We start from the raw sequence: 115,343 nt of genomic DNA, 5'->3' as shown, positions 1-115,343 counted from the left end.
AAACCTCTCCCGCTATCGATGTGGCCTTTACAGCGACTGATAGCAAAGCTTTAGCCGCTCAGTTTGGTGTAAGCGATTACTCACATCCTGTCGCTATGGTGATTTGGACTACTACACCTTGGACACTGCCAGCTAACCGGGCGTTATCTATCAGCCCTGAGCTGGATTACAGCTTGGTTGAATTTGTGAAAGAGGGCGCGACTCTCGCGGTTATTCTGGCCGACGTGTTAGTTGAAGCGTGTATGACGCGTTACGGTGCCGAGAGCCACAGTGTGTTAGGTAAAGTTAAAGGCGCAGCGCTTGAGCTGGTTCGCTTTAAGCATCCATTCTTAGCCTTTGACGTGCCTGCGATTTTAGGCGACCACGTGACGACTGACGCGGGTACGGGAGTGGTTCACACGGCACCTGGCCATGGTCAAGACGACTTCGTGGTAGGTCAAAAATACGGTTTAGAAGTGGCAAACCCTGTTGGCGATAACGGTGTTTACAAACCAGACACTGAGTTTTTTGCCGGTCAACATGTATTTAAAGCAAACGACAATGTGGTTGCGCTGCTGAAAGAAAAAGGCGCACTATTACACCATGTTGCATACCGTCACAGCTATCCACACTGCTGGCGCCATAAAACGCCCATTATCTTCCGCGCTACACCGCAATGGTTTATCTCAATGGATAACCACAACCTGCGCAAGCAAGCATTAAGCGAAATTGAGCAGACTCAGTGGATCCCTGACTGGGGCCAAAGCCGCATCGAAAAGATGGTTGAGAATCGCCCTGATTGGTGTATCTCCCGTCAACGTACTTGGGGCGTGCCAATTACATTATTCGTACACCGCGAAACCGAAGAGCTGCACCCTGACAGCGTGTCGTTAATGGCACGTGTAGCCAACCGCATTGAGCAGGAAGGCATTCAAGCTTGGTGGGATCTCGATGCTGCCGAATTACTGGGCGAAGAAGCCGAACAATACCGCAAAGTGACCGATACCTTGGACGTATGGTACGACTCAGGTTCAACCTTTGCCTCTGTGGTTGGGGCGCGTCCAGAGTTTCATGGTCATGGCGTCGATTTATACCTCGAAGGTAGCGACCAACACCGTGGCTGGTTTATGTCATCATTGATGATTTCTACTGCGATGACTGGAAAAGCTCCTTACAAGCAAGTGCTGACCCACGGCTTTACCGTTGATGGTAAAGGTCGCAAGATGTCGAAATCTATCGGTAACGTCATTGCGCCGCAGCAAGTCACCAACAAGTTAGGTGCGGACATTCTGCGTCTTTGGGTTGCTGCGACCGACTACAGCGGTGAAATGACGGTATCGGATGAAATCTTAAACCGTAGCGCCGATGCTTATCGCCGTATTCGTAACACCGCTCGCTTCTTACTAGCGAACCTTAATGGCTTCGATCCAGCTAAGGACTTAGTGGCAGTAGAAGATATGGTGGCGTTAGATCGTTGGGCTGTGCGCCGCGCGGCTGCTCTGCAACAAGAAATCATTGAAGCTTACGAGCAATATAACTTCCATATTGTGACGCAAAAGCTGATGCAGTTCTGCTCGGTTGAGCTAGGTAGCTTCTACTTAGACATCATCAAAGACCGTCAGTACACCGCCAAGCAAGAGGGCCATGCCCGCCGTAGCTGCCAATCGGCACTGTTTCACATTGCTGAGGCCATGGTGCGTTGGATTGCCCCAATCCTAAGCTTTACTGCCGATGAAGTGTGGCAATTACTGCCAGGTCAACGTGATGCTTACGTGTTTACCCAAGAATGGTATCAAGGTCTGCAATCTATCACTTTAGATACAGATCTCAGCGATGCGTACTGGGAAAATCTGCTGACTGTGCGTAACGAAGTCAACAAGGTCATCGAGCAAGCACGCCGTGATAAACGTATTGGTGGCTCCTTAGAAGCCGAAGTCACACTGTTTGCTGATGCGGCATTAACTGAACAGTTAACGCACATTGGTGATGAGCTTCGTTTCGTCCTGTTGACCTCTGAAGCCAAAGTATTGCCATTGGCGGATGCGACAAGCGATGCCGTTGAAACCGAACTTGTGTCATTGAAGTTAGTGGTAAATGCGACAACAGCAGAGAAATGCGAACGTTGTTGGCACCATAGGGAAGAAGTGGGCACGATTGAGGCTCACCCAACGCTGTGCCATCGCTGCGTAACCAATATTGAAGGTGACGGCGAAGTTCGTCTGTTTGCGTAAAGGATCTGTATGCCATTAACTTGGAAAGACAGTGGCTTACGTTGGTATTGGGTAGTTGTATTGGTGTTTTTGGCCGATCAACTATCCAAGCAATGGGTCTTAGCCAATTTTGATTTGTTCGAATCGGTGAAGTTATTACCTTTTTTTAATTTCACCTATGTACGTAACTATGGCGCCGCATTTAGCTTTCTAAGTGAAGCGGGCGGTTGGCAACGTTGGTTATTTACCCTAGTGGCCGTTGGTTTCAGTACCTTGTTGACTGTGTGGCTGCGCAAGCAATCGGCATCCCTATGGAAGTTAAATTTGGCTTACACCTTAGTGATTGGTGGCGCCCTAGGTAACTTAATCGATCGATTGATGCATGGTTTTGTGGTGGATTTTATCGATTTTTATTGGGGTAAGAGCCATTATCCGGCCTTTAATATCGCTGATTCCGCGATTTTTATCGGCGCAGTGCTAATCATTTGGGATTCGTTTTTTAACAGCAAATCCGAACAAGATAAAACCGAAGAGGTGAAGTAGTGACTGTGACACGTTCGTTATTGTGCCATATGAATATTGTGCTTGAAGATGGTTCAACTGCCGATAGCACTAAAGCCTCGGGTAAGCCAGCACGTTTAAATATCGGCGATGGTACTTTAAGCCCAGCATTCGAAGCGCAGCTTGCTTCCTTAAATGAAGGCGACAAGCACAGATTTACGCTTGAAGCGGTTGATGCCTTTGGTGAGTCAAATCCCGATGCGATTCATCATATGGATAGAACCCGCTTCCCAGCCGATATGGAGCTAGAAGTGGGTGTTATCGTGAGTTTTGCTGGTCCTGGCGGCAGTGAGATCCCCGGCATTGTGCGTGAGGTTGCGGGCGATTCGATTACGGTCGATCTCAATCACCCTCTAGCGGGACGCAAAGTGACATTTGAACTCGACGTGGTGAAGGTACTGTAAGATGAAATTTGATCCTACCAGCCCAAGTTTAAATATTATGCTGGCTAATCCTCGCGGCTTTTGTGCTGGTGTGGATCGCGCCATTAGCATTGTTGAGCGTGCGCTCGAGTTATTTTCGCCGCCGATTTATGTTCGCCATGAAGTCGTGCATAACCGCTATGTGGTGCAAAATCTGAAGGATCGCGGTGCCGTATTTGTAGAAGAGTTAGACCAAGTACCGGATAACAATATTGTGATCTTCAGTGCGCATGGAGTTTCTCAGGCGGTACGTGCCGAGGCGAAGGCGCGTGGGTTGCGAGTATTCGATGCGACTTGTCCGTTAGTCACCAAAGTGCATTTGCAGGTCACCCGTGCGAGTCGCAAGGGGATTGAATGTATTTTGATTGGCCATGCGGGGCATCCTGAAGTTGAAGGCACCATGGGACAATACGATAACCCCAATGGTGGTGTTTATCTGATTGAGTCCCCGGCAGATGTCGAGACTTTACAAGTTCGCGATCCTAATAACCTCTGCTTCGTGACTCAAACAACGCTCTCGGTCGATGATACACTCGATATCATCAGCGCCTTATTGAAACGCTTCCCGTCCATCGAAGGCCCACGTAAGGATGATATTTGTTACGCGACGCAAAACCGTCAGGATGCGGTGCGTAACTTATCGGCCGATGTGGAACTGTTAATTGTGGTCGGTTCGAAAAACAGCTCTAACTCTAACCGCTTGCGTGAATTGGCATTGAAAACCGGAACTCAATCTTATCTGGTTGATACCGCAGATGATATAGATTCATCTTGGTTTGAAGATGTGACAAAAGTTGCAGTGACCGCTGGCGCATCGGCACCAGAAGTGCTGGTTCAGCAGGTGGTTCAAGCGATTGCAAAATTAGCACCGAGTGTCGTTACTGAAGTTGAAGGGCGCAAAGAAGATACCGTCTTTGCCGTACCTGCTGAACTACGTTAATTGATGTAGAAAATAGTCGTAAATTGAAAGAGGCCAATGGCCTCTTTTTTTATTGTCTAAGTATGACTAAATTCAAACAAAGCATAATGAGATTGCAGCTTATATGCTATTGTTACTGGCCACTTACATTTTACTCATCTATTATTAACTGCTAATAATATTTTTATCGTAAGATTAAGATTTATAAAGGGTAAAAGACTGAAAAGTTTGTCAAAAATATGACTAAATTCGAACGATTGACACAGCGGAAATATCGACTGGGCTTCTCATTAATTGAAGTTCTAGTTGCATTGGTGATTCTCGTGATTGGTTTAATTGGTATTTTTAATTTACATGTCGTTGCTAAACGTGGCAGTTTTGAGTCTTTCCAACAAACTCAAGCTTCATACTATGCAAATGACATTATTAATAGAATGAAACTGAATCGAACTCAATTAGCTAATTATAGTGGAGAATATACTGGAACACTGGCTAAGCCGAGTAAAGCATGTGATGTTGTTGTTGGGGCGGTCAGTTTGTGTACGCCTGCTGAAACTGAAGCTTGGGATCTTTATCAATGGGAACAGAGTTTCATGGGCGCTGCAGAAATCGTTGATGGCCAAAATGTCGGTGGATTAGATACTCCAACAGCTTGTATAGCCATTGATGGAACGACGGTGACTGTTGCCGTGGCATGGAGAGGCATTCGTGAGGGCGCAGGCACAACATACACTGGTAATGAATGTGGTGAAGATCTTGGCACTCGTCGACGTCTTTTTGTCGTATCAACAGTGATTATTTAGGCGAGCAGACAAAATGACGAATTTTCAAAAGGGAATGTCGTTAGTGGAGTTAATGGTTTCGATGCTTATCGGGCTATTTCTTACGCTAGGGCTTTTCGCCATGTTTAGTATGTCTTCTTCAAATGTGGTAACGACTAGTCAATTCAACCAACTACAAGAGAATGGCCGGATTGCCTTGGCGTTGATGGAAAGAGATATTACCCAACTTGGTTTTATGGGGGATATTACGGGAACGGACTTTATTCTTGGAACGAATATGGCGCTAAGAGACGGCATTACCAATGATTGTATTGGTGCTGGTGTTAACAACGGTACATTGCCTAACGCCGAGCCTGCACACTTTAGACGTCTTTGGGGATATGAAGCTGGCAAAAGTGCAGAGAGTTTGACTTGCTTAAATGGTGTTAATCCGAATACGGATGTTATTCAAATTAAAAGGCTTATTGGGCCGCCAGTTACTAACCCTAATGGTGAACGTTATTATATGGCAGTCAATTCAAGTGAAGCAGTGTTATTTAAAGGGGGAAACCCTCCTAATCCTGCACTTGAAAATGCCCGCTTCTGGGAGTATCAGCATCATATATACTTCATAAAAAATGACGGCTCTGTGCCAGTATTAAGACGTAAAACACTCACTAAAAATAATGGCATGAATAACGAAGAACAATTAGTTGAGGGGATAGAGAATATGCGTATTCTCTATGGTTTTGATAATGATGGCGATGATACTGCTGATAGTTTTATGCCCGCCGAAAACGTGACTACGTTAATGTGGGATAATGAATTATTTCAGCGTTTAGTTGCGGTTAGGGTTTTCTTATTAGTTAGAGCAATCGATGAAGATAAAAGCTATACAAATGATACGACTTACACTTTAGGCGATAAGGAAATAAAAGGATTAAATGACCATTATCGGCGAAAAGTTGTTTCAACAACGATGGTGCTTGCCAATCCGGTGTTAATTAGAAATTAGAGGGTAAAGGGATGAGAAAGCAAAAAGGAATAGTACTGTTTTTCGCACTCATAGTCCTACTATTAATGACCATCATAGGTGTCGCTTTAGCGGTAAATTCTACGCAATCTATGCGGATGTCAGGTGCGGGTTCTGAGCGAATAGAAGCTAAAGCCATCGCCGATGGCGGCTTAGAAGCGGCTATAGAAGCGAATAAAGGTACGAGTTTAGCAACGTTATCAAATGTCTCTACTGGCACTGAGTTTGGTGCTCAACAGACCTTAACACCTATTCCATTTGAGGTTGATGCTGGTGGAAATGTGATTATTGGGGCCAAAGATGTTGGATGCCAACGAAGTACAAAAGCGAATAGTGGAAACATCATCAGTTGCCGACGGGTTGAAATTAGCAGTACAGCTAATTTTGGCCGTGATAATTTAGGTCAGCTCACCGTTGTTGCGGGAGTCGAGCAAGAAGTTTTGACAGGGAGTTAAGATATGCTAACTAAAAAACTCACTTTGTGTACATTGCTTGCATTGGCTGTCACGTCAATATCAACCTTTGGCGATGACACTGAATTATATGTTAAAGAGTCGACAACTCGCACGGGTGCTAGACCTAAAGTCTTGGTTATTTTTGATAACTCGGGAAGTATGTCTACCGAAGAAATTACTCAGGTGATTGATTATGATCCCGATTATGACTATCCCCCTATTAGTGGTTCAGGGTACAGTGGCGATCGAATCTATTACACTGTGGGAGGCGGAGCATTACCAAAGCCGGATACCAGTTCAGATAGACGATATTTTGATGCTACGATAAACGGTTGTAATCAAAGTAAAGCTGCATTGGATCAATATGGCCGTTTTACAGGCTATATTCGCGAGTTCACTTCAAGTGGGACTACGGGGGTATGGAAAGAGTTTCCCGAGACAGATGGTCGTAATATTAAGGTTGTTGATTGCTGGGAGGATATTTCTACAGTAGATCCTCAAAACTCATCTTCTTACAATGACGGATTTCCTGCTAATGGGTTAACAATACAGAGTGGTTGGAAAAAGAAAGCATTTCCTTATTTTATGTCATCTTCCCCCAGTAGCACATGGGGTGATGCTTTAATTGCCGCAAAAAATACAGATTTTGGTGTTGGTCAGCCTGTCACTTTTTATACAGATAACTATTTAAGGTGGTATTGGTTGTCTAAAGAAGGACGGTTGCCAACCGTAAAAGTTTCAAGGTTAGAGATTGCGAAGAAGGCGATTTCTAACATTATTAATTCTACCCCAACCGTCGATTTTGGGTTGGCTGTATTTAATTACAATTATCCTAATGAGGGGAATAGGGATGGTGGCCGGATAGTTTCTGGTATTACACAAATGACGGATGCTGCTCGAGATAGCTTACTATTAACTATTGATAAGTTACCAGCAAAAACTAATACACCTTTGTGTGAAACTATGTACGAAGCCTATCGTTATTTTGCTGGTAAAAGTGTTGTTTTTGGACACGCGGATACCGATTATGGCTCTTATGTAGGCAATCGCCCTCCTTATGATACTTCTGTAGAAAAAAACGGTACTTACAGCAGCCCATTTAAAGTTTGTACTGATATCGCCTATGTGATTTATGTTACTGATGGCTCACCAACCGTTGATGGAAGTGCTAATAACGATGTTAAAAGTTTAACTGCTACAGCAAGTAAAAGTGGTGATTATTCCTCATTTTCTCAGGGTTTAAGTTCGCCTAGTTATTTACCTGCATTAGCAAGTTATATGTTCAATAATGATCTAATCAATAAACTTGATAGCTCTAACACGGAGCAAATGCAAAATGTGCGCACTTACACTATTGGTTTTAGTAAAGGCGCAGAGGATGCGGCCCCCTTATTAGCGGAAACAGCTAAACGTGGTGGTGGCTTATATTTTGCAGCTCAGAATAGTTTAGAATTACAAAATGCCCTTAATGATGCGTTATCAAATATTCTTAATATAGACTCGAGTTTTACTTCTCCAAGTATTGCGAGTAATAACTTTGATAGAACACAAACTTTTGATGCTGCTTACTATGCGATGTTTTTACCAGGTAAAGGTCCTCGCTGGAGTGGTAATTTAAAGAAACTTAAAGTAACAGCTGATGGCACCTTAGTTGATAGTCAAGGAAATGCGGCTATTGCTGATAACGGAAATATTAAAGATACCGCTTGTACGATTTGGTCCGATTGCGCCAGCCAAAAAGATGGTAATAAGGTAGAGGTAGGTGGTGCTGCTGCTCAAATTAAGAGTCAAGCGAGTCGAACCATTTTGAGTAACTTGGGAGGGGCTATTAGTTTGTCTCCTCTTACGTTATCTAATGCACAAAGTGCTGCTGGTGGCGATCAAGCTCTAGCTACCTTTATGAGAACCAGTATTGATGAAGTCGCAAATACTCTAGATTGGTTAAAAGGTATTGATGTTGACGATGACAATAAAAACGGTAGTACAACTGATAAACGCAGTGATGTTATGGGCGACCCTTTACATTCAAAACCACTGGCATTGAATTTTGGTAGTGAAACGGCAACGGATATCAGAATCATTCTTGGTACTAACCAAGGTGTATTACATATGTTTAAGGATGGTGGAGAATCAGTGTCCGAAACATGGGGATTTATTCCTTTTGAACTTCTCCCTAATTTATATGAACTTCGAACCAATGACCCATCTGGTGTACACACTGTATATGGAATGGATTCATCTCCCGTAGCTTATACCGAAACGGATTCTACCGGTAAAGTAAACAAGGCTTGGGTTTTTGTGGGCATGCGGCGTGGAGGATCATCTTATTATGCTCTGGATGTATCTAACCCAGACAGCCCTTCGCTTATGTGGACAATTAATCCTTCTTCCGATGGTTTTGCTGACCTAGGTCAGACCTGGTCGGAACCTATTGTGACTAAAATCGTTGGTTACGATAAACCGGTATTAATTTTTGGTGGAGGTTATGATGTGAGCTTTGATGCTACACCGACGACTTCGCCATTAGGTAGTGTTGTATATATTGTTGATGCACAAAAGGGAACGCTGATTCATTCTTTTGGTGGATCGGCGAGTGGGGCAACTGTGTTGCCAGGTATCCAAGGCAGTATTCCTAATTCAGTTGCAGTGCTTGATAGCAACAACGATGGTTATACAGACCGTATATATGCATCGGATGTTACTGGTAACATTTGGCGTATGGATTTACCGAGTGCAAGCATCGATACTTGGACTGCGTTCAAATTTGCCTCATTGGGTGGTACAAATAGTGATAATCGACGGTTCTTCGCTGAGCCTGTTGTTGCTCAAACAATGTTTACAAATTTATCGGAAGTATCCGTGACAACAGGGAGTGAAACTGTCACAACGAAAACATATCAAAATGTGCCTTATGATGCTGTTGCTGTGGGTAGTGGGATGAGGCCTAGTCCTTCAAGTACAAACGTTAATGATATGTTTTTTATGCTTCAAGATCGTAACGTCGTCACTAAGAGTTTTACTGGGAGTGATGTGCCTTCTACCATTACTATCAATAACTTGTATGATGTTACATCAAGTGCACCCACTTCAGAATCCGATAATATTAGCTTTAGTACTAAGCTAGGTTGGTTTTATGACTTTTCGGGGTTAGGTGAGAAGAGCTTAACCGCGGCGCTTATTGTTCAGGGGAAGGTGTACTTCACATCATATTCTCCACCAGCTGACTCTGTTGCGGATAACGTATGTCTTGTTTCTGGTGCTGGTAAACTCTATGCGTTTGATTTACATAAAGGAACTAGGTCATTTTCTCAGTTATACTATGAACTTGGAGAACGTGTACCCGATACTCCTCAAATCGTGATCCCTGCACCTGAGACTGGTAAAGATCCTTATATTTATATTATTGGTGTTGGTAAAGGCGATAAAAATGAAAATGGTGAATACAGTGGCACGATCAATGTCGCTTCTGGTTTAGGCGTGAATAAAATTTACTATCATATTAATGAGTAAATATTTTTATATGAATATCAAATACAAAGGTTTTACCTTAATCGAAGTGATGATAGTTGTTGTCATTATTGGGATTTTGGCTGCAATTGCATATCCTTCTTATACTCGCTATGTTGCTCAAAGCACGAGAGCTGAGGGATTGTCTGCGTTGATGAGATTAGCCAATTTGCAAGAGCAGTATTACTTAGATAATCGTAAGTATACGACTGACTTATCTGAGCTTATAGGTGCAGACCCTTATATAACTGAACATGGAAATTACTCTGTCACATCAAGTGGTACGTCATCATTTACACTAAAAGCGGTCGCGCAAGGAATACAGGCTAGTCGAGATTCATCATGTACGCCTTTGACCATTACTGATACAGGGGCTAAAGGTCCCAGTGCGGAGTGTTGGAAATGAAAAAATTATTGATCACAACTATTTTGGTGCTAACGTCTAGTCATCTTTGGGCTGCAGTTGCGAGTGGTCAAACAGAACAAGACTTTAAATGCTATATAACATCAAAAAAGGATGCTGAAATTGCATTTTATCGCTGGAAAACCAGTGAAATGAGTTTACGTATGGCGAGTCTTGTTGGGTCACTTCGTCAGTCGAATGATGGGCAAAAATTCTATATAAACACTGTTGAAGAATGTGTTGAGCTTAGTGCAAAATTTAGTAGTAGCAAGGCTCAAGAGCTGGACCGGTTAACCCCAAGATAAATATATCTTTAAAAAAGTTTGAAAGTGTCAAAGCTATTTATGACGGGGTAAACATGATAAAAAAGCCTAAAAATTTTTAGGCTTTTTTATCCGTAGTTATTTTCACTATCAAACTGTTATTAATGTTTAATTAGTTGTCTATCAATAATGAACCATACATAGGTTATGAACAACTTTTGTGCTCGTCATCTTCTTTTATAAGACCAGACGTGCTTATTTTAATGCTTTTTGAAGCATCACTTTTACCACTTGGGCAATAGATGATTGATGTTTCTGTTGATACCAAACCATCGGATGTAAAATTCACGGTTTTATCTGTTGGGCCTGTTAATGAAATAGTATCTTTTGAGTTAAATCCATCTATTATCTTTAGTACCTTCTTGGCGCCATTACGTTCGACATAAACACTAAACCCTTTACTCCAATCATTACCACAGGGATTGGATGCGTAGGGGCAAACTGTTACTGTCGTACCATAATTCACTGCTTGATTTCGGGCAAAGGCAAAGAGGTCATTAATCTTTTGTATCTCATTGGCTCCGCGGGTCGCTTCATATATCGCAGTAAATGATGGTACTCCAATGGATAGCAACAAAGCAGCAACCGCAATGGTGACCATTAACTCAACTAAGGTAAATCCCTTGGATATAGTAAACATGCAGTAATCCTCGCTTAAACTTAATTAAGTATATGCGAGAGTGACTTGTTGGTCAGTAACTATCTGTTTAAGATAAATTTATATAACCAATGGTTTTATTATTCTGTTTCTTTATAATTTTTAGGTGTTTTTAGTGTTTTTAGTGTTTTTAGTGTTTTTAGTGTTTTTAGTGTTTTTAGTGTTTTTAGTGTTTTTAGTGTTTTAGCGACAATCAATATTTTTGGCGGTTGATATACGAACTCGTCCAGCTTGATTTACGACCACTGCTTTGGAGTTTTTACTGTCAACAGTTCTTGGACAATATTTAAATGTGCCATTTGCCCCCGATGCAAGTCCATCTGGCTGAAACTTAACAGAACTACGGTTATATTTTATAAAATCTTGGCTATCAAACTCATCTAGAGTCATTATCACTTTGTCATTTAAATCGAGTGTTTCTGCAGTACCTGAGTCCGTAAAAACTGAAATGCCTTTTTGCCAGTCTTCATGACATTGACCGTCAATTAAGGGGCAAACCGTTACTCTATATCCGTAGTTGATAGCGGTATTACGTGCAAATACAAGTGTTTGCTGGATTGTCTTAATATTTGAATCCGCTCTAATACTGTCTTTAATATCAGTAAATGTCGGAACACCAATGCTAAGGAGTAGTGTGGAGATGGATAGTGTTGTGACAAGTTCAATCAAGCTAAAGCCAAGTTGTTGTGCTTTCATAACAGTTCCTTTGTTTTAGGGGCCGCATCCTGCGAACGTGTGGAGCATTTTACTAAAGTATAAGTATAGGAAGGCGGCAATGAGGTCGTTGTGTTTTTTATAGATTTTTACGTACTAAGAATCGTTTTATAGAAACTGTGTTTTATGAGGAAAGCACCGCCTATACTTCAATAATCACTTAACCCCGTGTAAGCTAATGGCATTCTATTGATTCTCTGTAAGCAAGTGCTAAGGAATGTTTGATGAAAAAAGTTGAAGCGATTATTAAGCCTTTTAAATTGGATGATGTACGCGAGTCACTTGCTGAGATAGGTATCACAGGAATGACTGTGCTTGAGGTAAAAGGTTTTGGCCGTCAAAAAGGGCATACCGAGCTTTATCGCGGTGCTGAGTATATGGTCGACTTTTTGCCAAAAGTTAAAATTGAACTCGTCATTCAGGATGATTTAGTCGACCAAGCCATTGATGTTATTGTTGAAACGGCACGCACAGGTAAGATCGGCGATGGCAAAATTTTTGTGACTGATGTGGAACGTGTTATCCGCATTCGAACTGGTGAAGAAAACGAAGAAGCAGTGTGATTTATCCGTTTCCAGAGGGGGCCATTAGGCCCCTTTTTGTTGCTTAAAATTTATGATTGATGGGACTAAGCCTTTCTGTTTCTGAAATATCTTTAATGCAAAATTCTCTGTTTAGTTAGACTAAAGTAGTTATCTCTTATCTGTTCCATGATATAACTTAGCCACTTAAATAGGCTTGTTGAGGTTGTTATTTTGGCTACTAAACTGATCGTGATAGTGGGTGGAGGTGCCGCGGGCTTAGCGCTAGCCTCAAAATTAGGCCGTAAGTTGGGTGGCAGTGATGTAGTCGATGTTTGCTTAATTGATAAAAGCCCAATCCATATTTGGAAGCCAAAATTACACGAAGTAGCTGTTGGGGTTATTGACCAGTCTATAGAGGGATTATTGTATCGAGATCATGGCCTTAAGAATGGTTACCGATACATTCGTGGCGAAATTGAGCAGTGTGAACCCGATGCCAAAACAATCCAACTTGCCGCAGTTTATAGCGACTCGGGTGAATTGCTGCTTGAGCCCAGACAGATTGAATATGATTACTTAGTGCTAGCCTTAGGTGGCGTCTCTAATAGCTTTAATACCCTTGGTGCTGAGCAACATTGCATTTTCCTTGATAGCTTAGATAACGCTAACTTATTCCATCAAAAATTATTAGATGCATTACTACAACTCAATGAAACACAAGAGAAAGTCAGTATAGGTATTGTTGGCGCTGGTGCTACAGGTGTTGAGTTAGCCGCAGAGCTTCACCATGTCATTGAATCGGTGAAAGAGTATGGCTATCTCAATATCTCTAAACACCATCTTGATGTGCATCTTATTGAAGCCTCACCAAAAATTCTCCCACAGTTACCCGAACGTGTGAGCGCAAGAGCTCAAGCGGTATTGGATAAAATTGGCATCCGTTTGCATATTGGGGTGCAGGTTAAGGAAGTCACCCGCGATGGCTTTATTACTCAAGATGGTGATGTAATCGAAGCAGGGCTTAAAGTGTGGGCGGCTGGTGTGAAAGGGCCCAAAGCATTTCAAAATTTTTCTAAGTTACCCATTACGCCGCGCAATCAAGTGGAAGTTGATGCTTGTATGCGAGTAAAAGGTCATCAAGATATTTATGCGCTTGGAGATTGCGCTCTATTAATTCTAGAGTCCGGCCAACCTGTGCCACCGCGCGCTCAAGCGGCAGCACAAATGGCGGATACCTTATATGAGAATATTGTGAATCGTTTACAAGGGAAGGCGGAAAAGCCTTTTGTGTATAAGGATTATGGTTCTCTGGTGTCTTTAAGCCGTTTTTCTGCAGTAGGCAATCTAATGGGGAATTTGCGTTCAGGGACTTTCTTCGTGGAAGGACATATCGCCAGGATCATGTATATCTCGTTATACCAAAGACATTTAGCGAGCCTATATGGCTGGTTCTCCGCAATTATTTATCGCATTGCGCAAAAGCTACTGAAATGGCAAAGGCCAAAGCTGAAATTGCATTAACTCATTAATTGAAAACAAAACAGAGAGCCTTGGCTCTCTGTTTTGTTTTATGCCTAGCCGGGCTGAAAACTAATTTTTGGGAGAGGCAGAAGAGTCTCGGATCACGGGCTCTGGCGTAAATGTTTTGGCGAATTTAGCATCTTGCTCACGGCGTTTCGCGATTAACAACTCTGTCGCCACTTGGGCGATTTCAGCGTTAGGTTGATGTACAGTTGTCAGTTTTGGCCAAGTTTGGCGTGAGAATGGGCTGTCTTCGAAGCCGACAATGGATAGATCGCCCGGGATATCTAGCCCTGCTAAACGAGCAGCAAAAAGTGCCCCTGCTGCAATTTCGTCGTTACAGGCAACAATCGCTGTTGGGCGGTTCGTTAATTTGATCAGTGTATTCGCCCCTTCTACGCCTGACTCAAAAGAATACTTTCCTTCAATTATGTAATCTTCATTCAGAAGCAGGCGATTTTTTGTTAATGCTTGTTTATAACCAAGTAACCGCTCTTTGGTGGACTCGTGGTGTAGATCGCCACTTAAAAAGGCAATTTCTTTATGGCCTAAGTCGATCAAATGCTGAGTAATTTCCACCGCTCCAAATTTGTCATTGACTAAAATCGTCAGCCCATCTTGTTCTTTACCACCTTCGCCGGCAATTATTCGCACATAGTTGGCGTCAATGTCGCTTAAGGCTTTAAGGACTTTAGGATCTTCAGAAAGAGGTGGTGTTAATACTAAACCTGCCAGTCGCGAATGTTTCACTAGTTGAGTCAGTTCATCGCAAATGCTGTCAGATTTGGCGTTACAAGGATGAATAACCAGCTCATAGCCTTTATCTTTACAGGCCGACAAAATCCCGTTTTGCATATCGATAATGTAATAAGCGTTGGGATTATCATAAATAAAACCAATGGCATAGGATTTTGTGCCAGCAAGGTTTCTGGCGGCGAGATTGGGCTGGTAGTTTAATGCCTTGATGGCCTCGTTCACTTTATCAACCGTGGCTTGTTTTACCGAGGGTTCATTATTGGTTACGCGGGAAACCGTCTTGATTGACACTCCGGCATATTTAGCGACGTCGTTGATAGTGACTTTCATTGATCTACAAACTCTTTATTCAAATGTGCGAAGGGCTAGCTAATAGATGAACCTAAATCCTTCAGGTGCAATTTACAAGCAGACAGCTTTGTCAGCTCACTTTTTATTATGCTTCTTATAGTGCGAGCATTTACCGCGTATAGCAATGCCGAATTGTTACAAACTGAGGCATTTTTCAACTGTTAACACTCGGTTATAAGTTGTAATTTTACGTCAGAATGCTTAAGTATCTATTTTTGCTTGAATATATTAGATTTCCCCTTCTCAACGCCTCACTTTATGACATTTTTTTTCGTCCAGAGTTATTTTGTTGTGGCAAGGCTGTTAATTATTGTGTAATGTTTGCACTAGACATGACAGCGTTGTCATTCCATCGGAATGGTTATGAATACTAAAACGATAATAAAGTTATGGAAGGGAAACGAGATGCGACCATCATCCTTTAAGAAAAGTGTACTAGCTACAAACATTGCTATCCTCCTCGGCAGCGCTGTTTCAATCGGAGCTGTTGCTGCAGAAGCTGAAGCCACTGCAGCTGCTGAAAATATTGAGAAAATTGAAGTTCGTGGTATGAGAGCTTCGATGAAAGCTTCTGTTAACGACAAACGTTTTTCTGATTCTGTCGTTGATGCTGTGACTGCAGAAGATATCGGTAAATTCCCTGATGGTGACGTAGGGGAGTCCTTAGGTCGTATTCCTGGCGTTGCTGTAAACCGTCAGTTTGGTCAAGGACAGCAAGTTTCTATCCGTGGCGCTTCAAGCCAATTAACAAGCACGTTACTGAACGGCCATTCAGTTGCTTCTACTGGTTGGTTTGACCAACAAGCTATCGACCGTAGCTTTAACTACAGCTTACTGCCGCCAGAAATGGTTGGTGGTATTCAAGTTTACAAATCATCTCAAGCAGATATCGCTGAAGGTGGTATCGGCGGTACTGTAATTGTTAAAACTCGTAAACCTTTAGATTTGGAAGCAAACTCAGTCTTCCTGAGTGCGAAAGGGGATTACGGAACCGTTTCAGAAGAAATTGATCCTCAAACTTCAGGTTTGTACAGCTGGAAAACGGAAGATGAGAAGTTTGGTTTCCTAGTGGCTGGTTCTTTGGATCAAACACAATATCAACGTAACGGTATTGAAACTCTGTTAGGTTGGGGGGAAATTGTTCCTACTACTTTCCAGCAAGACCGTGAGCGCACAGCTTTAAATGCTGCATTCCAATACAGACCAACTGATAACCTGGAATTCGGTCTGAATTTAATGAGCTTACAGCTCGATGCTAACAACGCTAACACGTCAATTTTCTTATTCCCAACCCAGCAAGGTGAGAATACTTGTCTTAAGAAAAATGCTGCAGGCGTATGTACATTAGTTGAACACACAGATAAAGGCGGATTTGCTTGGGCACAAACATGGGCTCGTAAAGCAAGTATGTCATCAGACACTGTGGATTTAGATTTCGCTTATCAAGCTGATAACTATAAGTTAGAAGGCCGTATCGGTAAAACTAAAGCTGAAGGTGGTACCGATCTTACTTCTAACTACGGTCAATCAATTGGTAAACCAGAAGATTTCGCAGGGACTTACGATGCAACTGGTGATGTGATTGACATCAACATTGCAAACAACTCATTTGATGCGGGTGACTTCAACGGTCAATTGGAAACTGCTGGTTGGGCACTGAAAAAACAACCTAACACAGACGAAGAATCATTTGCGACCTTCGATATCACTGTTCCAGTTGAATTTGGCGTTATTACCTCTATTAAATCAGGTATTAGCTATGCAGACCACGATGTAACTCAAACGACCGAAGCTGCACAATCATCTAATATCGTCGCAAAAGATGCCTCTGAATATTACTCTGGCACTATGTCATCTGGCGCTGGTTTTACCTTACCTAAGCCAATTTTTGACAATATGATCAGAGATGCTTATGGCGCTATCGATGGCTTTACTTTAGATAAGTCTGGTTACGGTACACTGCAAGAGAAAAACTTAGCCCTGTACACTATGGCTACTTTTGCTGGTGAAGGTGTGCGTGGTAACTTCGGTTTAAGATATATCTCTACCGATGTTGAGTCTGACTACTACGCGTTTAGCCAAACTGGTACTTATGCTGATGATTTAAGTACTGATAAGGCAAGCTATCACGATGTCTTACCAAGCATGAACATTGCGTTTGACTTGGCAAGTGACTTAATTTTAAGAGCATCAGCTGCGCAAGTTATCTCTCGTCCTAACTATGCGGATCTCTTCGCGACGTCTAAGTTACCTGGTTTCAACGATGGTACGCCAGGCAACGAGAAGAAAGTGACTGGTAGCGTGAATCTGCAGCCGTTCAAAGCCTCTCAGGCTGATCTGAGCTTAGAATGGTACTTCAGCGGTGAAGGATTATTTGCTGTTACTTACTTCATTAAAGATGTTAACTCTTTCATTTCGACAAGAGAAAAGCTGAACCAACAGATTGGTATTGATGATCCTAACTTAGTTGCTCAAGGTGGCAGTTCTTGTGGTGCTGGTATCTACGACTGCTGGACCGTCAGTGAAAACTACAATGCTAACGGTGGCTCTATCGATGGTATTGAGTTGCAGTTGCAAGACTCATTTGACAATGGTTTTGGTTACTCAGCTAACTACACCTTTGCAGATGCTTCATCTCCAGCTGAAAACTATGCGGACCGCGTAGGTGTGTTCTCTGACTCATCTAAGCATACCGTTAACTTGGTGGGTTACTATGAAATTGATGATTTCTCTGCTCGTGTAGCTTATAACTGGCGTTCTGAGTACATGATGCGTGAATTACCAGGCTTCTATGGTAACCGCGAGCACCAAGCTTACGGCACGCTAGATTTAAGTGCTAACTACGATGTAACTGATTACTTATCTGTGACATTTGAAGTGGTTAACTTACTTGAAGAAGATAGCATTCAGAAAGGTGTATCACCTGTTGATGCTGAAGGCGTTATCAGTGAGTTTAAAGATAACTACCCAGTGTGGAGCTTCGATGGTGAAGCTCGCTACAAACTTGGTGTAGCACTGCGCTTCTAATTCAATTCAGTGACGAAAAAGCCTAGCAATCGCTAGGCTTTTTATTATCAAAAACACCAACAAAAACTCAGCTTACGCAATTTTAGAGGCGCGTTATGACAATCAGAAAAATAGCCATTATAGGGGGCGGGACTTCAGGTTGGTTAGCGGCGAATCATTTAGGGCGAGTGTTGCAAGGGGGCTCTGAGCTATCCATCACGCTGATTGAATCTCCCGATATTCCTATCATCGGTGTTGGTGAAGGTACTGTGCCGTCTATTCGGAAATCACTACAGAGTTTTGGGATCAGTGAATCAGAGTTTATTCGCGCATGCGATGTGACATTTAAGCAGTCAATTAAATTTGTAAATTGGTTAGATAAAGCTCGACATGGTAAGGATAATTTCTACCACCATCTATTTGATATCATTAATTTACAAGGCGTAGATACTGTTTCTGCTTGGTTGGTCGAGAAGCAAGGCGATTTTGCTGATTATGTTTCTCCCCAGCATCTTGTTTGTGAGGCAGCAAAAGCGCCAAAGCTAATCACGACACCTGAATATGCCGGAGTGTTAGGCTATGCCTATCATCTAAATGCGGCAAAATTTGCCAAATTACTGGCTAAAAATGCGATTGAGAAATTCAACGTTGAGCACATTTTTTCCACTGTGCAGGATGTTCGTTTAGGCGATGATGGTGCAATTTCATCTTTGCAGACCGAGCAAGGGACTCTCTCTTTCGATTTTTATATTGATTGCAGTGGCTTCGAATCTATTTTGTTAGCCAAGGCATTAAAAGTGCCATTTATCAGTAAAGCGCATCAACTGTTTATTGATACTGCATTAGTCGCGCAAATCCCAACGCAGCCTACTGATATCATCCCTCCTTATACTCAAGCAACGGCCCATCAAGCGGGTTGGATTTGGGATATAGCATTGACTCAGCGCCGAGGCACGGGATTTGTCTATTCGTCTGCTCATATGGCGCAGTCAGAGGTAGAGCGAAAGTTTGACCATTATCTCGGTGGCAAACTTGCCGATGTCCCCCATCGTAAAATTCCAATGACAGTGGGCCATCGTCAACAGTTTTGGGTAAAAAACTGTGTAGCTTTAGGGTTAGCTCAAGGCTTTTTAGAACCGATTGAAGCGACATCCATATTGTTAACGGATTTCTCTGCACGTTTTCTGGCAGAACGTTTCCCTGCGAACATAGATGATGTTGATTATTTGGCAAAGCGGTTTAATGATACCGTGGGCTATGCATGGGAGCGGGTCGTTGAATTTGCCAAATTGCATTATTGTTTGTCAGATAGAACTGACTCGGCATTTTGGCTTGATAATCAGCGTCAAGAGACAATTCCCGAAGGATTAAAGCAACGACTCGAACTATGGAAGTCCTATAGTCCTATTGCTGAAGATTTTCCATCTAAGTTTGAAGTGTTTAACTTAGACAATTATTTATACGTGCTTTATGGGATGAAATATCAGACTAATTTGCGTGGCGGCTCATCGGCAACACAGGCCTCTTTGAACATGTATATGAACAAAATGTCGAAGGTAAAACAACAGATGCTAGATGGTTTGCCTGAGCATAGGGAATTGCTCGATAAAATCTGTATCTATGGTTTGCAATCTATTTAATCGTTTTAAATTTAATGGGTAAAAAGGAAAAATATAATGAAAACACAATTTGTACCTTTAAATGACTCGAGTCATAAGAATTTGGCTATTGGTGATAAGGTCGATTACAGCTACTTTGAAACTGTGCATATGCTACCACTGCAAGTGCAAGAGTTTATGTCGGCTGCGACAAGCTTTCCTATTGTATTTACAAAGAATAACCAAACTGGCGAGTTCGTCTCTATAGCGATTACCGCGCTAAAACCGAATACCAATAAGCTGCTAAAAAATGGGCAATGGCAATCACGATACTTACCTATTCAAGTGCAGTTGTATCCATTTGGGATGAGCCAGGTTGATGAAGAGAAGATTATCTTAGGTATTGACATTAACAACTCATCCGTGGCTGAAAATGAAACTCACCGATTATTTACTGAGGCTGGTGAGAAAACGGACTACTTGTCAAAGAAGCTCGAACTCGCGGGTTTACAAGCTAACTATCAAGATATGACGAAGTACTTTATCAAAGTATTGTTGGAGCACGAGTTATTACAACCAAGAACACTTACAGTGACGGCACTGGATGGTACGAAAACCAACATCGACGGGATCTATACGATTGATGAGCCTAAACTACAGCAGCTTGATGATGCGACTTTGCTGAATTTCGCGAAACGGGGTTTCTATTCAGCCATTTATGCGCATCTTTGCTCATTAAGTTTAATTGATTTAGTGATGGATAGATAAGATAGCGGGCTTTCCATTTTAGTTTGCGAGCATGACACTCCCAGTCAAGATAATCCAACTTGAGAAAAACAGCTTTAAGGTTTTGACTGGGAGAAATAGCGCCAGTTTTCGCGCTAATAAACCGCCGATAATTGCGCCTGGGCCTGCAAACAGTACTAGCTCGAATAGGGCATGACTGCTACTTGAAAACACATGTATCGGACTTGCCGACCAGACGGTAATCGCTGATACCACAACTCCGATGGCAACTGCCATCTTGGCACACACTCCCCGTAACATCAGATAGATTACTAGCAGTTCGCTCACGCCAACCGATAACCAGGCGGTGATGATCCCGCCCAAGTAGCCAATTATTGCTAGCCAGCAATAGTCTAGGGCGTTGAGGCGATGGCTTTGAAGGGGACGGCGCTGGCTGCTGATAATGATCGCTATCCCTAATACGATAGAGAAAAGGCTAAAGCTGGTATGCAGCGAAGAAGGAGAGCTTAACTGCCATAACTGACTGCTCCAAAGGCCAAGTACTGAGCAGGTCGCCGCTAATAAAATACTTGGAATAAAACCTGACCAGGTTTTGTCATGGTGATGGTGTCGTCGATAGTAGCCTGACCATGAAATCGCGCCCGCAGTCATACCAAAACATTGGATCATAAAAGACGTCGAGACACTTTGAGTTTCAGTAAAATCTAAACTAGAGAACACTGGGATGAAAATGACTCCGCCACCAGCACCCGTTGAATTGGCAAAGATAGCTCCTGTAACCCCTAAAAAAACAAACTTGCCATATTCTTTTATTAACGCAATTGGTTGTGCGAATTGGAACAACCAAACTATCCATGCGCTTGATAGAAGGAACAGTATCGTTAACGATCGATAATATTCGCCGCTAAAAGTATTTTTACGTTTAAAGGTCGGGATATATGAGAACATTTTTTGATGGTGACAGGGTGTGATATGTGAGTTGTTGCATGCATGTTATCAGGGGAAGATAGCGTTGTCACACTGGTGTGGAAATAAAAAGTTAAAACATAATCTATTGATATTTAATGATTAAAAGTATTTCGGCTAAAAAAATACCGATGAATGTCAAAAAAATGTAGAAAACCTGTTCTTTCTTGTGTAATTTAATCAATGACAACGCTGTCATCTGCTTGTGTGATTCGTTGTTTAGTAAGGTCTGCATGAAGAGGATGAGGTCTCCTTATTCATGTACTTGGCAGAAGTATTGCTGGTCGGGCGGCGATACGTTTGTCTTTAATATTTTGATAGTCTCTCCCCAGAAACTAGCGTTGGCTGGGTACTGTAAGCAGTGCCCAGCCATTTTTTTAGGTAGAGCGACCTTGCTTAGGATAAGCAGACAAGTTAGCGGCATTAAAAAATAAAACTCGCTGGATATTCCAGTCATAAAAAAGAGGCTGCGATTCATGGTTATTCATATTGCTACACTGCTTGGCAGCGTAGTAACGATTCTCGCTAAACGTTTGTTGATGCCCATCTTTAGACTCTGGGCGAGCGTTGCACTGTGTGCTTTGAGTTCTAGCGCGATAGCCACTGTAGAGTCCGCGTCGTTTACGTTTACTAATGCCGCTACCGCGGCTGGCACTTCTTCGGCAAGCAATGCTGCTCCCATCAAGATAGTGACCACCATCCAACAACAATGGCAGTTTAATCTCCTCAAAGAGGCGCTGCGCCGCTCTGGTCAGTCTTATCAGGTCGAGCAAATGTCGACGCAGATGAACCAGAAACGTAAGGTCGAAGAAGCGCTGGCCGGTACAGTCGATGTTTTTTGGAGCATGACTTCTAAGGAGCTTGAGGAAACCGTGCTCCCGGTTCGTATCCCCTTGTTTAAGGGATTGCTCGGTAACCGCCTGTTAATTATCCGCAAAACGGATGAGGCCAGATTTGCTAATGTAAAAACGCTGGTGGACTTTAAGCAACTAAAAGCGGGGCAAAACCGCTATTGGCCTGATGCTAGCATTCTCGAAGCCAATGGTTTGCATGTCGTAACTAGCTATCAATACACCAATCTCTATCCGATGTTAGAGGGTGGCCGATTCGACTACCTCGCCCTCGGCGCGCAGGAAATTGGCGATGAACTTGCAAGCCACTCCGATCCCGCGCTGAAAATTGATACTCACATCCTGCTGCAATACCGCTCGCCGGCATATTTTTTTGTGTCCCCCAAACGTCCTGAGTTAGCGGCGGCAATCTTAGCAGGGCTCGAAAATATGATAAGCGACGGCAGCTTTGATGAGATGTTTAATCGTGAGCTTAAAATTGACAAGCTCTACCGTGATGCCCAGTTTGAGCAGCGCGTCATTATTCGTCTCGATACGCCCGATTTAAGTCCCTTAACCCCCATTGAACGCCAAGAGTTGTGGTTAGATCTATTTAGTATGCAAGGTGCAAAATAATGAAAACATTAGCCTTAAAAGTACAAATTGGGTTAGCAGCAGCGATATTTATGATAGTCAGTGTGCTATTTGGGGTGTCCTATTGGTTGGCGAGCGATAGCTTAGCCAGCAACGAAATGGCGTTTGAAGACAATACCGTTGCTAATCTTCAAGTCACCATGGCGCAGCCGATTTTTACCTATGACTACGAGCAGATCCGTGCCGTATTGTCTGTCATGTTAAAGTCCGAGCAAATCTATCAAATTACCGTTGTGGATCATCGGGGTAAGTTGCTCGCCGAAGACAAACAAGCCGAGACCGTTGCCGCAAGCGACCTACAAACAAGAGAGTTACAGTTCAGCGACCAAGGTAACCCCACCGGGCGTTTAACCATTGCCTTCTCTACCTTGCCAGTTAAGGCGCAATTATCCGACTTACTGCTGGGGTACTTTTTACAGGCACTACTGATTCTAGCGGGCAGTCTGTTAGTGATTTTCATCATTCTTAAACGCTTGGTAATTAGTCCTCTGGATAAGGTCGTCGCTGCGTTAGAAGAAATCGCCAATGGTGATGGTGATTTAAGCCACAGATTACCCGTGGAGAGCGAAGATGAAATCGGCAAACTTGCTAATGCTTTCAACGGGTTCGTCGAGCAAATTCATGGCACTATTACCAGAGTGCATGAAACCTCAGGCCTGCTATTGGGCGATGCTAAGGCGCTGGGCACGCTGTCGCAAAGCAACAACCAAAGGGTGCAGGCTCAGCTTAAAGAAACCGAAGCCGCGGTCACGGCCGTGACTCAATTGAGTGCCAGTGCCAACGAAGTGGCCATCAATGCAAAACGTACTGCCGATGCGGCAACCCAAGCAGATAGAGCGGTCGACGATGGTCAGCGTCAGTTTGACTCTGGCTTAGCCATTACCCGTCAATTGGCGCGTGAATTAGCGCGTTCTGCCCAATCGGTATCGCAGCTACAACAGGAAACCCAACGCATCGATGAAGTTGTGGTGGTGATCAGCAGCATTGCCGAACAGACTAATTTACTTGCCCTAAATGCCGCCATTGAAGCCGCTAGAGCGGGTGAGCAAGGGCGTGGTTTTGCCGTTGTTGCCGATGAAGTGCGCTCTTTAGCGAGCCGCACCCAACAGGCTACGGGAGAAATCCAAAAAATGATCCAACAGGTGCAGAGCCGAGTTGCCGAAACAGTGAATGTGATGCAATCGAGCCAGACCCTCTCCAATCAAGGGGTCAACCGTTCGGAAGAAATTAAGCTAGTGCTGTCTAAAGTAACTGATTTAGTTTCCAATATCAGTAATATGAATATCGAAGTTTCCCATGCGGCGCAGGAGCAGACCTGCGTCACCGAAGCAATTTCTCGTACATTAAATGATCTTGCCAATGTCTCAGGTTCAGCCTCCCTCGATAGTGAGCACTTAGCACAATCGAGTGAGCGACTGTTTCACCAAGGGGAAAGACTGCGGACGTTAGTAACTTCCTTCAGATTGTAGCCATTTCTGAAGCCTAGAAAAGGAATATCATGAATAAAACGATTGCCGCCACCGCGATTTTATTGGCTCTGGGCTTAACGGCCTGTAGTGATGCGCCTAAAACCGAGGCAGTGCCTAGCTCAAGTTCTGTTGAGCAAGCTAAGTCCAGCCAATTAACCCAAGCGCAATTGCAGCAGTTTGGGGATACCTTGGGCGTGAGTTATCGCGTGCTCACCAACAGGCCTGATGATAACTGCGACAAAGCCGCCGCCGAAGGACGTTGTTTTGTTGCTGAAATCGATTTTGTCCCAGAGGTTGAGCTTAAGAGCCGTGATTGGGCGATTTATTTTAGCCAGATGCGCCCGGTTCAATCTGTTGAAAGCAAAGAGTTTAGTATTACGCATATCAAGGGCGATCTCTATCGCATCGAGCCCACCGAGGCATTTAGCGGTTTTAGCAAGGGCGAGAAAAAGACCTTAAAATTCCGCGGTGAGCTATGGCAGCTCTCTGAAACCGATGCCATGCCAAACTATTACATAGTTGCTGGCGAATTATCGCCAGTAGTGATCGCCAGTACGAAAGTAAAGCAAGATCCTGAAACGGGGATGGAAGTGCGCCCCTATGTTGAGGCGTACACCGATATGGTGAAGCAGTATCGCCGTACCGATGCGGATAAATTAGCGCCTGCCACACCTGCACAGTTATTTAGCAATAATCAACAGGTGAGTGAAGATGCCAGCTTAGCGGTCAATACCATTATTCCTACGCCGCAAAAAGTTACTATCCACAGCCAAGATAAAGCCGTGTCACTGACCTCTGGTATTAAACTGGATTTTGGCTCGGTCACCAATGCATCTGCCGCGCAACAGGCTTTGGCTCCTGAACAGTTGGTGGCGGCACTTTCTCGTTTAGCGCGCTTAGGTGTTAACGAGTCTGAACAAGGTTTGGCGGTAAAGCTGAACTGGCGCCAAGGCGCTGATGGCAGTTATCTGCTGGATATCAAAGCGGATGCGATTGAGATTGCTGCTGCCGATGCTGCAGGGTTTTCCTATGCGTTATCGTCACTTGCTAGTTTGATTGATGTGCAGGATCTGCGCGTAAATACCATGACGATTGAGGACAGCCCAAGATATCCCTTCCGTGGTATGCATATCGATGTGGCCCGTAACTTCCACAGCAAGGCGTTGATCTTTGATCTGCTGGATCAAATGGCGGCGTACAAGCTCAACAAATTGCATTTACATATGGCCGACGATGAAGGTTGGCGCTTAGAGATCGATGGCCTGCCTGAACTGACTGATATCGGCAGTAAGCGTTGCCACGATTTGGAGGAAAATACCTGTCTGTTACCCCAGCTTGGCAGCGGGCCTTTTGCGGATGTTCCCGTTAACGGTTTCTATAGCAAACAAGACTATATCGACATAGTCAAATATGCCGATGCGCGCCAGATTCAAGTGATCCCTTCGATGGATATGCCAGGCCATAGCCGCGCAGCGATTAAAGCCATGGAAGCGCGTTACCGTCGATTGCTGGCGGAAAACGCAGAGCTTCAAAACACGGGCAAAGTGCAGGTTGTCCCTGTGCAGGAAACGGCAAATCAAGCTAACACAGCGGTAAAAGCTTTAGATGCGGGCGCTCGTCATTTGCAAGCTGAAGGGAAAACCACTGCAGCTGAGCAATATTTGTTATCCGATGCAAACGACAAAACGGTTTATTCTTCGGTGCAGTATTACAACGATAACACCCTGAACGTCTGTATGGAGTCGACCTATCAATTTGTCAATAAAGTCATTGATGAAATTGCCAAGTTACACCAGGCAGCGGGTCAGCCATTAACTCGCTACCATATCGGTGCCGACGAAACGGCAGGGGCGTGGAAACAATCACCCGCCTGTTTGGAGTTTGTGGCTAATAACGATAAAGGCGTTAAGTCGATAGATGAACTAGGTGCTTATTTTATCGAACGAATTTCGACTATGTTAGCGGCAAAAGGCATTGAAGCGGCTGGTTGGAGCGATGGTATGAGCCATGTTCGCCCAAGCAATATGCCTGCAAAAGTCCAATCCAATATTTGGGATGTGATTGCCTATAAGGGCTATGAGCATGCCAATCAGCAAGTCAACAACGGTTGGGATGTGGTGCTCTCAAACCCTGAGGTGCTGTACTTCGACTTCCCTTACGAAGCGGATCCTAAAGAGCATGGCTATTACTGGGCAAGCCGTGCGACCAACGCACACAAAGTGTTTAGCTTTATGCCGGACAACTTAGTGGCAAACGCGGAGCAGTGGACCGACATTCAAAATCTGCCTTTTGAGGCCGACGATAGGGCCCGAACTGATGAGAAGGGCAAACAATCTGGCCCAAGGGAACAAGGTAAAGCCTTTGCCGGATTACAGGGCCAGCTCTGGAGTGAAACCATCCGCAGCGATAACACTGTGGAATATATGATTTTCCCGCGTTTACTGATGCTGGCTGAGCGTGCTTGGCATCAAGCCGCGTGGGAAGTGCCATATCAATATCAAGGCGCTTTGTATAATCAAACTACGGTTTTTTTCACCGAAGCGATGCGTGAGGCTCAGGCACAATCTTGGCAGCAAATGGCCAACACCTTAGGGTATAAGGAGTTTATCAAACTCGATAAGGCGGGTATCGATTACCGAGTGCCGACCGTCGGCGCCGAGATCCGTGACGGTAAACTGTTTGCCAACGTGGCTTATCCAGGACTTAAGATTGAATGGCGACAAGCGAGTGGGCAGTGGCAATCCTATCAAGCTGGGCAGGCGGTAACGGGTCCTATTGAGATCCGCGCGATCGCGGCTGATGGGAAACGTAAAGGTCGCAGCTTAGTCGTTAATTAATAAAAAGTTATATCTGGCTTTATTTTAAAATAAAAATACAGCCTTTTTCTTTTTCACTTTCAGCCATTTCTTCCGTCTGACATTTGATTAGAAATTGCTTCAAAAAGTAAATGACAACGCTGTCATTTTTGCTGTAACATTGAGTTAACTAAAGTTGAGTGTCGCATTAACGGCATAAGTATAAGCAACGGTAGCGCTGCATTAATAGATGAAGAGGGGTGTCATGGGGTTAGTCCAGACAAAAGATCAACAACTGTTTATCGGTGTTGATGGGGGCGGCAGTAAGTGCCGAGCCACTATCTATACTGCGGACGGTACCGTTTTAGGGACAGGTGTTGCTGGGCGCGCTAATCCGCTGCATGGTCTTGCACAAACATTTGCATCGATTGAAGCATCGACTCGCCAAGCTCTGCTGGATGCGGGCATGAATGAAACCGATAGCCATTTACTCGTCGCTGGCTTAGGGCTGGCGGGAGTTAATGTGCCGCGCCTGTACCAGGATGTGATCAGCTGGCAGCATCCGTTTGCAGCCATGTTTGTCACAACGGATCTTCATACCGCTTGTATCGGTGCACACCGCGGCGCGGATGGGGCGGTGATCATTACGGGCACAGGCTCCTGTGGTTATGCCCATGTGGGTGATGACAGCTTAAGCATCGGTGGCCACGGTTTTGCGCTGGGCGATAAGGGCAGTGGTGCTTGGCTTGGCTTAAAAGCTGCCGAGCATGTGTTACTCGCCCTCGATGGCTTTGCCGCACCGACCGCCTTAACTGAGATGTTGTTAAAGCATTTTGGGGTAAGTGATGCCTTGGGCATCGTCGAGCATCTCGCCGGTAAGTCTTCGAGTTGCTATGCCGAATTAGCCAGAAGCGTACTCGATTGTGCAAACGCTGGTGATGAAGTCGCTCGCGGGATTGTGCAGGAAGGGGCCGATTACATCAGTGAAATGGCACGCAAGCTGTTTAGCCTCAATCCGGTGCGCTTCTCGATGATCGGTGGTCTTGCCGAACCGCTACAGGCATGGCTTGGCAGCGATGTGGTGGCCAAGATTTCTGAAACTTTAGCGCCGCCAGAATTAGGTGCCATGTACTTCGCTCAGCAGCAATTTAACTCAGTCAACATTAATGAATAAGCCGTTTTAGCGCATCAGTGCTAAAGCAATACCCGTATTGATTTGTAAGGTAAATAACATGACAAACACTATTATGGAGCAAGAAGCTCGCACCGCGCCGCAGAAGATTGCGGGTCAGTTAGCCGCTAACGCCGATTTAATGCAGCAGTTAGGTGAGAAACTGCGTGCTTTCGATCCCCGTTTTGTGATGATTGTGGGCCGTGGTTCATCGGACCATGCGGGTGTCTTTGCTAAATATCTTTTTGAAATCGAAGCGGGTGTACCCACTTTTGCCGCCGCGCCATCTGTGGCCAGCGTTTACGGTAAAACCTTGAAGTTAGAAGGCGGATTAGTGATTGTGATTTCGCAATCTGGCCGCAGCCCTGATATTTTAGCCCAAGCGCGTATGGCGAAAAACGCAGGCGCGTTTTGTGTGGCGTTAGTGAACGATGAAACTGCGCCAATCAAGGATATTGTCGATGTGGTGGTGCCATTACGTGCAGGCGAAGAGAAAGCGGTTGCCGCAACTAAGAGCTACCTTGCAACCCTGTCGGCGATTTTACAATTAGCCTCTGCGTGGACGCAGAGCGAATCCCTCGCCGCCGCAGTTAACTCCTTACCTCAAGCACTGCAAACTGCGGTCGATGCTGAGCCACAATTGACTCCAGTATCGGTTGAAAACGTGAAAAACTTAGTCGTGTTAGGCCGTGGTTTAGGTTATGCCGTGTCTAAGGAAATCGCACTTAAGTTAAAAGAAGTGTGTTCTATCCATGCCGAAGCCTTTAGTAGCGCTGAGTTCCTCCATGGTCCTGTGACCTTAGTGGAGAAAAAACTCACGATTGTGGATGTCTGCATTGGCGATGAGTCGTACGCTAGCCATATCGAACAGATTGAAAATGTGAGTCAACGTGGCGCAGATTTAGTGCATTTAAACCAAACATCGACGGATATTCACCCACGTGTTGCGCCGTTAGCCTTGCTACAACGTTTTTATATTGACGTGGCAGCAGTCGCGATTGCCCGTGGTATTGACCCTGACCAACCCGCTGGGCTGAAAAAAGTCACTCAAACGCTGTAATAGATGGCCGTTGTGCCGCAGTAATTTGAAAAGAGGTTTGGGATGAAATTCACCTTAATTGCCGAGCAACTGTTTGATGGTGAAGCCTTCCATCGGGATGTGCCTGTCACCATTGAAGATGGTCTGATAGACAGCTTAGACACCGCATCGGGTGCTAAGGAAATTCGCTACCCAGGCACCCTAGTGCCAGGTTTTATCGATGTGCAAGTTAACGGCGGTGGCGGCGCGTTATTCAATAGCAGCCCAACGGTTGCTTGCATTGAGACCATAGGCAAGGCGCATGCTCGCTTTGGAACCACAGGTTTTTTACCCACGCTTATCACCGATGATGTGCAGGTGATGGCCAAGGCTGCCGATGCGGTTGCCAGTGCGGTCGCGCAAAAGAGCGCTGGCGTTTTAGGCGTACATTTTGAAGGCCCGCATCTTTCGGTACCTAAAAAAGGCGTGCATCCACAAGGTTTTATCCGTGAGATCACCGAGGCTGAACTGGCGATTTTTTGCCGTCAGGATTTAGGGATCCGAGTGGTGACCTTAGCGCCTGAAAATGTCTCGCCCGAGGTGATCCGCCTGTTGGTGGAGTCTGGCGTTAAAGTGTGTTTGGGCCACTCCAATGCGGACTACGATACCGTTGTCGCGGCATTAGCGGCGGGGGCGACAGGCTTCACTCACCTCTACAATGCCATGTCACCCTTAGGTTCCCGTGAGCCTGGCGTGGTGGGCGCGGCGATTGAGAGTGAAACCGCTTGGTGTGGTTTGATTGTCGATGGCCACCATGTGCATCCAGCGGCCGCAAGAGTTGCCCTGCGCGCTAAACCCCGTGGCAAAGTGATGCTGGTGACCGATGCCATGCCGCCAGTAGGAATGGATGATGAAACCAGTTTTGAGCTGTTTGGTACTCAGGTACTGCGTGTCGGCGATAGATTAAATGCGGTGACGGGTGAACTGGCGGGCTGTGTGTTAGACATGGCGACCGCGGTTGAGAACAGTGTGAAGATGCTCGGTTTACCGCTTGGTGAGGCCTTGAGAATGGCGTCTTTGTATCCTGCCGAGTTCCTTGGCATTGCCGAGAGCGTCGGTCGATTAGCCGTAGGGCAGCGTGCCGATTTAGTGCTGCTAGATAATCAACACAAAGTGCTGGCCAACTATATTGCTGGAAATGCGGTTTATGTTCGCCCTTAGTCTGGGTTGAGTCAGTAAAGCGTTAACCTTGGCCCTTGTCGTATTTTGATGACAGGGGCTAAGTTTTTTTATTGTACAGTCTGCATTTTGCTCAAAAGTTATAAAATAATTTAAATAACAATAATAAAGGATAATGGTATGAGTACGACTGCGCCGGGATCTATCGCCAATACGGGCGTTAATGCTCAGGAGGCTGCCGCGAAAAAGCGTCAGTCAAAACCGCGGTTGATGTCCCTCGATGCCCTGCGTGGCTTCGATATGTTTTGGATTCTAGGTGGTGAAGCCCTATTTGGCGCCTTGCTTATGTTGACGGGCTGGGCGGGCTGGCAATGGGGTGATACCCAAATGCACCATAGTGAGTGGCATGGGTTTCGCTTCTATGATTTGATTTTTCCGCTGTTTATTTTCCTCTCCGGTGTTGCCCTTGGATTATCGCCAAAACGCTTAGATAAACTGCCAATGCATGAGCGTATGCCTGTGTATCGCCACGGGATTAAGCGGCTGTTTCTTCTTTTATTGCTTGGGATTCTTTATAACCATGGCTGGGGAACAGGGGCGCCTGCCGATCCTGAAAAAGTCCGTTATGCCAGCGTATTAGGTCGAATTGCCTTTGCATGGTTTTTTGCCGCCTTGCTGGTGTGGCATACCAGTTTACGAACCCAAGTGCTGGTGGCCTTGGGCATATTATTGGCCTATGGTGCGATGCAGCTCTGGTTGCCGTTTCCTGGTGGACAGGCTGGAGTGTTATCACCGACTGACTCTATCAATGCTTATGTGGATAGCCTATTGCTGCCGGGTGTGAGCTATCAAGGACGGACGCCCGATCCTGAAGGCGTGTTATCGACGCTGCCCGCCGTAGTCAACGCCTTAGCGGGTGTGTTTGTCGGTCATTTTATTGTGAAATCCCATCCTAAAGGGGAGTGGGCTAAGGTTGGCCTATTGAGCGTTGCCGGTGGTGTTTGTTTAGCCCTAGGCTGGTTGCTGGATGGGGTTATTCCCGTCAATAAAGAGTTGTGGACCAGCTCTTTTGTGTTGGTCACTAGCGGTTGGAGCATGCTGTTGTTAGCGCTGTTTTATGCCCTAGTGGATGTGCTCAAATGGCAAAAGCTCGCCTTTATTTTTGTGGTGATAGGCACTAACGCCATCATTATTTATCTGGCCTCCAGCCTAGTGGATTGGAAGTATATCGCCCTGAGTGTGTTCGGTGGCGTTATCGCGGCATTGCCGGAAAATGCTCAGCCCTTAGGAGCTGTGATTGGTTTGCTTACCGTTCAATGGTTAGTGCTGTACTGGATGTATCGTCGTAATATTTTTGTGCGGATCTAACGTCGATATCTGATTTTCCCTCAAGCCACGGACTCACCTCTGTGGTTTTTTTATTTCTATTAAAGAGAGGGCTAATAGCATTTATGGCCGTAAATCAGATATTAACTGAGTGTTTATGGCTCATTTGAGGGCAAAGAGGGCCATTTTGCGGACTAAATCGCAAATGACAGCGTTGTCTTTTTGTGTTGTTTGTTTTAACATCACTGAAACAATGGTGCGTTTGGATGATAACATTAGCCATTGCAGATGAGTTGCGATACGGATGTGCGGAATACTCAGCGGTTTTTTGTCCCGCCATCACCTTAAAAATTAATTACTATAAGAAGCAGGTTTATGGAAATGACACTCGATAAAAGCCAGCAGAAAAGCAGTTTTCTCCCCATGGCGATAGTGGCAGCACTCTTTTTCATCCTCGGATTCGCAACGTGGTTGAATGGATCCTTGATGCCCTATTTAAAACAAATTTTGCAACTCAATCCCTTCCAAGCCTCATTAATCCTGTTTTCTTTCTACATTGCAGTGACTTTTACCGCGCTGCCTTCGGCGTGGGTTATCCGTAAAGTCGGCTATAAAAATGGTATGGCATTAGGTATGGGTATCATGATGCTCGCAGGCCTATTGTTTATTCCTGCGGCTAAGACCCAAATCTTCGCCCTGTTTTTATTTGCCCAACTAGTGATGGGCGCGGGGCAGACGTTACTGCAAACAGCGGTCAATCCCTACGTGGTTCGTCTAGGGCCTGAAGAATCTGCTGCGGCGCGCGTGAGCGTGATGGGGATTTTGAACAAAGGTGCGGGGGTGATTGCACCATTAGTATTCTCAGCATTGATTTTAGATAGCTTTAAGGACCGCATTGGTACTACGTTAACCCAAGTGCAAATTGATGAAATGGCAAACAGCTTGGTCTTTCCTTACCTCGGCATGGCGATATTTATTGGGGTGCTGGCGCTTGCTGTTAAAAAATCGCCTCTGCCAGAATTATCTAATGAAGATGAAGTGGCCGAGCACACTGATAAGGGCCAAATCAAAGCTGCATTGTCTCATCCTAACCTCGCATTTGGTGTATTGGCACTATTTGTGTACGTTGCCGTTGAAGTCATTGCTGGAGACACTATCGGAACTTTCGCTTTATCACTGGGCGTTGAACATTACGGTGTAATGACCTCATACACTATGGTGTGTATGGTACTGGGTTATACCCTAGGTATTCTGCTGATACCTCGAGTTATTTCTCAACCTACTGCTTTAATGATTTCCGCGATTCTGGGGATATTGCTCACCTTAGGTATTCTGTTTGGGGATAATAATTCCTACGCTATTGCTAACACTTTGTTGGTGCCTTTTGGTGGAGTGGCCTTACCTGATACCTTGCTGTTAATTGCTTTCCTAGGCCTAGCAAATGCTATTGTGTGGCCTGCCGTATGGCCTTTAGCCCTATCAGGTATGGGTAAATTAACGAGCACGGGTTCTGCGCTCCTTATCATGGGGATTGCTGGCGGTGCGTTTGGTCCTGTGTCTTGGGGGTTAATGAGTTCGGCAACGGATATGGGGCAGCAGGGCGGTTATATGGTGATGTTACCTTGCTATCTGTTTATTCTCTTCTATGCCGTGAAAGGCCATAAGATGCGTCACTGGTAATCGGTTATCACGCGATGTAAAAAAGCCCTCAACAGAGGGCTTTTTGCTATTTGCAGGGTATGAATTAGAAGGCGTAACTTACGCGTGCTAACACAGTATCATCGTTTTGGAATACGCCATCGGAGACTTTTTGATCGCCACTTAAATCAGTGCCGAGCCAAGCGAGTGAAAGGCCAAATCCCATTAACTCCGTCGAGACGCCAACTGAATAATCCGAATAACTATCAAAGCCTTCACCATCATCTAAGGCATCACCTACGTTGTAGCCGTAATGTAAATCGAGACTCCAGTTTTCAACAAACTCGTAGGAGTAATTGATTTCGCCGTAGTGATAATCTAAATCGCTGCCACCGTAGTCATTGGTAAACCAATAGGCTACGCGAAATCCACTAAACTCGACGCCAGCAGTCACTTCAAAATAGCCTAAGTCACTCTCACCTGAATAGTTATAACGATAGAGTGTGACGTCATAGCTGAGGTTATCGTTAATTTCACCGCCGTAGGCAACATAGAAGTCGTACTCGATATCAGGACCGTTATAACCTGGCTCGTCAAAGTCGACATTACTGGCCCAAGCGCCGACCGAAAATCCCGATTCAAAACTCCAGTCTATCCCACCTTGTACAGCGGGATCTCCAGCGGTTTGCGAGACACCGCGGAAGCGGTAATCGTTAGTTAAGCCAATTTCTCCAGATACTTCAGCGGCAGCTATGCTGGAAAATAAGCTGGTGGTCAACGCCAGTCCTGCCAGTTTTGCCAGCCGTTTTTTCTGTAGGTTGTTATTCACGGTATTTCTCCCATTTTCTTGATTGACACGGATGTACAATGTTCTTTTATGTTTTAAAACAAATTCATACATCCGATTGTTTGCCAAACAACAGCCAAGGAAACTCCGTTGCTGTGACCTCATGGCGGTAAAGCTACATCACTTTAGCTTTGTTCATCGAGGTTAAACGCACCTCTATTTATGTGAGTTTTGTTCGAAGATGACGTACACCTTGCGGCAGGGGGTGACGACTTGCCACACACCTTGAAATCCCGCCGGAATGATAAAACGGTCACCGACGCTGAAGGTTTGAGACTGTCCTTCAAGATCGGTAATCACACTGGTTCCTTCGAGAATTTCACAATACTCATATTCAGTGTAGTTGATTTTCCAAGCGCCTGATTCGCTTTGCCAAATTCCGCTATGGAATTGATTGCAAGGGCTGGAATAATGATTTTGTAATTGCTGCTTCGGGTTGCCAGAGATTAATTTTTCCGCAGCTAACTGGTAACTTTCCACGGGGGATTGTGCGCTGCCAAAGCGAATGATCGACCTGATGCTTATTGTCATATTGGCTCCCACCGATGTTATTTCATGGTTGGCATAACAAACTCGGCCTGAGTTTGCTTGCCTACAGGCCAGCGAGCTGTAATGGCTTTGCGTTTGGTATAAAAACGAACCCCATCAGGGCCATGCATATGCAGAGGACCAAAGAGCGAACGCTTCCAACCACCAAATGAATGGAAGGCCATAGGCACAGGAATAGGAACGTTTACGCCGACCATACCCACCTGCACATGGTGGCAAAAATGACGAGCAGCTTCACCGCTTTGGGTGAAAATGGCAGTGCCATTGCCAAATTCATGTTGGTTGATAAGCGTGAGTGCAGTGGGATAATCTTTAACGCGCACAATGGATAGCACTGGGCCAAAGATTTCTTCGCGATAGATCCGCATCTCCGGGGTGACGTTATCGAATAAGCAAGCCCCCAAGAAATAGCCCTGCTGATGGTCGGCAACGGTTAATTGTCGGCCATCGACTAATAAGGTTGCTCCTTCCCGAACTCCGGTTTCAACATAGTCAGTGACTTTGGCTAAGTGTTGTTTGGAAATAAGGGGGCCCATTTCCATCTCGGGGGTAAGGCCGTTGCCCACTTTTAAGTTTTGGATCTGCGGCAATAGTTTTTCCACTAACGCATCACCCACATCGCCCACCGCCAACACGACCGATATTGCCATACAACGCTCGCCCGCACTGCCGTAGGCTGCGCCCATCAGCGCACTTACCGCTTGATCTAAATCCGCATCCGGCATCAGTAACATATGGTTTTTGGCACCGCCTAAGGCTTGTACTCGTTTACCGTGTTTGGATGCTGTGCTGTAGATATACTCGGCGATTGGCGTTGAACCGACAAAGCTAACGGCTTGCACATCTGGATGAGTGAGCAGGGTATCGACGGCCTCTTTATCGCCGTTGATGACGTTAAACACTCCATCGGGCAAGCCAGCTTGTTTAAGCAGCTCGGCAATTCGCATCACTGAACTTGGGTCTTTTTCTGAGGGTTTCATGATAAAGGTGTTACCGCAGGCAATCGCGATTGGGAACATCCACATGGGAACCATCACGGGGAAGTTAAAGGGCGCTATGCCTGCGACAACACCTAAAGCTTGATTAACGGACCAGGAGTCCACACCACCACCAACCTGCTGGGTATGTTCTCCTTTTAGCAAGTGTGGAATACCGCAGGCAAATTCGACGACTTCAAGGCCGCGGATAAGCTCACCCTTGGCATCATCGAGCACTTTGCCATGTTCTCGGGTGATGAGTTGTGCCAGCTCATCCATATGCTGCTCGACTAACGCTTTGAATTTAAAAAGTACACGAGCACGATTAAGGGGCGTTACCTGTGACCAAGTCTCAAAGGCAGATTTGGCGATGGCAATAGCGGCAGCGACTTCATCGCTACTGGCGAGGGAGACTTGACCTCGGCATTCGCCAGTGGCCGGTTCAAAAATTTCTTGGCTTCTTGTACTGGCTGGAGTGTGTTGGCCATTTACATAGTGTGTAATCTTAAACATAGCTAACCTATATTCCCCTGATTTATCTGCGTGTAATTTAAAAAAGAGTGAATCACCCAACGGCCTGTATCGCATCGCTAAGGCTGTTAACCATCTGGTCAATATGATGTTTTTCAACAATGAGTGGTGGAGACATGGCGATAATATCGCCCGTTGCCCGCACGAGTGTGCCTTGATGGAAACAACGCTCGAACACCCGATAACCGCGTTTGCCAATGCCTTCGCTATTGGGCGCAAGTTGGAAACCCGCGACCAATCCTGTGTTGCGAATATCAATCACATTGGGCAAACCTTTTAGGCTATGAACAGCCTCTTCAAAATAACGCTCAAGCTCGAAACTACGTTCAAACAACTGCTCATTTTCATAGATGGAGAGTGTGGCGAGTGCTGCTGCAGCGGCGACTGGGTGGCCTGAGTAGGTATAACCGTGGAAAAATTCAATCAGTTCTGTCGGCCCTTGCATACAGGTATCGTGAATAAAATCCTGCACAAACACTGCGCCCATTGGGATTGCGCCATTATTGATAGCCTTGGCCGTGGTGATCATGTCGGGGATAACGCCCCAGCGCTGACTAGCGAATGCGGCACCGACTCGGCCAAATGCGGTAATCACCTCATCAAAAATCAACAGGATGCCGTATTTTTGGGTAATTTCGCGTAGGCGTTTTAAGTAGCCTTGAGGTGGTAAAATTACCCCTGCCGAACCCGACATAGGTTCAACAATAACGGCAGCAATATTTTCGGCGCCATGGAGTGTGACTAATTGCTCTAACACTTCGGCTTTTTCTGCCCCAAGGCTAGGTAATCCGCGGCTAAAGGCTGAATTTTGAATATCTAAAGTGTGAGGTAGGTGATCTACGCCTTGCAACAGTTGGCCGCTAAAGGCTTTACGGTTATTACTCAAGCCGCCCACGGAGATCCCACCAAATCCTACGCCATGGTAACCCATTTCTCGGCCAATAAAGCGGGTGCGTGACGCTTGGCCATTAGCTCTGTGGTAACAAAGTGCCATTTTTAGCGCGGTATCAACGGACTCTGAGCCTGAGTTGGTAAAGAAGACCTTATTAAGTCCTTCTGGACTGAGTTCGGTTAAACGCTCCGCCAATTCAAAAGCAATAGGATGACCCATTTGGAAGGAGGGTGCGTAATCCATCTCGCGGATTTGTTTGCTGACAGCTTCACTGATCTCACGGCGTCCATGGCCTGCATTACAGCACCACAAGCCTGCTGTTGAGTCTAATACCTTGTTACCATTGATATCCGTGTAGTACATGCCTTCTGCTTGGGCGAGCAGGCGAGGGCTGGCTTTAAATTGACGATTGGCGGTAAAAGGCATCCAGTAATGTTCGAGAGATGGATGCTCATGCGTTGTGTTGTTGGGTGAGTCGGCCATAAATGGTTACCTTGTCCTTTTCCTTGTTAAATGAGGTCAGGTCTTCGTTAAGGGTGGCGAATATTTGCTATGCTATGTTAGAAATAATGAACATGGAAGAGGTGTGTGCAGTTATTTGTGGCAAAAATGCTATTTTTGTAAAAAATATTGAATTTTGATGTCCTAAAAGCGTAATCTAGGCTGCAGTTACAGCCTTAGGTCATCTTTGGCAGTTGTTAGTCGAGATAGCCCTTATCCCAATAAAGCTAAAATAAACGAATACAAACGATTAAGAGGTCATCATGAGTACACCTAAAACACGGAGCGATTGGGAAAACCTCGCTGCAAACCTAGCAATCAATGGCAAGGCTTTTATTAACGGCGAGTATAGGGATGCTGCATCGGGCAATACCTTTGATTGCGTCAGTCCAATCGATGGTCGTTTATTAGCGCCAGTTGCCAGTTGCGATTTGCTAGACGTCAATATCGCTGTGGCCAATGCCCGTGAGATGTTTGAGTCTGGAGTATGGTCAAAGGCCTCTCCTGTTAAACGTAAGCAAGTGATGATCCGTTTTGCCGAGTTATTGGAAGAAAACGCCAATGAACTCGCTCTGCTAGAAACCTTAGACATGGGGAAGCCAATCCGTTTTTCAAAGGCGGTAGATATTGCGGGCGCCGCCCGTGCAATTCGTTGGTCGGGTGAGGCCGTTGACAAACTCTACGATGAGCTAGCGCCTACGGCACATAATGAAATCGGCATGATCACCCGTGAACCCGTAGGCGTGGTGGCAGCGATTGTGCCTTGGAACTTCCCGTTATTGATGGCCTGTTGGAAGCTGGGGCCAGCACTGGCGACGGGTAACAGTGTAATTCTTAAGCCCTCTGAGAAATCTCCCTTAACCGCGATTCGGATTGCTGAACTTGCGGTACAGGCAGGGATCCCTAAGGGCGTGTTAAACGTACTGCCGGGTTATGGGCATACGGTCGGCAAGGCGCTGGCGCTGCATATGGATGTTGATACCTTAGTCTTTACGGGCTCAACAAAAATCGCTAAACAATTAATGATTTATGCGGGCGAATCGAATATGAAGCGGGTGTGGCTTGAGGCTGGCGGTAAGAGCCCGAACATTGTATTTAACGATGCGCCCGATCTTAAAGCCGCAGCGGTGGCGGCGGCCGAAGCCATTGCCTTTAACCAAGGTGAAGTTTGTACCGCAGGCTCGCGTTTGCTAGTGGAGTCTGGGGTTAAAGATCAACTTATTGCGCTGATCGCTGAAGAACTTGCCTCGTGGCAGCCCGGGCATCCGCTGGATCCCGCTACTGTTAGCGGCGCAGTGGTCGATAAGCAGCAATTAGATACCATCTTAAGCTATATCAAAGCTGGCCAAGACGAAGGCGCCAGTTTAGTGCATGGTGGACAACAAGTGCTGGCCGAAACGGGCGGTGTGTATGTGCAGCCCACTATCTTCAGCCAAGTGCACAACAAGATGAAAATCGCCAGCGAGGAAATCTTTGGCCCTGTGCTATCTGTCATTGAATTTAATGGTATGGAGGAGGCTATTGCGATCGCCAACGACACCATTTATGGCTTAGCGGCAGGGGTGTGGACAGCGGATATTAGCAAGGCACACAAAACGGCTAAGGCACTACGAACAGGAATGGTGTGGATTAACCATTATGATGGTGGCGATATGACGGCACCTTTTGGTGGTTATAAGCAATCGGGTAATGGCCGAGATAAATCTCTGCATTCCTTCGACAAATACACCGAAATCAAGGCAACTTGGATAGCGCTTTAGCGCATACTTGGCCTCTTTCAATGTTATTGGAAGGGGCTTTTAGTGCTTTTTTACTTCGATGTTTTGGATTTTTATTGGTTTGCCTGTGCAAAATAACTGACATTTCTCGCGATTTGCTTAAAACCTCAAACCCTAGACATGCAGGTTAAGCCTTTACACCTACTTCCGAATCTGACTTTATAAACTGTGATCTTAGCTTGTGACTTTTCATTTTAATATCATTAGAATAATCTGATTGAAAAAAAACTAATGGAGTTCATCATGGCTGAAAAAGTAGTAGAAGTCACCACACATATGGGAAGCGGTTGGAAGGTTACGGCGCAGGTACGGGAGCATTTGCTGGTTATTGATCAACCCAGTGCCACTAATGAAGGCGCTAACCCGTTAGAAACGTTCTTATTTTCACTTGGTGGTTGTATTTCGGCGATTGCCAAGATGGTTGCGCGTGAACGTAATATCACGATTCGCCAGTTTGATGTACATGTGAGGGCCGTGATGAATTCGGCGGGATTATTAGGTCAGCCCTCGGACGATCCTGTAGGCTTTAAAGAAATCGCCATAAACGCCAGCATAGACGCCGACTTAACCGACGCAGAAAAGAACGAGTTTTTAGATACAGTGTGTAACCGTTGCCCCGTCCACGATAATCTGCTGCGTCCAAGTTTAGTCACCCACCAAGTTCAACATTAATCTCGATTCTCATCTGGATTTAGGGCGGCTTAAAAGCATAAACCCCAGCTTTCACTGGGGTTTATGTTAATAGTCATATGCTAATTGTGCTATCACGGATTATTTTTCGGAAAGTTAGCTAATACTAGCTCGGCGACTTTGCGAAGCTCTTCCGGACAAATGCCATTGGTGGCTTGCACAGCCATGCCTTGCAGCACTGTGCCAATATATCGAGACAGTAGCAGCGGATCGGCATCCGCGGGAAGATCGCCTTCATCCTTTGCTCGTTGCAGGCGTTCGCATAAAGCCTGTTCACCATCACGACGACGGGTGATAAGCGTTTCTTTAATCGCTTGCCCTGCTTCGCTACAGGCGAGGGCGCCTTGTACTATCAAGCAACCTTGGGGGTGGCTCTCATCCACTAAGGAGGATGCAGCGCCATAGAGCATAGACTCAACGACTTGATAGGCAGTTTCTTTTTCAAGAGAAGGATAGAAAAACGCACAGGGGCGCTGCTCGTATAACTCGATCGCTTTCAGAAACAGCTGCTCTTTATTACCAAAGGCGGCGTAAAGGCTGGGTTTGTTGATGCCCATGGCCTGAGTTAGATCGGTTAACGATGTACCTTCAAAACCTTTTCGCCAGAAGACTTCCAAGGCTTTGGCCAATGCATCGTCGGCGTCGAAGGCTCGTGGACGACCTACGCAGGGCGTCTGGGTGACGGTTGACATCATTAGGCTCCTTAATTCTCAATTGCCCCTAGGATAGACATGGGTTTAGTTCATGTCCAGCCACTCTTGCCTGCTGTCTGCGGGTTAGGTGAGTAACTCACCAAAATATATCGTCCATTCAAGCCCACATAGCACATTCGCCGTGGCTAGGGCGTGTTGACGTTTCAGGGTTGTTTTTGCAGCAGTTTGGCTGGCTTTTATGCAAGGCAACGTCCGTGCAGTGTAGTTATTCTACATAAACGCACGATAACGCAGCAGAAACCCCAGCCAAATGCTGCCCGAAGGGTTCGTCTGGCAAGCCCTTGCTCTGACTTTCTGTCATAAGAGCCGCTCGTCATTTGAGTAGAATAACGACACATCATTCCTCGTTTCGCGAGCACGTGCTTGCCAGAACGAACAAAATCTAATCTCGAAACGTCAACACGCCCTAATTACCTCAAAGGCTTAACTACATAGTTTCACGCTGTCACAAAAAATTAAATACTTATCGGTACAAAATTTGTTGACAGGGTCATTTTACACTATATATTACCGCCCAGTACATAATATTTTTTACCAGTCGGTATTTATTGGTTTTGACCGAGTGCCTATCACTGATGTCTGTCTTAAACGAGATAAATGCCTGCCACATGAGGATTGTAAGATGAAAAGTAACCAACCTTTACGGATATTGATGTTGACTGCCGTGGCGGCTTTTGTCCTTTCGGCCTGTGGTGAACCCGAAGCCCAGCAGGGGCAAGCACCGGGTGCACCTAAGGTCGATGTTGCGCAGGTATTGCATGAGCGCGTTACCGAGTGGGATGAATTTACCGGCCGTTTGCAGGCGCCAGAGAGTGTGACCTTAGTGCCACGCGTGTCAGGCTATATCGCGTCGGTAAACTTTAAAGAAGGCGCCTTAGTGAAAAAAGGCGATGTGCTATTTCGTATCGATGCAAGTGTGTTTGAAGCGGAAGTGGCCCGGTTAAAAGCAGATCTTGCTAGCGCGCTCGCTGCTGAGCAACTGGCCACTAACGACTTAGAACGTGCCCGCAAACTCTTTGCCCAAAAGGCAGTATCGGCAGAATTACTCGATACCCGCGAGTCTAACAAACGCCAAACCACGGCGGCCGTGGCCTCTGTAAAAGCGGCACTGCTTCGCGCCGAGCTGGACTTAGATTATACCCAAGTGCGCGCACCGATTGATGGCCGTGCCTCCTACGCCAATGTCACCGCCGGTAACTATGTGTCTGCGGGGCAGAGTGTATTAACTAGCTTAGTGTCGACCGCCAGCATGTATGCCTACTTCGATGTGGATGAGCAAACCTATCTGAAATACGTCAAGTTAACCGCCGAGAAAAAGCGTAAAGACCCTCGTGCTGGCGACAATCCCGTGTATATGGCGCTTGCCAACGAGCGCGAATATCAACACATAGGCCTAGTGGATTTTGTCGATAACTCGATGGACAGACAGACGGGCACTATTCGAGTACGTGCCACGTTTAGCAATGAAGACAACAGCTTACTCCCAGGTCTGTTCGCCAGATTACGTACCGCTGGTAGCGGTGCCTACGACGGCATCTTAATCGACGATAAAGCCGTGGGCACGGATCTGAACAACAAGTTCGTCTTAGTGGTGGCAAACGATGGCACTGTGGAGTATCGCGGCGTCACTTTAGGTGAAAAAGTTCAAGGTTTACGCATTATTAAGCAAGGTTTAGCGGCAAACGACAAGATCGTCGTCAATGGTATGCAAAGGGTTCGTCCTAAGATGCAAATTGAGCCACACCTAGTTGATATGGCCGATAGCGAGCAGCTAGATGCGCTTCGTCAAGCTCAATTACTGCTTGATAAACATCAAGAAAATATCACCACTCCAGACGTTGAAGTAGCGAGCCGCGGTTAAGGAATCCAACAGAATGTTGTCGCAGTTTTTTATTAAAAGACCGATATTTGCAGCCGTTCTCTCGCTGCTATTTTTTATCACAGGGGCGATTGCTGTCTGGCAATTACCTATTACCGAATACCCTGAAGTGGTACCACCGACAGTCGTGGTGACCGCCAATTATCCTGGCGCTAACCCTAAAGTCATTGCCGAAACGGTTGCCTCGCCCTTAGAACAGGAAATCAACGGCGTCGAAGACATGCTGTATATGTCATCGCAGGCGACATCCGATGGACGCATGACCTTGACCATCACCTTTGCTATTGGCACCGATGTGGACAGGGCGCAAACTCAAGTGCAGAGCCGGGTTGACCGTGCTATGCCACGTTTGCCGCAGGAGGTTCAACGCCTCGGGATTGTGACTGAAAAGTCCTCGCCCGACTTAACCATGGTGGTGCATTTACTGTCGCCAGATAACCGTTATGACATGCTGTATTTGTCTAACTACGCGGCATTAAACGTAAAAGATGAGTTAGCACGGATCAAAGGTGTGGGCGCGGTGCGTTTATTCGGTGCGGGCGAATATAGTCTGCGGATCTGGCTTGACCCGAATAAAGTCTCGGCGCTTGGCATGTCGCCAGCTGAAATTATCGCCGCCGTACGCGAGCAAAATCAGCAAGCGGCAGCGGGCAGTTTAGGGGCACAGCCTAGTGGTAATGCCGACTTCCAACTCTTGATTAACGTTAAGGGGCGTCTGACTGAACTGTCAGAATTCGAAGACATTATTATCAAGGTCGGTCAAAACGGTGAGGTGATCCGTCTTAAGGATGTGGCGCGTGTCGAACTCGGTGCAACTAGCTATGCGCTGCGTTCATTGCTGGATAACAAGGATGCAGTCGCGATTCCTGTATTCCAAGCATCAGGCTCGAATGCGATTCAAATTTCCGACGATGTGCGCGCCGAAATGGCAAGACTGGCGAAGTCTTTCCCCGAAGGGCTGCAATACGAGATTGTGTACGATCCGACCGTGTTTGTGCGTGGCTCGATTGAAGCTGTGATCAAAACCTTACTTGAAGCCGTGCTCTTAGTGGTATTAGTGGTGGTGCTGTTCCTCCAGACTTGGCGCGCTTCGATTATTCCGCTGGTGGCCGTGCCTGTGTCTTTGGTGGGGACCTTCGCCTTTATGCACTTGATGGGCTTCTCGCTTAATGCTTTGTCGCTGTTTGGTCTGGTGCTGGCCATCGGGATTGTGGTCGACGATGCCATCGTGGTGGTAGAAAACGTCGAGCGAAATATCGCTTCGGGTTTAAGCCCAATTGCCGCAACACAAAGAGCCATGAAGGAAGTGACTGGGCCGATTGTCGCAACCACTTTAGTGTTGGCCGCGGTGTTTATTCCTACCGCCTTTATGAGCGGATTAACGGGGCAGTTTTATAAACAGTTTGCGCTGACTATCACGATTTCGACCTTTATTTCGGCCATTAACTCGCTCACCTTGAGCCCAGCGTTATCGGCGTTGTTACTCAAGGGGCATGATGCGCCTAAGGATGCGCTCACACGGTTAATGGATAAGCTGTTTGGTGGCTGGTTATTTACGCCATTCAATCGCTTATTCAACCGTGCCTCAGAAGGTTATGGCTATTTAGTGCGTAAGGTGATCCGTTTTGGCGGCATTATCGGACTGGTTTATCTGGGCATGGTTGCGCTGACGGGTGTGCAATTTGTGAATACTCCAACGGGTTATGTGCCAGGACAGGATAAACAGTATTTAGTGGCATTTGCCCAATTACCGGATGCGGCCTCACTCGAGCGTACCGATGCGGTGATCAAGAAAATGTCCGACATCGCCTTGAATCATCCCGGTGTGGCGCACTCTATTGCCTTCCCCGGTCTGAGTATCAACGGTTTTACCAATAGTCCTAACTCGGGCGTAGTGTTTGTTGCCTTAGATGATTTTGAGTTACGTAAGCGTCCTGAACTGTCGGCGAATGCGATTGCCGGCCAATTAAATCAGCAGTTTGCTGCTATTCAGGATGCATTTATTGCCATCTTCCCGCCGCCACCTGTGCAAGGCCTCGGCACTATTGGAGGGTTCCGTCTGCAAATTCAAGACAGAGCCAACCTTGGTTATGAGGCCTTGTATCAGGTGACCCAACAAGTAATGTACAAGGCGTGGGCCGATCCACAATTAGCGGGGATTTTCTCCAGCTATCAAGTGAACGTGCCACAACTTGAACTGGATATCGATCGAACTAAAGCGAAACAGCAGGCAGTGTCGCTCGATCAAATTTTCCAGACATTACAAACCTATATGGGCTCGACCTATGTCAACGACTTCAATCGTTTCGGTCGAACCTATCAGGTGAATATGCAGGCCGACGAAGCATTCCGTCAAAGCCCGCAGCAGATCAGTCAGTTAAAAGTGCCTAATGTGAATGGTGATATGATCCCACTCGGCTCCTTTATCAATGTGAGCCAGAGTGCGGGACCCGATCGTGTGATGCACTATAACGGTTTCACTACGGCTGAGATTAACGGTGGCCCAGCACCCGGTGTGAGTTCGGGCCAAGCGCAGGCGGCGATTGAGAAAATCCTTGCCGAGACTTTGCCCATAGGCATGACCTACGAGTGGACTGAGCTGACCTATCAGCAGATCCTCGCCGGTAACACAGGCTTGTTAGTGTTCCCTCTGGTGATCCTGCTGGTATTTATGGTGCTGGCGGCGCAGTACGAGAGTTTGAGTTTGCCATTGGCGATTATCTTAATCATTCCAATGACCTTACTCTCAGCGCTCAGTGGTGTGCTTATTTATGGCGGCGATAATAATATTTTCACCCAGATTGGTCTTATCGTCCTCGTGGGCTTAGCGACCAAGAACGCGATTCTGATTGTCGAATTTGCCAAGGAAAAACAAGACCATGGTATGGAAGTCATGGAGTCGATTCTCGAGGCGGCGCGCTTACGTTTACGCCCCATCTTGATGACCTCTATCGCCTTTATCATGGGGGTGGTACCCATGGTGTTTTCAACAGGCGCGGGCGCCGAGATGCGTCAAGCCATGGGCGTCGCGGTATTTGCCGGTATGATAGGGGTGACGTTGTTTGGTTTGATCCTGACGCCATTGTTCTACTATGCGTTAGCTAAACGTGGTCGTCGTAAAACCGTGACGACTGTTTAAGTTAAGCTTTGTTTTACTATGTTTTAGCTAAGTTATCGAATAAAACGCAGAGATAATTTTAACTTGAGCCGTTGCTATTCATGATTTGCATTATGTATCAGGTATAGCAACGGCCTACTAAGAGTTTAGGTTTTAAAGACACTGACATTTTCCTTTAACTGGATAGCGAGTTCTTTCATATCATTCGAGTACATTTGAACGTTTTCAATTTTGCTCATACTGTTTTGTCCAGATGAAACGACTTCATTAATATTTTTACTAATATCTTCTGCAACCATACTTTGCTCTGTAATTGCCGCAGAAATATGACTCGACATCTGAGTTATGGCCGTAATAGCGTCGCCGATCCGATGAATAGATGCACTAGCCGAATTAGCTGCTTGCATACTCTCATGGCTTTTGTCTTTACTGATCGACATGACTTTGACTGCAGATTGAGAACCTTGCTGAAGCTGAGTAATAGTTGCATGAATTTGAGCGGTACTTGCTTGTGTTCTACTAGCAAGTGAACGAACTTCATCAGCAACTACCGCAAAACCTCTACCTTGTTCGCCAGCGCGAGCAGCTTCAATAGCCGCATTTAGGGCGAGTAAGTTAGTTTGCTCTGCGATGGATTGAATGACATCCAAGAGTGATGCAATTCCTTGAACACTTTCTTCTAGTGAGCCGATAACACCTGAGGCTTCATCGAGCTGTTCAACTAAATCTTCGATAGCTGAAATGGAGTTATCGAAAGCTTGCTGAACTTTATGGGAATCAAGTTTTGCAGTTTCTGCCGATTCTAAGGAGCGTTTAGCATTGTTTTCAATTTCAACCGCCGATGATGCCATTTCGGTAATCGCAATGGCTATTTGATCGGTTTCAGCTTGCTGATTGGTTAAATAGTTAAAGCCTTCACTACTGAGGTTAGAAATATTTTGCGCCACATTATAGGAGTCATCAATTGAGAGTTTTACCGCTTTAATCAATTCGGCAATTTTATGCTCGAATTGATTAAATGAGGCCGCAAGTTGGCCAATCTCATCGTTGCGTCTAACAACTAACTCTTGAGTAAGATCCCCTTCACCGTGAGCAATTGTGGCCATTTTATCTGCAACCTCAAACAAAGGTTTTGCAACTAAATTATTGAATATTAGTGTTAAAACGGTTCCGAGAATTAAAACTAGAAGCAGTACCTTAAGTGCAGATGCAAGTGCTAAGTCTAATAAGGCTTGGTCGATGTGGCTTTCATCTATATAGAGTTTTAAACTGCCAACTTTGGTTGGGCTGCCGTTATCATCAAAAAATAATTCCCCTTCGATTGTGTTTGCCGTAGCGGGGCCCTGAGTTTCGACAAATGTTTTACCATTAGTATCTTGAATCACTAACTTAGCAATGTTTTCCGAGGTCACTTCGGCATTGACGAGTTTTTGCGCCAGTTTATCTTGGAAATTCCACATTGCATTGGGCAGGGATAGTCCTATTCGCTCTTTTGCTAGTGATATTTCAGTGTTTAGCTTGTCTTTTAGCTGACGGCTTTGAGTTGAATAGTCATAAACCCCGAAGCACAATAGTACTAATACCATCGCGCCTAATGCGGTGCATACTAACCTAAACAAGATGGAGTGGATCAAGGGGAACTCCTACTTCAAGTAGTTTGACATGATGTTGTTAACGTCAATTTTCGTTAGTCCTTGATTATAAATTTTTTGCCATTTTTGGCCTTCGGCATCATTACGAAACGCAATATAGAGATTTTTATCTTCTAAGATCACATTGTTCATTTCTACAGTATTTTTAAATTCGCTGAGAGATGGATCTGTATTGAGTAAATATTTCAATACGTTGGCGTCAATTACTGCTGCATCGAGGCGTCCAGAGCCTACTTTTTTGACATTGAGATCGTCTGAGGGGACTGCATCCCCCTTAATGGCACCAGATGCAATCATGTCATCTAATTCTTTGGTATTTACATAATCTTGGACGACTCCAATCCGTTTACCAGCTAAATCTGCGACAGCAGTAAAACTAATCGGCTTGTTTTTATTTTGTACCAAACCTAAAGGGCCTTTACCCATGGGATCGGAAAACACAAATTCCGAGGTTTCATATTTGTATTCTGGGAAATAACCTAAGTATTTAGAGTTTGGTTCCGACGCCATTTTTACCGCTCGAGTCCAAGGGAAAAAATCGACAACTAACTCATGTCCCTCAGCCTTAAAGGCCGCTTTAGCCACTGCGACAGAGGCACCTTGCTCACTTAAAGATTTATCTGAATAAGGTGGCCAAGATAAAGACGTTAAATAGACTGTTTCTGCAACGGCAGTGTTGATAAATAGTACTAAAATCAGGGATACCAAAGTTTTCATATTGGCCTCTTTAGAAATTAAAAGTGCGTGCAACAGTTACAAGAAAAATTCCTTCACCGTAGGTCTCAAGGTCTGTATCTTCATAACCTGCGGTAAAGTCCCAGCCAGACCAAGAATAGTTTGCGGTAACGCGCCAGTGGATATAGGCGTCATCGTCAGTCTCCCATTCCCACTTATCACTATCTAAGCTTTTAGAGTAGTCCGCGCTAATATCAAAGGACAAATCGTCATTAATAGGGAATGATTGTACGACCATAACTATGGCATGCCCTGCACCTGTGCCAAAGTAGTCCCAGGAGTACCAAAAATTCAAATTAGTATTGGCATAATTGAACTTGGCGTAACTTTCTGCATAGTTGTAATCGGAGCTAAACCCTTCGCCATGGTAGGTGTATTGGGCTATGCCAATGTCGAGATTGATGGCATCTGTTAGGGCAAAGTAGTAACCGACGTAGGCATCAGCTTCTAAATCGGTACCTTCACCAAAGTCGACATTTGAACCCCAAATTCCTGCATATAAACCAGAATCTCCAGCCCAATCAAAACTGGCTTGTAAGGCTGGGTCTTCTTGAGTTTGGCTAACGCCATTAAACAAGTAATCGGAGGCGACTTTGACTGTGACTGAGGTTGCAGCAGAACAAGGTAGTGTGGCTAACAACAGTAAAGCGGAGAGTGAATATTTCATATCATCCTACTAATACTTAATTAGGGTTAAAGTAAGCTTAGATTGGATTTTTAGATTCGCAAATTGTGGTTAACCATCTGAATACGCTATAGCCCTAATGACTATTAATATTGCACTTCCTTTATTTGTGTCGGCTGTGTTGATATTCAGTAGGGCATCAGTTTACGGTGAGATATGGAATGGAATAGACGTCGTTAATGTAAGATTGAACCTCTTGTTTAATACTAAGACTACTAAGGCGTGCTGACGTTTCGAGATTAGATTTTGTTCGTTCAGGCAAGCACGTGCTCGCGAAACGAGGAATGATGTGTCGTTATTCTACTCAAATGACGAGCGGCTCTTATGACAGAAAGTAAGAGCAAGGGCTTGCCAGACGAACCCTTCGGGCTGCATTTGGCTGGCTTTCTGCCGCGTTATCGTCCGTTTATGTAGCATAACTACACTGCACGGACTTTGCCTTGCATAAAAGCCAGCCAAATTGCTGTAAAAAAACTGAAACGTCAACACGCCCTAATTAAAAGTTTTAATAATCAATTGGTAAGGTTAGAACTTGCGATTCTATGATAGGTGGACTAACTGGCACTTAAAAGGTTCTTCTCTTAGCTATGATTTATAGGAGTTATTGGATTTATCTGGGATAAAAATCAAGGTATTGACTATATTTTACAGAGGTTGATTCGATCAATTAGGGAAATGCGATGAATACCATTCAGCCCTCAAGTGTAAAAATCAAAGTGGATGTTAGGCATGCCTTGATAGCTGTGGCGACAGTATTGGACTTTGTTGGTGTGGACGATCTCCATCATGGACATCGAGTGGCTTACATTGCGTATGAATGTGCGTGTGTTTTGGGTTGGCCTGATGATAAAAAGCAATTTGCTTATTTTGCAGGGCTTATTCATGACTGCGGTGTGTCCTCATCGGAAGAGCATTTGCGTTTACTGAAGCTGATGCAACCGGAAGATGCCCAGTGCCATAGTCAACGCGGTTATGAAGCATTACTTAAATGCCCTATCCTAGACGTATTTGCGGCTATTGTTCTTTATCATCACACTCCTTGGTTGGAGTTACTTTCCCATGATCTTTCCACTTTTGAGCGTGATGTTGCGGCGTTGATTTTCTTAGCCGATCGCACCGATTTTTTAAGAGCGAGATACACCCATGGTTGCCATGAGGAGTTAATTACTTTGCATGAAAGTATGGTGGCTGAAAATTTAATGGCCCACAGCGGAACCTTATTTGAGCCAGAAATGGTCAAGGCGATGTGCCAGTTAGTTAAAAAAGATGGCTTTTGGTACAACATGGATGCCAGCCACATAGCGTTATTAGGTTTAGAATTTGAGGCGAATAATTTTTACGACAAAGAGTTGGATTTAGAAGGGGTAAAGCAATTGGCGCGATTTCTTGCTCGGATTGTCGATGCAAAGAGTCCTTTTACATTCCACCATTCTGACAAAGTAGCTTTACTCGCTAAATTACTGGCGAAGGATTGTGGCCTCAGCGAAGAGGATGCCGAACTCTTGTATGTTGCAGGACTACTACACGATGTTGGTAAGCTAAAAACCCCAGATTTGTTACTTCATAAGGAAGGTAAGCTGACGAAGGAGGAATATTCAATTGTTAAGCGCCACACCGTGGACACTGAACATACCTTACATAGTTTTTTTCCAAAATCAGTGATTGGCGAATGGGCTTCAAACCATCATGAACGTCTCGATGGTTCCGGTTATCCCTTTAGTAAGCGGCAAGAACAGCTAGATCTACCTTCACGTATTTTGGCTGTCGTTGATGTGTTTCAGGCGTTAACTCAAAAACGGCCATATAGAGGCTCTTTAGCCCTATCAGATATTTTTGAAATTATGCAGCCAATGGTCGATAAGGGTCAGTTAGATGCCGATGTTTATCGCGTGTTGTTGGCCGATATTGATAACTTTTATCGGCTTTCGACTCAAGAGTTTCAAGCCTAAGCGCCCTAAAGCAGCAAAGTATCATTGATTGGATTAAACCGTGTTGCCGCATCTATTAGGGATTTTGCCGTAAGTTGAGGTACGCCATATACTTCGGCTCTGATGTCATATTTTTGCCTTATCTTATCGAGCAATAATGCAAAATCACCATCACCAGAAAGTAATATCACAGTATCTACCTTAGGCGCGGTTTCGAGCACATCTATGGTGATACCCACATCCCAATCGCCCTTCGCTGAGCCATCAGTGCGCTGTATAAAAGGTTTTAGTTTTAGCTCAAAGCCGATATGTCTTAAGGCATCTTGAAACTTCAATTGACCTTCATCGCCACGGTTAATTGCGTAGGCTGTTGCGCCGACAATCTCACCTTGTGCACTTAACTGTTGCCAGAGTTTACGATAGTTAAATTGGCGCTGATAGGCCTCACGGCAGGTGTAATAGATGTTTTGTACGTCAACAAAGAGGGCTATTTTATTCAAGATGATAGTTGGATGAGTGAATGTCATCGTCACTATAGCATGGACTGTTAATGATAAAACTGCATCTCATGAGGCCAAAGGCATAGAACTCGTCACTGGTTGTGACCATTGTGCGAGTTATAGCTATACATTTTGGAAACTTTATATTGATAAACATTAAGTTAATGTAGTGATACTTGAGTTATGACTTTATTGTTTTACTGATTTATGTCGCTATTCGATTCGGAACTATATACATAAAATCATCGTGTGGTTTTATTTCGTACGTAAAACCCTAAAAGTAACGGTTAAAAAATAAGCTGTTGAATTGTGTTAATTAATATAGATTCAAACAAGTCATATGTTGTGATGAGTAGTTAAACGCTTGTCTTATAAAATATTTATTTTTAATTAATTTTATTATTCATTTTTTACATTTAAAGGGTTTCGATATTTTCTCAATAAGTCTTATTTGTTGTCTTGTCCTTACAAATCTTATGTGCTTTTATCAGTAAATGTTATCTGTATGTTGTAATTTTGGAGGGTACGGATGCGACGATTATTTACTGAAGAGAGTGAGGCGTTATTATTTAAGACATTGAATTATATCCCTATTCCTATTTTGTTATCTGAGGGGTTAGAGGTTGAGGGACGACGCCCAAGCACGCATCGAGTACATCATTTTATGAATCACGCTTTTATCGAGCAATTGGGCTATAACATAAACGATATTCCTGATATTGCGGCATGGTTCGATACTGTTTATCCCGATCCTATTATAAGAAATAAAGCGATGCTTGAATGGGATAACGTTGTTTATGCTAGTGAAAAACAAGGACTTAGCACTGCAGGGTTTAAAACATATATTCGCTGCGGTAATGGTGAGTTCCGCTGGTTTTTAATTACAGCTCAATTAACGACAGAAAACCAATCCAATTTAAATATTGTGACTATGAGAGATGTTCATCAATTACAGCTTTTGATTGAGGAAAATGAGCGGCAATCGAATACGGATTTACTGACTGGTCTTGCTAATCGTCGGCGGGTTGAGGAAGTGTTAGCCATAGCAATGAAGCAAAGTAACCTTGCTCACTCTTCCCTATGTTTAGTGATGTGTGATATCGATTTCTTTAAGGATATCAATGATAACTTTGGTCATCTCTGTGGTGATGATGTACTCAAAATTGTCGCTGTACAATTGCAAGAATCTGCTAAATCAGCAGCCAGTATTGCGCGTTGGGGCGGGGAGGAATTTTTAATTGTTTTGGATAATACCGAACCTGAGTCCGCAGCATTGCTTTGCGAGCACTTAAGAGAGCAGATTGAGCAGACTGATTATCGGTCCTATGGTCAGTTAATGCATTTCACGATGAGTTTTGGTTGTGTTAAATATCAACCAGATGAAAGCCTACACAGCCTGCTCTCTCGGGTTGATAAGGCCCTATATAAAGCAAAAAACAATGGCCGCAATAATGTTGTAATGGCTTGAATATGTGGCTAAGACTAAGGTTCGAGTAGATCGATATGATTTGAATGGGGAAGGATATGGTTAAGCGAAATACACCTCAAACAGAGGAAATACTCTTTCAAAGCTTAGATTTTATCCCCATCCCCATCCTGCTTTCCGAATCTCACATCAATCAATCTTCCGGAAAAATAAAACGAATACATTGCTTTATGAATAGAGCTTTTATCGAGCAGATTGGTTATACCATAACTGATATTCCCGATATTGATGCTTGGTTTAATACTGTTTATCCAGATGCTGTTGTCAGACAGGCGATGATTGACGGATGGGAGGCTGAAGTTAAGCGTAGTTTAGCTGCGGGTATCAAGACTGCAGAAATGCAGGCGAGGATCCGTTGCGGTAATGGTGAATTCCGTTGGTTTGTTATTACGGCGCAAATTAGTACTGATAACCTATCGGATTTGCATGTGGTGACCATGCGGGATATTCATGATTTGCAAACACTAATAGAGGAAAATACTCGGCTTTCTTACACTGATATGCTCACAGGGCTTGCCAATCGCCGTGAGGCGGAAAAAGTGTTGACGCAGCTAATTATCCCTGCACATCAGACCGACGCTAAAGTGAGCTTATTGATGTGTGATGTGGACTTTTTCAAAACGATCAACGATACCTATGGTCATTTATGTGGTGATGAAGTGTTGGTACAAATCGCAACAACGTTGGAAAAATTTACCCACCAAGCCAGTTGTATTGCCCGTTGGGGCGGGGAGGAGTTTTTAATTATATTGCGGCATAGTTCCTTAGACATAGCCTACCAGTTAGCAGAATATATTCGCTGTGAGATAGCGAGTACGAGTTTTCACTATCAAGAGCATCAGTTGAATCTTACCGTGAGTTTAGGTTGTGTTTCAGTTCAGCATAATGAGAGTGTCCGAAGTGCGCTTTATCGAGTAGATAAAGCACTTTATCGCGCTAAGCTTGAGGGGCGGAATCGAGTCATGATTGGCTAGACTGGATGTTTGGCCTAGTTTGAGCTAAAAATCTTAAACTATCTTTTTGATTCCTAAACTCTTCTCAACGAGAAAGCTCAAGCTTTTCACTTTAGCTAATGGGTTTATCCAGTTAATCAAGGTTACAGTTCGAAACATTTATACGCGCTAATCAAATATTGGGTTTATTTAAAATATTGCGCCGGTGTCGTACCTGTATATTGTTTAAAAAAGCTGATAAAGGCGCTGTCACTGGAAAACTGTAAGTTGAATCCTACCTGCGCCACCGAGGCGCCCGCAGCTAACTGCTCAATGGCCGACAGTAAACGCCATTGCTGCCGCCACGCCTGATAAGCCATGCCTGTTTCGTTGCTAAAGATACGGCTGATGGTGCGTTCGCTGGCGCCAATTTCAATGGCCATGTCCTTCAGACTGGCGGGTATTTTTTGCTGTTGTTGCAATTGCTTAAGCCAAGTTTGCAGCCGTTTATCCTTGGGCAGGGGTAAGCTTAAATTCTGTGCATCCGCATGGAGTAACTCTTCAATCAGCAGGGCAAAGGCATTGTGCTGGCTGTGTCTGGGCTTGTCCCAAGGCCAAAAGGACATAGTGTCGATTAACGCTTTGAGTAACGGATTTACATGGAAAATCGTGACGTTATCCGGCAAAGACGCCACGGTTTCAGGCTCAAAGTAGAGTGAGCGATAGGCCACAACATTGCGCATTGTGACTTGATGTACCACGCCTGCGGGCAGCCAAGCCGCACGGGTTGGCGGCAACACGACTTGAGTGTCGGCTAAGTTAAACCGCATACATCCCGTTGATGAGTAGAGCAACTGAGCCTTGCGATGCTGATGTACGCCTGAGTCATGCTCGCCCATTTCGGCGGCAATGCCGATCACTAGGTTGTCTAAGGCATCGGGATTAAATTGCTGCTCGGGTTGAATAAAGGCCATGTTGTCTTATTTTTGATGTTTTTTGCCTAAGTTTCGTTAATTGTCACTTGGGGATCCTATCTATACTGCGCCCTCTTTGACAAGTATGGAGCGCCGTTTTGGTTTATCGGTTAACCCTGAAAGGCTAAAACGTATCTAAAATCATGAAAATAAAACCACCACTCTGGCTGTGCGTGCTGTTGATGATGTTTCCGCAAATTATGGAAACCATCTATAGCCCGGCGTTGCCTAATATTGCTGAAAACTTTGCGGTGTCTGTTGCCAGTGCCTCGCAAACCTTATCAGTGTACTTTATCGCTTTTGCTGTAGGTGTATTTTGCTGGGGTCATTTAGCCGACATCATTGGTCGCCGCAACGCCATGCTTGCGGGCTTAGCCTGTTATGCCATTGGTTCAGCATGCGCGTTGATGATTAGCGACTTTACTCTGTTGTTGCTCGCTCGGGTATTATCGGCCTTTGGTGCAGCAGTGGGTTCTGTCATCACTCAAACCATGATGCGTGACAGTTACAGCGGGGAGGAACTCGCGAAAGTCTTTTCGGTGATGGGCATGTCTCTTGGGATCAGCCCGATTATCGGATTGCTATTGGGGAGCATCCTCAGTGCTTATTGGGGATATCAAGGGGTGTTTGTCGCCCTGATGGTTTCTGCCATTGTGTTGTTGTTTTTGTCGGTAAAATCTTTGCCCGAAACCAAGCCTGAACACACCCAAAAAATCGCGCTCGTTGAGTTAGCTGTCAAGATGCTTACCGACAGCGGGATAATTAAAAACACTTTGCTGGTGGCCTCATTTAACTTGATGTGGTTTAGCTACTTTTCGCTGGCGCCATTTATGTTTGAGGCGCGAGGATTGTCGACGCTTACCTTCGGTGCCAGTGGGTTGTTATTAGGCTTTGGCGCATTTCTTGGCAGTTATTTTAATAAACTATTACTGGGTAGAGGCTATTCCAGTGCACGATTGGTGCGGTTAGCAAGCCTTATGGCGCTATTCGGTGGACTCGGTATTTGGCTGTTCCAATCGACGGATATTGGCTTGAATAGCGTTTACTTTTTACTACCCATGCTGTTGATTGTGATTGCTTATGGGATTGCGATTCCTAATATCCTGAGCTCGGCGCTGGCAAACTACCGCGCTTATGCAGGTTCCGCTGGCGCGCTGTTTGGACTGTTTTATTACATTCTGTTGGGGCTAGGTTTAGGCGCTGCAGGCATGGTAAGCCATCTTGGTGGCGTGATTGGCTTCGCGGCGCTGCTGTGCGTTGGGCTTGGATATGCGGGTTTGGCAGGCAGGATAGTGCTAAGAGGGAAGTCGTCTCGAGCGTAAATAAAAAGCCAAGGGGGATTCCCTTGGCTTTATGGTTCTAACAAACACCTTATGCCGTTTCGCTTTACTGTATCCCGCTAGGCTTTGGCAGTGTGTTCCTGTTGTTTGGCCGCCTCTTGCGCTGCTAATTCTTGAGCGGCTAATTCTTGAGCCTTAATGGCCGCCTCAAGTTTCGCCTCAACATAACCCGGTGAATGGGTTGCGGCTGAGATCAAGCGGTACATAGCTGGGATCACAAACAGGGTCACAAAGGTGGCGAAGGCCATACCGAAGAACACTACAGTACCTACGGCAATCCGGCTCTCAGAGCCTGCGCCCGATGAGAAGATCAGCGGCACAGCACCCACTAAGGTGGTGAAGGCTGTCATCAAAATAGGGCGCAAGCGACGCGTCGACGCGTCGATAATGGCTTTGTCTAAGGCCAAACCTCGGTCACGCAATTGGTTGGCAAACTCGACGATTAAGATACCGTTCTTAGTCACCATACCAATCAACATGATCATCCCAATCTGGCTATAGATGTTAATGCCTTGACTGGTGACTAACAGGCCGAGGAAACCACCGAATACCCCCATAGGCACTGTAAACATCACCACTAAGGGGTTGATAAAGCTTTCAAATTGAGCCGCCAGTACCAGATAAGCCACTAGGAGCGCTAAACCGAACACAATTAAGATGCTGCTCTGGTTTTCTTTAAAGTCCTTAGATTCGCCGGTATAACCGATAGAAATATCCTTAGGTAATAACTCAATGGCCTTATTATCCAAAAACTTCAAGGCCTCGCCCAAAGTGTAGCCTTTACTAATGTTGGCCTTGAGGGTGATGGATTTTTGCTTATTGGTGTGGCTAAGTTTTTGTGCCGAAGCGACTTCTTCGATATGGGTGACAGTATCGAGCGTGACTAATTCGCCCTTAGCCGAACGCATATAGATTTGGCTTAAATCGCCGACATTATTAAAGCTATTCTCATCACCGCGAACATAAACGTCATACTCTTCACCTCGGTCGACATAGGTAGTCTCTTTACGACCGCCGAGCATCACTTCTAAGGTTTGCGAGACTTCATCGACACTGATCCCAAGCTCTGCAGCACGTTCTTTATCGACGGTGACGATTAGCTCTGGCGTAGTTTCGGCATAGTCTAAATCCGCGCCTTCCATCATAGGGCTAGCATTAGCTTCTTCTTTTAATACCTGTGCCCATTTAAACAACTCTGCGTAATCTGAACCGCCGAGGACGAATTGCACGGGTTCACTCGATTGGCCCCTAAAGCCTGGCATCATAGGACGAACCATCACGTCGGGAATGTCTTTTAAGGCTTTGCTGACAATCCCAAGTGCTTGTTGAGCCGTGACATGACGATGTTCCCAGTCTTCTAATTGCATGATCACAAAGCCGGTTTGGTCACCTGCACGACCACCAAAGGCAGGGGCTTGCACACTGAAAGACCTTAATACCCCTTGGCCAAGGAGTGGCATCAATCTGTCTTCGACGATATCCATGTTCGCCGTCATACGGTTATAGCTGGTACCCTCGGCGCCTTTGACAAAAGCATAAAGTACACCACGGTCTTCCTGGGGGGCCAACTGTGAGGGGACTTGCTGCATTAACCATACACTACCGCCCACACAGGCGAGGATAACCAAGGGCGCCAGTAATCTAAAACGGATTGCATGGGTTACGCCAACACGGTAAACCTTTTCCATGCGGGCAAAACCACTGTCGACGAAACGATTGAAACGGTTCGGTTTGACATTGGCCTTGAGCAGTTTGCTACTCAGTACTGGCGTCAGTGTCAGGGCGATAAGTGAAGAAAACAGCACGGATACCGCCAGCATCACGGAAAACTCGGTAAAGAGTAAGCCGACCATGCCCTCCATAAAGGAAATCGGCAGGAACACCATGACTAACACGGCGGTGGTGGCCACAACCGCAAAACCTACTTCCCGCGTGCCTTTGTAAGCGGCGAGTAGCGGCTCTTCACCACGTTCAATATGGTGGAAGATGTTCTCTACCACGACGATGGCATCGTCGACGACAAGACCGATGGCGAGAATTAATGCCATCAGAGTTAAGAGGTTAATCGAGTAGCCAAACATATTGGCGGCAATAAAGGCCGAGATCAGCGACACAGGTACTGTCACCGCTGGGATAAGGGTCGCTCTGGCTTGGCCGATAAAGATATACAGCACTAATACCACGAGTGCGCCAGTCACATAGAGAGTGTTGTATACCTCGTTAATTGAGCGGTCGATAAAGACGGTCGAGTCAAAGTCCACCACTAGGCTTGTGCCTTCGGGGAGAAAGTCTTGAATTCTATCGACTTCTTTGTGTACTTGCTGGGCTACCACTAAAGGGTTGGCATCGGATTGAGTGATGACACCTAAGCTTAGGTTAACGATACCATCGCTCTTAAAGGTGGAGTTTTCGTTCTGGGCGCCAACGGCCACATCTGCCACATCCTTCAGGTAGATAGGCGTGCCATCGCTGGCGGTGCGAACCACTAAATAGTCAAAATCCTTCGGGGTGTAATAGAGTCGCTTAGTGCGCACCGACATCACAGTGGTATCGTTACGTACTTGACCGCCAGGGGTTTCAACGTTTTCTTTACGCAGGGCGTTAATAATGTCGGTGACTGTGACATTGCGTCCTGCCATTTGCTCGGGTCTTAGCTTGACGTACATCACCTTGTACAAACCGCCCGAGATGCTGATGGAACTCACGCCGCTGATGAGGCTAAATCTGTCTTCTAATACGCGCTGGGCGTAATCGGTCAGCTGAGTTCTGTCCATCACGCTAGAGCTTAAGTTGACATAGACAGAGGGTTCGCCTGAACCATTGTCCTTAGAGACCACAGGATCGTTGGCATCTTCGGGCAGGCGGCGCTGGGCGCGGGCCACGGCGTCACGCACATCACTTACGCCTTCGGTTAAGTTCCAACCGAGCAGGAATTTCACTGTGATCCGCGAGCTGCCATTACGAGTGGTTGAGGTGATTTCATCGATGCCACTGATCCCAGTGAGTTCATCTTCAAGGGTCTTAGTGATTTGGCTCTCCATAATCGCGGCCGAAGCGCCTGAGTAGCTGGTACTGACGGTCACTACTGGGCTTTCGACATCGGGCATTTCCCGTACCGACAGTTTAGTGAAGGACACTAAACCAAACACGCACAGCAATAAGCTTAATACGATCGCGACGACGGGGCGCTTAACGGATACATCGGACAGCCACATTATTTAGTCTCCGCGGTGTTGACGTCTGACTTGGCTGCTGGACGGTTAGCATCGTTCTTGGCTTCAAGCACCACTTCATTGATCTTTAAGCCATCGCGCATATTCACTAGCCCTTGCACCACCACTTTGTCGCCAATTTTTAAACCAGAATCGATAAGCACTTGGTCACCCACGCGGGCGCCTAAAATCACTTCGGTGCGATGGGCGATATGGTCCTCACCCACCACATATACATAGCGCTTAGTACCTGAATATTCTAAGGCTTGCACAGGCACAATCGGGGCGGAAATTGGCGGGAAGGTGATGGTCGATGACATCATCATGCCGGGCTTTAAGCGATTTTTCGCGTTTTCAAATTGCACGCGGATCTTCAGGTTTAAGGTTTCTTCATTGACGCGGGGATCGATGGCGACCACTTTGCCGATAAAGGTTTCCCCCGGCCAGGCGCGGCTGGTCGCCGAGACGGGCATGCCAATGCTGAGCTGTGATAGAAAATGTTCGGGCACCTGTAGGTCGAGTCGCATGCTGGATAAATCATCCAAGGTCATCAACTCAGTGCCAATACTGACCATTTTACCTTCGCTGAAGTTAATCAGACCGGTTTTGCCGGCAAAGGGGGCGATTAGCGAATGGTAATGTAAATCCGCCTGCGCCGAAGCGAGTCTGGCTCTAGCGATATCGACACTAGCCTTTTGTGCATCGATTTCGGTTTGGGTGATGGCATTACGGCTGATGAGTTTTTCAAATTCCCTGAGTTTACGGGTTTCATCATTTAAAAAGGCATTGGCTTCGGCTACCGCGGCCTGGGCTTTCATATCGTCAAGCTCGATAAGCAGTTGGCCCTTCTTGACTGCTTGGTTAGATGTCACGGCGATTTGTTTAATTTTGCCTGTGACTTGCGGCGCGATAACCACGGCGCGATCGGCGGCGAGTTTACCTATGAGTGAAATTGATTGTGCCAGTGGATGTTCAACCACTTCTCCTGTGACTACAGGTACTGTACGCATTAAATGGGGCGCACTTTCGGGTTTGGCCGCCTGCAATACATCACTAAAACTCACAGCGGTAGCAACCGCAGCAATTAAGGCAATGGCTATTATGGTTTTTTTCATTGGAATAATTATCTCGCACAAAAACAGTTAACAGGCGTTCGTACTAATGGCGCTATTCTAGTGAATAACCGTCATCAGGTGGGTAAAAGTTTGTAAAGTTAAGCACTCGAAAGTGAAAGAAATTGTGTTTTTTGTTGAGGGCGTCAACGTTAAGTTTTCTAGGCTATTTTTACCCAAAGTAAAATAGCCTAGTTATGCGCCTAAGGATGTGCTTGTGTTCGTATTTTTTCTATCGGATCGACGGCGGGCGGAAGTTGCGGAAACTGGCTTAAAATCTCGGCTAAACGGCCATCTTTCTCCATTGATTCAAGCCCTTTGTTAAACTCAGACACTAAGGTTGTTTGATCGCTAACGGCTAATGAAACCCCTAAATGAAATACTTCAGTCGCGATAGGATCGCCAACTTGTTCGAAGGCATCGGTAAATTCACTTTCATGTTGCTTGATTAAATACTGAGCAAGATTGTGGCCTATTAAGACTAAGTCGATACGTTTTAGAAATAATTTCTTAAGATTCATCTCATCTGAACTGCCTTCTTCTGTTGTCAATCCCGCGGCGGCTATCTCAGGTGGATTGGCATAGCCGCGACCAATGCCTATGGTGAAGGGCTTTAGCTCTGTTAATTGGCTAAAACTTAACGGATTATCCTTGCGTTTATAAAACACAATTTGAACTGCCTGGATGGGATCGGAATAGTGTGCCCATTGCTCACGTTCTTTACGGTACCAAAGGCCAATAATGCCATCGGCTTGGCCGGTTTTAACGAGCAATGCTGCCCGCGCGAAGGGATAGAATTTGACACTGGCATTGTAACCCTGACGTTTAAAGGCTTCTTTGACCACAAGCGCGACGCCACCTTGATCGGGTAACTCACTGCTATAAAAGGGAGGATAGTTAGTCGCCACCAACGTTAAATCTCGCCCTGCCACACAGGGGGCGGGTAATCCTAAGAGTGATAACACAAGGCTAATGTTGATTAGCGACTTGAGGTTCATACTCATCCCTTAAAATAAACAGTCACTTTGCTGAGTATAGGGTGTGTTTGAATCTTGAGTGGGAATTTTCTGTGGTTGTCATTATGGTGAGAGCTATGACAACGGCTGTGGCGATAGCTATAAGAACAACTGTGGCAATAAGTATGGCAATAACTATCCATAACTACAGCGAAAAATGGATATCGAGTCGAATCATAATCTCGAAAAAATAGGGCTTATGGGGGAATGCCATAAACCCTTAATCCTTTAATGTTGTTCTAATGGCTTAAAGTTGTACTTGCTCACCCTGATAGAGGCCGCGGGTAAGTTTATCTTTGTCTATCAGCAATAGCTCGCCAGATTGACCATTCTTAATGCTGCTATCTATAGCAATGATTTTATTATGGTAAAGCCCAAGAACACGATCCTGCGAGGTGTGTCCGACTATGATATGGTCAACCTTAAAATAGTTTAGTATCTGGTCAATTTCTTTTTCGCTGAGCGCATCCTTAAAGTAGCCACGGTACCAAGTGGGTCCGTTAGTGAAAAACAGGAAGTTCAGCAGATCGTTTTGTTTTAAATCTTCTTTTTTATCGTCTAAATGTTGGCGAAATAACTGATTGGCATCGCTAATGTTGAGTTTACGCTCGACCCACTCAGGGCTTATTCCACCGTGCATAAATAGCAGATTGTTGATCTTCACTAGCGTGTTTTTACTACGAAGCCAACGGCCGATTTCGGTGTCTTTGTTGTAGAGCGCATCATAGCTGCGATTGAGTAATTCGGCCGAGGTTTGATAGCGCTCATTCACATAACGTAAGTCGCCGCGAAACACCATTTGCTCGTGGTTGCCCATCAGTAAATGTAATCGACCGCCAGCGGCTTGCGCTTCCTTGTCTAACTCATATAAAAACCACAGGACTTCGTTGACTTGGTGACCGCGGTCGAACATATCGCCCGTCATCACCATATGACCATCGCCAAAGGCCCAATGATTATTTTCATCAATAATCTTGTGGGCTTTGAGCAAGTTAATCATCACATCAAATTGGCCATGCACATCGCTTAAGGCCACAATTTTACCCGCATGGGTGTAAGTATCGGCTTCAATCTGAGGGGCTTCGTCATGGCGTAAAGGTTGTGGCAAGTTGCCGCAATCATTGGGGCGAGCTAATTGGTTGTTTGCGATAGGGGTTTGCTTTAATTCACTTTGGCAAATCCAGTAGGCGGTATTTTCTTGTCCTTGGTTGAGAAACACATAGGGGCCATCGGTAACCGAGGCGTTTGTGGCAGTTGGTTCTGCACTATGAGTGGCTATAGAAAATAAACTGAGCAGTGAAACTAAAGCGCCTTGAGTAGCGATAGCATAACGTTTTTTGGTTGATACGTTCGTGAACACCTCCTGCGATGGGCTTTGGGGATCAGCTAGGCCAAATTCGGAGAGTATGTTCATTCGATGTTCCTTATTATCGTTTTTGCCACCTATTCAGGGGTGGTTAGCATAATGTTAATAATGGAATGTAGCAAGGGAGCATTTGATAGATTATTTTATGGGCAAGCGATTAAAAACCATGCTTTGCATACTGCCCTAAGGTTTGTCTGGCAAGCCCTTGCTCTTACTTTCTGTCATAAGGGCCGCTCGTCATTTGAGTAGAATAACTGCACATCATTCTTCGTTTCGCGAGCACGTGCTTGCCATAACGAACAAAATCTAATCTCGAAACGTCACGCCCTAATTATTTTTAGCTTTATTTACCCATTTGTTATATAGGGTTTTATACGGTTACTTGAAAGCTTGTTTATATCAGGTTGTTCAAATAAATAGATGGGTGATATTGCTATCGATACATCTTTTATTGATATTTTCGTTTTAGTTTAAATAGTTTTTATATTTATTGCCAAATAAGTGTTGGTAATGATAAAAAGCAACATTAGATACCTAATGTTATGATTTTACTGGATTCAATTCGGTAACTTTGCTTCGCCGTTATTTGTAATAGTGTGATTTAAAGTGTCAAGCCTTAGGTTGATGTGTGTTTGTCTAAATAACCTATATGCGTACTTTATGAACCCGTATTTTTTAAAATACCAACCCAGTAATTGGTTGGTATTCTCTCTTGTTCGTTTGTTCTCGTTAATTATCAGGATAATTCGTAAACAAAACGTTTGCCATACGCTAACGTCGGTTGTTTCTTTTATTCTTTCGAGTGTCATTGTGTGTGCTGCGAGTTTATTTATAGCGCCGAGTCATGCCGATGACACTGAACTTTATGTCTTTGAAGCTTCTGCGCGCAATGGTTCGCGTCCTCAAGTGCTGATTATTTTTGATAACTCGGGCAGCATGAGTAGTCTTGCATATGATGTTGAAGCGCCTTACGAAAATAAGCGCAAAATAAATTACGCCCAATCGGGGAATTTATTTTATAGCCGAGGTTCGTCGGAAAATACTACTGCGCCTAACCCTAGTTCGCGGCAGGAAAAGCGTAAGTTTAGAGGTTCGCTCAATGGCTGCGAGAGCTCATGGGAATATCTTAACCGTTACGGCACCTTTACTGGGTTCTTTAGGGAATATGGTTTTTCGGGCGGTTCAGGCTCTTGGAGAGAGTTTTCTGAGTTAAATGGTGGCTCGATCCTCGCTGTCGATTGTTTTGAAGATATCCAAGAGGACAAATTCGGTAACGCAGCATCTGAAGCCCAAGGGTTACCCGTGGACAGTTTAGGAACACCAAATAAACCTGTACGTTACACCGCGGTCAATGCTAACTCATCAGATAGTGCCAAGGCCGCCGCTAAGGCAAAAGCAGAAAATACCGGTTTTGGTACTGGCAAAGTGGTTACTGTCTATACGGAAGATTATCTAAACTGGCTGCATGGCCCTAAAACCAAGGTCAATAAAACGCGCTTAGCATTGGCCAAGGATGCGATTGAAAGCGTGATCTTAACTACGCCGGGAGTCGATTTTGGACTGGCGATTTTTAACATGAATGGTCCAGATGAAGGAAAGCGTGACGGTGGACGGATAATCTCAGGGATTAAACCTATGTCTGCCCAAGCTAAAATTGATTTGCTCAGTGGAGTTAATGATATTAACTATGCTCAAAATACCCCTTTATGCGAAACCCTCTATGAGGCATATCGTTATTTTGGTGGGCAGAGTCAGTATTTTGGTGACGACGACAGCGATTACCATTATTACGATCAGTGGGGGCGATATCAGGGGACTTACCAAGCGAATAGAAACCCCTTTACCGATCCGGAAGCCTTGGTAAAAGGGACCAATAACTATAACTCGCCCTTTAAACGTTGCCAAAATGAAGCTTATATCATCTATATCACCGACGGTGAGCCAACGCTGGATAATGCGGCCAATAATTTGGTTGAACAGTTAACCAAAGGCGTTGGAAAACATACTTCCAGGCCTGTTAGTTACTTAAGTGCGCTTTCTGGCTGGATGAGAAATGAAGACGTTAATCCTAATTCCTCAGGCAAACAAACCGTTAGGACCTTTACCATTGGCTTTAGTGAAGGTGCAGCCAGTGCCGAACATCTACTTAAACAAACCGCTGAAAATGGTGGTGGCAAGTATTACGATGCGACCGATGCCAGCAAATTACGTTCTTCATTACAAACGGCCTTAAACAATATCCTCGAAAAAAATGCCAGCTTTACCTCGCCCTCAGTGGCAAGTAATAACTTTAATCGAACGCAAACCTTTGATTCTGCCTATTACTCTATGTTCTTGCCGAACAAAGGCCCGAGATGGTTAGGGAATATCAAGAAATTTAAGGTGACCAGTAGTGGCGATGTCGTCGATAGTAAAGGCAATAATGCAATAGGTGAGGATGGCAATATCAAAGCTGATGCTTGTTCCTATTGGACCCCGGCCGATGAGTGTGCTGCTGGTGGTGATGGTAACGATGTGAAGCGGGGCGGGGTACTAGCCTCAATGCAGCAGGCCAACAGCCGTACCCTATACAGTAATTTAGGTACAGGCTTGAGCCCTTTCACTCTGTCTAACGCTTCTCGAAAAGCGGGTGGTAATGCACGTTTAGCCTTCTATATGGGGGTCGATGAAACTGAGTTGACCAACTTATTTGATTGGACCAAGGGCATCGATGTTGATAATGATAAGAATCAGGATTTAGGTGCTGTCAGTGGCGCAACCCCTAATTGGCGCACCGATATAATGGGGGATGCTTTACATTCCAAACCCTTAGCACTCAACTTTGGATCTGAAGATAAGCCCGATATCCGAATTCTTGTCGGGACTAATCATGGGTTCCTGCATATGTTTAAGGATGAAGGTAATGCAGTGTCAGAGACTTGGGGATTCATCCCCTATGAGTTGCTGCCAAATCTTCGCGATTTGAAGGCCAATGCGCCAACGGGCGTTCACTCTGTTTACGGTATTGATGGCTCGCCAGTGGCCTATACCAAAATGCAGGGTAAACGGGTTGAAAAAGCATGGGTTTTTGTGGGGATGCGTCGTGGTGGAAATGCCTATTATGCCCTCGACATCTCTTCCCCCAATAACCCTACTTTTATGTGGAAGATTGATGCCAGTTCGCCAGGGATGGGGGAGTTGGGTCAATCTTGGTCTACGCCTGTAGTTACCACGATTCCAAGCGCTTCAGGGGATAAACCCGTGCTTATCTTTGGTGCGGGATATTCCCCTGCGACCAAGGATGGTGCTGAGATTGGTAGTGACGACAGCCGTGGTCGAGGGGTGTTTATTGTCGATGCGCAAACGGGGGCGCTAATCCATCAATTTGGCGGCAGCGGCGCAAACACAGTGCTGCCCGGTATTGCAAATAGTATTCCGAGTAGTGTTGCCGTGTTAGACGGTAATGGCGATGGTCGAACAGATAGACTCTATGCTACTGACACTCAAGGAAATGTGTGGCGGATGGACATGCCTTCGGCGGATTCGGCGACTTGGTCAGGATTTAAATTTGCCGCATTAGGGGATAAGAGTGCGGTGGCAAGTGACAGACGTTTCTTCTCCGGCCCCACGGTTGCACAAACCATTATGACTAATACCTTCGAGTTAACTCAGGTGGTGAATGGAAAATCCACTAAGACAGTGACGACGCAAAATATTCCCTACGATGCCGTGGTTGTTGGCAGCGGTCACAGGGCAAAGCCGAGTGATGTATCTCGCTCGGATATGTTTTTTGTGTTGCAAGATAGGAACATAGTCACTCAATCTTTCCAAGGTAAGTCTAATCAAAAGCCGATACCAAGTGCCTTGCAGTTAAGCGATTTATATGATGTCAGTTCGGCTGCGCCAAACGATCAAGCTAGCGAGATTGCCTTTAGTCAAAAACGAGGCTGGTACTATAACTTTTCCCGGAAAGGTGAAAAGAGCCTTTCGTCCGCGACCATAGTCGGGGGGGAAGTGTATTTCACCAGTTTTGTGCCCGGCAGCGATGCTTCAGTCAATCAATGCTTAAATTCGGGTAAGGGTTATCTCTATAAGATGAATTTACATAGAGGCACTCGTGGTTACAAAACGGATTATTTATATGCCGGCGAACTGGTACTGGATACGCCGCAGTTGGTGATACCTCCCGCCGAGCAGCCTAAGGATCCGAATGCCAAAGTACCTACGCCAGATATGTTTTTGATTGGTATTGGTAATGCGGTACCTGATGAGGCGACATGTGAAAGTGGTAACCCTAAGTGTATTGGTGGTGGGCCAACAACGAACAAAATTTATTATTACATTAGTCAATAATGCATAGAGTTAACGAGTTGAGATGAGTGATAACCTTATGATGAAATACGGTGCTTTGGGTTTGTTGCTGCTATCGGGACTCCAATGGCCTGCGATGGCGGCAGAAACCGAGAAACGACAGGATTACAAATGCTATTTAGAAACAAACCAAGGGCTTAAGTTAATACGCTTCTCGTGGTTTGAATCTAAGGTCAATCAGTATCTGCTTTCTTTACCTGGGACCGAATTACCCCGTTTACCGCGGGATAAACCTATTCCACTCTACGCTAAAGCGGTACTTGAGTGTGTGAAAAACTCCGAGAGTTTTACTCTTGAAGAGGCTAAGCAAGCCGAGCTTGCCCCAGAAAATCAAGGCTAATAGATTGGCTAAGCCTTTAAAAAGACTTAGCTAATCGCCTTATGCTCTGGACGAAGGTATTACGCCTTAGGTAGTCAACTCCCTAAGGCGCATACTTTTAATCACCAACTTGATAAGAGAGCTACCGATTAGGATAGCTGTTCATTCAAATATTCAAGCCAAGCCGAAGGTTGGCCGTAAAAGCGGCTGTGGTTGAGCAGTTTTAAATTGCCTTCGCTGGTTTCTAGCGCTACCGTCGGAAACCCTTGGGCGCCGAGCTGATTCATTAACGCCCGAGTTTCCAATATATGTTGATAGAATGCGTCTTCATTTTTAGCGTATTCTTGGGCAAAGTCGGCACCGTTTAGCGCTAATTCTTCTGCTAAAAGATGCAAATTGCCTTCATCACTCGCACATTTGCCATCGCGATAATGGGCGAGCTGCACCGCATGTAAGTAGGCTAAATCATCGCCTCCTAAGGCGGCCACAGCGAGTAACGCCCTGATCGGCGGCGCCGAATCCAATACGATACTCGTGTCACGCAATAGGCCTTCGTAGTAGTTTTCACCAAAGGCTTGTCCCGTTAGCGCGGCAATCCGTTGGTCATGGGGCATGACGTAATCGCGCCATTGGTTATCAATCTGTTTGCGCCTTGGCCCTGTGAGCATGCCACCCGCATGGAGTTTGATGGTAAATCCGGCAGCGGCTGCAGCATCAAACAGCGGTGCGGCCGCGTAACACCAACCGCACAGAGGATCGATAATGGCATGTAAAACGGCCTTGGGATTGTCTGTGGTATTCATTTATGTGCTTCCTACAAAACTATTTTGTGCTCTGACTCGTGAGTTAATGCACAACCCTTTGAATGAGTGGGGCATGATTAGCCATGCCCCAATTTGGTTACATTGGCCAGCGCATTTCACCCATAATCACTTTGGCACTGATCTCAAGCCCCGCATCTAAAGGAATTTGTGGGTAGAGCGTGAGCATCTTGGCGATTAAGTCCGCAGAATCTTTTGCTGTTTTGGCTGCCTTTTCAAAGGCATTAATATAATCGCGAGTAAAGGCGATGGCGCGCTTATCAAATCTGGCATCACCGAGATAATGTCCAGGGATAACCTCTTTGGGGGATAAGGCTTCCATCTTTTCTAAATGGGTTAACCAAGCTTTACGCGACTCTACACTTTGAGTGTCTGCCATCCAAACATGTGTGTTATCAAATACTTCAACGCCGCCAGTGATAGTTTTAGCCGACGGTACCCACAGGAAGGTATGCTTAGGGTGAGCATCCTCTAGCCCTTCAATCAGCACTTGTTCACCGTCGATACTAAAGTGATTGGTGGTGACCACCTTAGGCAGCACTAATTGGCTCGGGGCATTGTCCTTTAAAATCGGTCCCCAGTAGGCCAGTTTGCCCTCCATCGAGGCTTTAATATCATCGACCGTAGTTTGAGTGGCGACAATTTCGACCTCGGGGAAGTTTTGTTTAATCACATCCAACCCAAAGTAAAAATCCGGATCGCTATGGCTGATATACACCAAGGTAAGCTTTTTACCGCTGGCTTTAATGGTATCCACTAGGGTTTGGGCATCATTTTTTTGAAATTGAGCATCGACCAACATCATTTCATGTTCGCCACTGATAAAGCTGGAAGACACCGCAAAAATACTGTTTTCGCCCGGATTAAAATGGCTCACTTGCAAAGGTGCTGCCTGAGCAGTAGCCATTCCCGCCACCAGCATGGTTGCGGCTAACTGGGGTTTCAAAGAGGTTAATTTTAGAGCATTCAATAGTGTCATTTCTGTTCTCACTTATTCATTCAAATAGGATTCGGTGATTTGCACTGCTGCAAAAGTGAGCTTAGTTTAGGTTGCAAAAAAACTTAGATAAACACGACAAATTGCGCTTATTTGTTGCATAATTCGGATGAATACACGTTTAAAACCGATTATTTAGTGCAAGGCAATCAACATAAAGGCGGATAAACCATGGATAGACTCGAAGCGGCAAAGGTGTTTGTGACTATCGTCGATCGGGGGAGCATGATTGGCGCCGCCGAGGCGTTAGATATGTCGCGCTCTATGGTAACTCGTTATTTGGCCGAGATGGAGGAATGGTCGGGCGCACGTTTGTTGCACCGCTCGACAAGACGTTTGAGCTTGACCAGTGCGGGCGAGCAAGTGCTCGATTACTGCCAGCGTTTGCTTGAATTAGCACAGGAAGTCCCCACCGTCAGTCATGCCCAAAGCGCCCAACCCAGAGGATTATTGCGGATTAGCTGTTCGCAATTTATGGCGCATTTGCTCCTTCCCACGGTCGTTCGTCCCTACTTAGCCCAATATCCTCAGGCGAGTGTGAACTTTCATGTAACGAGTCAAACCGTTGATTTAGTCGCTGAGCGCATCGATCTTGCTATTCGAATCACCAACGAACTCGATCCTTCACTTATCGCAAGGCGCTTAGGGGAATGTGAGTCCGTGGTCTGCGCCTCGCCACGTTACCTTGCCACCCATTCGGCTGTCACACATCCTGAGGATTTAACCCGGCATAATTGCCTGACCTATTCCTACTTTGGCGATGTGATGTGGCGTTTTACTCAAATTAATCATCCTGATGGTATCGAGGCAGGACAGCTTTTTAATATTCCCGTAAGAGGTAATTTAAGTGCCAATGATTCTATGGTGGTGTTAAACGCTACTTTAGCGGGGGAGGGGATTGCCATGCAGCCCCTGTGGGCGGCGAAGCCCTATCTCGACACTGGCGAATTAGTGCCATTGTTGCTGGAGTTTCAACCTCAAACCTTGGGCGTATACGGCGTATATCAATCCCGTAAACATATGCAGCCTGCATTAAGAGTGATGATGGATATGCTGGTGGCTTATTTTGCTAGTTTGAAATAGCGCCAAAGTCAGTTCTGCCTAATCAATTACCATAAAAAAGGAGCTTAACTCTTTCGAGTTAAGCTCCTTAAATAAGGTTAGGTTCTAAATCTATTTCGTCATACGCTTGTATTTTAAGCGGTGTGGTTCAATCACATCGGCACCATAGGTGTTCTTCAACCATGCCGAGTATTCGGTGTAGTTACCTTCGTAGAAGTTTACTTGGCCTTCGTCGCGGTAGTCCAGAATGTGGGTCGCGATACGGTCTAAGAACCAACGGTCGTGCGAGATCACCATAGCGCAACCCGGGAATTCGAGGATCGCTTCTTCCAGTGCGCGCAGGGTTTCAACGTCTAAGTCGTTGGTTGGTTCGTCGAGGAGCAGTACGTTACCGCCAGCCTGTAACAGTTTAGCTAAGTGAACACGGTTGCGCTCACCGCCCGATAGAGTACCGATAATCTTTTGCTGATCCGCACCACGGAAGTTAAAGCGGCCAACATAGGCGCGACTTGGAATTTCCATGTTGTTGATGCGCATGATGTCTTGACCACCAGAGATTTCTTGCCAAATGGTGTTCTTGTCATTCATCGAATCGCGGAACTGCTCAACCGACGCCAGTTGTACTGTTTCACCTATCTCAATGGTGCCACTATCAGGTTGCTCGCTGCCAGACAGCATGCGGAACAGGGTCGATTTACCTGCACCGTTGGCTCCGATAATACCGACGATCGCGCCCTTAGGAATCGAGAACGACAGGTTATCGATTAGCACGCGATCACCATAGGACTTGGTTAAGTTCTTCACTTCGATGACTTTATCACCTAAACGTGGTCCAGGCGGAATAAACAGCTCGTTGGTTTCGTTACGTTTTTGGTAATCTGTGGTGTTCAGCTCTTCGAAGCGCGCCATACGGGCTTTGCCCTTAGACTGACGGCCTTTCGCACCTTGGCGAACCCATTCTAATTCTTTTGCAATGGTCTTTTGACGCGCGCTTTCAGCGGCCGATTCCTGCTTCAAGCGAGCATCTTTTTGCTCAAGCCATGAAGAGTAGTTGCCTTCCCATGGGATACCCTCACCACGGTCAAGTTCTAAAATCCAACCAGCAGCATTGTCGAGGAAGTAACGGTCGTGGGTAATCGCCACAACGGTGCCCGAGTATTCCTGCAGGAAGTGTTCGAGCCAAGCGACTGATTCGGCGTCCAAGTGGTTGGTCGGTTCGTCGAGTAGCAGCATCTCTGGCTTTTCCAGCAGCAGACGGCAAATCGCCACACGGCGGCGCTCACCACCCGATAAGACTTCAATCTTTTCATCCCAATCTGGCAGACGCAGGGCGTTCGCCGCACGTTCGAGGATGTTGTCCAGATTGTGGGCGTCCTGCGCCTGAATGATCGCTTCGAGTTCACCTTGCTCTTTGGCAAGGGCGTCGAAGTCTGCATCTGGATCCGCGTAAGCCGCATAGACTTCGTCTAAGCGTTTGAGGGCATTTTTGGCTTCAGAAACCGCTTCTTCAATCGCCTCACGTACGGTTTGCGTTGGGTCGAGTTTCGGTTCCTGTGGCAGGTAACCAATCTTCAGGCCCGGCATTGGACGCGCTTCACCCTCAATTTCGGTATCGATACCGGCCATGATGCGCAGTAGGGTGGATTTACCTGAACCGTTAAGACCTAACACACCGATCTTAGCGCCGGGGAAAAAGCTTAAGGAAATGTCTTTAAGGATCTGCTTCTTAGGAGGAACAACCTTGCCCACCCGCAGCATGCTGTAAACAAACTGAGCCATTTTTCTGCATCTATAAGTGACTAATGATGCGGCTAATTCTACTCGATTGTGCGCCGAACTCAACTCGGCATTGAGGTGAGTTCAAGGTAAAACTGTAGGATTTTCATGTTTCAGAGACTGGGATTGTCGGCTCGTTACGAGTAGAATACCGCGCAACCCTACCTACAAGAATTGGCAGCTGGAGTAAGCAATGCTGAAAAAAGATATGAATATCGCAGATTATGATCCGGAACTGTTCAACGCAATTCAGAACGAAACTCTGCGTCAAGAAGAGCATATTGAGCTGATTGCTTCTGAAAACTACACCAGTCCACGCGTGATGCAAGCGCAAGGTTCACAATTAACCAACAAGTACGCCGAAGGTTACCCAGGCAAGCGTTACTACGGTGGTTGTGAGTATGTGGACGTAGTTGAAACCTTAGCGATTGAGCGTGCAAAACAACTGTTTGGTGCGACTTACGCAAACGTACAACCTCACTCAGGTTCTCAAGCAAACAGCGCCGTTTACATGGCATTGTTAAAACCAGGCGATACCGTTTTAGGTATGAACCTCGCTCATGGTGGTCACTTGACCCACGGTTCACCTGTAAACTTCTCCGGTAGACTGTACAACATCATTCCTTACGGCATCGATGAATCAGGCAAAATCGACTACGACGAAATGGAACGTCTGGCGGTTGAACATAAGCCTAAGATGATGATCGGTGGTTTCTCTGCTTACTCAGGCATCGTTGACTGGGCAAGAATGCGCGAAATTGCAGACAAAATAGGTGCTTACCTGTTTGTCGACATGGCACACGTTGCGGGTCTTATCGCCGCTGGTGTGTATCCAAACCCAGTGCCACACGCTCACGTTGTGACGTCAACCACTCACAAGACCTTAGCCGGTCCTCGTGGTGGTATCATTCTGTCTGCTGCCGACGATGAAGAGCTGTACAAGAAGCTGAACTCAGCGGTATTCCCAGGCGGTCAAGGCGGTCCTTTGATGCACGTTATCGCGGGTAAAGCGGTCGCCTTCAAAGAAGCTTTAGAGCCAGAGTTCAAAGCTTACCAACAACAAGTGGTTAAGAACGCTAAAGCCATGGTTGAAGTGTTCTTAGAGCGCGGTTACAAGATCGTTTCTGGCGGTACTGACAACCACTTAATGCTGGTGGACTTAATTGGTCGCGACCTGACGGGTAAAGAAGCCGATGCCGCTTTAGGTAGCGCAAACATCACAGTAAACAAAAACTCTGTGCCAAACGATCCACGTTCTCCATTCGTGACCTCTGGTGTACGTATTGGTACGCCTGCGATCACTCGCCGTGGCTTTAAAGAAGCTGAAGCGAAAGAGTTAACCGGTTGGATCTGTGACATCCTCGACGATGCCCACAATCCAGCGGTTATCGAGCGCGTAAAAGGCCAAGTATTGGCACTGTGCGCCCGTTTCCCTGTTTACGGTTAATTCGTTAATTTATCTGAATATGGCGGCTGAGTTCACAACTGCTTAGGGTGTCACTCTTAGGTGGTTAACCTCAGCCGATAAATAGGATAAAATCCCATGGCCGCATTAAGCGGCCATTTTTATTGCTAAAATCTTAGACTTAAACCTGCTCGGTTTAAGCAAGATAGGCTTTATTCCATTCACGGCAGGAGGCTCAATGCATTGTCCATTTTGCAGCGCGACAGATACTAAAGTGATCGATTCCCGATTAGTGGCGGAAGGCCATCAAGTGCGTCGTCGCCGAGAATGCACCGAATGCCACGAAAGATTTACCACCTTCGAAGGCGCCGAATTAGTCATGCCACGGGTGATTAAACGCGATGGTACGCGCCAACCCTTCGATGAAGAAAAGCTGCAAGCAGGCATGTTACGCGCGGTCGAAAAGCGCCCCGTGTCCATGGATGAAATCGAGCAGGCCTTAAGTAAAATCAAGTCAACGCTGCGGGCGACTGGCGAGCGTGAAGTGCCTTCCGAGATGATAGGTAACTTGATGATGGAACAGTTAATGAGCCTAGACAAGGTTGCCTATATTCGTTTTGCCTCGGTTTATCGCGCCTTTGAAGACGTCTCCGAATTTGGTGAGGCGATTGCGAAACTGCAAAAGTAACATGGGTTATCTTAGGTTAGCGCTTAGGTTAGCGCCTCGTTATGCGCCGCATTCGGGCACGCTTCCTCAAGATTTCATAGGGTTTATATGAATTGGTCAGAACTCGATAACCAGATGATGAGCCGAGCCATACAACTGGCTCGCAAAGGATTTTATACCACTCGCCCCAATCCCAGTGTGGGCTGCGTTATCGTAAAAGATAATCAGATTGTCGGTGAAGGTTATCATCAAAAAGCGGGCGAGCCCCACGCCGAGGTGCATGCACTGCGGATGGCTGGCGAGTTTGCCCGTGGCGCGACCGCCTATGTCACCTTAGAACCTTGCAGCCATTATGGCCGCACACCGCCCTGTGCCTTGGCGCTGATCAATACTGGTGTAAAACGAGTGGTGGTCGCAGTTGAAGATCCCAATCCGCAGGTCGGTGGTCGCGGTATTCAAATGCTGCGCGATGCGGGCATTCAAGTGGATGTCGGTTTACATCGCGACGAAGCTTACGCCTTAAATCTTGGTTTTATGAAGCGCATGGAGTCGGGCCTACCTTGGGTGACGGTAAAGCTTGCCGCGAGTCTCGATGGCAAAACCGCGTTATCAAACGGGGTGTCTAAATGGATTACAGGCCCCGAAGCTCGCCGCGATGTGCAGCGCTTACGTTTGCGCGCCTGCGCACTGGTCACTGGGATTGAAACCGTACTGGCCGATGACCCTTCGCTCAATGTGCGCTACTCAGAGCTTGGCAGTTTTAGCTCGCAATTGAGTGAGGCGCAAATTTTACAGCCGCTGCGGGTGATTTTAGATAGTCGTTGCCGCATGCCGATTAAGGCAGCCTTGCTTGCGATTGAATCGCCGATTTTATTAGTCTCAACTGAGCCATACTCGCCAGCCTTTATGGCGCAGTTGCCGTCCCATGTGACTTGTCTTCAATTACCGGCGATTGATGGTCGCATCTCGCTGCCCACACTCTTAAGCTATTTAGGCAAAAGCTGTAATCAGGTGCTTATCGAAGCGGGCGCGACCTTAGCAGGTGCCTTTATCGGCGCGGGTTTAGCCGATGAGTTAGTACTGTATCAAGCGATGAAAATCCTTGGCGCACAAGGACGTAATCTACTCGAATTACCCGATTATCAAATGATGGCCGATATTCCGACCCTCAAACTGGTCGATGAGCGTAAAGTGGGCGCGGATACGCGTTTCACCTTGCGGCTCACGTCCAATCCATCTTTAGCGAATAAGTGAGTTAACCATGTTTACTGGGATTATTGAGGCCGTTGGCACGCTGCGAAAGCTTGAACGTAAAGGCGATGATATTCGTTTGACGGTCGCCAGTGGCAAACTGGATTTAAGCGATGTGCGTTTAGGCGACAGTATCGCCACCAACGGTGTATGTTTGACTGTGGTTCAGCAATTAGCCGATGGCTATGTGGCGGATGTGTCGGCTGAAACTGTCAGTCTCACAGGTTTTGCAAACTATAAAGTGGGTACTAAGGTCAATCTTGAAAAAGCGGTTACCCCGACAACTCGCCTTGGCGGGCATATGGTCAGCGGCCATGTGGATGGCATTGCCACCGTAGAGCAGCGTCTTGTTCGTGGTCAAGCGATTGAGTTTTGGCTAGCGGCGCCAACTGAGCTGGCGCGCTATATTGCCCATAAAGGTTCTATCACCATCGATGGCGTGAGCCTCACGGTAAACGAGGTCGATGGACACCGTTTTCGTTTAACCATAGTGCCTCATACGGCGGGTGAAACCACACTGGTGGATTTGAAAGCCGGCGATAAGGTAAATATTGAAGTGGATTTAATCGCCCGCTATTTAGAGCGTTTAATGCGCTTTGATACTAAAGAAACTCAAGGCGGTGGGGTGACCATGGAAATGTTAGCCCGTGCTGGCTTTGTGCGTTAGGGCACTGGCACTTAGCTCACTTAGGTATAGAATTTCATAACAACAGTAAAATCATAAAGGTCCTACAATGGCGCTGCACAGTATAGAAGAGATCATCGAGGATATTCGTCAAGGCAAAATGGTTATTTTGATGGATGACGAAGACAGAGAAAACGAAGGCGACCTGATTATGGCGGCCGAGTTGGTGACGCCTGAAGCGATTAACTTTATGGCGAAATACGGCCGTGGACTCATCTGCCAAACCATGACTAAAGCCCGTTGCCAGCAGTTAAACCTGCCCTTGATGGTGACTAACAATAATGCGCAGTTCTCGACTAACTTTACGGTATCGATTGAAGCGGCAGAAGGCGTAACCACCGGGATTTCGGCCCACGATCGCGCGGTGACGGTGAAAGCAGCCGTGGCTAAAGATGCCAAGGCATCGGATTTAGTTCAGCCTGGTCATATCTTCCCATTAATGGCGCAGGACGGCGGCGTGTTAACCCGCGCTGGTCACACTGAAGCGGGCTGTGATTTAGCCCGTTTAGCGGGGCTTGAACCATCAGGGGTGATTGTTGAGATCCTCAATGAAGACGGCACTATGGCCCGTCGCCCAGATTTAGAGATTTTCTCTGAATTACATGGGATTAAAATCGGCACTATTGCGGCACTGATTGAATACCGTAACACCAAAGAAACCACTGTCGTGCGCGAAGCTAAATGTAAACTGCCAACCCGCTTTGGCGAGTTCGATATGGTGACCTTTAGGGATACTATCGACAATCAATTACACTTTGCCTTAGTGAAGGGCGAGGTGAAGCCTGACTGTTTAGTGCGGGTACATTTACAGAATACGTTTAACGATCTACTTCACTCTGAGCGCGATCAGCAACGTAGCTGGCCGCTGGAAAAAGCGATGGCGCGGATTTCTGCCGAAGGTGGTGTATTGGTGTTGCTTGGCAATCAAGAACATTCAAGTGAAATTCTCGCTAAAGTCAAAGCCTTTGAAGCGGAAGATCAAGGTCAAACGCCTGTATCGGCTAAATGGCAAGGTACGTCGCGCCGCGTCGGTGTGGGTTCACAAATTCTGGCCAGTTTAGGTGTGACAAAAATGCGACTCTTAAGCTCCCCTAAGCGTTACCATTCACTCTCAGGCTTTGGTCTTGAAGTGACCGAATACGTGGCGGAGTAACAGGCTAAGCTTAATTAGATGTTGCACTAAGGTAAAATTAACCATTTCTATCATTTGCATAAGGCTGTAGGCGTTTGACTGTGGTATCATGTCGCCACTTTTCGCCCAAGCTGGGTGCTTTAGCTAAATTAGGTAAGAAAATGAACGTAGTTCAAGGTAATATCGAAGCGAAGAATGCCAAAGTTGCGATTGTAATTTCGCGTTTTAACAGCTTTTTAGTTGAGAGCCTGCTTGAAGGTGCACTTGACACGCTTAAACGTTTTGGCCAAGTCAGTGATGAAAACATCACTGTCGTCCGTGTACCTGGTGCGGTTGAGTTACCGCTGGCTGCACGTCGTGTTGCCGCAAGTGGTAAGTTTGACGGTATCATCGCACTTGGTGCTGTGATCCGTGGTGGTACCCCTCATTTTGATTTTGTTGCAGGTGAATGTAACAAAGGTCTAGCTCAAATCGCATTAGAGTTCGATCTGCCCGTTGCCTTCGGTGTATTGACGACAGATACCATTGAACAAGCCATTGAGCGTTCAGGTACTAAAGCGGGTAACAAGGGCGGCGAAGCTGCACTAAGCTTGCTTGAAATGGTCAATGTTCTGCAACAGCTAGAACAACAGTTGTAATAGTAGGAAAAATAATGAAGCCTTCTGAGCGCCGCAAGGCCCGCCGTTTAGCCGTTCAGGCCATCTATTCATGGCAACTAAGCGGGAATAATATTGCCGATGTCGAGCACGAGTTTTTAACTGAACAGAGCCTCGACGGTGTTGATGTAGCTTATTTTCGTGAGCTATTTGCAGGCGTAGCAACTAAGAAAACCCAACTGGATGAGTTGTTCATTCCACACTTAGACCGCCCCATTGATGAGGTGTCGCCAGTGGAGAAAGCCATAGTTCGCTTAGCGGCATATGAGCTGACTTTCCGTAAAGATGTGCCGTTCAAAGTCGCGATTAACGAGGCGATTGAACTGGCTAAAGCTTTCGGTGCGGATGAAAGCCATAAGTTTGTTAATGGATTACTCGACAAACTGGTTGCACGTAAGTAATAAGGACAAACGGTATCTTAGGATACCGTTTTTCATTGCTAACAAAGGTGGCCGATGTGAGTCGCGCCAAACTGTACAGTGAAAGAATTCCAACTTATTGAATGTTATTTCAATCACCGCGGCCCCACGCGCCGTGATGTTAAATTAAGCATTGGTGACGATTGCGCCCTAGTGCAGCCCGCCGAAAACAAGTCGATCGCGATCTCCTGCGATACCTTAGTCGAAAATGTTCACTTCTTCCCTGATATCCCTCCTCAAGCCTTAGGTTACAAAGCCTTAGCGGTAAATCTTTCTGATTTAGCAGCAATGGGTGCTGAGCCTGCGTGGATGACGCTTGCGCTTACTTTGCCAGAGGTTAACGAAGCCTGGCTGAGTGGTTTTAGTGAGGGACTTTTCGAAGCGGCTGAGTATTACGGCATTGCCCTTATTGGCGGCGATACTACTCGCGGCCCTAGAGCCATTAATATTACCGTGCATGGCCAAGTGCCGCAGGGTAAGGCATTGACTCGTCACGGTGCAAAAGCGGGTGACTGGATTTATGTGACTGGTACGCTAGGCGATTCAGCATTAGGGCTGGATTTGATCCGCGGTGTGCAACATGCACGTGCGGAGCATAAAGAGTTCTTAATTAATCGCCATTATCGTCCGACGCCTCGAGTATTAGCGGGTCAGTCGTTACGGTCTTTGGCATCCAGTGCTATCGATTTATCCGACGGTTTTATCTCCGATATTGGCCATATCCTCAAAGCATCACAGGTGGGGGCTGTTGTTGATGTTGGTTTGATTCCGTTATCCCGCGCCATGCAAGATACCGTGAGTGAAGAGCATGCCTTAGGTTATGCGCTAACGGGGGGCGAGGATTATGAATTGCTCTTTACCGTGCCAGAGGCACAAAAAGGTGCGTTAGAAACAGCACTGAGTCACGCAGGAACTAAGTTTGTGCGGGTTGGGCAAATCTGTGCGGGCAGTAAACTTAAGTTGCAACTCAATGGTGAGCCGTTTACGCCGCCATATCATGGCTTTGAGCACTTTTAATGAAGTTGTTATCCCAAGATCAGGCGCTGTCGCGCCTGTCTCTTAAAAATCCGATCCATTTTTTAGCATTAGGCTTTGGCAGCGGTTTAGCGGCTAAGGCGCCCGGCACCTTTGGTACCTTGGCGGCCGTCCCGCTCTATTTGTTGTTGGCGCAATTGCCCTTGAGTTGGTATTTAGCCGTGACCTTAGTGTGCGTACTCGCGGGGATTTATATCTGTGATAAGGCTGCGAAGGACATGGGCGTACATGACCATGGTGCAATTGTTTGGGATGAAGTCGCAGGTCTATTAATCACTATGATTGCGGCGCCAGCCGGAGTGCTCTGGTTAATTGTTGGTTTTGTGCTTTTTCGTCTCTTTGACATCATCAAGCCGTGGCCAATCCGTTGGCTCGATGCCAAGGTCGAAGGCGGTTTTGGCATTATGATCGACGATGTACTGGCAGGGATTTTCGCTCTCGTTTGTTTGCAAGTGATCGTCGTTTTTAGCCAATAATCTCTTTTTGGTTATTCATCTAGGGCGTGTTGACGTTTCGAGATTAGATTTTCTTCGTTCTGGCAAGCACTTGCTCACGAAACGAAGAATGATGTGTCATTATTCTACTCAAATGACGAGCGGCTCTTATGACAGAAAGTAAGAGCAGGGCTGCCAGACGAATCCTTCGGGCAGCATTTGGCTGGCGTTTCTGCCGCGTTATCGTCCGTTTATGTAGAATAACTACACAGCACGGACGTTGCCTTGCATAAAAGCCCGCCAAGTTGCTGCAAAAAACAGAAACGCCAACACGCCCTAGTTAACTCAAACTAAAGTTCGTTACCCTATAAATACCAATGCCTTATCTGATGTCGATAAGGCATTGGTTATGACGTGGAATATTTGGCTTAGTGTATTCTTACTTTAATAATTCTCGTGCATTAGCGAGAGTGTTAGCAGTAATTGTATCGCCACCAAGAAGTCTGGCTAATTCTTTGATACGTTGCTCCCTATCCAAAGGCATCATAGTGGTTTCTGTACTTCCCGCCTTGTTGAATTTGTTCACAAACATATGCTGGTGACCATTACCTGCAACTTGCGGCAAATGGGTCACACACAATACTTGGGTCGATTCGCCAAGGCTGCGTAGCATACGTCCAACTACGGCTGCGGTTGGGCCCGATATACCCACATCGACTTCGTCGAAAATGAGTGTCGGTGTGGCAACCTTTTTCGCGGTAATCACTTGGATCCCTAAGCCAATACGTGACAATTCGCCGCCTGAGGCAACCCTAGATATAGGTTGTAACGGCTGACCTGGGTTGGTGGTAACCATAAACTCAATATTATCGCTGCCATTCATCGACATGATCTCTGGGTTGAAATTCACTTCAATGGTGAACTTACCCTTAGGCATATTGAGTTCGTGAATGGATTGAGTCACCAACTTATCCAACTCTTTCGCATAACGGGCGCGGCTCTGACTCAGCTTTTGCGCGTTCGCGAGGTAGGCCGCTTTACTAGCCTCCACTTGAAGTTGGATTTCTTCGAGTTTATTTTCATCATCATCGAGTGTGGTGAGTTCGGCCCTGAGGGCGAGATGATGCTCGGCTAATTTGTCAGGACTAACATGGTGCTTACGGGCCAGTTGCATGGCTTTAGAGAGCCTTTCCTCTAAATAGGCAAAATGCGCGGGATCGAGTTCGAGTTTACTTAGGTAGTGCTGCAATTCGCCAGCGCTCTCTTGCACTTGAATAAGCGCTTCGTTCAGCATAGTGCTGACATTGGTTAATGCGGGGTCATAGCTTTGCAAATTCTCTGCAAGGCTGACGGCTTTATTCAGCAGTGACTCGATATTGCTCTCTTCACCATCTGTGAGTAAAAACAGGCTGGCTTGGCAGCTATCGACCAATTCGGTACCGTTTGCGAGACGTTTGTGCTCCTGTTCAATCTCTTCAAACTCTCCCACCTTAAGATCAAACTCATCTAACTCTTCAACTTGATATTGCACCAGTTGTTTACGGGCGATACGTTCCTGCTGGGAGGCTTCTAATTGCTTGAGTTCGGCTTCGATTTGTTTACAGCGCTGATAGCTTGCCGCCACTGCGTCTATCAGTAGTCTGTGATTGGCGTAGCTATCGAGTAAGGTGAGCTGGTGTTCACTCTTTAACATGGCATGATGGGCGTGTTGGCCATGGATCCCTACAAGTAATTGCCCCAGTAATTTTAACTGAGTCAAAGGAACGGGATTGCCATTGATATAGGCGCGTGAGCGGCCGTCACTGCCAATGGTTCGACGCAGAATACACTCATCATCGAGTTCGAGATCGTTATCTTCGAGCCAGCGTTTTGCCAGAGGCACATCCTCGAGTGAAAATCGGGCACTGACTTCGGTTTTGCTCGCGCCAGGGCGAACACTGCTGGCATCGGCACGGTTACCTAGGCACAAGCCTAAGGCGTCGATGGCAATAGATTTACCCGCGCCAGTCTCACCGGTAATGCTGGTCATACCGGGTCGAAAGTCCAGTTCAAGGAAACGTACGATAGCGAAATTGTTGATGCTGAGTTGGCAAAGCATAGTGAGTTCCTGTCGAAAAACTTACCAAATCACTGTATTGATAAACAGTATATACTGAATTTATATACAGTAAAGTGACTTTGGGTGAATATTCGACATGTCGCTTTGTTATAAAATCTAATTAGTTGTTTATGAATAGATTTTAACAAGTTGTTCCAGAATGGGTAGGCTGAAAAAGGTCACTATAGTGCCAAAGAGTATCCCTTGGGCACTGCTGGAGGCCTGGGTGTTATAGCGTTGGGCCAAAAGATAGACGCTTGCCGCCGTGGGCAAGGCGCTAAGTATGACACCCATAACGAGATAGTCACCGGTGACACCCAAGCCTTTTAACATGAAGTAAACCAAGGCGGGTTGCAGGATGAGTTTAAACAGGTTGATAAGGCTGAGTTCGATAAAGTTTGTCAGGCTAAAGACCTTGCTATCTTTTTGATAGCGCATGGCTTTCGCCAATACCATGCCGACGGCAAAGAGGGCGCAGGGACTGGACGTATTGCCTATCTGCTGGATCATCATTGCCAAGCCGGAGGGGAGAGTTATCCCTAATGCCGAAATGGCCACACCAATAAAGCAACCGATTACAATTGGGTTTTTCACCACGGCTAGCAGCATGATCACCGCGGCGTGATGTTGTCGCTGTTTATTGGTGGCGAGTTCTAGCGAGACCAAGGCCACGGCAAACATGAGCACGGACAATAAACTGGCAATCGCAGCGGCAACTAAGGCGCTTTGTTGCTGGGGAAATAAGATGATAAGGAGCGGAATACCAATAAATGCGGTATTACCAAAAGTGGCATTTAAGGCCCGCACGGCGGCAATTGCATGTTGTTTAGGATTAACCAGTAGGGAGATGCCGATACAAACGAGGTAAATCACCAGCATGGCGGCACTGTATCCGGCAATAAATCTCCATTGCAGAATATCTTCAATCGGCTGCTGTGCCAGTGCTATCAATAGGATGGCAGGAAACGCAATATAGTAAACATATTGATTGAGTACTTGGTCTGTTTCTACTGGGAGAAAGCGCAGTTTTTGCACAAGTGTGCCCAGTAGCATGATCCCGAAGACGGCAAACAGAGGGGTTAAAATGGTCATGACCCTCACTCATCCTTTTGTGTTGCTTATCCCGCGAGATAGCCTTAGTGATGCTTGATTTCATTCAAGCATCACTAAGGCGAAGTCGGCTGGGATGTTATTTCAGCGAATTAATGATAATCGGCGCTAGCGCAGTAAATTTGTTAGCAAAATAGCATAGCATTCTCCCTAAGAGCTATTGCGCTATGGTCGTAGAAATGAATAATTCTACGTTTAAAACACAATGAGTTAGTGCGCGTTATGGATGCTGGCACTGACATAAATGATAGGGATTGAAAATGGCTGATGATGTAGGCGGCGAGCTACAGTTAATTTATCTGTTTGTGCATTTAGTGAATGCGGGGAGTTTTTCCCAAGCGGCTAAAGAGCTCGATATGCCCATCGCCACCGTGAGTCGCAAGCTGGCCAAGCTTGAGGAAAAGCTCGATAAGCAATTGTTTATGCGTAGCACCCGTAAGCTGCGATTAACCGAAGAAGGTCTAGCATTATTCCAACGTTATCAGAGTGTCATTGCCCAATTTGATGAACTCAGCGGTGTCGGAAGTGATAAACCCGAAGGGACATTGCGGATTGCGGCGCCGATTTCGATTATTTCCATCATTTTTATCCGTGCACTGAACGAGTTTGGGCGTTTATATCCCGATATTCGCCTACATATTTCCCAAAGCAATGAGTTGGTGGATTTAATTGATAAAGGGATTGATGTGGCGATAGTGGGCGGTGCCCAGCCCGATTCCTCTTGGGTGTCGAGTACCTTAGGCGAGCTTGATTATTGTTTGTTTGCGACGCCAGAATATTTAGCCTCGGCGCCTAAGTTAACCCATCCCGATGATCTTGAAGCGCATCAGTTAATTAAGGTGTGGCCACTGTTTAACTGGCACTTAAAGCACCCGAATGGCGAGTCGTTTTATTTTAATGGCCCGACAAAGCTTACGCTCACTGATTTGCACGGGGCGATTCAGGCGACACTCGATCACGGCGGTATACTCTATGGCCCTGAATTATTTGTAAAACAGCAGATTAAAGAGGGAAAGTTAAAAGTGCTTTTGCCCGAATGGATAGGTGAACAGCGCAGAATATCGATTCTGTATCATCAGCGAAGTCAGCAGCCGCTAAAGGTAAAAGTGTTTATCGAGTTTATGCAGTCTAAGGCGCCCGAGCTGTTTTCGATGGCGTAAGCTCGTTAGCGTTTGCGTGGTTTTAGCGGATTTTTACTCATGGAGTTTTGGGTCTGTTTCGCCTCTTGAAGGCTAGCGCGGGTGGCGGGCACAATCCCCAGTTCAAGGTAGTAACTGACTAAACGGCGCAGTTCAAACAAAGAGCCAATACGGCTCTGCTCACCTATGGTGAGTTTCCAGGTATCGGTGCGGCCTTCGCTATTGGTTAAGATAAATCCTTGGTAAACGAGTTTTCTCATATTGAATGGATGCCTAGCTAAGTCCTATCCCCTCGTGCAGTATTCCCCAGTATAAGATGCTACCTAAAAGCCAAGTCTCTTAGGTAGCCTGTTCCTATTTAGGCCACGCTAATGCCGATATTCGATACACCGGCTTCGATAATCTCTTTGCGTAAACCTTTCACCAACTCGGCGGTGATCTTAGGATTTTCTTCGATGATTTCCAGCAGCGTATTTTGCAGTTCGCGCTCTTCTTCCATCACTTCATGGGCGAAGACGTAGTCATCTAAGGCATCATCGGTTAAATCCACATCGCTGATAGTCTCGATATAGTTCGCCACAGTGCTTGAGGATAACTTGCTAATATTGGTGATATCTTCTTCAAGGTTGGTCTGAATCGCACCAAGTAATGTCGAGAGCGCAACTACGGCGTCCATCGCTGGGTATACGCCATAGCTATCAAAATCGGCAGGTTCTGGGGTGTTATCTTCTAAGCGTTGCAGATGCACATCGATGTTGAATTTTAGCTTGTTGTCGTACTGGGATTGCCAAAGAAGATCGAGCACAGTGCTTAATACCGCAGGATCGCCAAACTCACAAACCTCTGAAAACAATTGGTAATTTGGTAACATTCGTTGGCAAAGAGCAATGGCAAAGAGTTTTTTCTGTGGTAGTTCTAGCGCTTTTAAACGCTTAAAGAAGCCCGTTTTTTTGGTCATCTGTTATTTCCGCTGATAGCTGTGATAGCACTTGTTTTGCCGCCGATTCTACCTTAGTTAGCTCATCAAGTAACTCTAGTATTTCCGGTTCGAGATCTTCGACGCGGGCATCACGTTTCAACGCCGATTCAATCTCTTGGCATAATCGCTGTGTGGTTGGCACACCGCAATAGCAACTGGCACCGTGAAGTTTGTGAACGGTTGTCAGCATAGTCGCTTGATCGTTCTGACTCAGCGCCGTCTCAATAGCCGAGACAGTTTGAGGCAAGGAATCCAATAGCATGCGCAGCATATCTAAAGCTAAATCCGACTTATGGTTAGCTTGGGTTAAGCAAAGATCCCAGTTGAGGGTATGTAAATCGAAATGGGTGAACTTGGGCCGAGTGATCCAGCGGTTTATCTCCGCTTTGAGGGCGGCTTCATCGATGGGCTTAGGCAAATAACCATCCATACCGCTACCTAATATCAGCTCACGTTCCTCGGCAATTGCGTGGGCGGTCACGGCAATAATGGGTGTATTACGGTTCATCGACCCTTGGCGAATTTGCTTAGTCGCGCTGATGCCGTCGGTGCCCGGCATTTGGATATCCATAAAGATAAGGTCAAAGGTGCGATTCTTGGCTTGTTTGACGGCTTCTTCACCGCTGTTAACGGCAATAACGGTTGTGACTAGTTCATTGAGCAAGGTTTCAATCAGTTTTAGATTGGCAAAGTTATCATCCACCGCCAATACGGTGAGGGATTGGCGTGCAGCAGGTACAGCAATCGCCACGGGAGGTAAAATGTCATATTCCATCGGTGGATACAGCATATTGCGCGCCAGTTGGTGTTCGCTTACGGGCAGTGACAATACTACATCGGCATTGGGGCGAATAAACTGGCTGAGCATATCTTGTTCTTGGCAATCGAACAGTACGATTAAACAATCCGTCTTACCCTTAGCTTGGTTTAAGGTACCGAGCAATTGGTTAGAATTGCTAAATCCATGGCAGCTCAATAACACATAATCGAACTGATGCTCAGTGGTCGAGAGCGTCGTTAACAAGCTTGGAATGTGTTGATGGTGGGTTACTTTTGTATCCCACTGTTTTAGCTGACGACTAATTACTGAATGGGTGAGGACTCTGGGCTCATAAAACAGCACTGTCTTGTCTTTGAGTTTTTCAAGGGGGAGCGAATCGCCAATCTGGAATTGACCTAGGCCTAATGGTAGGGTGAACCAGAAGTTCGAGCCCTTATCCACCGAAGAAGTAAAGCCAATTTGGCCGCCCATTTGATTGACGAGGCGCTTAGTGATGACTAGCCCTAGCCCTGTTCCGCCAAAGCGGCGAGAAATCGAGGAGTCTGCTTGGCCAAAGGCTTGGAACAGGAAATCCTGTTGGTTTTCATCAATTCCAATGCCGGTATCAATCACATCACAGCGTAGCACCACTTGATCATCGGTCTGGTTTTGTAACTCTAACTTGACTAATACGCTGCCCGAATCGGTAAACTTGATGGCATTGCCCACTAAATTATTGATAATCTGACAAACACGCATCGCATCGCCGTTAACATTGTCGGGGACGTTGGGCGCAATATCGACGACCAATTCCAGCCCTTTTGCCTGCGCGCTACCGGAGATTAAAGTGATTGTCTCACCTAAGGTTTCCCTTAAGCCGAATGGCATGTTTTCTAACACCATTTTGCCGGCTTCGAGTTTAGAGAAGTCGAGAATATCGTTGATAATCGCCAATAGGTTAGTCGCGCTGCGCTCAATGGTATTAATGTAATCGACTTGGCTTGAGTGCAGCGGGGTTTTAACGAGTTGACGGGCAAAGCCTATCACGCCGTTTAATGGTGTGCGCAGCTCGTGGGACATGTTCGCCAAGAATTCCGACTTAATCCGACTGGCCTCCAGCGCGCGTTTTTTGGCTAAGTCGAGCTCGACGTTTTGGATCTCAATCTGCTCTAAGGTTTCCCGTAGATCCGAAGTTGCCTGATCGATATTTTGCTGCATTTCATCGTGATATTCCGATAGTGAGCCCGCCATGGCGTTAATACCGCGTTTAAGCAAATCCAGCTCACCGATAAGATTGCCCTCAAGCCTAGCATCGAGTTTACCCTCACGGATTTTGGCGACCACCCGCACCATTTCTGTAATCGGCTGGGTAACGTTTTTAACCAGACGAAAGGTAAACAACAGGTTTAATTGCACCCCAATCAAGACGATAATAAAGGCGGCCACGGCGGCCCTGTGTTGTTCGAGCAGCGCGCGTTCTTTATTGATAATCACCGAAATATAGCCAAGCAATTCGCCATTATCGGTTTGGATATCAAAATTGACGGGCGCCCCCGCCGCAGTTGGCGCGGTGGCAAAAATCGGTGTGCGTAGGATAAGGCTGTCGCCCACATGTTCGATTTCGGTTTTGTGCAGATTGGTCAGCGCCTCTTTATAGCGCATGATTTCGAAATCTTTGTGGTAATGCGATGTGACAAACAGTTGATTTTGAATGTCAAAAATAGCGATAGATTTAACGAGCGTGGATTTATTCAGTTGGGCTGCGGCAAGGAGCCGTTTGGTCGCTTCCCTGTCATTGCTCACAAGTCCCACTTCACTGGCAATTGCCAGTGGCTCGATAATATTGCTGCCCTGTTCAATCAGCGTATCTTCGAGTTCATAGAAGCGATTTATGGTAAAGTAGCTGCCCAGCAGAATACCGACTAAGATCGTCGGCGCAAGCGCAAGCACCAGAACCCAGGAACGTAAGCTGTATTTGGTCATGTTGTTGACAGGGTTCATAGCCGCAGCGCAGTTTCCTAAGTTCTAGGGACGATATAATTTTATAAGACTGCCAGAAAAAGGGCGGTCTTTACCAGTTTTTTATTGATTTAGAGGCCGAAATGGCACAATTTTTTAAAGCAAAACCAAATAGTTCCAAGCAATTGTCTGCGAAGCAATCCTTTAGCGTGCACCAGCTCGATCATCTTGGGGCAGGTATAGCACAACATCAGGGAAAAGTCGTATTTATCCCCGGCACTTTGCCGAATGAAACTGTGCAGGCGCAGCTGACCGAACAAAAGAAAAATTACGCCCGTGCCAAGCTGATTAAAGTTGAGACGCCGAGCGCTGAGCGAGTCACGCCGCTATGCCCACATTACCAAAGCTGTGGTGGCTGTGATTTACAGCATATGTCATTAGCAGGCCAGCGTGAGCATAAGTCGGCGGCTCTAGTGGATATTATGGCCAAATTTGCTGGCGCCGAAGGCAACTCAGTGCCCGCATTGACCGGCGAAGGTTGGCACTATCGTCGCCGCGCCCGCCTTGCGACCCTATTTGATAAAAATACCAAGCAGTTGAGCCTAGGGTTTCGCGCCTCAAGCAGCAGCCAAGTGGTGCCTATTGATACCTGTTTAGTCTTGGCGAAACCCTTAGCGGATTTAATCGCGCCATTTGCTAAGTTGCTTAATCAGCTGGTGGCCAAATCGAGCCTTGGGCACTTAGAGTTAATTGATGCCGACAATGGTCATTTTGCGGTAATTAGGATCACTAAATCCTTAAACGATAAGGATATGGCCAAGCTTGCGCAGTTTGCCGAGCAGCACCAAATCCATATTTGTTTGCAAGACAATAACGGCGAGTTCCATGGCATCAATGGCACGCTGTTATTGCCTGTTTACCAGTTGCTCGATGATAAAGCCGATGCAACGCCTGTGAGCTTAACCTTTACCCCTGGCAACTTTGTGCAAGTCAACGCGCAAATTAACAAGGCCATGGTGGCGCAAGCGTTAGACTGGTTAGCACCTCAGCCGGGTGAGCGCATTCTCGATCTCTTCTGTGGTATGGGGAACTTCAGTTTGCCTTTAGCTAAACTGGGCGCCGAAGTGATTGGGGTTGAAGGGGTGTCAGAAATGGTCAGTCAAGCCCGTGAAAACGCGGCGGCGAATGGCTTGAGCAATTTAACCTTTTACCATGGCGACTTAAGTGCCGATTTATCCTGTGAGCCTTGGATGGGCAAGATTGATAAATTGCTACTCGACCCTGCCCGCGCGGGGGCGTTTGAGAGTTTGCAATGGCTTAAGAAGATGAAACCTCGCCAAGTGGTTTATGTGTCTTGTAATCCGGCGAGCTTGGCCCGCGACAGTGCGGTGTTACTCGAACGTGGTTACAAGTTACAAAAGTTAGGCTTAATCGATATGTTCCCGCAGACACATCATATCGAAGCCATGGCGTTGTTTGAGCTTGCAAAATAAGTCTTGCAGGCTGGGCAAGCTTGCTTCACTTGCCCGCGTTATTCGAGTGTAAAGTAAGCAAAGCGTTTGAATAACGTAAAAAATGTGAAGTTTCGTCTCGTTGGGTTTGACAAGTCCGTGCCAATGCTGAAGATAGGAGTGCCGAGGTGGTGCCACTTTTCTCTGAGCACGAATAAGGAAACAAATTAAGATGGTCTCTGTTCGCGAAGCGCACTTTAATGATCCCGATTTTCATCTTGAAGAATGGGTGGCTCGCTATGTTAGTCATGTCGATGAGGCGCAAACCTTGCTCGCCCTGATTGAGCAGGTAGATGCTTTACCCGCTAAGAGTCCTGCCGCGAAAAGAGAACTGCTCGAACGTGCCCGAGAGATGATTGAAATCCTCGCGCCGCTGAATATGGACATTGAGACGCTGCAAGCGGCCATTCTGTTTGTGGTGTTTGATGCGGGCTTATTAAACGAAGAAGCGATCAAAGAAAAGTTTGGTGAGCCACTCGCGCGTTTAGTCGCCAGCGTGGTGACCATGAATGCTATTGGCGCGTTAAAAATCAATCCTAATAGCCGCTCAACCGAGCCGCAAATCGACAATATCCGCCGCATGTTGCTGGCGATGGTCGAAGACGTGCGCGCTGTGGTGATTAAACTGGCCGAGCGTGTTTGTTTGCTGCGCGCCGTGAAAAATGCCGACGAAGAAACCCGCGTCTTGCTGGCCCGCGAAATTGCCGACATCTATGCGCCGCTCGCTAACCGTTTGGGGATTGGTCAGTTAAAGTGGGAATTAGAAGATATTTCCTTCCGTTATCTGCATCCAGATACCTACAAGGACATTGCGAAACAGCTAGACGGTAAGCGGTTAGACCGCGAAGTCTATATCGAAAAATTTGTCGAGCAGTTGCAGCAGCGCCTCGATGAGGATCATATCCGCGCTAAGGTCTATGGTCGTCCAAAACATATCTACAGCATCTGGCGCAAGATGAAGGGCAAGCACCTCAAGTTTGATGAGTTGTTTGACGTGCGCGCCGTGCGGATTGTCACCGAGCGTTTGCAGGACTGCTACGGCGCCTTGGGGGTGGTGCACACACTTTGGCACCATATCCCGCGCGAGTTTGATGATTACGTTGCCAATCCTAAACCTAACGGTTATCAATCCATCCATACGGTTGTAGTGGGGCCAGAAGGTAAAACCGTTGAAATTCAAATTCGTACCCAAGATATGCATGAAGATGCAGAGCTGGGTGTTGCCGCGCACTGGAAATACAAAGAGGGTAATCACTCCGGCAAACAGAGCGGCTACGAAGAAAAAATCAATTGGCTGCGTAAAATTCTGCAATGGCAGGAAGACGTGGTCGAAAGCGGCAACTTAGTCGAAGAAGTCCGCAGCCAAGTATTTGAAGACAGAGTCTATGTCTTTACCCCAAGCGGTGAAGTAGTCGACTTGCCACTCGGTTCAACCGTGCTCGACTTTGCCTACTATATTCACTCGCAGGTTGGCCATAAATGTATTGGCGCCAAGGTCGATGGCCGGATTGTGCCGTTTACCTATCAGGTTGAAACGGGCGAGCGCATTGAGATAATCACCTCGAAGCACCCCAATCCTAAGCGCGATTGGCTTAATCCAAACTTAGGTTATATCCGCACCTCGCGGGCGCGCTCGAAAATTCAGCATTGGTTTAAGCAGCAAGACCGCGATAAAAATATTATCGCCGGTAAAGAGATGCTCGAAGCCGAGCTGGCGCGAGTCAGTCTTAAAATCAAAGATGCTGCCATTGCCGTTGAGCGCTTTAATATGGCGAGTATGGACGATTTACTCGCCGCTATCGGCGGCGGTGATGTGCGTTTACATCAGGTTGTTAACCATATCCAAAGTAAGTTGCGCCTCGATGAGGCGAGCGAAGAAGATGCGGTTGAAGAATTAGTTAAGAAGAGCCAATCTAAATCTGGCACCAATAGCCGTGGTCAGGTTGAGGTGAATGGCGTGGGTAACTTACTCAGCCATATCGCCCGTTGCTGCCAACCCGTGCCTGGGGATGAGATTTTAGGCTTTATCACTAAAGGGCGCGGTATTTCGGTGCATCGCTCCGACTGTGAGCAGGTGAAAGAGTTAATGCGTGTTCACCCGGAACGTGGCGTCGATGTGGTTTGGGGCGAAAACTATTCAGGTGGTTATCGTATGCGCCTGCGCGTCTTGGCCCATGACCGCAGCGGCTTATTGCGGGATCTCACCTCGGTACTCGCAGCCGAAAAATCCAATGTGCTCGCCATGAGCTCGTCATCGGATATTAAGAATCAGACGGCAGCCATTGAGCTGGAATTAGAGCTATACAACCTCGATGGCTTATCGCGGGTGTTATCTAAGCTCTCCCAAGTCGATAGCGTGATAGAAGCGCGCAGATTGTAATTCTCGATTCTGTGATTATGCGTTGTAAAAAGCGGTAGGGCATAACGTGCTACCGCTTTTTTGTATTTGGGAGTTTGTAGGGTAAAAGCGTTAAAATAGGAGTGCTAATACCTATACGGCTAAATCACTTATTTGGTCAATTGAAAGCTGCGGAAGATTGATGGATGAGCCATGGCACTTGCTCCCCGACGCGCAGCAAGTCCGTCCTTGGATGCTCGACCGCCCCGTCCATGGGGCGGACGGTCGTCTCGATAATCACCATGGCTCACCTGTTTAGCATTGTCGTAGCCTGTAGACTTAATAATCTTACTCAGCACACTTTTAGACAAAAGCTCGTTAGACGAATCACTCTAACGCTCTTTATTCTGATGAGAAAAAGTATCTTTAAGCACTAAACACTTTTTATGTACCTAGCTTGTGGATATTTTGCGAAATTTCCATGATTACAGCTTTTAAAACTTGCAGGCAGATTTTAGCTGTGTGCTCTCTGGGTGTAAAACCTGACGACATTTGTTGATATGGGTGTATGTAGTTTCGAAAATCCCTCAACGTGTGCGAAAATTTATGGGTATCCAGTTGAATTAACTCTAAATCTTTTGCAACATCAATAAACGTCGCCAATGTCCAATCATGAAACTGCTGTACTTTACCGTCGCGGGTTTTCGGTGATGATTTAGCGGTATTAAACGCCCTAGGATTACTCGATGCAAGTCCAAGAAATATCCCCTCTAACGAGCTACCCGCTAGTAGAATAGTCGATAAATATGCCCCAGAATTGTAAGTTTTTTCAATTTCAACTAATCGTTTGTTTAGTACGTCTGTGACATTAAGATCCAAACCTAAGTCAGAGATCGTGAAACCGCTAAACTCTCGGCTCAAGAAATCAGACTCAGACATGCTGGGCGCATGCGTTCCATTTTCATTTAATTCTACTTTTTGGAGCTTTTTAAAGGTAATTTCGGCTTCATTTCTGATCACTCGCCATTTGTCGAAAGCAAGATACTGATTGAAGTCAGCAATATAACCGTCTAGTTCTCCAATACGCCCGATAAAGTTGACTGGATTAAATACGCTTCTGATACAAGTATCGAGGTTGGGTGTACCATTGATAGTCTCTAAACAATCATCCGTATACTTCCAACGAGAAGGGAAGCCTTGTCCATAAGAATGGTTAAATCCTAATGCGTTAAAAAACCTAACCAAGTTTGGACCTGAGCGATACTCAGTTTCTTCATTGATAAGATCTCGAAGCTTTTCGCTCGTTTTGCTACTGATGATCATTCATTTTCCTCTAGAACATGACGCTGCATTAAAGAATGAACAACGCTTACCACCGAATCTAAGCAATAGTAACTTAGATATAAAACCCAATTTAAACTAAGGATGTCATGCATTGAGAATCTATCTAAATGTTTTGTCCACTCAATTTTTTCGCCAATAAGCACATGAAACTTGCTAGACGATGAAAAAGGTATTCAATGTGGTCACTATTATTCAACTTAACCTGAGTAACCTCTGAGTGACGAATAAAAAACGAGTTACCAATTGTCGTCAGTGCTGTAGCCTCAGACTCTAGTTGAACTCTGAATTCTTTATCTGATGTACAGGCATCGAGCAGTTGTGTCATAGATTGTTTTTTACTTTGACTAGGGTTGAATACTGTTTTTATGCGCTCGAAAGCATCCCAAAGCTCTTTCAGAGCGTCATAACGTACTTGGACGTCCGCATTACATATTTTCGTATTTGCTCTTGCAATCAAATCGTTAAGTTCCTGATCAAGAGTCTTGTTTACTTGTCCAGTAACCGAACCTAATGATGAATTGAGCACTCTTGTGATTTGTCCATCTGCTTGTAATTGATAAGCCACACCATTTCTAGAGAACATGGTGTCAATTTTATCTAAAAATTCAGCTTGCCCAGTTGAGCGATCAAATGAAGTTATGTGGTGATGTCCAAAGAATGAATGAAACTGCCCCAACGTAGGCTTAGATACATTCATATAGCAAAACTGAACTAAGTCTAGTATGTCTAAATAGTTAGGAGTGAAGGGGGGTTTTTTAGCCATCCAATCATCAGGGTCTTCGTTCTCTGTAATAAATGGATATTCAACTCCCAATATTTCAGCTTTTAAAGCTAACGAGAATCCTTTTTCATCGGTGCCATAGCACCCTTGCCCGTCAGGACAAAGCTCTGGAAACTGTTCTCCGAAATACCCTGTATCGATTAACTTTTGAATATAAGCTGTTAGTCCACACCAAACATTGTATGGAATTTCATTATTTGTTCGAGGCAAAGCGCCTCTTTCAGTATCACTAAAGTACTTCATAATTCCCTGAGTTAGGTTATTGCGCTGTTGACGTATATCTTGCTTAAGCTAAATGGGCAATACAAGCCATATGAATAAGTTATGAGAGTCTGCGTGAATACAACTTGATATAAATTGCATTAAAATGCCGTCTACTAACCTAAAGTCTTGTCATTGGTAGAATTAGTTCAAAAAGACCCATATTCAGAATGTTATGGAGAAACAGCCCCAAATGATAATGGGGCAATATCTTCTTCACTAAAACCTTATCTCTGACTCAAAATAGCACTTTGAGCTTGGCTACTTTATCATTGGCATTTATTGCCATTATTACTGTCTTAGTTGCGACACGACTCAGCTTGAGTGTATTCCTGTTTACGCATCCTGCACCTGTGTCGACTCTCTTGAAAGGATATCAGCATGACTTCCCATACCACGCCTTCTATTACTGAGCTTCCCGCAACAGCACTTTCAGCAACCGATGTTGCGCCGCTACTGAAGATTATGGAGAAGCTGCGCGATCCGCAAACGGGTTGTCCTTGGGATAAGGTGCAGACCTTTCAAACCATAGTGCCTTTTACCCTCGAAGAGGCCTATGAGGTGGCTGATACTATTGAACGTTTAGCCCTAGACGAGCTGCCCGATGAGCTGGGGGATTTATTATTCCAAGTAGTGTTTTATTGCCAGCTTGGCAAAGAGCAGGGCAGGTTTGATTTTAGCACTGTCGTTAATAAAATCACCGATAAACTGACCCGCCGTCATCCCCATGTGTTTGGTGAAGCTACGTTTGAGGCGGATGCTAGTAGTCAGCAGATGAAGGCCAATTGGGAGGCAATCAAAGCCAGCGAGCGTGAACAAAAGGCTCTGGCGGCTGGGGTGACTTCATCAAACGAAGTTTCTGTGCTTGATGATATTCCGCGCGCACAGCCGGCGTTATCCCGTTCAATCAAAATTCAGCAGCGGGTAGCTCGTGTCGGGTTCGATTGGCCTGAGCTCGAGCCCGTTGTCGCAAAAATCCATGAAGAAATTGATGAGGTGCTGGCGGAGGTGAACCAGCCAAGGCTTGACCAAGCCAAAGTGCAGGCCGAAATGGGCGACTTATTATTTGCGGTGGTGAATTTGGCGCGTCATTTAAAGGTGGACCCAGAACAAGCGCTGCGCCAAGCCAATGTTAAATTTGAACGCCGTTTTAAAGGTGTAGAGGCATTTGCGAGACAAAATAATAAAGCATTAGAAGAACATAGCTTAGAAGAGTTAGATGCCTACTGGGATAAGGTTAAACAGGGCGAACCAAGATAAAGGGCAAATTATCCGGATTGGTGTTTGTCGAATGGCAACACCTTTGGTATACTACTGCCCCGTCCTAGTGCTTTCTTACAAGCACGTATTTTCAAACTCATTTTCTCAGGTTCAGCATGACTACAAGGTATATCTTCGTTACTGGTGGTGTGGTTTCATCACTAGGTAAAGGCATTGCAGCCGCTTCATTAGCCGCAATTTTAGAGGCCCGTGGTCTCAATGTAACCATCATGAAACTGGACCCATACATTAACGTTGATCCAGGTACCATGAGCCCAACGCAACATGGTGAAGTGTTTGTGACTGAGGACGGCGCAGAAACAGACCTTGACCTAGGCCACTATGAGCGTTTCATCCGCACTAAGATGAACCGTCGCAACAACTTCACTACAGGTCGTATTTACGAGGAAGTGTTGCGTAAAGAGCGTCGCGGTGACTATTTAGGCGCGACGATTCAGGTGATCCCACACATCACTAACGCGATCAAAGAAAAAGTGATTGCAGGTGGCGAAGGTCACGATGTGGCTATCGTTGAAATCGGCGGTACTGTTGGTGATATCGAATCACTGCCATTCCTTGAGTCTATCCGCCAATTAGGCGTTGAATTGGGCCGCGATCGTACCCTGTTTATGCATTTAACCTTAGTGCCATTCCTTGGCGCCGCGGGTGAAGTGAAAACGAAACCGACTCAACATTCAGTGAAAGAATTGCGTTCTATCGGTATTGCACCGGATGTGCTGATCTGCCGTGGCGACCGCGCGATTCCTGCCAACGAACGTGCGAAGATTTCGTTATTCTGTAACGTTGAAGAACGAGCGGTTATTTCATTAAAAGACGTCGACAGCATCTACAAGATCCCAGCGCTGCTGCGCTCACAGGGTTTAGATGACTTAGTGGTTAAGCGTTTTGGTTTAGAATGCCGCGAAGCCGACTTGTCTGAGTGGGAAAACGTCATTTACCAAGAAGCCAATCCAAACGGCGAAGTCGTGATTGGTATGGTCGGTAAATACATCGAACTGCCAGACGCCTATAAGTCAGTCAACGAAGCATTAAAACACGCGGGTCTGAAGAATCGTGTATCTGTGAGCATCAAGTATATCGACTCACAAACCGTTGAAGCCAAAGGCGATGAAGTTTTGCAAGGTTTAGACGGTATCTTAGTTCCTGGTGGCTTCGGTGAGCGCGGTGTGGAAGGTAAGATCCTGGCGGCTAAATATGCCCGTGAAAACGAGCTGCCTTACTTTGGTATCTGTTTAGGTATGCAAGTGGCGCTGATTGAATTTGCCCGTAACGTTGCTGGCATGGCCGATGCACACTCAACCGAATTCAATAAAGCAACGCCATTCCCTGTGGTTGGCTTAATCACTGAATGGGTTGATGAAGAAGGTAACGTTGAGCAACGCCATGAAGCCTCTGATTTAGGTGGCACTATGCGTTTAGGTGCGCAGTTATGTCACCTACTTGAAGGTTCAAAAGCGGCGCAAGCGTACAAAGGTAACACTTGTGTTGAGCGTCACCGTCACCGTTACGAAGTGAACAACAAGTACAGAGAACGTTTAGAACAAGCGGGTCTGGTATTTAGTGGTTTATCTTCGGACCGTAAACTGGTCGAGATGATTGAGCTGAAAGATCATCCTTGGTTTGTAGCGGGTCAATTCCACCCAGAATTCACTTCGACCCCACGCGATGGTCATCCATTGTTCGAAGGTTTCGTTGCTGCCGCAAGTGCACATCAAAAACGTGATCTGAAGAAATAAATTTTAAGGCCGGACCCGCGACAGTGGGCCCGGCCTTTTGTTACACTCAGGCCGCGTAATCATGAGTCAAAACTCATACCCATGTGTATAAACGACATGCGTATAGACGGAAATAGTAAACGGAATTTAAAGATTTTGGTCGTACTCTACATCTGTTAATTCCCATTGGTATTGGTTTTTTCTTTTCTCTTTTAAACTTAAATCGAGGGTAATATGGCTAAGATTATTAACGTGATTGGTCGCGAGATTATGGATTCTCGTGGTAACCCAACAGTTGAAGCCGAAGTGCATTTAGAAGGTGGTTTTATCGGTATGGCGGCTGCGCCATCTGGTGCTTCTACCGGTAGCCGCGAAGCGCTGGAACTGCGTGATGGCGACAAGAGCCGCTACTTAGGTAAAGGTGTATTGACTGCTGTGGCTAACGTAAACGGCCCTATCCGTGCTGCGTTAATCGGTAAAGATGCGACTGCACAAGCTGAACTTGACCAAATCATGATCGACTTAGACGGCACTGAAAACAAAGACAAGTTAGGCGCTAACGCGATTCTGGCTGTGTCTTTAGCTGCTGCTAAAGCGGCTGCAGCATTCAAAGGCATGCCTTTATACGCTCACATCGCTGAATTAAACGGCACTCCTGGCCAATACGCTATGCCAGTACCGATGATGAACATCCTCAACGGTGGCGAGCACGCGGATAACAACGTTGATATCCAAGAGTTCATGGTGCAACCTGTTGGCGCGAAAAACTTCCGCGAAGCTTTACGTATGGGCGCTGAGATTTTCCACACCCTGAAAAAAGTACTGCACGGTAAAGGTTTAAGCACTTCTGTGGGTGACGAAGGTGGTTTCGCACCTAACCTGTCTTCAAACGCTGATGCCTTAGCGGTAATCAAAGAAGCGGTTGAATTAGCGGGCTATAAGCTGGGTACCGATGTGACTCTGGCATTAGACTGCGCGGCTTCTGAGTTCTACAAAGACGGTAAATATGACCTGTCTGGCGAAGGCAAAGTATTCGATTCAAACGGTTTCTCTGACTTCCTGAAATCACTGACTGAGCAATATCCAATCGTCTCTATCGAAGACGGTCTGGACGAGTCAGATTGGGACGGTTGGGCATACCAAACTAAGATCATGGGCGACAAGATCCAATTAGTGGGCGACGATTTATTCGTAACTAACACTAAGATCTTAACCCGTGGTATCGAGAACGGCATCGCTAACTCAATCCTGATCAAGTTCAACCAAATCGGTTCATTAACTGAAACCTTAGCGGCTATCCGTATGGCAAAAGCAGCGGGTTACACTGCGGTGATTTCACACCGTAGCGGTGAAACTGAAGACGCTACTATCGCTGATTTAGCGGTAGGTACTGCGGCTGGCCAAATCAAGACGGGTTCACTGTGCCGTTCTGACCGTGTTGCTAAATACAACCAATTGCTGCGTATCGAGGAGCAATTAGGTGAAAAAGCGCCATACCGCGGTTTGAAAGAAATCAAAGGTCAGGCGTAATTTAGTCGTCTGATGTAAAAAGGCCACCACTTGGTGGCCTTTTTTGTTGTACTATCTGCAGTATATTTTTTTAATTCAAGATACTGACGCTAATTCCTCCATGAAATTCTTTGTCATTGCACTCATAGTGCTTCTCGGTTTGCTGCAATATCGGCTGTGGTCGGGCGATAACAGCCTGCCCGAATACTTTGTTCTGCAAAAACAGATCGCGGCTCAGCAAGAAGGTAATGCAAAACTCAATGAGCGTAATCAAGTGCTTAAAGAGGAAATTATCGACCTTAAGAGTGGCACCGAGGCGATTGAAGAGCGGGCGCGTAACGAGCTGGGCATGGTGAAAGAAGGCGAAACCTTCTATCGCGTGGTGGGCGGTGACCGTTCAGTATCGAGTCCCTCGCAGTAACGGAGCGCCTATGGATACCGTATTAGAGGCCGCGCCGCAGGTCGAAACCCAAATTGCAGTTCAAATTGATCCTTTCTCGCACCATGTGGTGGCGATTGTGCCCGCCGCGGGGATTGGTAGCCGCATGGGCGCAAGCAAACCCAAGCAATATTTAACCTTGCTCGGGCAAAGCATTCTGGCCCATACCTTAGACAAGTTACTGTCTCATCCGCAAATTAACCAAGTGATTGTGGCGCTGCATCCCGAGGATACTGAGTTTGCCGCGTTGCCGCAGGCCAAACATCCCAAGCTGGTAACTGTTATTGGCGGCTCTGAGCGCGCCGACTCGGTACTCGCGGCACTCGATAAGGCGCCAGACAATGGTTGGGCCTTAGTTCACGATGCGGCCAGACCCTGCCTGACTTCGCAAGACATAGATAAATTGTTGGCATCGCGGGTGCACTTTCCCCAAGGGGCGATTTTAGCCATGCCTGTGCGGGATACCATGAAGCGCGCCAATAGCTTAGGTGAAATCAGCTCGACTGTTTGCCGCGATAATCTCTGGCATGCGTTGACGCCGCAGTTATTCCCAACCTCCTTGTTGCGATTACATTTAAAAGCCGCGCTTGCCGCGGGGGCTGTCGTGACCGATGAGGCCTCGGCGATGGAGTGGGCGGGCATTTCCCCTGGTTTGGTCGCGGGGCGGGCGGATAATATTAAAGTCACCCATCCCGATGATTTGGAGTTGGCAGAGCTTTTTTTACTGCGCGCGAATGCTTGAAGCCAAGCAGAGTGAATTGCGCAATTTATTAAATACGTTAGGAAATAAGTAATGAAAATCCGAATCGGCCATGGTTTTGATGTCCATAAATTTGGTGAAGCGCGCCCGTTAATTTTATGTGGGGTCGAAGTCCCCTACGAAACTGGGCTAGTGGCTCATTCCGACGGTGATGTGGTGTTGCATGCCATCTCCGATGCCATTCTAGGGGCGATGGCCCTTGGGGATATTGGTAAACATTTCCCCGATACCGATGCCGCCTATAAGGGCGCCGATAGTCGCGTCTTGCTGCGACACTGTTATGCGTTAGCGCGGGCGAAGGGATTTGAGCTGGGTAATCTGGATGTCACTATCATTGCTCAGGCACCTAAGATGGCGCCGTATATCGAGGATATGCGCCAAGTGTTGGCGGCCGATCTTAATGCTGACATTGCCGATATCAACGTTAAGGCCACCACCACCGAAAAACTCGGCTTTACCGGCCGTAAAGAAGGCATTGCGGTTGAAGCCGTTGTATTACTCAGCCGCCAATAGCCTGAAACTTTAAGAGATAAGAAAGACCCATGAGCGAACTACATTACCTGTACGGCAAACCGACGGCCACTGCCGATTTAAGAACCGTTAACAGCGACTTTATCGTGAAAGAGATTTTGCCTTTTAGCCCGTCGGGCGAGGGCGAGCATCATTTAGTCCACATTCGTAAGGATGGGCTGAACACGGTGCAAGTGGCTGAAATGCTAGCGAAGTTCGCTAAGGTTCATCCGAAAGAAGTGACCTATGCCGGACAAAAAGATAAAAATGCCATCACAGAACAGTGGTTTGGCATTCGTATCCCAGGTAAAGAAACCCCCGCGTGGAGCGAGCTTAACAGCGAGCGCTTAACCATATTATCCAGCAGTCGCCACAGCAAAAAACTGCGTATTGGCGCGCTCTTGGGCAACCGTTTTATTCTTACCCTGCGCAATGTTACAAACGTGGAAGATATTATCAGCCGCATCGAAAAAGTCAGCCAAATTGGTGTGCCTAACTATTTCGGTGAGCAGCGTTTCGGTCACGATGGTAAAAACCTGGTGATGGGACGGCAAATGCTGGCGGGTAAAAAGGTGAAAGACCGTAATAAGCGCAGCATGTACCTGTCTGCGGTGCGCTCCAATCTGTTCAATACTGTCGTCTCCTATCGTTTGGCGAATCATGGCACTAAACCCTTAGCGGGGGATTGCGTGATGCTGGCGGGTAGTAAGAGCTTTTTCGTCACGCCTGAATGGGACTTAGTAGTATTAAAGCGCTTAATTGAGAAAGATATTCAGCTTTCTGCGCCACTTTGGGGCCGTGGAAAAATGCTGCCGCAGGGCGAAGCCGCCGAGGTTGAAACCCTGGCCATGGCAGAGCTGAGCGAAGATTGCTATGGCCTTGAGCACGCGGGGCTTGAGCAGGAGCGTCGCCCATTACTGCTTGAACCTCAAGGCCTTAAATACGAGCAAACCGCGGATGGAATAGTGCTGGAGTTTATCTTACCTGCGGGCAGTTTTGCGACATCGCTGTTAAGAGAGCTGGTGGATTATAAAGATGTGAAAGAGCTGCAATGGCAAGCGACAGTCACGCCTGATGCGAATGCTCCTGAGGCTAATGTCGCCACTGAAAATGATGTTGCAGAGGTCAATGTTATAAAGAATGGCGAGCCCGCTTTATGATCCGCATCCTAGTCAGTAATGATGATGGGGTGAATGCATCGGGGATCAAAGCCTTAACCGAGGCGCTCACCGAAATCGCCACTGTGATGACGGTCGCGCCCGATCGTAATTGTTCCGGCGCAAGTAACTCTTTAACCTTGACTAACCCATTAAGAATTAATAGGTTAGATAATGGTTATATTTCGGTTCACGGTACACCCACTGATTGTGTTCACTTAGCCATACGCGAGCTTTGTGATGGTGAGCCGGATATGGTGGTATCGGGCATTAATGCTGGCGCGAATATGGGGGATGATACTTTATATTCGGGCACGGTTGCGGCGGCGATGGAGGGGCGTTTTTTAGGTTTCCCCGCCGTTGCGATTTCGCTTAATGGTAAGGCATTAAAGCATTATCACACCGCAGCAGTGTATGCACGGCGAATTGTACAGGGGCTGTTAGCGCACCCGATTGCGAGCGATCAGATCCTCAATATCAATGTGCCCGATTTACCGCTCAATGAGATTAAAGGGATCAGGGTGACGCGCCTAGGGGCACGGCATAAGGCTGAAGGCATAGTGCGAACACAAGATCCTGCGGGGAAAGAAATTTTTTGGCTCGGTCCACCGGGAGTAGAACAAGATGCGAGTGAAGGAACAGATTTCCATGCGGTAGCTAATGGTTATGTGTCGATCACTCCCTTAACCGTGGACTTGACCGCGTATAGACAATTATCGGTATTGCAAGATTGGGTAGATAAAATATGACTCGAGTTGCCTTAACATCGGCGGTGAATTTAGCTAAAAAGCTTCAGGAGGCGGGGATCCGCCATCCCGCCGTTCTTAAGGCAATATCCCATACCCCGCGCGAACTGTTTCTTGATAACGCGCTGGCCCATAAAGCCTACGAAAATACCGCTTTGCCCATAGGTCAAGGACAAACCATTTCTCAGCCTTATATCGTCGCGCGTATGACAGAGTTACTGCTGCAACATCAGCCGCAAAAGGTACTTGAGGTGGGAACGGGCTCTGGCTACCAAGCGGCGATCCTCGCGCAATTAGTGCCAGAACTGTGCACCATTGAGCGTATCAAAGGGTTACAGATCCAAGCGAGGCAAAGATTAAAGCGACTCGATCTTCATAATGTGTCATTCAAATATGGCGATGGTTGGCAGGGCTGGTCGAATCGCAGCCCCTTCGACGGCATTATGGTCACGGCGGCAGCGGCCAAGGTTCCCGAAGCCTTATTATCCCAGCTAGCCGAAGGCGGCGTATTAATTATCCCTGTTGGTGAAGAGACGCAGCAACTGATGCGCTTTACCCGCCGCACAGACCGTTTTAGTTCTGAAGTGATCGAAACCGTCAAATTTGTGCCTTTGGTCAATGGTGAGCTCGCTTAAGTTTTTTACTTAAGTTTTTAGCTTTAGGTCACTTCGTTAAACACTTGACCTTAATGATTAGGTAAAACAGTAAGATAGCCCTAAAGAGGAGTTTTTATTGTTGAATGCGGGTTTACTCTTAAACCTCTGTTTAGTGTTGTTGCTTGCGGGCTGTAGCTTTCAGGCGAGTCGCCCCGCACCTGTCGAAAGTCTTTCCCACAGTTATTCCAAACATAACAAAGGCCACATTAAATCTAATTCATATAAAGTTAAGAAAGGTGACACCCTTTACTCGATCTCTTGGGCAGCGGGTAAAGATTTCGCCGAAATTGCTAAAATTAATCAATTAGATAAATCGTACACCATCTACCCTGGACAGATTTTATATTTAACAGATGACCGTGGTAAAGCGAGTAAGTCATCTACGACTTTAGGTGGAATTAAATCTAAAGATAAAGAGCGAAATCAAGAAAATTCATATAAAAAACAGGTTGATAATGATGGTTTGTCAACTGGTTCAACATCAGGTGAGCAGCAGAAAAAAACACTTGATCAGAAAGCCAAGCCTGCGTATTCTGCAACAAGTGCTCAACAAAATATTAACTCTTCGCTCGTCGCCCCGACATCAACACTGCCAGACAGTGTGAGTCAGTGGCAATGGCCAGTAAGAGGTAAATTGATTGGGACATACTCTGCCAATGAGCAGGGAAATAAAGGAATTAAGATCGCAGGAAAACGCGGAGATATCATCAAAGCCGCTGCAGATGGGCGGGTGGTATACGCAGGTAGTGCTCTTAGGGGTTATGGTAATTTAGTGATTATTAAACATAGTGACGATTACCTTAGTGCCTATGCTCATGCAGATCAGATCTTAGTCGAAGAAAAGCAACATGTCCTTGCAGGACAGACAGTTGCAAAAATGGGCAGTACAGATACCAATCAGGTAATGCTTCGCTTCGAGATCCGTTACCACGGTCAGTCTGTTAACCCACTTAACTATTTACCTAAGCAATGATTGTTTAGGGCCTTGTTGGCATGGAGGATAAAAAATTGCAGTAATTCAAGCAGTTTACATTAGGTTTGGGAGATTTGATCATGAGCCGCATAAATAGCACTGCCGCAGAAGAACTAGTAGATTTTTCCGTAGATACCGCAGAGTTTGATCTCGATAAAGAGGATATTGCCGCTGATTTAGTTCAAGAACTAGGACTCGAACAACAGGTTCAAGATGACCTGCAAAAAAATCTTGATGCCACCCAGCTCTATTTAGGTGAAATAGGGTTTTCCCCACTGCTTAGCGCAGAAGAAGAAGTTTACTTTTCCCGTAAGGCATTAAAAGGCTGCGAAAAATCTCGTAATCGCATGATTGAGAGTAACCTGCGACTCGTGGTCAAAATTGCCCGTCGTTACAATAATCGTGGCCTAGCGCTGCTGGATTTAATCGAAGAGGGTAATCTTGGCTTGATCCGTGCGGTGGAAAAATTCGACCCAGAAAGGGGCTTCCGCTTCTCAACCTATGCGACTTGGTGGATCAGACAAACGATTGAACGTGCCATCATGAATCAAACCCGCACGATTCGCTTGCCAATCCATGTTGTAAAAGAACTCAACGTGTATTTACGTACGGCTCGGGAATTAGCGCAAAAACTTGACCACGAACCTACGGCAGAAGAAATTGCCGAAAAACTGCAAGTATCCAGTGTTGATGTCAGCCGTATGCTGAAGCTCAACGAGAAGATCACCTCTGTCGATATCCCCTTAGGTGGCGATAACGACAAGGCGTTACTCGATGTGCTTGCCGATGACGATAATGTCGGCCCAGACTACAAAGTACAAGATGAAGACATTTCTAACTCAGTGGTCAAATGGCTCAACGAACTTAATACCAAGCAAAGAGAAGTGTTAGCGCGCCGCTTTGGTTTGTTAGGTTATGAACCCTCAACCCTTGAAGACGTGGGCGCAGAAATTGGCCTCACCCGTGAACGTGTTCGCCAAATTCAAGTAGAAGCCCTTAAACGCCTACGTGATTTGCTGGGTGCTCAAGGCCTCTCAGTAGAGGCACTCTTTAGAAACTAAGGTTCATAGAATAAAGTTAAGAGACTAAGGTTTAGAAATTTAGCCTTAAACAAGTTCAATAAGTCATAAAAAACGCCCAATTTTCAGGGCGTTTTTTTATGCTTTCGTGTTTATGTTATCGCGAGTTTTCACTCTATGTGTTAACTCAAGCGTTTTAGCTCATAGAGTAAATCCAGCGCCTGTTTGGGGGTCAGGTTATCAGGATTGATGGCTTTTAATTTGCTGACGGCGGGATTCTCCACCGGCTCAGGCAGGGCGAGCAGGGTTTGGATTGGTGCCCTAGTGCCGTTAACATTAGCACCTTCCATTTGATGATCGCGGCTCTCAAGCTGATGTAACTTGTGCTTTGCCGCCTTAATCACTCGTGCAGGTACCCCGGCAAGGGCCGCAACTTGCAAACCATAACTCTTACTGGCCGCACCTTCTTGCACCGCGTGCATAAAGGCGATGGTGTCTTCGTGCTCAATCGCATCGAGGTGCACGTTATAGACGCCAGCCATGAGTTCCGGTAATTGTGTTAACTCAAAATAATGGGTCGCAAACAGCGTCATTGCGCCGACTTGCTGCGCTAAATATTCCGCTGCGGACCAGGCTAATGACAGGCCATCGTAGGTTGAGGTGCCACGGCCAATTTCATCCATCAAGACTAAACTTTGTGAGGTCGCATTATGGAGGATATTTGCCGTTTCAGTCATTTCTACCATAAAGGTTGAGCGACCAGAGGCAAGATCGTCAGAGGCGCCAATCCGAGTAAAAATCCGATCGATAGGGCCAATGATGGCGCGATCTGCTGGCACAAAGCAGCCAATATGGGCCATTAGGGTGATAAGCGCCACTTGGCGCATGTAGGTCGATTTACCGCCCATGTTGGGACCGGTAACAATCAACATCCGGCGTTGATTGTGCAGGGTGACAGGATTGGCGATAAAAGGCGTTTGACTCACACGCTCAACAACAGGGTGGCGACCCGCTTCGATTTTTACCCCGATTTCGCTGCTCAGTTCTGGGCAGGTATAGCCTAAGGTTTCGGCACGTTCGGCAAAGTTACTCAGCACATCGAGTTCGGCTGCCGCTCTGGCAAAGGCTTGTAGTTCATGCAACTTGGGGAGGATTAAATCAAATAATTCGTCCCAAAGTTGTTTTTCAAGGGCAAGCGCCTTACCTTGGCTCGACAGCACTTTTTCTTCGTATTCCTTAAGCTCGGGCGTGATGTAACGCTCCATATTCTTAAGGGTTTGACGGCGCTGGTAATTTAATGGCACTTGCTGCGATTGCAGGCGACTGACTTCGATGTAGTAGCCATGCACTCGGTTGTAGCCAACCTTCAACGTGGCAATGCCAGTACGCTCTTTTTCCCGCGCTTCGAGCTGAACCAGATAATCAGTGGCCCCTTCACTTAAGCCTCGCCATTCATCTAACTCGGCATTGTAGCCTTCGCGGATCACGCCGCCATCACGGATAAGCATGGGCGGGTTATCGACAATGGCGCGCTCAAGCAGCTGTTGCTCTTCGGGAAATTCACCTAAGAGTTGGCCTAGTTTCACCATATGGGGCGCACTTAGCTGCGCGAGTGACTGCTGCAACTGAGGCAATAGGTTTAATGCTTGGCGTAGGCGGGCAAAATCCCTTGGACGAGCGGTACGCAGTGCCAGCCTTGCCATGATACGTTCGATATCGCCTAGGGCTTTAAGCTGCTCATGCAATGACTCATGGGCCGTAGTCTTGAGTAATTCATTCACGGCCGTTTGGCGAGCAAAAATCTGGGCATGGTCCCTCAACGGCTGATGGATCCAGCGTTGCAACATCCGGCTGCCCATCGCTGTTGCGGTATTGTCAAGCACGGCTGCTAGGGTGTTATCTCGACCACCACTCAGATTTTGTGTCAGCTCGAGGTTACGGCGCGTTGCCGCATCCAAGATAATCGTATCGGTTTGATTGAAACGGATAATGGCATTGATATGGGGCAGGGCGGTGCGCTGGGTGTCTTTCACATATTGCATTAAGCAGCCCGCCGCTTGCAGCGACAGCCTTGCATCGGTAATCCCAAAGCCGTGCAAATCCTTAGTGCCAAATTGTGCCAGTAGCAGTTTAATGCTGGTATCGTAATCAAACTCCCACTCAGGGCGACGACGCTTGCCTTTAAAATGATGCAATAACTCCATCGCGCCAAAATCTTCGCTATAGAGAATTTCGACCGGATTCGTACGTTGTAGTTCGGCTTCGAGGGATTCCTTCGTTTCTAATTCAGCAATCACGAAACGGCCGGAAGACACATCGAGGGTCGCGTAGCCAAAACCAACTTTACCTTGGTAAACCGCGGCTAACAGATTGTCTTGTCTCTCCTGCAACAGGGCTTCGTCGGTCAAGGTACCTGGGGTGACAATACGCACCACTTTTCGCTCAACTGGGCCCTTTGAGGTAGCAGGGTCACCAATCTGCTCACAGATCGCGACCGATTGACCAATTTGAACCAGTTTGGCCAGATAGCCTTCAACCGCATGGTAAGGGATACCCGCCATAGGGATCGGATCGCCACCACTTTTGCCGCGGGCCGTAAGGGAAATGCCCAATAATTCAGAGGCGCGTTTTGCATCATCATAGAAGAGTTCATAGAAGTCACCCATGCGATAAAACAGTAACATATCGTGATGTTCTGCCTTCATGGTCAAATATTGACGCATCATAGGGGTATGTTTTTCTAAATCATCGGTATCTATAGGATTCATTAAATCGTTTTCGTCCGTTATGCCGGCCCAAAGCGGGGAAATAAGTCGTACAGTAATGGGATAAAAAATCAGTGGATGTGCACTGTTACTGTCTAAAATAAATTGACGCCAATCTTAGCAATAATTTTCTGAAAATTGACCCTTAAACCATGGATATTCACTGATATCCTGACAAATCTGCAGCACGAGTCGGTAAAAGCTTGTCTCAACGGGAAAATTTTCTGACTGAAAAATAAATCATGCACAGGTCTTGATACTGTATGATTGTACAGTATACTAGTCAGCAGATTATGACAAAGAGCTTCGCTTTTTGTATTACCCGCTTTATTAAATTGAATATCACTTTTGACAGTACTGATACTGTCTTGATGAGGGAACAGGAATGAAGGTCGATCCAAACAAAGAGAAAGCACTTGCTGCGGTATTGAGCCAAATTGAAAAGCAATTTGGTAAAGGCTCCATCATGAAGCTGGGCGAAGACCGCTCTATGGATGTTGAGACTATTTCTACTGGTTCACTTTCCCTTGACGTCGCCTTAGGGGCTGGCGGTTTACCAATGGGACGTATCGTTGAGATTTATGGTCCTGAATCATCAGGTAAAACGACGCTGACATTAGAAGTGATTGCCGCCGCTCAGCGCGAAGGTAAAACCTGTGCCTTTATCGACGCCGAGCACGCGTTAGACCCTATCTACGCAAAAAAATTAGGCGTAGATATCGATAACTTACTGTGCTCACAACCCGATACTGGTGAACAAGCCCTTGAGATCTGTGATGCGTTAACCCGTTCTGGTGCGGTAGATGTGATCATCGTTGACTCGGTTGCGGCATTAACACCCAAAGCGGAAATTGAAGGTGAAATTGGTGATTCACACATGGGCCTAGCGGCGCGTATGATGAGCCAAGCGATGCGTAAGCTCGCGGGTAACCTCAAGCAATCGAATACTCTGTTAATCTTCATCAACCAAATTCGTATGAAGATTGGCGTAATGTTTGGTAACCCAGAAACCACAACGGGTGGTAACGCGCTGAAATTCTATGCTTCTGTTCGTCTCGATATTCGCCGTACCGGAGCTATCAAAGAAGGCGATGAAGTGGTAGGCAACGAGACGCGCGTTAAAGTGGTGAAAAACAAGGTTGCCGCGCCATTTAAACAAGCTGAGTTCCAAATTCTTTACGGTCAAGGTATCAACCGTACTGGTGAGTTAGTCGATTTAGGTGTTGCCCATAAACTGATAGAAAAAGCCGGTGCATGGTACAGCTACAAGGGTGACAAGATTGGTCAGGGCCGTGCAAATGCCGGTAAATATCTGACTGAAAACCCAGAAATTGCTGCTGAAATCGATAAAACACTGCGTGAATTACTGTTGAGTAACCCAAGTGCATTGTCTTCATCTTCTTCTGATGATGAGAGTAATGAAGGTAATGTTGATTTCGAAACAGGCGAAGTATTCTGAGCCAGTCAGCCCGTCAAATCGCGGTCGCGCTGTTAGCGCGCCGCGACTATTCCCGCCAAGAAATCCGCTCTAAACTGCTCGAAAAAGGCTTTGAAGTCGTTGATATCGAGCCTGTGCTTGATGATTGTGAAGCATCTGGCTTTATCAATGATAAGCGTTATGCCGAGCTTCTTGTTCGCAGTCACATTACCCGTGGTCATGGGCCTATCCGTATTCGTCAAGCCATTGCCCAAAAGGGGCTTTCAAAGGATTGTATCGAAGCCGCGTTATCGGCAAATGATCATGATTGGTTTGAGCTAGCAAAAGCCAAAGCCATCAAAAAATATGTCACTCCTAAAGTCACCGAGGTTAAAGGCTCACAATCCCGTGAGCTAGTAGCGAAAGAAAAAGCCAAACGGGTGCGGTTTTTACTGAGCCAAGGCTTTAACTACGAACAAGTCTCCTATGCCTTAGATTATGACCCTTTGGCAGATAATGATGACTAATTTCATGGCATAAACTTGCCGCCCTAGGCTTGTCTTTTCATTGTCTTGTACGTTCGGCCGCGGGTGCTGGTTCGGCTCATCGACTCATCTTTAGCGCTTGGCTTTTGTGATAAGCCATGTCTTAGCAGCAAACTCACCGAAAATATGAGATTCCTAAGCCTATATCTCTATTCAAGGCTGGTCGTCTTTCCTTAGTCTGCTTATAATGCTGGGCAAATAGAAATACGGCTACCTTATGGTGTAGCTGGTCATGCTTACCCAATTCAGGACGATTTCATGTATCAAACGACAGCAGCGCTTAGAAGTGCTTTCCTCGAATTTTTCCGCAGCAATGGTCACCAAGTTGTTGACAGTAGCTCTCTTGTACCAGGCAACGATCCCACACTATTATTCACCAACGCCGGTATGAACCAGTTCAAGGACGTGTTTCTTGGCATGGACAAACGTAGCTATACACGTGCGACCACTGCCCAACGCTGCGTCCGTGCGGGTGGTAAACACAACGATTTAGATAACGTTGGTTACACCGCTCGTCACCATACTTTCTTCGAAATGCTGGGTAACTTCAGCTTTGGTGATTATTTCAAAGAAGATGCGATTCGTTTTGGTTGGACCTTCCTGACCGAAGTATTGAAGCTACCGAAGGAACGTCTGTGTGTAACCGTTTACCAAACGGACGATGAAGCCTTTGAAATTTGGAATAAAAAAATTGGTGTTGCCGCTGAAAACATCATTCGCATCGGCGACAACAAGGGCGCGCCATACGCTTCAGATAACTTCTGGCAAATGGGTGATACGGGTCCTTGTGGCCCTTGTACCGAAATTTTCTATGATCACGGCGACCACATTTGGGGCGGACGTCCTGGTAGCCCAGAAGAAGATGGCGACCGTTTCATCGAAATCTGGAACATCGTATTCATGCAATACAATCGCCAAGCCTCTGGTGAAATGTTACCGCTGCCAAAACCCTCTGTCGATACTGGTATGGGTATCGAGCGTATCGCTGCGATCATGCAAGGCGTGCATTCAAACTACGAAATCGATATTTTCCGCGCCTTGATTGCTAAAGCGGCCGAAATCATCGGTGTGACTGACTTATCTAATAAGTCGCTGCGCGTTATTGCCGACCATATCCGTTCATGCGCCTTCTTAGTTGCCGATGGTGTGATGCCATCAAACGAAGGTCGTGGCTATGTACTGCGTCGTATTATTCGCCGCGCCGTGCGTCATGGTAACAAGTTAGGCGCCACCGAAGCCTTCTTCTACAAGTTAGTTCCGACGCTAATTGAAGTGATGGGCGATGCCGCTAAAGGTCTTGCTGATACCCAAGTGATTGTTGAAAAAGCCCTTAAAGCGGAAGAAGAGCAGTTTGCCCGTACGCTTGAGCGTGGTTTAGGTATTCTGGATAGCGCGTTAAACGAATTGCAGGGCGACACCTTAGACGGTGAGACTGTCTTCAAACTGTACGATACCTACGGCTTCCCTGTGGATTTAACCGCTGACGTATGCCGTGAGCGCAACATTATCGTCGATGAAGCGGGCTTTGAAGTCGCGATGGCTGAACAACGTAGCCGCGCTCAAGCTGCGGGTAACTTCGGTGCCGATTACAACGCAGCACTGAAAATTGATGCTGAAACCGCATTCTGTGGTTACTCAGAACTCACTGGTAATGCCAAAGTCACAGCACTTTACTTAAACGGTGAGTCAGTGCCTGTAATCAATGCAGGTGATGATGCCGTAGTCGTGCTTGATGTGACGCCATTCTACGCAGAATCGGGCGGCCAAGTCGGCGACAAGGGCGTATTAGTGGCTCAAGGTATTGAGTTCGCTGTAAACGACACCCAAAAATTCGGTCAAGCCTCTGGTCATAAGGGCACATTAACAGCTGGCACTATCAGTGTTGGTCAAGCCATTGAAGCCAAAGTGGACAAGAAACTGCGTCACCGTACTCAGTTAAACCACTCTGTGACTCACTTATTACATGCTGCACTGCGTCAAGTATTAGGCACTCACGTTACTCAAAAAGGTTCGTTAGTTGACCCTGAGCGTTTACGTTTCGACTTCTCTCATTTCGAAGCGGTCAAGCCCGCTGAATTGAAACAGGTTGAAGAGTTAGTCAACACCCAAATTCGCCGTAACCATGAGCTGAAAGTCGCTGAAATGGCGATTGATGAAGCCAAAGAAAAAGGCGCTATGGCGCTCTTTGGTGAGAAATATGATGCCGAGGTGCGTGTTGTCACTATGGGCGATTTCTCAATCGAACTTTGTGGTGGTACGCATGTGGGCCGAACTGGTGACATCGGTCTATTCAAAATTACCTCTGAAGGCGGTATCGCTGCGGGCGTTCGCCGTATCGAAGCGGTAACCGGCGCTGCGGCGATGGCCTATGTGGCACAGCAACAAGCGCAACTTGAAGAAGCAGCAGCTTTGCTTAAAGGCGATACTCAATCGGTTGTGGCCAAGCTGAAAGCGCAACTGGATAAAATGAAGCAACTTGAAAAAGATATGCAGCAACTAAAAGATAAGTTAGCGGCAGCAGCGAGTGCTGATTTAGCTGGTGATGCGGTTGTGGTTAATGGCGTAAATGTGCTGATTAAGAAGCTTGAAGGCGTTGAAGCAGGTGCACTGCGTGGCCTGCAAGATGAGTTAAAGCAAAAGCTGAAATCCACCGTTATCCTGCTTGGTGTGGCTCAAGAAGGCAAAGTGAACCTAATTGCGGGTGTAAGCAACGACTTAGTCGGTAAAGTGAAGGCCGGTGAACTGGTTGCTATGGTTGCTGCGCAGGTGGGTGGTAAAGGCGGTGGTCGCCCTGATATGGCTCAAGCGGGTGGTAGCCAACCAGAAAATCTGGATGCGGCACTGTCTCAAGTATTACCTTGGATTACTGAGCGTTTAGCTTAAGAGGTTGCTGTGCTCGAAAAACGAAAGCTTAGTGGTAGCAAGCTTTTTGTGAAGAAGTTTGGTGGCACTTCGGTGGGTTCGATTGAACGCATCGAAGTGGTTGCCGAGCAAATTGCAAAGTCCGCTCACAATGGTGAGCAGCAGGTCTTGGTGCTGTCTGCGATGGCAGGGGAGACCAACAGACTATTTGCGCTTGCGGCGCAAATCGATCCCCGCGCAAGTGCGCGGGAACTCGATATGCTGGTCTCTACGGGAGAGCAAATCAGTATTGCGTTAATGGCGATGGCGTTACAACGTCGCGGCATTAACGCAAGATCCCTGACTGGTGATCAAGTGCAAATTCATACAAACAGTCAGTTTGGTCGAGCGAGCATTGAGCATGTCGATACGGCATACTTAACGTCTTTGCTGAACGACGGTATTGTGCCGATTGTGGCTGGCTTTCAAGGTATCGATCCCAATGGTGATGTAACAACCTTAGGACGCGGAGGTTCAGATACTACGGCGGTGGCACTCGCTGCGGCGTTAAAAGCCGATGAATGCCAAATCTTTACCGATGTACCCGGTGTATTTACTACCGATCCGAATATCGACAGCAGTGCTAGACGCCTCGATGTGATTGGTTTTGATGTGATGCTAGAAATGGCGAAACTCGGCGCTAAGGTGTTGCATCCCGATTCGGTTGAATACGCACAGCGTTTTAAAGTGCCACTGCGTGTATTGTCGAGCTTTGAGGTGGGCCATGGGACATTGATCCAATTTGGTGACGAATCCGAGCTGGCGATGGCAGCATCTGTGCAAGGTATTGCGATTAATAAGGCGCTTGCGACCTTAACCATAAAAGGGTTGTTTACCAGCAGTGAGCATTATCAAGCACTGTTAGCTTGCTTGGCACGGCTTGAGATTGATGTTGAGTTTATTACCCCGCTCAAACTCAATGAGACTTCGGCAGCCGAATGTGTCAGTTTTATGCTGGCCGAAGCCAAGGTGGATATTTTATTGCATGAGCTAGAGCTTTTAAGTGAAAGTCTTGATCTAGGCCAATTGATTGTTGAGCGCCAACGTGCAAAAGTGTCTTTAGTTGGCAAAGGTTTACAGGCAAAAGTTGGATTATTGACTAAGATGTTAGATGTATTGGGTAATGAAACAATCCATGCTAAGTTACTTTCGACATCGGAGAGTAAATTGTCAACTGTGATCGATGAAAGGGACTTACACAAGGCGGTTCGGGCGCTACATCACGCTTTCGAGCTAAATAAGGTGTAATTAAATAACCGTTTGAGTATTGAATACTATTAATTTGTACTCAGCTGACCCTATAATAAGCCCATCTACCGGATGAGTGCCGTGTGTAAGCTGAATTAAGACATAAAGGAGCTATCGAATGCTGATTTTGACTCGTCGTGTTGGCGAAACACTGATGATTGGTGATGAAGTCACAGTTACAGTGCTAGGGGTAAAAGGCAATCAAGTGCGTATTGGTGTGAATGCACCTAAAGAGGTTTCTGTCCACCGTGAAGAGATCTACCAACGCATTCAATCTGAAAAATCAGGTACACCTTCAGAAGGTGGTAACTTTTAATACGGCGTTTAGGCGAGTATTAACGACATAGAAGAGTCAGTTTTTTAACTGGCTTTTTTATTTTTGGAACCGAAAGATTGGCGCAAATCAACACATTGGATTGATATAACAGCAATGTGATTAAAAACGCTTCAAACAGAAGTTGTTTCAGAAAAAGGGTTTGACTTATTTTCGTCAAACAGTAATATGTGCGCCAAGAAAACGGAGAGGTGGCCGAGTGGCCGAAGGCGCTCCCCTGCTAAGGGAGTATGGGCTTTATCTCCCATCGAGGGTTCGAATCCCTCCTTCTCCGCCATTTCTTACCGATAAAAGTGCGCGTGTAGCTCAGCTGGATAGAGTACCTGGCTACGAACCAGGCGGTCGGAGGTTCGAATCCTTCCACGCGCACCATTTTAGTAGGCATTAGCTTACAAATGCAGATTTTGCGGAGAGGTGGCCGAGTGGCCGAAGGCGCTCCCCTGCTAAGGGAGTATGGGCTTTATCTCCCATCGAGGGTTCGAATCCCTCCTTCTCCGCCATTCTATTCCTAGTGAATAGATTTAATTTGCGAGACTTAAGTGCTTCTTCTAGACTCTAGTCTGTCGGTAAGTTAGCAACTTACCCTGTATTTAAGCGCGTGTAGCTCAGCTGGATAGAGTACCTGGCTACGAACCAGGCGGTCGGAGGTTCGAATCCTTCCACGCGCACCATCTATTTAGTTAGATTTAGATAAGCCCTGCAAGCAATTGCAGGGCTTTTTTAATGGAATTTTTCCGCATAATCTCGCTTCAATCCTTATCTCTTCCTATGCTTTAGCGCCTTGATAATCCGCCTCTTACGCCACGTTATGGTTAATCCTGTACCTATGCCTTAAGCGGTAATGTTTATCGCGCTGGCTTGCTGTTTAGCACCCGATAAAGGGATAGCTGTAAGGGTTATCTTGACTCGCAAGCTGAGCTGTAAAAGAGACGAAGAGAAAAGCACAGAACAAGGATTAATGTGTTTCTTTGCTTCTCGTCTTAGGAACGAGTCATGAGAGAGGTTTGAAGAGTGTTAGCGCGATTCAGGATGTAGCAATTTAGGAAGGGTCAGGGGAAATAAAAAGGGCTGTAAAATGCATAATGCAGATCGTTTTAAATAGTTGAACGATCTTTCAAGGGCTTCATAATCAGCCGCAACCTAAGTTGCGGCTGATTTTTTTATGTCTGAAT

Annotated in this window: 91 protein-coding genes and 4 tRNA genes (1 of these 95 running past the window's edge); 66 read left to right on the top strand and 29 right to left on the bottom strand. The window is 46.3% G+C overall.

The features are described from left to right. The 10 genes from ileS to SHD_RS13430 all read left to right on the top strand — a co-directional run. Positions 1 to 2,210, top strand: partial view of an isoleucine--tRNA ligase gene (ileS, locus tag SHD_RS13475; RefSeq protein ID WP_023267620.1) — the 3' portion only. It extends 613 nt beyond the left edge of the window; the window shows 2,210 of its 2,823 coding nt (coding positions 614-2,823); the start codon falls outside the window, past its left edge; its stop codon occupies positions 2,208 to 2,210. A 9-nt stretch (positions 2,211 to 2,219) separates the two neighbouring features. Beyond that, the gene (gene lspA, locus SHD_RS13470) at positions 2,220 to 2,732 is read left to right on the top strand and encodes a signal peptidase II (RefSeq protein WP_011623704.1); all 513 of its coding nucleotides are present in this window, start codon (positions 2,220 to 2,222) and stop codon (positions 2,730 to 2,732) included. After that, complete coding sequence (gene fkpB / locus SHD_RS13465; protein ID WP_039978391.1) at positions 2,732 to 3,154, top strand: FKBP-type peptidyl-prolyl cis-trans isomerase; 423 nt, start codon at positions 2,732 to 2,734, stop codon at positions 3,152 to 3,154. The genes lspA and fkpB overlap by 1 nt, the downstream gene beginning before the upstream one ends. A gap of 1 nt (position 3,155) precedes the next feature. Further along, a complete protein-coding gene (ispH, locus tag SHD_RS13460) occupies positions 3,156 to 4,112 on the top strand; it encodes a 4-hydroxy-3-methylbut-2-enyl diphosphate reductase (RefSeq protein ID WP_023267618.1) in 957 nt (318 codons plus the stop codon). Positions 4,113 to 4,330: 218 nt separating this feature from the next. Beyond that, a complete protein-coding gene (gene pilV / locus SHD_RS13455; protein ID WP_023267617.1) occupies positions 4,331 to 4,894 on the top strand; it encodes a type IV pilus modification protein PilV in 564 nt (187 codons plus the stop codon). A 13-nt stretch (positions 4,895 to 4,907) separates the two neighbouring features. Further along, positions 4,908 to 5,867 carry a PilW family protein gene (locus tag SHD_RS13450; RefSeq protein WP_023267616.1) on the top strand — a complete coding sequence of 320 codons (960 nt, stop codon included), beginning with the start codon at positions 4,908 to 4,910 and terminating at the stop codon, positions 5,865 to 5,867. 11 nt (positions 5,868 to 5,878) lie between these two features. Further along, on the top strand, positions 5,879 to 6,340 hold the full coding sequence (locus tag SHD_RS13445; protein ID WP_039978390.1) for a pilus assembly PilX family protein: 462 nt from the start codon (positions 5,879 to 5,881) through the stop codon (positions 6,338 to 6,340). A 3-nt stretch (positions 6,341 to 6,343) separates the two neighbouring features. Then, positions 6,344 to 9,850: a pilus assembly protein gene (locus SHD_RS13440; RefSeq protein ID WP_023267614.1), complete on the top strand. Its 3,507-nt coding sequence runs from the start codon at positions 6,344 to 6,346 to the stop codon at positions 9,848 to 9,850. A 10-nt stretch (positions 9,851 to 9,860) separates the two neighbouring features. After that, a complete protein-coding gene (locus SHD_RS13435; protein WP_039978400.1) occupies positions 9,861 to 10,253 on the top strand; it encodes a type IV pilin protein in 393 nt (130 codons plus the stop codon). After that, on the top strand, positions 10,250 to 10,555 hold the full coding sequence (locus SHD_RS13430; RefSeq protein WP_023267612.1) for a TapY2 family type IVa secretion system protein: 306 nt from the start codon (positions 10,250 to 10,252) through the stop codon (positions 10,553 to 10,555). Before SHD_RS13435 ends, SHD_RS13430 begins: the two co-directional genes overlap by 4 nt. A 163-nt stretch (positions 10,556 to 10,718) precedes the next feature. Here the strand turns inward: SHD_RS13430 and SHD_RS13425 are convergent, their stop codons facing one another. Then, positions 10,719 to 11,213 carry a GspH/FimT family pseudopilin gene (locus tag SHD_RS13425; RefSeq protein ID WP_023267611.1) on the bottom strand — a complete coding sequence of 165 codons (495 nt, stop codon included), beginning with the start codon at positions 11,211 to 11,213 and terminating at the stop codon, positions 10,719 to 10,721. Positions 11,214 to 11,414: 201 nt separating this feature from the next. Continuing rightward, entirely contained in the window at positions 11,415 to 11,927 is a 513-nt protein-coding gene (locus tag SHD_RS13420; RefSeq protein ID WP_023267610.1) for a GspH/FimT family pseudopilin, read from the bottom strand. 242 nt (positions 11,928 to 12,169) lie between these two features. On the opposite strand from SHD_RS13420, the gene glnB reads away from it, so the two are divergent. Together glnB and SHD_RS13410 are read left to right on the top strand one after the other, a co-directional pair. Next, complete coding sequence (gene glnB, locus SHD_RS13415; RefSeq protein ID WP_011073353.1) at positions 12,170 to 12,508, top strand: nitrogen regulatory protein P-II; 339 nt, start codon at positions 12,170 to 12,172, stop codon at positions 12,506 to 12,508. Between the two features lie 192 nt (positions 12,509 to 12,700). Beyond that, on the top strand, positions 12,701 to 13,990 hold the full coding sequence (locus SHD_RS13410; protein WP_039978388.1) for an NAD(P)/FAD-dependent oxidoreductase: 1,290 nt from the start codon (positions 12,701 to 12,703) through the stop codon (positions 13,988 to 13,990). A 69-nt stretch (positions 13,991 to 14,059) separates the two neighbouring features. Here the strand turns inward: SHD_RS13410 and SHD_RS13405 are convergent, their stop codons facing one another. Beyond that, positions 14,060 to 15,076 carry a LacI family DNA-binding transcriptional regulator gene (locus SHD_RS13405; protein WP_023267608.1) on the bottom strand — a complete coding sequence of 339 codons (1,017 nt, stop codon included), beginning with the start codon at positions 15,074 to 15,076 and terminating at the stop codon, positions 14,060 to 14,062. 426 nt (positions 15,077 to 15,502) lie between these two features. On the opposite strand from SHD_RS13405, the gene SHD_RS13400 reads away from it, so the two are divergent. From SHD_RS13400 to SHD_RS13390, 3 genes are all read left to right on the top strand, one after another. After that, positions 15,503 to 18,124 carry a TonB-dependent receptor gene (locus tag SHD_RS13400; RefSeq protein WP_023267607.1) on the top strand — a complete coding sequence of 874 codons (2,622 nt, stop codon included), beginning with the start codon at positions 15,503 to 15,505 and terminating at the stop codon, positions 18,122 to 18,124. 95 nt (positions 18,125 to 18,219) lie between these two features. Then, positions 18,220 to 19,743 carry a tryptophan halogenase family protein gene (locus SHD_RS13395; protein WP_023267606.1) on the top strand — a complete coding sequence of 508 codons (1,524 nt, stop codon included), beginning with the start codon at positions 18,220 to 18,222 and terminating at the stop codon, positions 19,741 to 19,743. A gap of 36 nt (positions 19,744 to 19,779) precedes the next feature. Beyond that, positions 19,780 to 20,469 (top strand): SapC family protein, encoded by a 690-nt coding sequence (locus tag SHD_RS13390; protein WP_023267605.1) that lies wholly within the window; start codon positions 19,780 to 19,782, stop codon positions 20,467 to 20,469. Between the two features lie 18 nt (positions 20,470 to 20,487). Here the strand turns inward: SHD_RS13390 and SHD_RS13385 are convergent, their stop codons facing one another. Then, a complete protein-coding gene (locus SHD_RS13385) occupies positions 20,488 to 21,396 on the bottom strand; it encodes a sulfite exporter TauE/SafE family protein (RefSeq protein WP_023267604.1) in 909 nt (302 codons plus the stop codon). A 494-nt stretch (positions 21,397 to 21,890) separates the two neighbouring features. Here SHD_RS13385 and SHD_RS13375 point away from each other — a divergent pair, with 494 nt between their 5' ends. From SHD_RS13375 to nagP, 8 genes are all read left to right on the top strand, one after another. Next, positions 21,891 to 22,880 (top strand): substrate-binding periplasmic protein, encoded by a 990-nt coding sequence (locus tag SHD_RS13375; RefSeq protein ID WP_023267602.1) that lies wholly within the window; start codon positions 21,891 to 21,893, stop codon positions 22,878 to 22,880. Next, on the top strand, positions 22,880 to 24,367 hold the full coding sequence (locus SHD_RS13370; protein WP_023267601.1) for a methyl-accepting chemotaxis protein: 1,488 nt from the start codon (positions 22,880 to 22,882) through the stop codon (positions 24,365 to 24,367). The genes SHD_RS13375 and SHD_RS13370 overlap by 1 nt, the downstream gene beginning before the upstream one ends. 29 nt (positions 24,368 to 24,396) lie before the next feature. Then, the gene (locus SHD_RS13365; RefSeq protein WP_023267600.1) at positions 24,397 to 27,204 is read left to right on the top strand and encodes a family 20 glycosylhydrolase; all 2,808 of its coding nucleotides are present in this window, start codon (positions 24,397 to 24,399) and stop codon (positions 27,202 to 27,204) included. Between the two features lie 223 nt (positions 27,205 to 27,427). Continuing rightward, positions 27,428 to 28,336: an N-acetylglucosamine kinase gene (gene nagK, locus SHD_RS13360; RefSeq protein ID WP_023267599.1), complete on the top strand. Its 909-nt coding sequence runs from the start codon at positions 27,428 to 27,430 to the stop codon at positions 28,334 to 28,336. A gap of 58 nt (positions 28,337 to 28,394) precedes the next feature. Next, positions 28,395 to 29,393: a glucosamine-6-phosphate deaminase NagB-II gene (gene nagB-II, locus SHD_RS13355; RefSeq protein WP_039978384.1), complete on the top strand. Its 999-nt coding sequence runs from the start codon at positions 28,395 to 28,397 to the stop codon at positions 29,391 to 29,393. Positions 29,394 to 29,435: 42 nt separating this feature from the next. Beyond that, positions 29,436 to 30,572: an N-acetylglucosamine-6-phosphate deacetylase gene (gene nagA, locus SHD_RS13350; protein WP_023267597.1), complete on the top strand. Its 1,137-nt coding sequence runs from the start codon at positions 29,436 to 29,438 to the stop codon at positions 30,570 to 30,572. A 138-nt stretch (positions 30,573 to 30,710) separates the two neighbouring features. After that, on the top strand, positions 30,711 to 31,898 hold the full coding sequence (gene nagX / locus SHD_RS13345) for a transmembrane glucosamine N-acetyltransferase NagX (protein ID WP_023267596.1): 1,188 nt from the start codon (positions 30,711 to 30,713) through the stop codon (positions 31,896 to 31,898). A gap of 339 nt (positions 31,899 to 32,237) precedes the next feature. After that, a complete protein-coding gene (gene nagP, locus SHD_RS13340) occupies positions 32,238 to 33,536 on the top strand; it encodes an N-acetylglucosamine MFS transporter NagP (RefSeq protein ID WP_039978398.1) in 1,299 nt (432 codons plus the stop codon). Between the two features lie 64 nt (positions 33,537 to 33,600). Here the strand turns inward: nagP and SHD_RS13335 are convergent, their stop codons facing one another. The 4 genes from SHD_RS13335 to aptA all read right to left on the bottom strand — a co-directional run bounded on the left by SHD_RS13335 (position 33,601) and on the right by aptA (position 37,773). Continuing rightward, on the bottom strand, positions 33,601 to 34,323 hold the full coding sequence (locus SHD_RS13335) for a TorF family putative porin (RefSeq protein WP_039978381.1): 723 nt from the start codon (positions 34,321 to 34,323) through the stop codon (positions 33,601 to 33,603). A 174-nt stretch (positions 34,324 to 34,497) separates the two neighbouring features. After that, entirely contained in the window at positions 34,498 to 34,872 is a 375-nt protein-coding gene (locus SHD_RS13330) for a cupin domain-containing protein (protein ID WP_023267593.1), read from the bottom strand. 17 nt (positions 34,873 to 34,889) lie between these two features. After that, complete coding sequence (locus SHD_RS13325; RefSeq protein ID WP_023267592.1) at positions 34,890 to 36,380, bottom strand: CoA-acylating methylmalonate-semialdehyde dehydrogenase; 1,491 nt, start codon at positions 36,378 to 36,380, stop codon at positions 34,890 to 34,892. Between the two features lie 52 nt (positions 36,381 to 36,432). After that, complete coding sequence (gene aptA / locus SHD_RS13320) at positions 36,433 to 37,773, bottom strand: omega-aminotransferase AptA (protein ID WP_023267591.1); 1,341 nt, start codon at positions 37,771 to 37,773, stop codon at positions 36,433 to 36,435. A 281-nt stretch (positions 37,774 to 38,054) separates the two neighbouring features. On the opposite strand from aptA, the gene SHD_RS13315 reads away from it, so the two are divergent. Next, complete coding sequence (locus tag SHD_RS13315) at positions 38,055 to 39,551, top strand: aldehyde dehydrogenase (RefSeq protein WP_023267590.1); 1,497 nt, start codon at positions 38,055 to 38,057, stop codon at positions 39,549 to 39,551. A 261-nt stretch (positions 39,552 to 39,812) separates the two neighbouring features. Beyond that, positions 39,813 to 40,241, top strand: a complete 429-nt coding sequence (locus SHD_RS13310; protein ID WP_037426290.1) for an OsmC family protein — start codon at positions 39,813 to 39,815, stop codon at positions 40,239 to 40,241. A gap of 92 nt (positions 40,242 to 40,333) precedes the next feature. On the opposite strand, the gene SHD_RS13305 is transcribed toward SHD_RS13310, so the two are convergent. Then, complete coding sequence (locus tag SHD_RS13305; protein ID WP_023267588.1) at positions 40,334 to 40,954, bottom strand: TetR/AcrR family transcriptional regulator; 621 nt, start codon at positions 40,952 to 40,954, stop codon at positions 40,334 to 40,336. 640 nt (positions 40,955 to 41,594) lie between these two features. Here SHD_RS13305 and SHD_RS13300 point away from each other — a divergent pair. Then, positions 41,595 to 42,833, top strand: a complete 1,239-nt coding sequence (locus SHD_RS13300) for an efflux RND transporter periplasmic adaptor subunit (RefSeq protein WP_039978379.1) — start codon at positions 41,595 to 41,597, stop codon at positions 42,831 to 42,833. 13 nt (positions 42,834 to 42,846) lie between these two features. Then, complete coding sequence (locus tag SHD_RS13295; RefSeq protein WP_023267586.1) at positions 42,847 to 45,990, top strand: efflux RND transporter permease subunit; 3,144 nt, start codon at positions 42,847 to 42,849, stop codon at positions 45,988 to 45,990. A gap of 125 nt (positions 45,991 to 46,115) precedes the next feature. On the opposite strand, the gene SHD_RS13290 is transcribed toward SHD_RS13295, so the two are convergent. The 3 genes from SHD_RS13290 to SHD_RS13280 are packed head-to-tail and all read right to left on the bottom strand — an operon-like array spanning position 46,116 to position 49,023. Beyond that, positions 46,116 to 47,603, bottom strand: coding sequence for a methyl-accepting chemotaxis protein (locus SHD_RS13290; RefSeq protein ID WP_039978376.1), 1,488 nt, complete (start codon positions 47,601 to 47,603; stop codon positions 46,116 to 46,118). A 9-nt stretch (positions 47,604 to 47,612) separates the two neighbouring features. Then, entirely contained in the window at positions 47,613 to 48,338 is a 726-nt protein-coding gene (locus SHD_RS13285; protein ID WP_039978375.1) for a substrate-binding periplasmic protein, read from the bottom strand. A 10-nt stretch (positions 48,339 to 48,348) separates the two neighbouring features. Then, a complete protein-coding gene (locus tag SHD_RS13280) occupies positions 48,349 to 49,023 on the bottom strand; it encodes a TorF family putative porin (protein WP_023267583.1) in 675 nt (224 codons plus the stop codon). Positions 49,024 to 49,721: 698 nt separating this feature from the next. Between SHD_RS13280 and SHD_RS13275 the strand changes: the two genes are divergently transcribed. After that, positions 49,722 to 50,990 (top strand): HD-GYP domain-containing protein, encoded by a 1,269-nt coding sequence (locus SHD_RS13275; protein WP_023267582.1) that lies wholly within the window; start codon positions 49,722 to 49,724, stop codon positions 50,988 to 50,990. Positions 50,991 to 50,995: 5 nt separating this feature from the next. Here SHD_RS13275 and SHD_RS13270 read toward each other — a convergent pair whose 3' ends face one another. Continuing rightward, a complete protein-coding gene (locus SHD_RS13270; protein WP_039978397.1) occupies positions 50,996 to 51,469 on the bottom strand; it encodes a LabA-like NYN domain-containing protein in 474 nt (157 codons plus the stop codon). Positions 51,470 to 51,998: 529 nt separating this feature from the next. On the opposite strand from SHD_RS13270, the gene SHD_RS13265 reads away from it, so the two are divergent. Next, entirely contained in the window at positions 51,999 to 52,937 is a 939-nt protein-coding gene (locus SHD_RS13265; protein ID WP_023267580.1) for a GGDEF domain-containing protein, read from the top strand. Positions 52,938 to 52,993: 56 nt separating this feature from the next. Continuing rightward, on the top strand, positions 52,994 to 53,929 hold the full coding sequence (locus tag SHD_RS13260; RefSeq protein WP_039978396.1) for a sensor domain-containing diguanylate cyclase: 936 nt from the start codon (positions 52,994 to 52,996) through the stop codon (positions 53,927 to 53,929). Positions 53,930 to 54,093: 164 nt separating this feature from the next. Here the strand turns inward: SHD_RS13260 and SHD_RS13255 are convergent, their stop codons facing one another. Beyond that, on the bottom strand, positions 54,094 to 54,861 hold the full coding sequence (locus tag SHD_RS13255) for an AraC family transcriptional regulator (RefSeq protein ID WP_023267578.1): 768 nt from the start codon (positions 54,859 to 54,861) through the stop codon (positions 54,094 to 54,096). A gap of 143 nt (positions 54,862 to 55,004) precedes the next feature. On the opposite strand from SHD_RS13255, the gene SHD_RS13250 reads away from it, so the two are divergent. After that, positions 55,005 to 56,183, top strand: a complete 1,179-nt coding sequence (locus SHD_RS13250) for a multidrug effflux MFS transporter (protein WP_023267577.1) — start codon at positions 55,005 to 55,007, stop codon at positions 56,181 to 56,183. A gap of 77 nt (positions 56,184 to 56,260) precedes the next feature. On the opposite strand, the gene SHD_RS13245 is transcribed toward SHD_RS13250, so the two are convergent. The 4 genes from SHD_RS13245 to SHD_RS13230 all read right to left on the bottom strand — a co-directional run bounded on the left by SHD_RS13245 (position 56,261) and on the right by SHD_RS13230 (position 62,955). Next, positions 56,261 to 59,416 carry a multidrug efflux RND transporter permease subunit gene (locus tag SHD_RS13245; RefSeq protein WP_023267576.1) on the bottom strand — a complete coding sequence of 1,052 codons (3,156 nt, stop codon included), beginning with the start codon at positions 59,414 to 59,416 and terminating at the stop codon, positions 56,261 to 56,263. Further along, positions 59,416 to 60,528 carry an efflux RND transporter periplasmic adaptor subunit gene (locus SHD_RS13240; protein WP_023267575.1) on the bottom strand — a complete coding sequence of 371 codons (1,113 nt, stop codon included), beginning with the start codon at positions 60,526 to 60,528 and terminating at the stop codon, positions 59,416 to 59,418. Before SHD_RS13240 ends, SHD_RS13245 begins: the two co-directional genes overlap by 1 nt. Positions 60,529 to 60,728: 200 nt before the next feature. After that, positions 60,729 to 61,523 (bottom strand): substrate-binding periplasmic protein, encoded by a 795-nt coding sequence (locus SHD_RS13235; protein WP_023267574.1) that lies wholly within the window; start codon positions 61,521 to 61,523, stop codon positions 60,729 to 60,731. A 265-nt stretch (positions 61,524 to 61,788) separates the two neighbouring features. Continuing rightward, positions 61,789 to 62,955 carry a metallophosphoesterase gene (locus tag SHD_RS13230; RefSeq protein WP_023267573.1) on the bottom strand — a complete coding sequence of 389 codons (1,167 nt, stop codon included), beginning with the start codon at positions 62,953 to 62,955 and terminating at the stop codon, positions 61,789 to 61,791. Positions 62,956 to 63,567: 612 nt separating this feature from the next. Between SHD_RS13230 and SHD_RS13225 the strand changes: the two genes are divergently transcribed. Both SHD_RS13225 and SHD_RS13220 read left to right on the top strand, forming a co-directional pair. After that, entirely contained in the window at positions 63,568 to 67,239 is a 3,672-nt protein-coding gene (locus tag SHD_RS13225) for a pilus assembly protein (RefSeq protein WP_023267572.1), read from the top strand. A gap of 22 nt (positions 67,240 to 67,261) precedes the next feature. Next, positions 67,262 to 67,597: a TapY2 family type IVa secretion system protein gene (locus SHD_RS13220; protein ID WP_023267571.1), complete on the top strand. Its 336-nt coding sequence runs from the start codon at positions 67,262 to 67,264 to the stop codon at positions 67,595 to 67,597. 128 nt (positions 67,598 to 67,725) lie between these two features. Here the strand turns inward: SHD_RS13220 and SHD_RS13215 are convergent, their stop codons facing one another. Together SHD_RS13215 and SHD_RS13210 are read right to left on the bottom strand one after the other, a co-directional pair. Then, positions 67,726 to 68,379 carry a DsbA family protein gene (locus SHD_RS13215; RefSeq protein WP_023267570.1) on the bottom strand — a complete coding sequence of 218 codons (654 nt, stop codon included), beginning with the start codon at positions 68,377 to 68,379 and terminating at the stop codon, positions 67,726 to 67,728. A 97-nt stretch (positions 68,380 to 68,476) separates the two neighbouring features. Next, positions 68,477 to 69,376, bottom strand: a complete 900-nt coding sequence (locus SHD_RS13210) for an MBL fold metallo-hydrolase (RefSeq protein ID WP_023267569.1) — start codon at positions 69,374 to 69,376, stop codon at positions 68,477 to 68,479. Positions 69,377 to 69,565: 189 nt separating this feature from the next. Here SHD_RS13210 and SHD_RS13205 point away from each other — a divergent pair, with 189 nt between their 5' ends. Continuing rightward, complete coding sequence (locus tag SHD_RS13205) at positions 69,566 to 70,477, top strand: LysR family transcriptional regulator (RefSeq protein WP_023267568.1); 912 nt, start codon at positions 69,566 to 69,568, stop codon at positions 70,475 to 70,477. Positions 70,478 to 70,567: 90 nt separating this feature from the next. On the opposite strand, the gene ettA is transcribed toward SHD_RS13205, so the two are convergent. After that, on the bottom strand, positions 70,568 to 72,235 hold the full coding sequence (gene ettA / locus SHD_RS13200) for an energy-dependent translational throttle protein EttA (RefSeq protein WP_023267567.1): 1,668 nt from the start codon (positions 72,233 to 72,235) through the stop codon (positions 70,568 to 70,570). Positions 72,236 to 72,425: 190 nt separating this feature from the next. Between ettA and glyA the strand changes: the two genes are divergently transcribed. From glyA to SHD_RS13155, 9 genes are all read left to right on the top strand, one after another. Then, positions 72,426 to 73,679: a serine hydroxymethyltransferase gene (gene glyA / locus SHD_RS13195; protein WP_011625551.1), complete on the top strand. Its 1,254-nt coding sequence runs from the start codon at positions 72,426 to 72,428 to the stop codon at positions 73,677 to 73,679. A gap of 196 nt (positions 73,680 to 73,875) precedes the next feature. Next, complete coding sequence (gene nrdR / locus SHD_RS13190; protein ID WP_011073317.1) at positions 73,876 to 74,325, top strand: transcriptional regulator NrdR; 450 nt, start codon at positions 73,876 to 73,878, stop codon at positions 74,323 to 74,325. A gap of 87 nt (positions 74,326 to 74,412) precedes the next feature. Continuing rightward, positions 74,413 to 75,558 (top strand): bifunctional diaminohydroxyphosphoribosylaminopyrimidine deaminase/5-amino-6-(5-phosphoribosylamino)uracil reductase RibD, encoded by a 1,146-nt coding sequence (ribD, locus tag SHD_RS13185; RefSeq protein ID WP_023267566.1) that lies wholly within the window; start codon positions 74,413 to 74,415, stop codon positions 75,556 to 75,558. 7 nt (positions 75,559 to 75,565) lie between these two features. Continuing rightward, positions 75,566 to 76,222, top strand: a complete 657-nt coding sequence (locus SHD_RS13180) for a riboflavin synthase (RefSeq protein ID WP_023267565.1) — start codon at positions 75,566 to 75,568, stop codon at positions 76,220 to 76,222. Positions 76,223 to 76,289: 67 nt separating this feature from the next. Further along, complete coding sequence (gene ribBA / locus SHD_RS13175) at positions 76,290 to 77,393, top strand: bifunctional 3,4-dihydroxy-2-butanone-4-phosphate synthase/GTP cyclohydrolase II (protein WP_023267564.1); 1,104 nt, start codon at positions 76,290 to 76,292, stop codon at positions 77,391 to 77,393. Between the two features lie 140 nt (positions 77,394 to 77,533). Beyond that, positions 77,534 to 78,010 carry a 6,7-dimethyl-8-ribityllumazine synthase gene (ribH, locus tag SHD_RS13170; protein ID WP_011073313.1) on the top strand — a complete coding sequence of 159 codons (477 nt, stop codon included), beginning with the start codon at positions 77,534 to 77,536 and terminating at the stop codon, positions 78,008 to 78,010. A 14-nt stretch (positions 78,011 to 78,024) separates the two neighbouring features. Next, positions 78,025 to 78,429, top strand: coding sequence for a transcription antitermination factor NusB (nusB, locus tag SHD_RS13165; protein WP_011621889.1), 405 nt, complete (start codon positions 78,025 to 78,027; stop codon positions 78,427 to 78,429). 78 nt (positions 78,430 to 78,507) lie between these two features. Continuing rightward, positions 78,508 to 79,464 (top strand): thiamine-phosphate kinase, encoded by a 957-nt coding sequence (gene thiL, locus SHD_RS13160; protein ID WP_011621890.1) that lies wholly within the window; start codon positions 78,508 to 78,510, stop codon positions 79,462 to 79,464. Further along, positions 79,464 to 79,958 carry a phosphatidylglycerophosphatase A family protein gene (locus tag SHD_RS13155; protein ID WP_023267562.1) on the top strand — a complete coding sequence of 165 codons (495 nt, stop codon included), beginning with the start codon at positions 79,464 to 79,466 and terminating at the stop codon, positions 79,956 to 79,958. The genes thiL and SHD_RS13155 overlap by 1 nt, the downstream gene beginning before the upstream one ends. Before the next feature lie 397 nt (positions 79,959 to 80,355). Here SHD_RS13155 and recN read toward each other — a convergent pair whose 3' ends face one another. Both recN and SHD_RS13145 read right to left on the bottom strand, forming a co-directional pair. After that, positions 80,356 to 82,014: a DNA repair protein RecN gene (recN, locus tag SHD_RS13150; protein WP_023267561.1), complete on the bottom strand. Its 1,659-nt coding sequence runs from the start codon at positions 82,012 to 82,014 to the stop codon at positions 80,356 to 80,358. Between the two features lie 129 nt (positions 82,015 to 82,143). After that, a complete protein-coding gene (locus SHD_RS13145) occupies positions 82,144 to 83,106 on the bottom strand; it encodes an AEC family transporter (protein ID WP_023267560.1) in 963 nt (320 codons plus the stop codon). A 278-nt stretch (positions 83,107 to 83,384) separates the two neighbouring features. Here SHD_RS13145 and lldR point away from each other — a divergent pair, with 278 nt between their 5' ends. Next, positions 83,385 to 84,284 (top strand): LysR family transcriptional regulator LldR, encoded by a 900-nt coding sequence (lldR, locus tag SHD_RS13140; RefSeq protein WP_023267559.1) that lies wholly within the window; start codon positions 83,385 to 83,387, stop codon positions 84,282 to 84,284. 5 nt (positions 84,285 to 84,289) lie between these two features. Here lldR and SHD_RS13135 read toward each other — a convergent pair whose 3' ends face one another. The 3 genes from SHD_RS13135 to barA all read right to left on the bottom strand — a co-directional run bounded on the left by SHD_RS13135 (position 84,290) and on the right by barA (position 88,003). Then, positions 84,290 to 84,523 carry a DUF3319 domain-containing protein gene (locus SHD_RS13135; protein WP_023267558.1) on the bottom strand — a complete coding sequence of 78 codons (234 nt, stop codon included), beginning with the start codon at positions 84,521 to 84,523 and terminating at the stop codon, positions 84,290 to 84,292. Between the two features lie 98 nt (positions 84,524 to 84,621). Then, the gene (locus tag SHD_RS13130; protein WP_023267557.1) at positions 84,622 to 85,221 is read right to left on the bottom strand and encodes a YjaG family protein; all 600 of its coding nucleotides are present in this window, start codon (positions 85,219 to 85,221) and stop codon (positions 84,622 to 84,624) included. Then, positions 85,196 to 88,003, bottom strand: coding sequence for a two-component sensor histidine kinase BarA (gene barA / locus SHD_RS13125; protein ID WP_023267556.1), 2,808 nt, complete (start codon positions 88,001 to 88,003; stop codon positions 85,196 to 85,198). The genes SHD_RS13130 and barA overlap by 26 nt, the downstream gene beginning before the upstream one ends. Positions 88,004 to 88,104: 101 nt before the next feature. On the opposite strand from barA, the gene rlmD reads away from it, so the two are divergent. Beyond that, positions 88,105 to 89,454: a 23S rRNA (uracil(1939)-C(5))-methyltransferase RlmD gene (gene rlmD / locus SHD_RS13120; RefSeq protein ID WP_023267555.1), complete on the top strand. Its 1,350-nt coding sequence runs from the start codon at positions 88,105 to 88,107 to the stop codon at positions 89,452 to 89,454. Between the two features lie 190 nt (positions 89,455 to 89,644). Continuing rightward, positions 89,645 to 91,852 (top strand): GTP diphosphokinase, encoded by a 2,208-nt coding sequence (relA, locus tag SHD_RS13115; protein WP_023267554.1) that lies wholly within the window; start codon positions 89,645 to 89,647, stop codon positions 91,850 to 91,852. A gap of 402 nt (positions 91,853 to 92,254) precedes the next feature. On the opposite strand, the gene SHD_RS13110 is transcribed toward relA, so the two are convergent. Then, on the bottom strand, positions 92,255 to 93,133 hold the full coding sequence (locus tag SHD_RS13110; RefSeq protein ID WP_023267553.1) for a hypothetical protein: 879 nt from the start codon (positions 93,131 to 93,133) through the stop codon (positions 92,255 to 92,257). A 124-nt stretch (positions 93,134 to 93,257) separates the two neighbouring features. Continuing rightward, entirely contained in the window at positions 93,258 to 94,178 is a 921-nt protein-coding gene (locus SHD_RS13105; RefSeq protein WP_023267552.1) for an AbiJ-NTD4 domain-containing protein, read from the bottom strand. Between the two features lie 399 nt (positions 94,179 to 94,577). Here SHD_RS13105 and mazG point away from each other — a divergent pair, with 399 nt between their 5' ends. The 11 genes from mazG to rpoS all read left to right on the top strand — a co-directional run bounded on the left by mazG (position 94,578) and on the right by rpoS (position 105,003). Beyond that, positions 94,578 to 95,456, top strand: coding sequence for a nucleoside triphosphate pyrophosphohydrolase (gene mazG / locus SHD_RS13100; protein ID WP_023267551.1), 879 nt, complete (start codon positions 94,578 to 94,580; stop codon positions 95,454 to 95,456). Positions 95,457 to 95,572: 116 nt separating this feature from the next. Further along, the gene (locus SHD_RS13095; RefSeq protein ID WP_023267550.1) at positions 95,573 to 97,213 is read left to right on the top strand and encodes a CTP synthase; all 1,641 of its coding nucleotides are present in this window, start codon (positions 95,573 to 95,575) and stop codon (positions 97,211 to 97,213) included. Between the two features lie 213 nt (positions 97,214 to 97,426). After that, complete coding sequence (gene eno / locus SHD_RS13090; RefSeq protein WP_011621904.1) at positions 97,427 to 98,722, top strand: phosphopyruvate hydratase; 1,296 nt, start codon at positions 97,427 to 97,429, stop codon at positions 98,720 to 98,722. A gap of 100 nt (positions 98,723 to 98,822) precedes the next feature. Continuing rightward, on the top strand, positions 98,823 to 99,122 hold the full coding sequence (gene ftsB / locus SHD_RS13085) for a cell division protein FtsB (RefSeq protein ID WP_011625569.1): 300 nt from the start codon (positions 98,823 to 98,825) through the stop codon (positions 99,120 to 99,122). A 10-nt stretch (positions 99,123 to 99,132) separates the two neighbouring features. Beyond that, complete coding sequence (ispD, locus tag SHD_RS13080; protein WP_023267549.1) at positions 99,133 to 99,882, top strand: 2-C-methyl-D-erythritol 4-phosphate cytidylyltransferase; 750 nt, start codon at positions 99,133 to 99,135, stop codon at positions 99,880 to 99,882. Positions 99,883 to 99,933: 51 nt separating this feature from the next. After that, positions 99,934 to 100,413, top strand: a complete 480-nt coding sequence (ispF, locus tag SHD_RS13075) for a 2-C-methyl-D-erythritol 2,4-cyclodiphosphate synthase (protein WP_023267548.1) — start codon at positions 99,934 to 99,936, stop codon at positions 100,411 to 100,413. A gap of 29 nt (positions 100,414 to 100,442) precedes the next feature. After that, on the top strand, positions 100,443 to 101,570 hold the full coding sequence (gene truD, locus SHD_RS13070) for a tRNA pseudouridine(13) synthase TruD (RefSeq protein WP_023267547.1): 1,128 nt from the start codon (positions 100,443 to 100,445) through the stop codon (positions 101,568 to 101,570). After that, a complete protein-coding gene (gene surE / locus SHD_RS13065; protein ID WP_023267546.1) occupies positions 101,567 to 102,316 on the top strand; it encodes a 5'/3'-nucleotidase SurE in 750 nt (249 codons plus the stop codon). Before truD ends, surE begins: the two co-directional genes overlap by 4 nt. Beyond that, complete coding sequence (locus tag SHD_RS13060; protein ID WP_023267545.1) at positions 102,313 to 102,948, top strand: protein-L-isoaspartate(D-aspartate) O-methyltransferase; 636 nt, start codon at positions 102,313 to 102,315, stop codon at positions 102,946 to 102,948. The genes surE and SHD_RS13060 overlap by 4 nt, the downstream gene beginning before the upstream one ends. Positions 102,949 to 103,045: 97 nt before the next feature. Further along, entirely contained in the window at positions 103,046 to 103,942 is an 897-nt protein-coding gene (locus SHD_RS13055) for a peptidoglycan DD-metalloendopeptidase family protein (RefSeq protein ID WP_039978372.1), read from the top strand. Positions 103,943 to 104,022: 80 nt separating this feature from the next. Continuing rightward, the gene (gene rpoS / locus SHD_RS13050) at positions 104,023 to 105,003 is read left to right on the top strand and encodes an RNA polymerase sigma factor RpoS (RefSeq protein ID WP_011621912.1); all 981 of its coding nucleotides are present in this window, start codon (positions 104,023 to 104,025) and stop codon (positions 105,001 to 105,003) included. Between the two features lie 140 nt (positions 105,004 to 105,143). Here rpoS and mutS read toward each other — a convergent pair whose 3' ends face one another. Then, the gene (gene mutS, locus SHD_RS13045) at positions 105,144 to 107,729 is read right to left on the bottom strand and encodes a DNA mismatch repair protein MutS (RefSeq protein ID WP_023267543.1); all 2,586 of its coding nucleotides are present in this window, start codon (positions 107,727 to 107,729) and stop codon (positions 105,144 to 105,146) included. Between the two features lie 382 nt (positions 107,730 to 108,111). On the opposite strand from mutS, the gene recA reads away from it, so the two are divergent. From recA to SHD_RS13000, 9 genes are all read left to right on the top strand, one after another. Beyond that, positions 108,112 to 109,185: a recombinase RecA gene (recA, locus tag SHD_RS13040; protein WP_023267542.1), complete on the top strand. Its 1,074-nt coding sequence runs from the start codon at positions 108,112 to 108,114 to the stop codon at positions 109,183 to 109,185. 17 nt (positions 109,186 to 109,202) lie between these two features. Further along, on the top strand, positions 109,203 to 109,670 hold the full coding sequence (locus SHD_RS13035; RefSeq protein ID WP_412085088.1) for a regulatory protein RecX: 468 nt from the start codon (positions 109,203 to 109,205) through the stop codon (positions 109,668 to 109,670). A 276-nt stretch (positions 109,671 to 109,946) separates the two neighbouring features. Beyond that, the gene (alaS, locus tag SHD_RS13030; protein ID WP_023267540.1) at positions 109,947 to 112,571 is read left to right on the top strand and encodes an alanine--tRNA ligase; all 2,625 of its coding nucleotides are present in this window, start codon (positions 109,947 to 109,949) and stop codon (positions 112,569 to 112,571) included. A 9-nt stretch (positions 112,572 to 112,580) separates the two neighbouring features. Further along, positions 112,581 to 113,837: an aspartate kinase gene (locus SHD_RS13025; protein ID WP_023267539.1), complete on the top strand. Its 1,257-nt coding sequence runs from the start codon at positions 112,581 to 112,583 to the stop codon at positions 113,835 to 113,837. 118 nt (positions 113,838 to 113,955) lie between these two features. Beyond that, positions 113,956 to 114,153: a carbon storage regulator CsrA gene (gene csrA / locus SHD_RS13020; protein ID WP_006082602.1), complete on the top strand. Its 198-nt coding sequence runs from the start codon at positions 113,956 to 113,958 to the stop codon at positions 114,151 to 114,153. Positions 114,154 to 114,356: 203 nt separating this feature from the next. Then, positions 114,357 to 114,448, top strand: a tRNA-Ser gene (locus tag SHD_RS13015). A gap of 18 nt (positions 114,449 to 114,466) precedes the next feature. Further along, positions 114,467 to 114,543 (top strand) — tRNA-Arg (locus SHD_RS13010). A gap of 36 nt (positions 114,544 to 114,579) precedes the next feature. Beyond that, positions 114,580 to 114,671: transfer RNA gene (locus SHD_RS13005), tRNA-Ser, on the top strand. A gap of 94 nt (positions 114,672 to 114,765) precedes the next feature. Next, positions 114,766 to 114,842: transfer RNA gene (locus SHD_RS13000), tRNA-Arg, on the top strand. Positions 114,843 to 115,343 lie beyond the last annotated feature (501 nt).

The sequence above is a fragment of the Shewanella decolorationis S12 genome (genome assembly GCF_000485795.1).
GTDB lineage: Bacteria > Pseudomonadota > Gammaproteobacteria > Enterobacterales > Shewanellaceae > Shewanella > Shewanella decolorationis.
Note: the sequence above shows the minus strand (reverse complement) of the source record. Positions and strands in the feature narration are given on the sequence as shown.

What these genes read in the sequence shown, in the direction of transcription:
- glnB (WP_011073353.1), top strand. Translation starts at nt 12,170, where the DNA reads ATGAAAAAAGTTGAAGCGATTATTAAGCCTTTTAAATTGGATGATGTA.
- SHD_RS13395 (WP_023267606.1), top strand. Translation starts at nt 18,220, where the DNA reads ATGACAATCAGAAAAATAGCCATTATAGGGGGCGGGACTTCAGGTTGG.
- SHD_RS13365 (WP_023267600.1), top strand. Translation starts at nt 24,397, where the DNA reads ATGAATAAAACGATTGCCGCCACCGCGATTTTATTGGCTCTGGGCTTA.
- ftsB (WP_011625569.1), top strand. Translation starts at nt 98,823, where the DNA reads ATGAAATTCTTTGTCATTGCACTCATAGTGCTTCTCGGTTTGCTGCAA.
- SHD_RS13255 (WP_023267578.1), bottom strand. Translation starts at nt 54,861, where the DNA reads ATGGCCTTTATTCAACCCGAGCAGCAATTTAATCCCGATGCCTTAGAC.
- SHD_RS13260 (WP_039978396.1), top strand. Translation starts at nt 52,994, where the DNA reads ATGGTTAAGCGAAATACACCTCAAACAGAGGAAATACTCTTTCAAAGC.
- SHD_RS13235 (WP_023267574.1), bottom strand. Translation starts at nt 61,523, where the DNA reads ATGAACCTCAAGTCGCTAATCAACATTAGCCTTGTGTTATCACTCTTA.
- SHD_RS13295 (WP_023267586.1), top strand. Translation starts at nt 42,847, where the DNA reads ATGTTGTCGCAGTTTTTTATTAAAAGACCGATATTTGCAGCCGTTCTC.
- SHD_RS13325 (WP_023267592.1), bottom strand. Translation starts at nt 36,380, where the DNA reads ATGTTTAAGATTACACACTATGTAAATGGCCAACACACTCCAGCCAGT.
- lldR (WP_023267559.1), top strand. Translation starts at nt 83,385, where the DNA reads ATGGCTGATGATGTAGGCGGCGAGCTACAGTTAATTTATCTGTTTGTG.
- nagA (WP_023267597.1), top strand. Translation starts at nt 29,436, where the DNA reads ATGAAATTCACCTTAATTGCCGAGCAACTGTTTGATGGTGAAGCCTTC.
- SHD_RS13250 (WP_023267577.1), top strand. Translation starts at nt 55,005, where the DNA reads ATGAAAATAAAACCACCACTCTGGCTGTGCGTGCTGTTGATGATGTTT.
- SHD_RS13095 (WP_023267550.1), top strand. Translation starts at nt 95,573, where the DNA reads ATGACTACAAGGTATATCTTCGTTACTGGTGGTGTGGTTTCATCACTA.
- mutS (WP_023267543.1), bottom strand. Translation starts at nt 107,729, where the DNA reads ATGAATCCTATAGATACCGATGATTTAGAAAAACATACCCCTATGATG.
- SHD_RS13210 (WP_023267569.1), bottom strand. Translation starts at nt 69,376, where the DNA reads ATGACACTATTGAATGCTCTAAAATTAACCTCTTTGAAACCCCAGTTA.
- ispF (WP_023267548.1), top strand. Translation starts at nt 99,934, where the DNA reads ATGAAAATCCGAATCGGCCATGGTTTTGATGTCCATAAATTTGGTGAA.
- SHD_RS13300 (WP_039978379.1), top strand. Translation starts at nt 41,595, where the DNA reads ATGAAAAGTAACCAACCTTTACGGATATTGATGTTGACTGCCGTGGCG.
- SHD_RS13060 (WP_023267545.1), top strand. Translation starts at nt 102,313, where the DNA reads ATGACTCGAGTTGCCTTAACATCGGCGGTGAATTTAGCTAAAAAGCTT.
- recA (WP_023267542.1), top strand. Translation starts at nt 108,112, where the DNA reads ATGAAGGTCGATCCAAACAAAGAGAAAGCACTTGCTGCGGTATTGAGC.
- SHD_RS13110 (WP_023267553.1), bottom strand. Translation starts at nt 93,133, where the DNA reads ATGATCATCAGTAGCAAAACGAGCGAAAAGCTTCGAGATCTTATCAAT.
- SHD_RS13230 (WP_023267573.1), bottom strand. Translation starts at nt 62,955, where the DNA reads ATGAACATACTCTCCGAATTTGGCCTAGCTGATCCCCAAAGCCCATCG.
- SHD_RS13370 (WP_023267601.1), top strand. Translation starts at nt 22,880, where the DNA reads ATGAAAACATTAGCCTTAAAAGTACAAATTGGGTTAGCAGCAGCGATA.
- SHD_RS13310 (WP_037426290.1), top strand. Translation starts at nt 39,813, where the DNA reads ATGGCTGAAAAAGTAGTAGAAGTCACCACACATATGGGAAGCGGTTGG.
- SHD_RS13155 (WP_023267562.1), top strand. Translation starts at nt 79,464, where the DNA reads ATGAAGTTGTTATCCCAAGATCAGGCGCTGTCGCGCCTGTCTCTTAAA.
- nagB-II (WP_039978384.1), top strand. Translation starts at nt 28,395, where the DNA reads ATGACAAACACTATTATGGAGCAAGAAGCTCGCACCGCGCCGCAGAAG.
- SHD_RS13305 (WP_023267588.1), bottom strand. Translation starts at nt 40,954, where the DNA reads ATGATGTCAACCGTCACCCAGACGCCCTGCGTAGGTCGTCCACGAGCC.
- ribD (WP_023267566.1), top strand. Translation starts at nt 74,413, where the DNA reads ATGAATTGGTCAGAACTCGATAACCAGATGATGAGCCGAGCCATACAA.
- SHD_RS13390 (WP_023267605.1), top strand. Translation starts at nt 19,780, where the DNA reads ATGAAAACACAATTTGTACCTTTAAATGACTCGAGTCATAAGAATTTG.
- SHD_RS13145 (WP_023267560.1), bottom strand. Translation starts at nt 83,106, where the DNA reads ATGACCATTTTAACCCCTCTGTTTGCCGTCTTCGGGATCATGCTACTG.
- SHD_RS13405 (WP_023267608.1), bottom strand. Translation starts at nt 15,076, where the DNA reads ATGAAAGTCACTATCAACGACGTCGCTAAATATGCCGGAGTGTCAATC.
- SHD_RS13135 (WP_023267558.1), bottom strand. Translation starts at nt 84,523, where the DNA reads ATGAGAAAACTCGTTTACCAAGGATTTATCTTAACCAATAGCGAAGGC.
- SHD_RS13280 (WP_023267583.1), bottom strand. Translation starts at nt 49,023, where the DNA reads ATGAAATATTCACTCTCCGCTTTACTGTTGTTAGCCACACTACCTTGT.
- recN (WP_023267561.1), bottom strand. Translation starts at nt 82,014, where the DNA reads ATGCTTTGCCAACTCAGCATCAACAATTTCGCTATCGTACGTTTCCTT.
- SHD_RS13240 (WP_023267575.1), bottom strand. Translation starts at nt 60,528, where the DNA reads ATGAAAAAAACCATAATAGCCATTGCCTTAATTGCTGCGGTTGCTACC.
- SHD_RS13215 (WP_023267570.1), bottom strand. Translation starts at nt 68,379, where the DNA reads ATGAATACCACAGACAATCCCAAGGCCGTTTTACATGCCATTATCGAT.
- SHD_RS13440 (WP_023267614.1), top strand. Translation starts at nt 6,344, where the DNA reads ATGCTAACTAAAAAACTCACTTTGTGTACATTGCTTGCATTGGCTGTC.
- ispH (WP_023267618.1), top strand. Translation starts at nt 3,156, where the DNA reads ATGAAATTTGATCCTACCAGCCCAAGTTTAAATATTATGCTGGCTAAT.
- SHD_RS13400 (WP_023267607.1), top strand. Translation starts at nt 15,503, where the DNA reads ATGCGACCATCATCCTTTAAGAAAAGTGTACTAGCTACAAACATTGCT.
- nagP (WP_039978398.1), top strand. Translation starts at nt 32,238, where the DNA reads ATGACACTCGATAAAAGCCAGCAGAAAAGCAGTTTTCTCCCCATGGCG.
- relA (WP_023267554.1), top strand. Translation starts at nt 89,645, where the DNA reads ATGGTCTCTGTTCGCGAAGCGCACTTTAATGATCCCGATTTTCATCTT.
- SHD_RS13225 (WP_023267572.1), top strand. Translation starts at nt 63,568, where the DNA reads ATGAACCCGTATTTTTTAAAATACCAACCCAGTAATTGGTTGGTATTC.
- surE (WP_023267546.1), top strand. Translation starts at nt 101,567, where the DNA reads ATGATCCGCATCCTAGTCAGTAATGATGATGGGGTGAATGCATCGGGG.
- SHD_RS13180 (WP_023267565.1), top strand. Translation starts at nt 75,566, where the DNA reads ATGTTTACTGGGATTATTGAGGCCGTTGGCACGCTGCGAAAGCTTGAA.
- SHD_RS13265 (WP_023267580.1), top strand. Translation starts at nt 51,999, where the DNA reads ATGCGACGATTATTTACTGAAGAGAGTGAGGCGTTATTATTTAAGACA.
- SHD_RS13275 (WP_023267582.1), top strand. Translation starts at nt 49,722, where the DNA reads ATGAATACCATTCAGCCCTCAAGTGTAAAAATCAAAGTGGATGTTAGG.
- rpoS (WP_011621912.1), top strand. Translation starts at nt 104,023, where the DNA reads ATGAGCCGCATAAATAGCACTGCCGCAGAAGAACTAGTAGATTTTTCC.
- eno (WP_011621904.1), top strand. Translation starts at nt 97,427, where the DNA reads ATGGCTAAGATTATTAACGTGATTGGTCGCGAGATTATGGATTCTCGT.
- SHD_RS13425 (WP_023267611.1), bottom strand. Translation starts at nt 11,213, where the DNA reads ATGTTTACTATATCCAAGGGATTTACCTTAGTTGAGTTAATGGTCACC.
- SHD_RS13285 (WP_039978375.1), bottom strand. Translation starts at nt 48,338, where the DNA reads ATGAAAACTTTGGTATCCCTGATTTTAGTACTATTTATCAACACTGCC.
- mazG (WP_023267551.1), top strand. Translation starts at nt 94,578, where the DNA reads ATGACTTCCCATACCACGCCTTCTATTACTGAGCTTCCCGCAACAGCA.
- ribBA (WP_023267564.1), top strand. Translation starts at nt 76,290, where the DNA reads ATGGCGCTGCACAGTATAGAAGAGATCATCGAGGATATTCGTCAAGGC.
- SHD_RS13435 (WP_039978400.1), top strand. Translation starts at nt 9,861, where the DNA reads ATGAATATCAAATACAAAGGTTTTACCTTAATCGAAGTGATGATAGTT.
- glyA (WP_011625551.1), top strand. Translation starts at nt 72,426, where the DNA reads ATGCTGAAAAAAGATATGAATATCGCAGATTATGATCCGGAACTGTTC.
- nusB (WP_011621889.1), top strand. Translation starts at nt 78,025, where the DNA reads ATGAAGCCTTCTGAGCGCCGCAAGGCCCGCCGTTTAGCCGTTCAGGCC.
- SHD_RS13430 (WP_023267612.1), top strand. Translation starts at nt 10,250, where the DNA reads ATGAAAAAATTATTGATCACAACTATTTTGGTGCTAACGTCTAGTCAT.
- SHD_RS13385 (WP_023267604.1), bottom strand. Translation starts at nt 21,396, where the DNA reads ATGTTCTCATATATCCCGACCTTTAAACGTAAAAATACTTTTAGCGGC.
- SHD_RS13330 (WP_023267593.1), bottom strand. Translation starts at nt 34,872, where the DNA reads ATGACAATAAGCATCAGGTCGATCATTCGCTTTGGCAGCGCACAATCC.
- SHD_RS13420 (WP_023267610.1), bottom strand. Translation starts at nt 11,927, where the DNA reads ATGAAAGCACAACAACTTGGCTTTAGCTTGATTGAACTTGTCACAACA.
- ettA (WP_023267567.1), bottom strand. Translation starts at nt 72,235, where the DNA reads ATGGCTCAGTTTGTTTACAGCATGCTGCGGGTGGGCAAGGTTGTTCCT.
- SHD_RS13315 (WP_023267590.1), top strand. Translation starts at nt 38,055, where the DNA reads ATGAGTACACCTAAAACACGGAGCGATTGGGAAAACCTCGCTGCAAAC.
- SHD_RS13450 (WP_023267616.1), top strand. Translation starts at nt 4,908, where the DNA reads ATGACGAATTTTCAAAAGGGAATGTCGTTAGTGGAGTTAATGGTTTCG.
- csrA (WP_006082602.1), top strand. Translation starts at nt 113,956, where the DNA reads ATGCTGATTTTGACTCGTCGTGTTGGCGAAACACTGATGATTGGTGAT.
- nagK (WP_023267599.1), top strand. Translation starts at nt 27,428, where the DNA reads ATGGGGTTAGTCCAGACAAAAGATCAACAACTGTTTATCGGTGTTGAT.
- ribH (WP_011073313.1), top strand. Translation starts at nt 77,534, where the DNA reads ATGAACGTAGTTCAAGGTAATATCGAAGCGAAGAATGCCAAAGTTGCG.
- barA (WP_023267556.1), bottom strand. Translation starts at nt 88,003, where the DNA reads ATGAACCCTGTCAACAACATGACCAAATACAGCTTACGTTCCTGGGTT.
- SHD_RS13245 (WP_023267576.1), bottom strand. Translation starts at nt 59,416, where the DNA reads ATGTGGCTGTCCGATGTATCCGTTAAGCGCCCCGTCGTCGCGATCGTA.
- SHD_RS13205 (WP_023267568.1), top strand. Translation starts at nt 69,566, where the DNA reads ATGGATAGACTCGAAGCGGCAAAGGTGTTTGTGACTATCGTCGATCGG.
- rlmD (WP_023267555.1), top strand. Translation starts at nt 88,105, where the DNA reads ATGGCACAATTTTTTAAAGCAAAACCAAATAGTTCCAAGCAATTGTCT.
- SHD_RS13220 (WP_023267571.1), top strand. Translation starts at nt 67,262, where the DNA reads ATGAGTGATAACCTTATGATGAAATACGGTGCTTTGGGTTTGTTGCTG.
- lspA (WP_011623704.1), top strand. Translation starts at nt 2,220, where the DNA reads ATGCCATTAACTTGGAAAGACAGTGGCTTACGTTGGTATTGGGTAGTT.
- alaS (WP_023267540.1), top strand. Translation starts at nt 109,947, where the DNA reads ATGTATCAAACGACAGCAGCGCTTAGAAGTGCTTTCCTCGAATTTTTC.
- pilV (WP_023267617.1), top strand. Translation starts at nt 4,331, where the DNA reads ATGACTAAATTCGAACGATTGACACAGCGGAAATATCGACTGGGCTTC.
- SHD_RS13445 (WP_039978390.1), top strand. Translation starts at nt 5,879, where the DNA reads ATGAGAAAGCAAAAAGGAATAGTACTGTTTTTCGCACTCATAGTCCTA.
- SHD_RS13375 (WP_023267602.1), top strand. Translation starts at nt 21,891, where the DNA reads ATGGTTATTCATATTGCTACACTGCTTGGCAGCGTAGTAACGATTCTC.
- ispD (WP_023267549.1), top strand. Translation starts at nt 99,133, where the DNA reads ATGGATACCGTATTAGAGGCCGCGCCGCAGGTCGAAACCCAAATTGCA.
- truD (WP_023267547.1), top strand. Translation starts at nt 100,443, where the DNA reads ATGAGCGAACTACATTACCTGTACGGCAAACCGACGGCCACTGCCGAT.
- SHD_RS13105 (WP_023267552.1), bottom strand. Translation starts at nt 94,178, where the DNA reads ATGAAGTACTTTAGTGATACTGAAAGAGGCGCTTTGCCTCGAACAAAT.
- SHD_RS13130 (WP_023267557.1), bottom strand. Translation starts at nt 85,221, where the DNA reads ATGACCAAAAAAACGGGCTTCTTTAAGCGTTTAAAAGCGCTAGAACTA.
- nrdR (WP_011073317.1), top strand. Translation starts at nt 73,876, where the DNA reads ATGCATTGTCCATTTTGCAGCGCGACAGATACTAAAGTGATCGATTCC.
- nagX (WP_023267596.1), top strand. Translation starts at nt 30,711, where the DNA reads ATGAGTACGACTGCGCCGGGATCTATCGCCAATACGGGCGTTAATGCT.
- aptA (WP_023267591.1), bottom strand. Translation starts at nt 37,773, where the DNA reads ATGGCCGACTCACCCAACAACACAACGCATGAGCATCCATCTCTCGAA.